The organism is Frankia sp. QA3, from assembly GCF_000262465.1.
Classification (GTDB): Bacteria; Actinomycetota; Actinomycetes; order Frankiales; family Frankiaceae; genus Frankia.
Genome location: NZ_CM001489.1, coordinates 3,763,718 through 3,853,909, shown reverse-complemented (window position 1 = coordinate 3,853,909; position 90,192 = coordinate 3,763,718). Strand labels below are relative to the sequence as shown.

At 73.6% G+C, this 90,192-nt stretch carries 57 protein-coding genes and 2 tRNA genes; 29 read left to right on the top strand and 30 right to left on the bottom strand.

Features of this window, described 5'->3' with window-relative positions; translation table 11 throughout:
* Positions 1-322 precede the first annotated feature (322 nt).
* Genes FRAQA3DRAFT_RS15770 through FRAQA3DRAFT_RS36085 form a run of 4 tightly spaced genes read left to right on the top strand, consistent with a single transcriptional unit; the run spans position 323 to position 10,303 of the window.
* Positions 323-1,600, top strand: a complete 1,278-nt coding sequence (locus FRAQA3DRAFT_RS15770) for an SDR family oxidoreductase (RefSeq protein WP_009740028.1) — start codon at positions 323-325, stop codon at positions 1,598-1,600.
* Positions 1,597-3,372, top strand: a complete 1,776-nt coding sequence (locus tag FRAQA3DRAFT_RS15765) for a PfaD family polyunsaturated fatty acid/polyketide biosynthesis protein (protein ID WP_009740027.1) — start codon at positions 1,597-1,599, stop codon at positions 3,370-3,372. Before FRAQA3DRAFT_RS15770 ends, FRAQA3DRAFT_RS15765 begins: the two co-directional genes overlap by 4 nt.
* Before the next feature lie 38 nt (positions 3,373-3,410).
* Positions 3,411-7,139, top strand: coding sequence for a type I polyketide synthase (locus FRAQA3DRAFT_RS36090; protein WP_009740026.1), 3,729 nt, complete (start codon positions 3,411-3,413; stop codon positions 7,137-7,139).
* On the top strand, positions 7,136-10,303 hold the full coding sequence (locus tag FRAQA3DRAFT_RS36085) for an SDR family NAD(P)-dependent oxidoreductase (protein ID WP_009740025.1): 3,168 nt from the start codon (positions 7,136-7,138) through the stop codon (positions 10,301-10,303). The genes FRAQA3DRAFT_RS36090 and FRAQA3DRAFT_RS36085 overlap by 4 nt, the downstream gene beginning before the upstream one ends.
* Positions 10,304-10,604: 301 nt before the next feature.
* On the opposite strand, the gene FRAQA3DRAFT_RS15750 is transcribed toward FRAQA3DRAFT_RS36085, so the two are convergent.
* The 5 genes from FRAQA3DRAFT_RS15750 to FRAQA3DRAFT_RS15730 all read right to left on the bottom strand — a co-directional run bounded on the left by FRAQA3DRAFT_RS15750 (position 10,605) and on the right by FRAQA3DRAFT_RS15730 (position 18,083).
* Entirely contained in the window at positions 10,605-11,480 is an 876-nt protein-coding gene (locus FRAQA3DRAFT_RS15750) for a YhjD/YihY/BrkB family envelope integrity protein (protein WP_232291629.1), read from the bottom strand.
* Positions 11,481-11,539: 59 nt separating this feature from the next.
* A complete protein-coding gene (locus FRAQA3DRAFT_RS15745) occupies positions 11,540-14,014 on the bottom strand; it encodes an ABC transporter permease (protein ID WP_009740023.1) in 2,475 nt (824 codons plus the stop codon).
* A 24-nt stretch (positions 14,015-14,038) separates the two neighbouring features.
* Entirely contained in the window at positions 14,039-14,815 is a 777-nt protein-coding gene (locus tag FRAQA3DRAFT_RS15740; RefSeq protein ID WP_009740022.1) for an ABC transporter ATP-binding protein, read from the bottom strand.
* A gap of 639 nt (positions 14,816-15,454) precedes the next feature.
* Positions 15,455-16,021 (bottom strand): hypothetical protein, encoded by a 567-nt coding sequence (locus FRAQA3DRAFT_RS15735; protein WP_035921046.1) that lies wholly within the window; start codon positions 16,019-16,021, stop codon positions 15,455-15,457.
* A 1,123-nt stretch (positions 16,022-17,144) separates the two neighbouring features.
* Complete coding sequence (locus FRAQA3DRAFT_RS15730) at positions 17,145-18,083, bottom strand: NADP-dependent oxidoreductase (protein ID WP_035921045.1); 939 nt, start codon at positions 18,081-18,083, stop codon at positions 17,145-17,147.
* Positions 18,084-18,244: 161 nt separating this feature from the next.
* On the opposite strand from FRAQA3DRAFT_RS15730, the gene FRAQA3DRAFT_RS15725 reads away from it, so the two are divergent.
* From FRAQA3DRAFT_RS15725 to FRAQA3DRAFT_RS36080, 3 genes are all read left to right on the top strand, one after another.
* A complete protein-coding gene (locus FRAQA3DRAFT_RS15725; RefSeq protein WP_009740019.1) occupies positions 18,245-19,831 on the top strand; it encodes a hypothetical protein in 1,587 nt (528 codons plus the stop codon).
* A gap of 93 nt (positions 19,832-19,924) precedes the next feature.
* A complete protein-coding gene (locus FRAQA3DRAFT_RS15720) occupies positions 19,925-22,570 on the top strand; it encodes a CHAT domain-containing protein (protein ID WP_009740018.1) in 2,646 nt (881 codons plus the stop codon).
* Positions 22,567-28,569 carry a hypothetical protein gene (locus FRAQA3DRAFT_RS36080; protein WP_009740017.1) on the top strand — a complete coding sequence of 2,001 codons (6,003 nt, stop codon included), beginning with the start codon at positions 22,567-22,569 and terminating at the stop codon, positions 28,567-28,569. Before FRAQA3DRAFT_RS15720 ends, FRAQA3DRAFT_RS36080 begins: the two co-directional genes overlap by 4 nt.
* Before the next feature lie 51 nt (positions 28,570-28,620).
* Here the strand turns inward: FRAQA3DRAFT_RS36080 and FRAQA3DRAFT_RS15710 are convergent, their stop codons facing one another.
* From FRAQA3DRAFT_RS15710 to FRAQA3DRAFT_RS15695, 4 genes are all read right to left on the bottom strand, one after another.
* Positions 28,621-29,652 (bottom strand): hypothetical protein, encoded by a 1,032-nt coding sequence (locus tag FRAQA3DRAFT_RS15710; RefSeq protein ID WP_232291628.1) that lies wholly within the window; start codon positions 29,650-29,652, stop codon positions 28,621-28,623.
* 131 nt (positions 29,653-29,783) lie between these two features.
* The gene (locus tag FRAQA3DRAFT_RS15705) at positions 29,784-30,245 is read right to left on the bottom strand and encodes a Zn-ribbon domain-containing OB-fold protein (protein ID WP_009740015.1); all 462 of its coding nucleotides are present in this window, start codon (positions 30,243-30,245) and stop codon (positions 29,784-29,786) included.
* Positions 30,242-31,306 carry a Nonspecific lipid-transfer protein gene (locus FRAQA3DRAFT_RS15700; RefSeq protein ID WP_035922981.1) on the bottom strand — a complete coding sequence of 355 codons (1,065 nt, stop codon included), beginning with the start codon at positions 31,304-31,306 and terminating at the stop codon, positions 30,242-30,244. Before FRAQA3DRAFT_RS15700 ends, FRAQA3DRAFT_RS15705 begins: the two co-directional genes overlap by 4 nt.
* A 221-nt stretch (positions 31,307-31,527) precedes the next feature.
* Complete coding sequence (locus tag FRAQA3DRAFT_RS15695) at positions 31,528-32,679, bottom strand: phosphotransferase family protein (RefSeq protein WP_009740013.1); 1,152 nt, start codon at positions 32,677-32,679, stop codon at positions 31,528-31,530.
* Between the two features lie 480 nt (positions 32,680-33,159).
* On the opposite strand from FRAQA3DRAFT_RS15695, the gene FRAQA3DRAFT_RS15690 reads away from it, so the two are divergent.
* Positions 33,160-34,356: an epoxide hydrolase family protein gene (locus FRAQA3DRAFT_RS15690; RefSeq protein ID WP_009740012.1), complete on the top strand. Its 1,197-nt coding sequence runs from the start codon at positions 33,160-33,162 to the stop codon at positions 34,354-34,356.
* Here the strand turns inward: FRAQA3DRAFT_RS15690 and FRAQA3DRAFT_RS15685 are convergent.
* Positions 34,309-34,962, bottom strand: a complete 654-nt coding sequence (locus FRAQA3DRAFT_RS15685) for a TetR/AcrR family transcriptional regulator (RefSeq protein WP_009740011.1) — start codon at positions 34,960-34,962, stop codon at positions 34,309-34,311. The genes FRAQA3DRAFT_RS15690 and FRAQA3DRAFT_RS15685 overlap by 48 nt on opposite strands.
* A 110-nt stretch (positions 34,963-35,072) precedes the next feature.
* A complete protein-coding gene (locus tag FRAQA3DRAFT_RS15680) occupies positions 35,073-36,113 on the bottom strand; it encodes a hypothetical protein (protein ID WP_009740010.1) in 1,041 nt (346 codons plus the stop codon).
* Positions 36,114-36,544: 431 nt separating this feature from the next.
* Here FRAQA3DRAFT_RS15680 and FRAQA3DRAFT_RS15675 point away from each other — a divergent pair, with 431 nt between their 5' ends.
* From FRAQA3DRAFT_RS15675 to FRAQA3DRAFT_RS15665, 3 genes are all read left to right on the top strand, one after another.
* The gene (locus FRAQA3DRAFT_RS15675; protein WP_035921043.1) at positions 36,545-36,946 is read left to right on the top strand and encodes a nitroreductase family deazaflavin-dependent oxidoreductase; all 402 of its coding nucleotides are present in this window, start codon (positions 36,545-36,547) and stop codon (positions 36,944-36,946) included.
* A 106-nt stretch (positions 36,947-37,052) separates the two neighbouring features.
* A complete protein-coding gene (locus FRAQA3DRAFT_RS15670; RefSeq protein ID WP_009740008.1) occupies positions 37,053-37,922 on the top strand; it encodes an SAM-dependent methyltransferase in 870 nt (289 codons plus the stop codon).
* Positions 37,923-38,007: 85 nt separating this feature from the next.
* Complete coding sequence (locus FRAQA3DRAFT_RS15665) at positions 38,008-38,475, top strand: universal stress protein (protein ID WP_009740007.1); 468 nt, start codon at positions 38,008-38,010, stop codon at positions 38,473-38,475.
* Between the two features lie 75 nt (positions 38,476-38,550).
* On the opposite strand, the gene FRAQA3DRAFT_RS15660 is transcribed toward FRAQA3DRAFT_RS15665, so the two are convergent.
* Together FRAQA3DRAFT_RS15660 and FRAQA3DRAFT_RS15655 are read right to left on the bottom strand one after the other, a co-directional pair.
* Positions 38,551-40,356, bottom strand: a complete 1,806-nt coding sequence (locus FRAQA3DRAFT_RS15660) for a hypothetical protein (RefSeq protein WP_035921042.1) — start codon at positions 40,354-40,356, stop codon at positions 38,551-38,553.
* Between the two features lie 16 nt (positions 40,357-40,372).
* A complete protein-coding gene (locus FRAQA3DRAFT_RS15655; protein ID WP_009740005.1) occupies positions 40,373-41,347 on the bottom strand; it encodes a hypothetical protein in 975 nt (324 codons plus the stop codon).
* Positions 41,348-41,671: 324 nt separating this feature from the next.
* On the opposite strand from FRAQA3DRAFT_RS15655, the gene FRAQA3DRAFT_RS31590 reads away from it, so the two are divergent.
* Positions 41,672-45,766, top strand: a complete 4,095-nt coding sequence (locus FRAQA3DRAFT_RS31590) for a CHAT domain-containing protein (RefSeq protein WP_009740004.1) — start codon at positions 41,672-41,674, stop codon at positions 45,764-45,766.
* Here the strand turns inward: FRAQA3DRAFT_RS31590 and FRAQA3DRAFT_RS15645 are convergent, their stop codons facing one another.
* A complete protein-coding gene (locus tag FRAQA3DRAFT_RS15645) occupies positions 45,767-46,492 on the bottom strand; it encodes a hypothetical protein (RefSeq protein ID WP_009740003.1) in 726 nt (241 codons plus the stop codon).
* A gap of 242 nt (positions 46,493-46,734) precedes the next feature.
* Between FRAQA3DRAFT_RS15645 and FRAQA3DRAFT_RS15640 the strand changes: the two genes are divergently transcribed.
* On the top strand, positions 46,735-46,986 hold the full coding sequence (locus tag FRAQA3DRAFT_RS15640) for a hypothetical protein (RefSeq protein WP_157467393.1): 252 nt from the start codon (positions 46,735-46,737) through the stop codon (positions 46,984-46,986).
* A gap of 107 nt (positions 46,987-47,093) precedes the next feature.
* Here FRAQA3DRAFT_RS15640 and FRAQA3DRAFT_RS15635 read toward each other — a convergent pair whose 3' ends face one another.
* Entirely contained in the window at positions 47,094-49,220 is a 2,127-nt protein-coding gene (locus FRAQA3DRAFT_RS15635; RefSeq protein WP_009740001.1) for a hypothetical protein, read from the bottom strand.
* A gap of 109 nt (positions 49,221-49,329) precedes the next feature.
* Between FRAQA3DRAFT_RS15635 and FRAQA3DRAFT_RS15630 the strand changes: the two genes are divergently transcribed.
* The 3 genes from FRAQA3DRAFT_RS15630 to FRAQA3DRAFT_RS15620 all read left to right on the top strand — a co-directional run bounded on the left by FRAQA3DRAFT_RS15630 (position 49,330) and on the right by FRAQA3DRAFT_RS15620 (position 52,589).
* Complete coding sequence (locus FRAQA3DRAFT_RS15630; RefSeq protein ID WP_157467391.1) at positions 49,330-50,568, top strand: hypothetical protein; 1,239 nt, start codon at positions 49,330-49,332, stop codon at positions 50,566-50,568.
* A gap of 387 nt (positions 50,569-50,955) precedes the next feature.
* A complete protein-coding gene (locus FRAQA3DRAFT_RS15625) occupies positions 50,956-51,555 on the top strand; it encodes a hypothetical protein (RefSeq protein ID WP_157467389.1) in 600 nt (199 codons plus the stop codon).
* Between the two features lie 530 nt (positions 51,556-52,085).
* A complete protein-coding gene (locus tag FRAQA3DRAFT_RS15620; RefSeq protein ID WP_009739998.1) occupies positions 52,086-52,589 on the top strand; it encodes a nuclear transport factor 2 family protein in 504 nt (167 codons plus the stop codon).
* Positions 52,590-52,649: 60 nt separating this feature from the next.
* Here the strand turns inward: FRAQA3DRAFT_RS15620 and FRAQA3DRAFT_RS15615 are convergent, their stop codons facing one another.
* Complete coding sequence (locus FRAQA3DRAFT_RS15615; protein WP_009739997.1) at positions 52,650-54,287, bottom strand: FAD-dependent oxidoreductase; 1,638 nt, start codon at positions 54,285-54,287, stop codon at positions 52,650-52,652.
* 445 nt (positions 54,288-54,732) lie between these two features.
* Here FRAQA3DRAFT_RS15615 and FRAQA3DRAFT_RS15610 point away from each other — a divergent pair, with 445 nt between their 5' ends.
* The 3 genes from FRAQA3DRAFT_RS15610 to FRAQA3DRAFT_RS15600 all read left to right on the top strand — a co-directional run bounded on the left by FRAQA3DRAFT_RS15610 (position 54,733) and on the right by FRAQA3DRAFT_RS15600 (position 56,585).
* Positions 54,733-55,299, top strand: a complete 567-nt coding sequence (locus FRAQA3DRAFT_RS15610) for a hypothetical protein (RefSeq protein WP_009739996.1) — start codon at positions 54,733-54,735, stop codon at positions 55,297-55,299.
* 4 nt (positions 55,300-55,303) lie between these two features.
* Entirely contained in the window at positions 55,304-55,888 is a 585-nt protein-coding gene (locus tag FRAQA3DRAFT_RS15605; RefSeq protein WP_009739995.1) for a GNAT family N-acetyltransferase, read from the top strand.
* 232 nt (positions 55,889-56,120) lie between these two features.
* Positions 56,121-56,585 (top strand): phosphotransferase, encoded by a 465-nt coding sequence (locus FRAQA3DRAFT_RS15600; protein WP_232291627.1) that lies wholly within the window; start codon positions 56,121-56,123, stop codon positions 56,583-56,585.
* Between the two features lie 13 nt (positions 56,586-56,598).
* On the opposite strand, the gene FRAQA3DRAFT_RS15595 is transcribed toward FRAQA3DRAFT_RS15600, so the two are convergent.
* Together FRAQA3DRAFT_RS15595 and FRAQA3DRAFT_RS15590 are read right to left on the bottom strand one after the other, a co-directional pair.
* Positions 56,599-57,984, bottom strand: a complete 1,386-nt coding sequence (locus tag FRAQA3DRAFT_RS15595; RefSeq protein ID WP_083873616.1) for a helix-turn-helix transcriptional regulator — start codon at positions 57,982-57,984, stop codon at positions 56,599-56,601.
* Between the two features lie 348 nt (positions 57,985-58,332).
* Positions 58,333-58,405 (bottom strand) — tRNA-Lys (locus tag FRAQA3DRAFT_RS15590).
* 694 nt (positions 58,406-59,099) lie between these two features.
* On the opposite strand from FRAQA3DRAFT_RS15590, the gene FRAQA3DRAFT_RS15585 reads away from it, so the two are divergent.
* Both FRAQA3DRAFT_RS15585 and FRAQA3DRAFT_RS15580 read left to right on the top strand, forming a co-directional pair.
* Positions 59,100-63,062 carry an ABC transporter ATP-binding protein gene (locus FRAQA3DRAFT_RS15585; protein ID WP_009739992.1) on the top strand — a complete coding sequence of 1,321 codons (3,963 nt, stop codon included), beginning with the start codon at positions 59,100-59,102 and terminating at the stop codon, positions 63,060-63,062.
* A gap of 116 nt (positions 63,063-63,178) precedes the next feature.
* On the top strand, positions 63,179-63,514 hold the full coding sequence (locus tag FRAQA3DRAFT_RS15580; protein WP_009739991.1) for a hypothetical protein: 336 nt from the start codon (positions 63,179-63,181) through the stop codon (positions 63,512-63,514).
* A 29-nt stretch (positions 63,515-63,543) separates the two neighbouring features.
* On the opposite strand, the gene FRAQA3DRAFT_RS15575 is transcribed toward FRAQA3DRAFT_RS15580, so the two are convergent.
* From FRAQA3DRAFT_RS15575 to FRAQA3DRAFT_RS15565, 3 genes are all read right to left on the bottom strand, one after another.
* A complete protein-coding gene (locus FRAQA3DRAFT_RS15575) occupies positions 63,544-64,431 on the bottom strand; it encodes a hypothetical protein (protein WP_009739990.1) in 888 nt (295 codons plus the stop codon).
* Positions 64,432-64,691: 260 nt separating this feature from the next.
* The gene (locus FRAQA3DRAFT_RS15570) at positions 64,692-66,419 is read right to left on the bottom strand and encodes a phospholipase D-like domain-containing protein (RefSeq protein ID WP_198287097.1); all 1,728 of its coding nucleotides are present in this window, start codon (positions 66,417-66,419) and stop codon (positions 64,692-64,694) included.
* Between the two features lie 275 nt (positions 66,420-66,694).
* Positions 66,695-68,518: a TerD family protein gene (locus FRAQA3DRAFT_RS15565; RefSeq protein ID WP_009739988.1), complete on the bottom strand. Its 1,824-nt coding sequence runs from the start codon at positions 68,516-68,518 to the stop codon at positions 66,695-66,697.
* Positions 68,519-68,693: 175 nt separating this feature from the next.
* On the opposite strand from FRAQA3DRAFT_RS15565, the gene FRAQA3DRAFT_RS15560 reads away from it, so the two are divergent.
* Positions 68,694-69,461 carry a polysaccharide deacetylase family protein gene (locus FRAQA3DRAFT_RS15560; protein WP_009739987.1) on the top strand — a complete coding sequence of 256 codons (768 nt, stop codon included), beginning with the start codon at positions 68,694-68,696 and terminating at the stop codon, positions 69,459-69,461.
* Positions 69,462-69,465: 4 nt separating this feature from the next.
* On the opposite strand, the gene FRAQA3DRAFT_RS15555 is transcribed toward FRAQA3DRAFT_RS15560, so the two are convergent.
* Positions 69,466-70,263, bottom strand: a complete 798-nt coding sequence (locus FRAQA3DRAFT_RS15555) for an isocitrate lyase/phosphoenolpyruvate mutase family protein (protein WP_009739986.1) — start codon at positions 70,261-70,263, stop codon at positions 69,466-69,468.
* A gap of 227 nt (positions 70,264-70,490) precedes the next feature.
* Complete coding sequence (locus tag FRAQA3DRAFT_RS15550; protein ID WP_035921040.1) at positions 70,491-72,062, bottom strand: aldehyde dehydrogenase family protein; 1,572 nt, start codon at positions 72,060-72,062, stop codon at positions 70,491-70,493.
* A gap of 464 nt (positions 72,063-72,526) precedes the next feature.
* Here FRAQA3DRAFT_RS15550 and FRAQA3DRAFT_RS15545 point away from each other — a divergent pair, with 464 nt between their 5' ends.
* Both FRAQA3DRAFT_RS15545 and FRAQA3DRAFT_RS15540 read left to right on the top strand, forming a co-directional pair.
* Complete coding sequence (locus tag FRAQA3DRAFT_RS15545) at positions 72,527-73,243, top strand: response regulator transcription factor (protein ID WP_009739984.1); 717 nt, start codon at positions 72,527-72,529, stop codon at positions 73,241-73,243.
* A 78-nt stretch (positions 73,244-73,321) separates the two neighbouring features.
* Positions 73,322-73,777, top strand: coding sequence for a GNAT family N-acetyltransferase (locus tag FRAQA3DRAFT_RS15540; protein ID WP_009739983.1), 456 nt, complete (start codon positions 73,322-73,324; stop codon positions 73,775-73,777).
* Between the two features lie 249 nt (positions 73,778-74,026).
* Here the strand turns inward: FRAQA3DRAFT_RS15540 and FRAQA3DRAFT_RS15535 are convergent.
* The 4 genes from FRAQA3DRAFT_RS15535 to lon all read right to left on the bottom strand — a co-directional run bounded on the left by FRAQA3DRAFT_RS15535 (position 74,027) and on the right by lon (position 78,712).
* Positions 74,027-74,102, bottom strand: a tRNA-His gene (locus FRAQA3DRAFT_RS15535).
* A gap of 159 nt (positions 74,103-74,261) precedes the next feature.
* Positions 74,262-74,981 (bottom strand): oligoribonuclease, encoded by a 720-nt coding sequence (orn, locus tag FRAQA3DRAFT_RS15530; protein ID WP_051054366.1) that lies wholly within the window; start codon positions 74,979-74,981, stop codon positions 74,262-74,264.
* Between the two features lie 85 nt (positions 74,982-75,066).
* Positions 75,067-75,540 carry a hypothetical protein gene (locus tag FRAQA3DRAFT_RS15525; RefSeq protein WP_009739981.1) on the bottom strand — a complete coding sequence of 158 codons (474 nt, stop codon included), beginning with the start codon at positions 75,538-75,540 and terminating at the stop codon, positions 75,067-75,069.
* Between the two features lie 583 nt (positions 75,541-76,123).
* A complete protein-coding gene (gene lon / locus FRAQA3DRAFT_RS15520; protein ID WP_009739980.1) occupies positions 76,124-78,712 on the bottom strand; it encodes an endopeptidase La in 2,589 nt (862 codons plus the stop codon).
* Positions 78,713-79,091: 379 nt separating this feature from the next.
* Between lon and FRAQA3DRAFT_RS15515 the strand changes: the two genes are divergently transcribed.
* The 5 genes from FRAQA3DRAFT_RS15515 to FRAQA3DRAFT_RS15495 all read left to right on the top strand — a co-directional run bounded on the left by FRAQA3DRAFT_RS15515 (position 79,092) and on the right by FRAQA3DRAFT_RS15495 (position 83,381).
* A complete protein-coding gene (locus tag FRAQA3DRAFT_RS15515; RefSeq protein WP_035921039.1) occupies positions 79,092-80,060 on the top strand; it encodes a pirin family protein in 969 nt (322 codons plus the stop codon).
* A gap of 342 nt (positions 80,061-80,402) precedes the next feature.
* A complete protein-coding gene (locus FRAQA3DRAFT_RS15510) occupies positions 80,403-81,077 on the top strand; it encodes a Crp/Fnr family transcriptional regulator (RefSeq protein WP_085950084.1) in 675 nt (224 codons plus the stop codon).
* A 72-nt stretch (positions 81,078-81,149) separates the two neighbouring features.
* Positions 81,150-81,887, top strand: coding sequence for a hypothetical protein (locus FRAQA3DRAFT_RS15505; protein WP_009739977.1), 738 nt, complete (start codon positions 81,150-81,152; stop codon positions 81,885-81,887).
* A gap of 131 nt (positions 81,888-82,018) precedes the next feature.
* Positions 82,019-82,963, top strand: coding sequence for a HipA family kinase (locus FRAQA3DRAFT_RS15500; RefSeq protein WP_009739976.1), 945 nt, complete (start codon positions 82,019-82,021; stop codon positions 82,961-82,963).
* Complete coding sequence (locus FRAQA3DRAFT_RS15495) at positions 82,956-83,381, top strand: DUF3037 domain-containing protein (protein WP_009739975.1); 426 nt, start codon at positions 82,956-82,958, stop codon at positions 83,379-83,381. Before FRAQA3DRAFT_RS15500 ends, FRAQA3DRAFT_RS15495 begins: the two co-directional genes overlap by 8 nt.
* Positions 83,382-83,554: 173 nt before the next feature.
* Here the strand turns inward: FRAQA3DRAFT_RS15495 and FRAQA3DRAFT_RS15490 are convergent, their stop codons facing one another.
* The 3 genes from FRAQA3DRAFT_RS15490 to FRAQA3DRAFT_RS38270 form a co-directional block, all read right to left on the bottom strand.
* A complete protein-coding gene (locus tag FRAQA3DRAFT_RS15490) occupies positions 83,555-84,931 on the bottom strand; it encodes a glycoside hydrolase family 26 protein (protein ID WP_232292069.1) in 1,377 nt (458 codons plus the stop codon).
* A 440-nt stretch (positions 84,932-85,371) separates the two neighbouring features.
* Positions 85,372-86,517 (bottom strand): HoxN/HupN/NixA family nickel/cobalt transporter, encoded by a 1,146-nt coding sequence (locus FRAQA3DRAFT_RS15485; RefSeq protein WP_009739973.1) that lies wholly within the window; start codon positions 86,515-86,517, stop codon positions 85,372-85,374.
* Between the two features lie 167 nt (positions 86,518-86,684).
* A partial coding sequence (locus tag FRAQA3DRAFT_RS38270) for an alpha-(1->3)-arabinofuranosyltransferase family protein (RefSeq protein WP_009739972.1) occupies positions 86,685-90,192 on the bottom strand: 3,508 nt, incomplete at its 5' end.

The window sequence follows — 90,192 nt, the reverse complement described above, 5'->3', positions numbered from 1 at the left end:
CGTTCGCCGCCGCCCGCCGGAGAAGTCACCCGATCCGGGTGTCCGGGTGCGGTTCCGAAAAGGACGCACTGTTATCGCGACCCAGGGTGGGTACCCCGTTACGCAGGGCCTGGCCATCCACTGCGGGGCGGGTCGCACCGGCATGCCCCCCCGGCGGTCCACGACGTCGACGCACTGTCACCGAGGACGGGTGGCCCCTTCCATATCGATCTTTTCTCGCCGGTTGTCCGACGTGTCCGGATGATTCGCGGCGTCCCGGCCCGGCCGCGTGCTTCCGCGCGAAAGCCGGACGGACGCCATCGACCAGGAAGCGTGGATTCTCGTGGAGATCGCAATCACCGGGGCAACCGGATTCCTGGGTGTGCATCTGGTGCGGGAACTTCTCGAGCGGAATGTTTCGCTGACGGTTCTGGCCCATGCGGGTTCCGGGGACGCCGCGGGCCGGCTGGCCAGGTTCCTGCAGGTCACCGGGGCCAGCCCACGGCTGGTCGATGACCTTCCGCGCCGGGTCTCGGTAGTCGACGTGGACGTGGCCGAGCCATTCCTCGGGCTTTCCCAAGCCGAATTCCGGCGGGTGGCGGACGGTGTCGACGCCATCTGGCACAGCGCCGCCCAGACGAAGCTCGCCGGCGACCTCGCGGAGCTGCATCACGTCAACGTCGACGGCACCCGAAACATGCTGGCGTTGGCGGCGGCGGGCGGGCGCAGGCCGCGCTTCTACCACGTGAGCACGGCGTTCGTGGCTGGCCTGAGTCCCGAACCGGTCGTCTACGAGGACCAGCTCGACGCCTCACGGGGATTTGCCAGCCCGTACGAACGATCGAAGTACGCCGCGGAGGTAGCGGTCCGGGACTGGGCGGCCGGCAGCGGCCGGCCGGTCGTCGTGTTCCGGCCGAGCGTCCTGCTCAGCCACCGGCCGCCGCACCCCGACCTGCCGTCGGACACCCTGGAGGCGGTCGCCCGCTTCATGCTCACGATCGCCTCGATGGCCGTCGAAGGCGGTCTGGTCGACGCCGAGGAGCCGACCGTGCAGACCGTGCGGGTCGTCGGCGACCCGCGGGCACGCTGGAACGTGATGGCCGTCGAGGACGCCGTCCGCGACATGGTGCGCCTCGCCGAGCGCCCACCGGCCGGCACGACGACCACATACCACATCGTCAGCAGCCGTGACCTACCCGTGTCGCTGCCCATCGACCTGCTGGAGAGCTTCCTGCCGGTCCGCGTGGAGCTGGTCGAGCACGCCCCGGCCGATCCGACGCCGCTGGAACGGATCATCGGCATGGTGCCCGGGTTCCTCATGTACCTGCGCCACCGCCACATCTTCGACGACACCCGCACCCGCACGGCGCTGGGCGAGCGGGTCGCCGAGACGCTGGTGGACCGGGACTACCTGCTCTCCGGCCTGGGCATCGCGGAGTTGGACCTGGCCTCGGACGGCCTGCTCAACTCCGAGCTGCTGACCCGGGCCCTGTCCGCCTACGACCCGACGGTGCAGGCCGACCCCGCCGCGCGGGCCGACGCCGACGCGCGGACCTACCCGGCCGCGCGGACAGACCCCGCGCCGCGGGTCGAATCCACCCAGGGTTGGAGCAACCGATGACCGTCACCCCCCGACCGTCCCGGATCGCGAGCCCGCCGGAGCGCCGGCCACCGGCGCCGGCGCTTCGCCGACCGGTCGCGCGCCGGCCCTACCCGTCGGACCGCCTCGCCGGCACCTTCGTGGGTGGCGGCTTCGTGGGTGGCGGTCCGCCGGCCGGCCGGCCGGGGGCGGGGACCACACCGACCTGGCGGCCGGACGGGCACCCGGCGGCCTTCACCGGGCCGGAGCTGGCCGCCTGCGTGCGCGCGGTGCGGGAACCGGTGCACCTGCTGGCGGTGCCCGGCCGGGGTGTCGGCCTCGGTCTCGGCGGCGATGTCGGCGCCGGGGACGCCGCCGGCCCGCTGGTGGTGGGCACCCTGCCGGCCCTGTACCCGGAGTGGCTCGGCGACCGTTCGTTCGCCGCGGCGCACGGGGTGCGTTTCCCCTACATCGCCGGGGAGATGGCGACCGGCATCGCGACCACCGCGATGGTGACCGCCATGGCCCGCGCCCGGATGCTCGGTTTCTTCGGCTCGGGCGGCCTGGGGCTCGACCGGATCGAGAAGGCCGTCGTCACCCTGGCCGAGACGCTCGCCGGCCAGCCGAACTGGGGCGTCAACCTGCTGCACTCGCCGGGCGATCCGGCGCTGGAGAACACCACCGCCGCGCTGCTGCTGCGCCACGGGGTGCCGTGCGTGTCGGCGTCGGCGTTCATGTCGATCACCCCGGCGGTGGTCCGCTGCGCGGCGGCGGGGCTGCGCCGGACACCCGACGGCAGGGTGGAGCGCCGCACCCGGGTGTTCGCGAAGATCTCCCGGCCCGAGGTCGCCGAGCAGTTCATGTCGCCGCCGCCGGGGGAGATCCTGCGTGCCCTGGTCGACGGCGGGGAGATCACCGCGGCGGAGGCGGAGCTCGCCGCGGGCCTGCCGATCGCCGAGGACATCACGGTCGAGGCCGACAGCGCCGGGCATACCGACGGCCGGCCGATGGCCGTCGTGGTCCCGGCCGTGCAGGCCGTGCGGGACCGGGTCGTCGCCCGTTTCGGTTATCCCCGGCCGGTGCGGGTGGGCGCGGCCGGCGGGCTGGGCACGCCGCAGGCGGTCGCGGCGGCGTTCGCGCTCGGCGCCGCCTACGTGCTCACCGGCTCGGTGAACCAGGTCAGCGTCGAGTCCGGCCAGTCCGACGACGCCAAGGCGATGCTCGCCGGCGCCGATCTGGCCGACGTGGCGCTGGCGCCGGCTGCGGACATGTTCGAGCTCGGCGCCAAGGTGCAGGTGCTGCGCCGGGGATCGATGTTCGCCCCCCGGGCGGGCCTGCTGTTCGAGGCGTACCGCCGGCACGACAGCCTGGAACAGCTCGCACCCGAGCTGCGCGCGAAGCTGGAGCGCGACCTGTTCGGCATGTCCCTGGACGACGTGTGGGCCCGCACCGCCGCGTACTGGGGCGAACGCGATCCCGGCCAGGTGGAGCGGGCGCTGACCGATCCCAAGCACCGGATGGCGCTGGTGTTCCGGTGGTACCTGGGGAACTCCGGTCGGTGGGCGCTCGCCGGCGAGCAGAGCCGGCGTACCGACTACCAGATCTGGTGCGGCCCGGCGATGGGCGCGTTCAACCGGTGGATCAGCGGCAGCTTCCTCGCGCAGCCGGCGGAGCGCGGCGTCGTCCAGATCGCACTGAACCTCCTCGAAGGAGCGGCGGTGGTCACCCGCGCCCATCAGGTGCGCAGCTTCGGGGTGCCGGTGGGTGTCGCTCAGTTCCCGCCGCGCCGGCTGTCCCTCGGCGCCCACGGCTGACCTCGCGGCCGGCCGGTCAGGAAGGAGACACGGACAAGATGCGACGAACGGACTCCCCGCCCCAACCGCCGATCGCGGTCGTCGGAGTGGGCGCCATCATGCCGGGCTCGACGGACGCCGCCGGGTTCTGGAACTCCATCGTCCGCGGCGAGGATCTGATCACCGAGGTACCGCGCTCCCACTGGTTGGTCGAGGACTACTACGACCCGGACCCGGCCGCGATCGACAAGACGTACGTGCGCCGCGGCTCGTTCCTGCCGACGATCGACTTCGACCCGGCCGAGTTCGGCATCCCGCCGAGCGTCGTCCCGGCCACCGACACGGCGCAGCTGTTCGCCCTGCAGGTCGCCGACCAGACGCTGCGCGACGCCCTGGGCGACGAGTACGACACCGCCGACCGCGGTGGCATCGGCTGCATCCTCGGCAGCGGCAATCTGGAGCTGCTCAGCGAGATCGACCTGCGCCTGGGCCGCCCGATGTGGTTCAAGGCGCTGCGCGAGCTCGGCTACTCCACCGAGGACGCCCACGGCATCTGCGACCACGTGCTCAAGGGCTATCCGCAGTGGCAGGAGGCCACGCTACCCGGCGGCCTGGGCAACATCGTCGCCGGTCGGGTGGCGAACCGCCTCAACCTGCACGCGGTGAACTACACCGTCGACGCCGCCTGCGCGAGCTCCCTGGCCGCGGTGTCGGCCGGCGTGAACGAGCTCGTCCTCGGCCGCGCCGACATGATCATCAGTGGGGGTGTCGACGCCCTGAACAACCCGTGCACGTTCGTCAGCTTCTGCAAGACGCCGGCGCTGTCGCCGACGGAGGACTGCCGGCCGTTCTCCGCGCAGGCCGACGGCACGATGCTCGGTGAGGGCGTCGCGATGGTCGCGCTCAAACGCCTCGCCGACGCCCGCCGGGACGGCAACAAGATCTACGCCGTCATCCGGGGGATCGGTTCCTCGTCGGACGGGCGGGGCGCGGCGATCTACGCCCCGGCACCCGGCGGGCAGGTCAGGGCGCTGCACGCCGCCTACGCCGACGCCGGCTACGGGCCGGAGACTGTCGGGCTCGTCGAGGCGCACGGGACCGGCACCGTCGTCGGGGACCGCACCGAGGTCACCGCGCTGACCGAGGTGTTCGGCGGCTGCGGGCGAGACGAGGACCGCTGGTGCGCGCTGGGGTCGGTCAAATCGCAGATCGGGCACACGAAGTCGGCGGCCGGCGCGGCCGGGCTGATCAAGGCCGTGCTCGCCCTGCACCACCACACCCTGCCGCCGACGATCAAGGTGGCGGAGCCGAACGCCGACCTCGGCCTCGACTCCAGCCCCTTCTACCTCAACACCGTGTCCCGCCCCTGGGTGCGCCCGGCCGACCATCCGCGGCGGGCGTCGGTGTCGAGCTTCGGCTTCGGCGGCATCAACTTCCACATCGCGCTCGAGGAGGCGCCCGCCCACGCCGGCGGCGGGTCCGGCGGGACCGGCGGGTCCGGCGGCGGCCGTGGCCGGCAACCTCGCCTGCCGCGGGCCGCCGGCAGCGAGCTGGTCCTGTTCGGTGCCGATACACCCGAGGAGATCGTCGCGGCGCTGCGGGCGATCGACACCTCCCGGCCCACTGCGGGGATCGCGCGGGCGAGCCGGCGCGAGTTCGACTCCCGCCGCCCGGTCCGCCTCGCCCTGGTCGCCGGCTCCGCCGAGCAGCTGGGCACCCGGATCGATCAGGCGGCCAACCTGATCGGCCAGCGGCCGCGGGAGCCGTTCACCAACCCGCGTGGGCTGCACTACGCGGTCCCGAACCACGCGGCCCAGACCGACGAGTCCGGCACCGGCATCCCGCCCGTGCCGCCGCCGCCGGCGGCCCCGCCGGCGTTCCTCTTCCCCGGCCAGGGCAGCCAGTACGTCGGGATGGGCACGGACGTGGCGCTGCGGTACCCCGCCGCGCAGGAGGTCTGGGACCGCTTCGGCGGCCTGTGTTTCGGCGGCACGCCGCTGCACCAGGTGGTGTTCCCGCCGCCGACCTTCGACGAGGCCGAGCGCGCCGCCCGGCAGAGCACACTGACCGCCGCCGAATGGGCGCAGCCGGCGATCGCGCTGCACTCGCTGGCCCTGCTCGCGGTCCTCGACGGCTACGGGGTGCGCCCACCCTGCGTGGCCGGGCACAGCTTCGGCGAGCTGACGGCCCTGTGCGCCGCCGGCGTCCTCGACGCCGAGTCGCTGATCATCCTTGCCCGCCGCCGTGGCGAGCTGCTGCGCAACACCACCGAGCGGGCGGGCGGGCGGATGCTCGCCGCCGTCGCCGCGCACGACGACGTCGCGGCGGCCCTCGACGGGCTGCCCGATCCGGACGTCTGGGTGGCCAACCACAACGCGCCGAAGCAGCTCGTGCTGTCCGGCACCGCGGCGGCGCTGGAGACCGTGCAGGGCAAGCTCGCCGCCGAGGGCATCGCCACGCGGTGGCTGGAGACGGCCACCGCCTTCCACTGCCCCCTGGTCGCGGCGGCCCGCGACCCGCTGCGCGAGGTCCTCGAGGGCATCGAGATCCACCCGGCGCGCTGCGAGGTCATCGCGGGCTCCGACGGCCAGCCCTACCCGACCGACCCGGCGCTGATCCGGGAGCGGATCGTCGACCAGCTCACCGCCCAGGTGCTGTTCGTCGACCAGATCGAGACCATGTACGCCGACGGCGTGCGGACCTTCGTCGAGGTGGGCCCCGGCGGGACCCTCACCGGCCTGGTCAACCAGATCCTCGACGGCCGGGAACACCTTGCGATCAGCCTGGACCGCCGGGGCCAGGACGGCGATGCCATGCTGCAGTCCGCGCTCGGGCAGCTCGCCGTCCAGGGCACCCGGCTCACCTTCGACGACCCGCCGCCCGCCCCTGCCGGGGGACGGCGCCGGAAGCCGGTGATGACGATGCAGATCGACGGATCCAACTACGGCCGCAACTACCCACCGCCGCTGGATGAGCCATCGCCCAACGGTGATCACGCACCTCGATCCGTTGCGACCGCCTCCCCCACGACCGCCGCCGCGGTGGCCGCACCCACGGTGCCGGCCCCGGCTCCGGCCGACGACGTGGCCGCCCCGGCCCGCCCCGCCGCGCCCGCCGCACAACCGGGCCCGGTTCCGGTCGACGGCGCCATCCCGACCGCGCCGACCGCGCCGACCGCGCCGACGGCTGCGGGACCGCAGACGCCGCCCGGGGCCCCCTCGCGGGCCGCGGAGACCATGGCGACACCACCGCTGGCCGCGCCACCGGCCGCGGAGCCGATGCCGGCTGCGCCGGGGATGGGGGAGCCAGGAGTCGCCGTGGCCGGGACGCCGGCGCCCGCAACCACCGCGGCCGAGCCGATGGCCACGGCGCCGCCCGCCGGCGCGATGGCCACGGCGCCGTCCGCCGGCGTGCCGGTGACCGCCGCGGAGGTGCCGGCGACCGGAGCGGCCCTGATGGGCGATGTCGTCACCGCGCCCGGCTGGTGGCCCGCGGTCGTCGAGGCCCACCGGCAGACCGCCCAGGTCCAGGCCGCCTACCAGCACCTGATGACCGAGGCGCAGGTGGAGTTCCTGCGCACGTCGGAGGCCATCTGCGCCCGGCTGGCCGGCGCGCCCGCCATGGACGCGCCCCCGGTGGCCGGCTACCTGCCGGCTATGCCCGCGGTGAACCCCGCGGCGCTGCTGCCACCGGCGGTCACGCCGGCGACGGCCCTGCCGGCGGTGCCGGGCGTGCCGACGAGCACCGGCCCCGGCCGGCCGAACCGGCACCGGCCGGTCAGGCCATGACCGCACCGGCCACCGCACCGGCCACCGCACCGGCCACCGCACCGGCCACCGCACCGGTGGCCGACCCGACGGTCGCGCGGCCCTCCTCCGCCGCGGTCGCCGCGCCGCCGGCACCCGCCCCGGCCGCTCCCGCGCCCACCGCGCCGCCGTCCGCCGCCGTGCCGTCCGCCGCCGTGCTCCCTGCGGCTGCGGTGGCACCGGATGGTGCGATCTCGGCGCCGGCCACTGCCACCGGTCAGGCGGTCGCCGGCTCGCCCGCCGTCGTCCCGGCACCGGCCGGCGGCGAGGCCGTGGGGGTGCCGGCGCTGCCGAGCGTCGAGGAACTGGAGGCGTTGCTGCTCGACGTCGTCGCGGAGCGCACCGGCTACCCCGTCTCCGCGCTGGCGATGGACATGGAGCTGGAGGGCGACCTCGGCATCGATTCGCTGAAGAAGGTCGAGATCCTCTCCGCGCTGCGCCAGCACGTCGGCGAGATCGCGGTCGACGTCAGCGAGAGCGACGCTCTGGCCCGACTCACCGCGCTGCGTACCCTCGGTGAGGTCGTCGACCTCATGCGCAACCGGGCCGACGCCCCGGAGCCGGCGGTGACCGGACCGTCCGGGCCGGATCCGACCGGGCCCGGCACGGCGGCGGCCGAGGTCATCCCGGACCTCGCCGACAGCCCCACCGCGGACCCGTCGGGGGCTGCGGCGGCCGCTCCCGCGCAGGGCCCGGCGGGGGCGGCGGCTGATGCCCCCTTTCTGGCCGGTTCGCAGGTAGGGGCCGCTGACTGGCCGCCGCTGGCTCGGCTCGTGCCGAGGGTCAGGCCGGTTGCGGCCCCGGGGCTCACGCCCCTCGGGCTCGGCGCGCGGCCGCTGACGATCGTCGACGGCGGCAGCGGCCTCGGGTCCGCGCTCGCCCACGAGCTTGACCGGCACGGCATCCGTGCGGCCGTCACCGACGGCCCGCCGGGGGCGGGGACGGACGGGACGCCGGGCGGGCTGCCCGCGGACGCCGGCGGGCTGATCCTGCTCGGCGGGTTGGCGAGCGTCGACTCCGTCGAGCAGGCTCTCGACCGGCAGAAGGACGCCTTCCGCTGGGCACGGGCCATGGCGGCCTCGCCGGCCGTGCACGGCGGGCTGTTCGTCACCGTGCAGGACACCGGCGCAGATCTCGGCCTCGACGGCCGGCAGGGGGAGCGGGCCTGGCTCGGCGGGCTGGCCGCGCTTGCCAGCACCGCGGGGGCGGAGTGGCCGGACGCGGCGGTCCGGGCGATCGACTGCGAGCGGGCCGGGCGGGACCCGGTGCGGCTCGCCGCCGCCATCGCCCACGAGCTGCGGCAGGGCGGGATGACTCCGGTCGTCGGCCTGCGCGCCGACGGCACCCGTCTCGTCCCGGGTGTGGCACCGGCCCTGCCGGAGCCGGCCGGCGCGCACCCGCTGCGGCTCGCACCGGGCGCGGTGGTCGTCGCGACGGGCGGCGCCCGCGGTGTGACGGCCGCGTCCGTGATCGAACTGGCCCGGTCCTGCCAGCCGCGGCTGGTGTTGCTGGGGCGCACGCCCCTGCTCGACGAGCCGGACGGGCTCGCGGCCGCGACCGACGAGCCGGCGCTGGTCCGGCTGCTGGCCGAGCGTGACGGTCCGGCGGCCGGCCCGGCCCGGCTGCGGGCGCAGGCGCGGGAAATCCTGGCCGCCCGGGAGGTACACGTGACCCTCGCCGCCCTCCGCCGCGCCGGTTCGCAGGCCCGTTACCTGCCGGTGGACGTGCGCGATCCCGACGCGGTCGCCCGTGCCCTGGACGAGGTCCGCGCGGACTGGGGACCGGTCAGCGGCCTCATCCACGGCGCCGGCACGCTCGCCGACAAGCTGCTCGTGGACAAGACCGATGACGCCTTCGACCGGGTCTTCGACACGAAGGTGCGGGGCCTGCGGACGATGCTGGACGTGCTCGCCGACGACCCGGTGGAGCTGCTGTGCCTGTTCTCCTCGGTGGCCGGCTGGTTCGGCAACGCCGGTCAGGCCGACTACGCCATGGCGAATGCGACCCTGGACCAGGTCGCCGCCGCCTGGCAGGCCGCGCACCCGGACTGCCTGGTGCGCTCGATCGCCTGGGGCCCGTGGGCCGGCGGGATGGTCGGGCCGCTGCTCGCCGACGTCTTCGCCAGCCGTGGGGTGCAGGCTCTCCCGGTCGCGCAGGGCGCGGCGGCGTTCGTCGACGAGATCACGGGCCCGCGCAGCGCCGGAACGCGACCGAGAATCCTGCTCGGCGCCGGCGACCCCGAGGCGCTCGGCGCCGGTGGCCCGGACGCACCGCCCGCCCGGCGGGTCCTCGGCCAGCTTTCGGTGCATGAGCGCACCCATCCGTGGCTGATCGACCACAGCCCGGCCGACATCGCGGTGCTTCCGCTCGCGATGGCGCTCGACTGGCTCGCCCGCGGCGCCCGCGCGCTGCGCGGCGACGGCGACGGCGACGACGAGGGCGGGATGGTGCTGCGCGACCTGCGGGTCCTCCGCAAGATCGCCTTCCCGCGCCTGGCCGACACCGGGCACGAGCTTTTCGTCAGCGTCGCGGAGTCCGACCCGCGGCGCTGCGGCGACCCGGCCGGCGTCGACGGCGGTGCGGCCCCGTGGCCGTTGCTGCGCATCGACGACGCCGAGGGCATGCCGCACTACCAGGCCAGGCTCGACTCCGCCCGCCCGCAGCCAGTGCCGGCGTCGGCGTGGCCGACGCCGGACGGCCTCGCCGAGAAGGCGGCCGAGGTGTCGAAGTGCCGGGATCTGATCTACCGCAGCGACGCGCTGTTCCACGGCCCGCGTTTCCAGGCGATCCAGTGGCTCAAGGGGATGTCGGAGCACGGCGCCGAGGGGTCCGTCGTCGGCGTGACGGACCTGGCCTGGGGCCTGGACGACTGGTACTTCGACGTCGCCGGCCTCGACGGCGGGATGCAGCTCGCCGGGCTGTGGGCCTGGCGGGTGCTCGGCGGCGCGCTGCCCGTCGCCGTCCGCGAGTGCCGCATCCACCGGCCGGGCCTGATGACCGGCGAGGCCCGCAGCGTCGTCACCGCTCGGGAGATCGACAACATCCACGCCCTGTGCGACGTGGTGGTCCTGGACGACGACGCCGCCCGGATCGAACTGATCGGGGTGGAGCTGGTCCGCCGCCCGGACTGGATGCCCTCGTCCTGACCCCCGAAATGGGGATCGAGCGGATGGTCGCGTGTGAACGACGCGGAAGGCCCCGGACCGGTAGCGAGGGGGCGACTACCGGCCCGGGGCCGTCTCTCGTGACCGGCGCGCGTGCCGGTCACGAAGCGGGCAGCACCAGCCCCAGACGCGCCACCATCGAGCGTCACCGGCTCATCGTCCCACGGACCAAGCCCCATGAAGCCCGGCACAATCGTCGGGTCGGGTCGGGGGGCTGTCGGTGGCAGGTCCACCGATCCGCAGCGAAGAGCTTCAGGCCTGACCGGCCGCCGTCGGTGGAGATTCAGCCAGGATCGGCGTGGCCGCCGGCGCCTCGCGGATGCCGCCGCGCCGGGTGCACGTCCGCCCACGGCACGCCGCCGCGTTCGTCGAGGCGCAGCGCGAGGCCGTAGCCGACGAGGACGATCAGGTGCAGCAGGAACAGCCAGAAGCCGACCGCGACGGCCCCGCCGATGGCGCGGAAACCACCGAAGGGCAAACCGAGGTCCAGGTGGAACGACAGGAACAGCACGAACCCCTGCACGAAGCCGGCGACGAACGACCCGGTCGCCGCCGCCGCCCACAGCGTCGCCGCCCAGCCCGGCCGGCCCGGCCCCACCACCCGGTAGACGATCATCAGTGTCGCGGTCAGCACCAGCCAGTCGACCGTGAACGCGACGACCACACCCAGCCCCGCCGACACGCCGCGCTCGGCGAACAGCCGCGCGAGACTCGGCGTCACGAGCAGCACCGGTAACAGCAGCACCGGGGCCGCGGCGAGCAACGGCAGGATGCCCAGGCGGCCCCGCCACCCGACGAGGCCCTCGGTCGTTCCGGCGAGCCGGACGAAGGCCCGCCGCAGGCCCTCGCCGTAGAACGAGGCGGGCACCGCGGCGGCCACGACGACCAGCGGCGACATCGTCAGCGCCGCGTCGAACGCGGCGAGCACGACCGCCGGGGCGCCGAGGCCGCCCGGCAGCGCGTCGGCCAGGGAACGGCCGAGCTCCGCCGTGCGGGGCCGGCCCAGCAGCAGACCGAGCAGGTTGACGGCCACCAGCACCCCGGGAACGATCGCGATCGCCGCGTAGTAGGTGACGCCCGCCGCGAGCAGCGCGAGGTCGTGGCCGCGCAGCGCGCCGACCACGTCCCGCCCCAACACCATCAACCAACGCAGCCTCATCGCACATCCCCGCCGTCACCCGCCGGTCCTCATCCTGACGGTCCCGGCCTGCGGGGCGGTTACTCGATGACCCGAAGGGTTGAGGGGACGTCCATCCGGCGGACCCGGCGGGCCGCCGCCAGCGGCGCGACCGCCACCGCGCCGACGCCGAGCAGCAGGACGACGGCCAGGGTGCGTCCCGACAGGATCGCCTGCACGCCGAGGTCGGGCACCGTCTCGGCGAGCAGCACCTCGACGGTGTAGCGCAGTGCCCAGTACCCGGCCGCGATCCCCAGCAGTGTGCCGACCAGACCCATGACCGCGCTCTCGGCGACGGTCAGGCCGAGCACGGTGCGGGTGGACAGGCCGTAGGCGAGCATCGTCGCGTGCTCGCGGCGCCGCTCGTCGACGGCGATGCTCATCGCGTTGTAGGCGATGAGCACGGCCAGCAGGAGCACCACCACCTCGCCGATCCGCAGGATCCCGACGAAGCTGCGCAGCAGGGCCCGGATCTCCTCGATGCTCGCCGTCGCCGACACCACCGAGGCCACCCCCGGGACGGCGGCCAGCGTCCGGGTGGCCGCGTCGCGCCCGTACCCGGGCACCGGCTGCACGACCAGCACGTTCGTCGTGCCGCCGAGCCGGAACGCGCCGGCGTCGGCGTTGTCGAGGAACACCACCGAGCGCACCGGGAAGCCGTGGATGCCGGCGACCCGCAGCGGCGTGTCGACGGTCCGGTAGCCGGTGCCGACCCGCTGCGGATGGCGCAGCGTGATCGTGTCGCCGGGGTGGACGCCCAGGTCGTGGGCGGCCTTCTCGGCGATCAGCAGGCCGCCGGTGGGGGAGCCGGCGACGACGGAGGGCGACCACAGCCCGTGCCCGATGTCGAGGATGTAGGTGAGCACGTCGATGGGCGCGGCCGTCCCAGACCCGCCGGCTCCGGACCCGGCGCCGGGACGGGCGGCGGCGGAGATGCGGCCCGGCAGCGCCAGCGTCGGGTCGGTCGCGGCGACGGCGGGGGAGCGGCGCACGGCGGTCACCGTCGGTGAGTTCACCGGTTCGACCCGGGGCAGCATCACCCGCAGCCGGTCGGGGGCGCTGGTCGTCAGGTCCGCCTCGGCCCGGTCGGTGGTGCGGGTGAACGTGTCCAGCTCGCCGGTGAACACCACCAGGGCGGTGATCACCGCGGCGATCGCGACGGCGGTGAGCAGCAGCCGGCGCGGCGCCCGCGCCAGGTTGCGCAGCGGCATCTGGGCGAGGCTGCCCCCCGGCAGCCGGATCCGGCCGAACAGCCGGACTCCCGGCCCCGACCCGGCGGCCACGGCGGTCGCCCGGATCGCCCGCACCGGCTCCACCCGCACCGCCCGCCAGACCGGCGGCAGCGCGGCGAGCACCGGCAGGACCAGACCCACCGCCGCCGCCCGGGCGAACACCCCGACCTGGAAGTTCGTGTGCCACACCGGCAGCGGCCACACCCCGCGCAGCAGTGCGCCCATCGCGGCGCCGACGACGAGGCCCACCACGACGCCGGCGACCACGCCGAGGACCCCGACCTGGGCGCCCAGCAGCAGCGGGCGCAGCGCGAGCCGGCGCGGCGCCACCCCGAGCGCCATCCCGATGCCGATCTCCCGGCGCTGCGCGTCGACGACCCGTCCGACCAGGTTGAACGCGGCGAACACCGCCCCGACCAGGACGAGGACGGCCAGCACGTCCCACAGCCGCTGATCGCTGTCCACCGCGTCGTAGAGGATCTGGCGGGTCTGGATGTCGTCCCGGTCGGTCACCGTCACGCTGGTGCCCGGCAGCGCCGCGGTCAGGGCCCGGGACAGCTCGGCGGCGAACGCGCCGGTGTCGGTGCCCGGCCGCAGGGTGAGCACCAGGTCGTTGACGGCGCCGGGCTGCCCGGTGAGCCGCTGCGCGGTCGGCAGCGACGTGTAGAGCACCCCGAAGCCGGACTGGGTGACCAGGCCCGGCTGCTCCCCGGGCAGGAGGAAGTACTCCGGCGACTGCCCCTGCCCGACGTAGCGCACCTCGCCGCCGCCGCTGGTCCGCACGGTGCCGGTCGGCGGGAGATGGTTCGCGCGGGCGAAGGTGCGGTCCAGGACGCCGACGTCGCGCCCGGCGTCGGCGGGGACGAGCCCGCGCCCCCGGGCCACCGACACCGCGTCGACCGGCGGCCGGGCGGTCAGGTCGATGCCGACCAGCTCGCCGCGGGAGAGCACGGTGTGCCCGGGGCGGGAGGCGTCGATCTCGGTCGGCAGCACCAGCCGTTCGGCGTCGGCGGTGACGGCCGCCGCGGCCGGCAGCGACCGGACGACCGCCGCCAGCCGCCCCTGCGCCACCGTGGCCCCGGCGCCGACGGCGACGCGCAGGTCGTGGACGTTCAACCGGGCGAAGCTGGCGTCGTAGGACTGCCGCCGCCAGTGCGAGGAGCTGGTCAGGCCGGCGTAGAGCCCGGTGCCCAGGCCGATCATCACCGCGATCGCGAGCACGAGCAGCAGCCGGTGGCGCAGCTCGCGCAGCGACCAGCGCCACCACAGTCCAGGCGATGCCATCCGTCCGCGCGCCCGACTACCCGGTCACCAGCGCAGCTCGGCCACGGGCACCCGGCCGCCGGGCGGCGGCCCGTCGTGGACGATCCGCCCGCCGGACAGCTCGACCACCCGGTCCGCGATCCGGGCGATCTCCCGGTTGTGGGTGACGACGAGGACGGTCCCTCCTTGTGCGGACTGGCCACGCAGCAGCTCCAGGATGCGCACGCCGGTGGTGAGGTCCAGCTCGCCGGTCGGCTCGTCGGCCAGCAGGACCGGGTTGCCGGTGGCGATGGCGCGGGCGATCGCCACCCGCTGCTGCTCCCCGCCGGAGAGCTGGTGCGGAAAGTGCGAGGCGCGCTCGGCGAGCCCGACCCCGACGAGCACCTCGTCGGTGACCTCGCCGGCCCGGTCCCGCCCGGCGACGTCCGCGCCGAAGCGGATGTTCTCCCGGGCGGTGAGCGCCGGGAAGAGGTTGAACGACTGGAACACGAAGCTGACCGCCCGGCGGCGGACCTCCCGCCGGGTGCGTCGGGATGCGCGGGTGACGTCGACGCCCTCCAGCCGCACCGTGCCGGTGGTGGGGGTGTCCAGCGTGCCGATCAGGTTGAGCAGCGTCGTCTTGCCGCAGCCCGACGGCCCCAGGATCACCAGCAGGCAGCGCGCACCGACCCGCAGGGTGACGTCCGCGAGCGCCGTGACGCCGGTCGCCTCGCCGTCGTAACGCTTTCCGACGCCGACCAGGTCGATGCGGACCGCCTCGGCCGCCCTGGTTTCCCCGGCCGTCGCGGTCCCGTGACCCGCCGGGCCACCGGTCAACGCCACGTTCGGCCCCCTGTCGTTCCGCCCGCCGGGCTCCGGCCGCGCCGGGCTCGGACCAGTATCGGCGCGGCCCACGGGTAACCGGCCGGTGGCCGGATTGCGCGCGCCGCCGGGCAACGCCCCACGAATCCGGCGGCATCCACCGGGGTCCGCCGTCGGGCACGGCGGACCCCGGTGGATGGTGGTCCGGCGGCGGCGCCGCGCATCCGCCGGCGCCCCTGGCGGATGGGGGTGACGCGACGGCCGCCGCCGGTGGGGGAGTGGTCAGGGGACGGGGTCCGTCGGGGGACGGGGGTGTTCGGGGGACGGGGGTGTTCGGGGGACGGGGGTGTTCGGGGGACGGGGGGTGTCAGGGACAGGGTCGTCGGGGCGGTGGGGAAGGGTGGCTGCCCGCCGGTGGGCGCCATGGCGGACCGCTCGCCGGTGGGGGAACCGGGGGGTCTGACGCTGGCGCTGGGATGTCGGCGGGCAGCCGGTCTGAGGGGATGTTGCATCCGGTGCGGGGATCTGGCGGGCTGCCCGCCGTGAGGGGTGCGGCGGGCAGCCCGCAGGTCCGACGCGGTGGGACCGGTGCCGGTCCGGCCCGCGCGGCCGTCTCCCGGGCCCGCCGCGGTCCGCCCTCCGCGGACCGCGGCGGGCCGGCTAGCGGGCGGGTTGGCTGTGGTGGGGGCGCGGTGGCGTGCCGCGGACCCGCTCGGCGCCGCCCTCCCGCTGGCGGGCCAGCGGGAGGGCGCTGCCGTGCATGGTCCGGAAGCCGGTCGGGCGTCGGGCGGTGGCCGCCTCGTCCACGCCGGCGTCAAGGTCGTCGATGGCGTGGGCGCGGACGGCCACCAGGATCTGGTCCCAGATCGTCTGCGGCAGCCGGTTCTCCCGCGTGGTCCCGATGTGGAGGAACCGGAGGATCACCTCGTCCGGCAGGCCCCGGGCGACCTGGCCGCTGCCGGCTCCCCAGGACGTCCAGCCGAGGGGTCCGTCGTGCGGGGTCAGCCGGTCGAACACGCCGGCGCGGACGTCGTGGACGAACGGGGCCCACAGCGTGACGGGGATCCGGACCTCGCGGATCCGTCCGGCGTAGCGGTACCGGATGACCACGTCGCCATGCTGGCTGGCGAACTTCAGCCCGGGGGCGCAGGCCGGCCGCCGCCAGCGCAGCGGCGGTTCCACCGCGGTCCTGCCCGTACAGTCGCCCTGGCCCACCCGCCCGTCCATGGGTTCGTCTCCCGTCCTGGCCAGTCCGCCCGCGGCAACGGCCCACCGGGGACCGCACGCGGCCCATCGGGTGCCCGATGCGGGGGTGGGAGATGTGGTGGTCGGGCCCGTGCCGGCGGAGGACCGGCGTACGCAGACCCGGTGTGCGCGCTCGGTGGTGGTGCCCGGTGTGCGGGCAGGGTCCGGGAGAGGACCCATGTGTGCGGTGCCCGTGGCCCTCTCCCGGTGTGCCTCACCGCCCATGAAGACCCGCGCGGCGATCCGCCCATCGCAGTGGGTGATCGAGTGCGGGCGGGGCAGCCACCCTCGGCGGAATCCGACATCCCAGGAGGAGGATCCCGTCGACATCATCAGGTGTCCTCCTCGCCTCGGTAGCTGGGAAGCGGGCTGCGCGTCCGCCGGTGGACACATCACACCGTGCTGGGCGTATTTGCGACAGAGTGCAACGAGTCGTTGCGGCCGCCCGCGAATTCGTTGCGCCTGATCGGCGGCTTCCGCGCCGCCGGAAACGGGAACGCCGTGTCCGGTCGGTGATTACGCACCGTTATGCCGGGCCGGCCGTCGGCGGGCTTCTTTCGCCGTGGGCGGAGAGGCTCAGGCCCAGGTCCGCTCACCTGCGGCGACACTGCTGACGCCTCGTCTGTGCGCACCCAGCCTACGAGAGTTCCGCGCAATTGGCATCGATCAAAGATGGTCTGTTTTGTTGACGGGCGAGAATTGGCTAACAGTGCCGCCGCCGTTGCGTGTGGGAAGGGGATGTCGAGGCGACGTGGCCGCCGGCAGGCTTGGGCGTGGGTGGCGATTGGGTCGTAGTCCACCCGGTGTGATACGGGGGAAATCGCCCTGTCGGTGTCCCGGCGGCCGGCGAGCGGAACGCGGCCGGGCTCGCCGCCTGCCTCGCTGGTTCTCCAGCAGGCGCCACACCGACGGCGCCCGGCCGCCGGTGTGCGGTTCGACCCGACCCTACCTCGAAATGGCCGCCACCTCCGGTGTGCCGAACCGCCGTCGCGGCAGCTCGGCGTCGTCCGGGAAAGGTTCGGCGTCATCCGAGAGTGGCACCGAAGAAGGCGGGCCGGACGGGGTCCGGCGGTTTCGCGCCGGACCCGCGGTTCACCAGGTCAGCTCACCAGGTCAGCACGAGTCGGCCGCGGGTGCCGCCCTTCTCCAGGATGCGGTGGGCCTCGGCGGCCTGCTCGACCGGGATCGCCTTCGCCACCCGCAGGGTGACGGCGCCCTCCTCGACGAGCTGGCGCAACCGGTCGAGCTTGGCCTGCTCGCGCGCGTAGGAGCGCACCCACACCTGATGGATCGTGATGCCGCGCTCGGTCTCGCCGACGAACGGGCGGACGGCGGCGAACCCGCCGCCGTCGCGGATCGCGCCGAGCAGGGCGTCGTTCTGGATCGAGCCGTCCGCCAGCCCGTCCACCCCACCGGGCACCGCCGCCCGGATCCGCTGCGCAACGTCGTCGCCACGGCGCACCACGATGTCGGCGCCGAGCCCGCGGACGAGCTCGGTGTCCGCCTCGGCGGCGTCGGCGACGACGCGCAGCCCGTCGGCCTTGGCGAGCTGGACGGTGTAGCCGCCGAAGCAGCCGGCCGCCCCCGTCACCGCCAGCGTCTGGCCGGGGGTGAGGCCCAGCAGGTCGAGCGCCAGCCGCGCGGTGAGCCCGTTCATCGGCAGTGTCGACGCGGCCACGTCTCCGACGCCCGCGGGAACCCGGGCGACGGACTCGGCCGGCACCACCACCTGTTCGGCGTAGCCGCCGTTCGACCCGGCGGGGACGACGATCGCCATCACGTGGTCACCGATCGCGAGATCGGTCGACACCCCCTCGCCGATCTCGTCGAGGACGCCGGCGACGTCCATCCCCGGCACGTACGGCGGCGCCCATTTGGACAGCCATTTCGCCCGCTCGCCACTGCGGGTGAAGGTGTCCGTCGGACTCACGGTGGCGGCGGCGGACCGGATCCGGACCTCGCCCGGCCCGGCATGCCGCTCGGGTACGTCCACGATGCGCAGGGCCTCCGGCCCGCCGAACTCGACCACTCCCACGGCTCTCATAACAGATGACACTAACGCCGCCTACCCGCCGCCGCGCCATCGAACGTGCGCGGCCGGCCCGTTTGCGACAGCGCAGTCGGGTCGACGCTTTCCGCCGCTGAATGGGGCTGACGAACAACCCAGGCAAGACGCATTGTGGTCGACTCGGTACTCTTGCCGACATGGGGGTGGATCTCGGCTCCGATCGGTCCCGCCAGCGGATCGACCGGGCCGCGGGGGCGGTGCTGCAGGCGCACCGGGATATCTCCGGATGGCTGGACGCCCGCCGCGGAGACGACCGTTTCATCCGGTTTGGAAATCATTTCCGGATACTCGACGGGGTGCTGGGCCGGATGCTCGCCGCCCTGGCCGGCAGGGTCGATTCCCTGCGGGAGCTGGGCGACAGCGGCCCGAGCTACGACGGATGCCGGTCCGTGGAAACGATGCTGACCGTCGTGCGGCGCACGTTCGACTGGTACCGCGAACGCTATGACCAGCGGTGCGACGAGCGGCTGGGCCCGATTCTGCTGGCCGCCGACGAACTCGTCCGTTCGTGCTGGTCGCAGCCGTTCGCCGCGTTGCGGCTGGCGGCGCCGACCGGTCCGCTTGCCTACGTCGACCCGCGTTTCAACGCCTTTGCCGTCACCCGGTCGAGCGTGCCGACGCCGCTGCGGCCGCCGGCCCGCACCGACGCGGTGGACGAGGCCGTCCGCGCCCTGCTGCGCGAGCTGCCGATCCCGGTGATCGCCCTGCCGGAGTGGGCGACGCGCCAGGCGTGGTGGCTGGCGCCGGCGGCCCACGAGACCGGCCATCACGTCCAGCGGGACCTGCTGCCGGGCCTGCCCGACCGGACCCGCGCCGAGCTGGACCGCGCGGTGCGCGCCGCTCCGGGCGGGGACGCGGAGCTCGCCGCGCAGTGGTCGGGCTGGCAGGCGGAGGTCTTCGCCGACGCCTTCTCCGCCGTCATGATCGCCGATGCGGCGGCGTGGGCCGTCGACGAGCTCGAACACGCCGCGCCCACCCGTCTCGCCGCGCTGTCCCCACCCGGCCACCCGTACCCGCCGCCGCTGGTCCGCCGCGCGCTGCTCGGCGAGCTCGTCCGCCGCGTCCGCGGCGAGGGCCCCGCCGCGCGGCATCCAGCCCCCGTGGTCGCCACGACGGCCGTCCCTGCTCCCGCCGCCCCTGCATCGCCGGCTGCTACTCCGGCGGGCGTGCTGACCTCGGTCGCGCAGGCCGAGGCATGGCTGGCGGAGACGGGCGCCGCCGGGCCGGCCGCGGCCGAGCTTCGCCGGCACCTGGCCGTCGTGCCCGCCGTCGCCGAGGCCCTGCTCACCCTGCCGGTAGGCGCCACCACGCTGCTCGCCGCCGCCGGCGTCGACCCGGCCTGGTTCGCCCCCGGCGGTCGGATCGCGAGCTGGGCGAGGGCCCTGCGCAGCGACCCGGTGCCGATCAGCCCACACGCCCGCAGGTCCCGCCCAGCCGCGCGCCTGGCCGTGCAGGCCGGCGTCGCCGCGCACCTCGTCGCCGCCGACGGGCAGCTCGACGGCCTGCACCGCCGGCTCGCCGCACTGCTGCGCACCTGCGGCGAGCCGGGAGTGCTCGCCCCCGCGCCCCCGCCCGGTGACGTCGACGCCCTCGCCACCGGCCTGACCACGTGGCTGCTCGCCCACGGCGAGGCCGTGTCCGCCGATGCCGAGCTGTCCGCCGATGCCGGGATGCCAGCCGGCGTGACAGGGGCGGGCGGCGCGGCGTCGATGAAGGTTCGTTGACGATGACGGGATTCCGGCGAGGTGAACTGACGCCCGGGGATCCGCCGCGTCGCCCGGGAGCCCGGCGGGCGGCGGATTCCCGGTCGGAGGTGCGTGCGTGACGGCCATGGACGCGTCGACCCGGGCCGGGGGCTGGTGAGGATCCCCCGGGTCCTCGTCGACGTCGAGGACCGTGGGGACGGATGGACCGTGCGGGTGCGGGGCGCGGGGATCACCGCGGGGTACGGGATGGCGGCGGTGCTGGTCACCGACGTCGACGGGCTGCCGCGGCGGGTGCCGGCCGGGCGCACGGACCCGCCGGGGCCGCCTGCTGAGCCCGCCGCGGCCGCCGCGCCGGACCCGCTGCCCGGCCCCGGCCTCGTGCCGGGGGCGCAGCTCGCTGCGGAGCCGTGGTCTGGTCCGAGGTCGCCCCATCCAGGTTTTTGGCATGGTCGGGGGGCGGGGTTGCGGCCGGGCGCGCATCAGGATCGTCCTCCCGGTCAGTTCCACCATCCGAGCCAGATCTACCGTTCGGGCGACCGGATGCCCCCGCCGCGGCCCGAACCCGGTGTGAGCCCGTCGTTCGGGCCGGGCGGAACGGACCCGGAGCTGGCGGCGGTGTGCGCCGGTGACCCGGACGCGATCTGCGGCCTGCTGGCCCGGATCGCCGGCCGGGACCTGCGCGACGGCGACGCCGAGCTGTACGGCCGGTGGCTGTTCGAATGCCTGCTCGCACCGGTGTGGCAGCGCCTGCTCGCCGCGCCCGCGGTGCGCGCCGCGCAGGGGGTGGAGCTCGCGTTGCGCTGGCCGGCGGACGACGTGGCGCTGGCGGGCCTGGTGTGGGAGGCGATGCACGACGGGGAGGCGCCGCTCGCCGGGCATCGCCGAGTGCTCGTCGCCGTCACCCGGGTGGTGCCCGCCGCGACTCCGGCCCCGGCGACGATCCGGCGGGTGCCGAGGGTGCTGTTCGTCTCCGGCGCCGCCCTCGACGACGCGGTGATCCGCCCGGGGGCGATGTTCATGGGTCTGGTGCGGACCTTCGAGGCGGAGGGCCTGTGTGTCTCGCGGGCGATGACGAACGCGACGCTGGCCGACCTCGGCGAGGCGTGCGCGCTGTTCGCCCCGGACATCGTCCACCTGGTCGCGCACGGCGACGTCGAGGAGAACCGCGCGGTCCTGCGCGTCGCCGACCCCGGCGAACCGGACGGGTTCCGCCACGTCGACGGCGAGACCCTGGCGCTCGCGCTGCGCGGCCCCGCAGGGATGCCGGCGGCGGTCATCCTGAGCGCCTGCGGCAGCGCCCGCCCCGGCGGCGCAGATGCGGGCGGCCCCGGCGCGGCCTGGGGTGAGTGGGCAGGCGCGGGTGGGGGAACGGGCGTGGGCACCGGCGGCAGGCCGGCCGGGAACGCCGACGCGCCTGCGGACGCGTCGCGGGCCGCCGGCCGGTCGCTCGCGGCCGAGCTCGCCCTGCGCGGCGTGCCGATCGTCGTCGCGATGTCCGGCGAGGTCAGCGAGCAGGCGAGCCGGATGTTCACCCGCCGGTTCGTGCGGGCGGTGCAGCAGGGCGCGTCGGTGGTCGACGCCGCCGCGGCCGGCCGGCGGGCGGCGCTGCTGCGCGGTGACCCGCCGAGCCGGTATCTCGACTGGGCGATGCCGACGCTCGTCCTCGCCGAGAACGTGCCCCCGGACCTGCGGGTGGTCGACCCGGCGCCGGTGCTCGGACTGCGCCGGGCCGCCGAAATCCTGGGGCTGCGCCGAGCGCCGGTGTTCATCGGCCACGACACGGTGCTCGCCGCGACCGACGCGCTGGCCGCCCCGGCGGCCGAGACCTGCCCCGGGTTCGTCGCCGCGGTCGCCGAGGGGCCGATCAGCGGCCTGGGCGGCAGCCGCCTGCTGCGCGAGGTCGGGCTGCGTCTGCTGCGGACGGGGCATCTGCCGCTGCTCGTCGGCCCCTTCGGCGACGGTGCCGCGCCGCCGGACCTGCGCGCGGTCGTCAGCCAGATCCTCGAGAAGGCAATTGAGATCGCCGAGGTGCTGAGGATCGACCCGCCGCCGCTGACGGTCCTCGACGCCGATCCCGGCTTGCGGCTCGCGGCCACCGTCAGCCCGCAGGCGTTGCGCGGCGTCGGCGCCGAGGATCGGTTCGACCTGCTGGGCGACGCGGTCGCGGAGTTCGCCGCCGGGACGGCCCCGCTGCGCGGACCGGGGCTGCGCCACCGCCTCGCCCGCGACCTGACCGCACTCGCCGACGCGGCCGTCGCCGCCGGTGAGCCGTTCGGCGCGGCTACGCGGGTGGTCGTGCTCGGCGACGAGGTGCACCGGTGGGTCGGCGGGCTGCGGCCGCTGCTGGCGATGATCCGCCGCGACGGGCTGGGCAGCCCGGACCGGCCGATCCCCGTGGTCGTCACCGCCTCCCTGCTGGAGGATGAGGGGGTGTTTCTGAAGCAGTTCCGGGACAGGCAGGCCGGGCAGCCCGGCTTCGTTTTCCCGGAGCTGGCCCGGATGTCCCGGGCGAGCGCCATACTGGGCTATCAGTGGGTGCTCCTCCACCCGTGGCAAGCGGAGTATCCGTTCGTCTACACGGCCGCGCGGAACGCGTCACGGGTGAAAATCGAAGAAAGCCTCGCGCACTTGAACGGCATACCCACCGCTGTCCGCAAGGACCTGTACCTGCTCGCCGAGATTCTCACGACGCTCGAAACCTTCGTCGCCGCCGACGACGAGGGCGCCATGCGGGCGTACGAGGAGCAGTTCCGGTGAGGTCGCCGCCGCCCGGACGCCCCGCCGGGTCGACCGGCCGTGGCGCCGACCCCGCCGAGGGCCCGCCGCCGGATGTCGGCGCGTTGCTGGCGCGGGCGCGCTTGGCCACCCTGGCGGCGTTCGAGCCGACCCGGCTGTGCCGGCTGGCGCTCGTGCCCGAGTGGACGGACACCACCGCCGTCCTGTTCGGCCTCGTCCCCGCCGACGAGTTGGCGGCGCTGCTCGCGCAGCTCGACGAGGCCGGTCTGATCGAGCGGCGGCGTGCCCTGGGCCCGCGTCGGACGATCCGGCAGGTGTTCTGGCTGCGGGCGTCCCGGCGCGACGAGGTCGGCCGCCACCTGCGCGGCCTCGGTCTCGACGTCGACGCCGAAGTAGACGCTCTCAGCGAGGTGATCACGGAGGCGATCGAGGCGTCCGCGGGGGAGCTCGCCCGCGAGTTCGCGCCCTGGCTGGAGGTCGCCGTCCAGCACCGCCGCGACCACTCCGGGTCCAGCCTGTTCCAACGGGTCGACAGCCTCGTCACCGCCGCCGGACCCGGCCCCGGCGGCCGCCCGGCTCCCTACGACCTGCCCCGGCGCGACGACCCGCTTCGGCGCGACGACCAGTCCCGGCGTGATCCTCCGCCCCGGCCCGGCGTCCGGTTCGAGCCGGCTGCCGGGCTGGCCGCCGCGGCCCGTCTCGTCGCCGCGGCGCGGACGATCGGCGCGATCTGCGGGGGCACGCTCGCCGAGGCGGCCCGCCGGGCCGGCTGGCGGCTCGACCGCGCCCACCGCGACGCCCAGGACGCCGAATACCTGCGCGACTACCAGAACCGGGCCGAGGCCGAGGACGCGCTCGGCGAGCTCCTCGCCGACGACGGGCCGGACACCCCGTGGGCGGTGCACCTGCTCGGCGCGGGCGGCATCGGCAAGACGATGGTCCTGCGCTACCTCGCCTCGGGCGGGTACGCGGCCGCGCGGGGCATCGCGCCGTTCCCGGTCGCGCGCGTCGACTTCGACCATCTCGATCCCCGCTATCCCGAGCATCGGCCCGCGGAGGTGCTGCTCGCGCTCGCCGACGAGCTCGCCGGCTACGGGGCCAGCCGCGGCTGGTACCGCTCGTACCGGCGCTTCCGCGACGCGGCGAACGCCCTGCACGAGCAGCTCGGCCGCGCCGGCCCCGAGCCCCCGCCCGCGGAGCAGGTCTACGGCTCGGCGATCTACCCGGACCACGGCCCGGTCCGGTCGACCGCGGGCGCGCTGCGGGCCGCCGCCGCGCAGACGATCCGGGCCCTGTTCGACGAGGTCGTCCGCACGTTCGCCCGGGTGCTGCGGGAACTGGGCCGACCGCGCGTCGTCCTCGTGCTCGACACCTGCGAGGAACTCGCCAAGCTGTACGCCCCGGGCACCGCGGCCCCGGCCATCGACCGCACCTTCGACCTGCTGGAACGGCTGCACGCCGAGCTCCCGGGCGTCCGGGTCGTCCTCGCCGGTCGCCGCCCGCTCGTCCCCCCGCCGGACGACGGGCAACGCGCCGCCGGGCCGGTCCTGCTGGTCCGCGACTACGTCCGGGTGGTCCCGGTCGCCGGTTTCACCGCCGCCGAGGCCCACCGCTACCTCGACGCACCGCGAACCGACGTGGACGCCGGGCTCGACGACATGGATCTGGACTCCGCCCAGGCGACCGTCCTGCCCGGTCGCCTGGGCGGACTGCAGCCCACGCCGCCCGGCGGCGCGCTGCGCGCCGCGCTGCTGGAACGGGCCCGCATGCCGCCCACGCCGGCGGGCGAGGTCCGCTACAACCCGTTCGAGCTCGCCGCCTACCGGGAGTGGATCGCCCGCGAGCCCGAGCTCGACCCGGCCGTGCTGCGCGCCGCCGGCGACCCGCTGGTGGAACGGCGCATCATCGCCCGCCTCGCCGACGACGACGCCCGCGGCGCTCTCGCCATCGCCGCCGAGCTCGGCCGCTTCGACCTCGGCATGATCAGCCCCGCGCTGCGCCGCGCCGGTCTCGACCCGCGGGCCGCCTTCGACGGTCTCGCCGCCCAGGAGTGGACCCATGTCCGTGCGCTGGGCCCGCGGGGCGAGCCGCTGGTGATCGAGGTCGACGAGCACCTGCGCGAGCGTATCCGGGTCGCCGTGGCCGCCGAGCCCGACCGCTACCCGCTCGACCGGGCCCGGCTCGGCCGGGACGCGGCCGCGCTGGTCACCGCCGGCCCGCTGGCGGCCGTCACCGCCGAGGCCGTGGAGACCGCGGTGCGGCTCCTTCCGGTCGCCGACGCCGCCTACTTCTGGGCCGATCTGGAGGAGCGGATCGTCGTGTCCGGCGAATGGGGCTGGGCAGCCCAGGTCTGCGTGCGCGCCGCCGGCGTCGAACGCCTGCGCGCCGAAGGAACGGAGGCATCCCCGACACCACGCCCACCCGAGCCGCCCCCGCTTCCGTCCAACCCGACGATCCTGGCGGCGATCCTCGCTACCCAGGCCGCCGCCCGCATCCACGCCGGGGATCACGTCGCGGCCCAGGCCCTGTGGGCCGGGGTGCTCGACCACGCGCCCCGCCATCCCCTCGCCGAGCACGGTGGCGTGCTGCGCGCCAGGGCTGTGCTCGGGCTGCTCGCCTCGGGCGGGAGCACGTTCGCGCCGTTCGGCGCGGGCGTATCGACGACGGCCTCATCGATCTCGGTCGCGACTTGGGCGTACGGGCGCGTGGCGAAGCCGCCCCGGCCGTCGGATTCCCGGTCATTCCGTCCCTGGCCGGGCACTCCCCGGCCGGCCGATCTCTGGCCGACCCGACCCGCGGACTCCCGCGAGTCTCTCGGCGGGCTCGCTCTCGACGATGTTCCGGCCGGGTCGCTGCTCGCCGCCGCAGAGGCCCTCGCGGAGGGTGCCCTGCCCTACGTCGGCCCAGGCGGCGGGGACCGGTCCGGTGTCAGCCTCGCCGGGACCGGCGGTCTGTCTGCCGCGGGCGGGGTGGTGGCGGGCTCCGTTCGCGTCACCGTGGAGTTCGGGACGGACATCTTCAGGGGCCGGTCGGGCCGTCTCGCTGCGGCGGGGCAGTTCATCCGGCGGGAGGCCGACGATCTACTCGGCGCCGCACGTGGCGCGCCGGGAGCAGACGATCCGGCGGTTGCGCTCGTCACCGAGCTCGTCGAGACCATCCTGGCGTTACGCCTGCCCGCCGCGGCGGGCCCGTCGCCGGCCCGACTGCTCGGGGCGATCGAGCGGTTCGAGCCGGCGGCCGCCCGGCCGTGGGCCGACTGGGTGGCGCCCCCCGGGCTGGTCGACCGCGCCCATCTCGCCGTGCTGCTGCTGCGCGCCCGCGGGGTTCCACCGGCCCGGCCGCCCGACCTGTCCGCAGGCTGGCTCGACGAGATCCTTCGGCGCACCGGGGACGTCGACGCCGAGCGGCGCGTCGCCGCAGCCGTCCACCTCACCCTCGACCACCACGTGATCCGCCGCGGCAAGCTCGAACGTTTCACCGATCATCTCGGGTATGTGGCCGGGAGGCATCCGACGAGCTGGTTGCACCGTCAGGTCCGCCCGCTCGCTGTCGAGGTCGCCGACGCGTGGGCGCTGCTCGACGAGCCGCACCGGGCCGCCGAGATCATCGCCGGGTACCGCGAGGCGGCCCGGACGGACGGCGACGACCTCGCCGCCGTCGAGCAGTGCGAGCTGGCGCTGCTGGCGCTGTGTCGCCGCTACCGGACCACCGAGTTCAGCCCGTCGATCCGCCAACTCGCGCGGGCGGGCTCCCCACCGGTGCGGGCCGAGGCGTGGCTGGTTCTGGCCCTGGTCAACGGGCAACGGCCGGACAGTCCCGCGGAGGCGGGTAGCTGGCACGCCTGGTGGCGCTGCCAGGATCACGAGTCGCTGACCCGCGGAGCGCAGCCGGGTTCGCCGGTCGTCCTCCCGGCTCCGCCGTCGGCCGACGAACCGGGCCCACCACCGGGGACGAGCGTGGTGGACCGCCTCGAGTGGCGGACGCTGACCCTGGGCCCGGCCAGGTCGACCGCCGCCGACCCCCGGGAGCTTGACCGCCTCACCGACCCGCAGGCGCGGCTGCGCGGTGCCGCGCTGCTTCGTGACCCGCGACGCCCGAGCGCCTCGTCCCGGCGCGCCCGCCAGCCGTCTTCGGGCGGCGACCCGGTGGACCGGGAGATGTCCGCGCTGGCGCCGCTGGCCGGCGCCCGCGCGGCGATGGCGGTCGCCGAGGTCCTCGCTCCGCGGCTGCCCGCACACGCCGCCGCACTGCTGGAACATCCGTCCGATCTCGTGCCGCGTTCCGTGGCGGACCGGCTGCGGGACGCCGGCGACGAGTTCGGCGCTCAGGCCGCGGCCATGCTCGGCGCCCGTCTGCGCCAACGCGCCGGGCAGCCCCCCAACCCGGAAACGGCCCCGCCGTTCTCGTCGCGGCTCGTCGCCTGGCCCGGCTGGCTCGAACGCCTGGAGCTGGTGCAGGACGCGCCGAAACCGGGGTCGGCTCCGTGGGGGCGCCGACCCGCGAGCCTCCCGGCGGACACGACGCGACCGCTCCCGCCGCCCGAACTGTCCGTCGCCGTGGTGCCGCCGCCCCCCTGGCTTCGGCCGCCGGTCGCCCAGTTCCCCGCTGCCGTCCCGGACGACCGGGCCGACGATCCCGAGCCCGTCGTGGCGGCCGTCCCTCGGCGTCCAGCCGAACCGGCGCCGCGCCGACGTCCCCGGCGACGAACGCAGGTGGCGGTGGGGGTGGTCGCGGCGGTGCTCCTGGTCGTGGCCGTGGCTGCACTGATCCTCGTGTTCTCGCGGTCCGGGCGCACGGTCGGGACGGGGGAGGGCACCTCCTGGTGGGACGGGAACGTGGCGCTGCCCGCCGTCCTGCTCCCCGGCATCATCCTCGTACTGGCGTCGGTGGCGACCCTGTCCGCCTGGGCCGCCGGCAGCCTCCCGGAGGTGCTTGCGTCGCTGTTCCCGGGGCGCAGCGGCTCGCGTGGACGCCGGCATCGCAACGCCGGCGGCGTCCCGCCGGACCGTCTCCGCCTGCGGGTCGGCCCGCCGATCCGGGTCCGGGACGGCCGATGCGAGAACATCTCCGCGCCCCCGGGCCGGTGGGAGCCGGTGTTCAGCATCGGCATGCTGATCTGGCACCGGTCGGTCCTCAGTCCGCGGCGCCTGATCGACCGCGTCCTGCGCGTCCGGCCGCTGTGGCGCTTCGACGAGCAGCGGGTGACGTTCGTGCGCCGGCGCCGCCGGCCGGCGCGGGAGCGTCGAAGCCTGTGGGTGATTCCGCTCGAGGTCGAGGACGAGGCGCGGGGCGAGGACTGGGAACGGCGGCTCGCCGCTGCCGCACCGCCGGCGTCCGCCCGAACGATCGTCTTTGCGCGCTTCGGGTCCGGGAGGTACCCGCCGGTCGCCGACTGGCCCGCCGACCCGGGGCCGGCGCAGACATACCGCGGCCCGCGTCACCTGCGGCCCGACGACGCCCGACCTGCCTCGACCGTCATCGTGCAGGCGATCGGTACCCCCGTGCACACCATGTCCGGCATGCGGCTGCGGGTCAGCGACGACGGGCCCAACCCGTCCGCCGCGGGAGAGGAGACCCTGCTGGGGATCGAGGATCTCGATGTCAGCGGCATCCCCCTCGCCGTGCTGCAGGCGGATCCGGTGGACGGCGCGGCGGCGCCGCTGGGCGAGGACCGGGCCGGCTTCGTCGACCTGGCCATCGCCGCGCTCGACGCGGGGGCCGGGGCGGTGCTCGTGATTCCGCCCCTGCCCGACGAGCTCGCGGCCGCGGTCGGCGCGGCTGTGCAGGAGACGGTAGTCCTCGGGATGCGGGACGGGCTCGGCCGCGACGGCCGGCTCCTGGCACCGGTCTACGCCGCCCGCCGGGTCAAGGACCTGATCTACGACGAGGTCTCCCGCGACGGCGAGACATCCGGTGTCACAGGAGAACCGGCAGCGTCCGAGAGCGGGCCGGGCGCCATGGGCACCATTGCCGTCGACGATGCGCGCCCCGGTGACGACGTCCTGCTGTTCCTGCGCTGAGGGCGCCTCGGCGCGCGGGGTACGACGCGCCTGGGACCGCTGCGGTCGCCGTCAGCGGGCGAGCAGGTCGGCGAGGGTGAGGCCGGCGAGGGCGGGGTCGTCGCGGGCGGGCAGCAGGGCGATCACCTCGTCGGTGACGGTGGCCTCCGGATCTCCGAAGGCGGCCTGTTCGGGGCCGGCGTCCAGGGCGGCGGCGATCGCGGCGGCGATCCGGGGGCGGTCGGACTCGACGTAGTCGGCGGACGTCCAGGCCAGGGTGACGGCCTCGGCACGGTAGTCGGCGAAGGCACCCGGCCGCCCGTGCGCCCGTGCCAGCCGGGCCTGACCGATCAGCGTCATCATCGCCGGCGACAGCCAGACGTCGTGCTCGGTGCGGGTCTCGACCCGCACGACGAGGTAGTCGACCCCGGTAAGCCGGCGCTCCCCGCCGCCGGGACCGCCCGTGCCGCCGGAACCGCCTGGCCCGCCGGCACCGGCGGCCGGGCCGCCGCGGACGGCGAGTCGGCCGTCGGCGCCGATCGTCAGCTCGCCGGGCAGCGAACCCGGCGGGGCGTTCACGACGGCGAGATGGCCCGCCTGCACCGGCTGGCCGCCGCCACCGGGGCTGATCATCGAATAGTGGACGCTGAGGACCGGTTCGTCACCGGACGCGCCGATCAGCGAGTCGAGGCCGGTGGAGATGGCGTTCGCCACCGACGCCGCGGTCGCCAGCGGCGGCCCGAGCAGCTCGGCGAACCCGGCGACGAACGAGGCGGCCGTGCCCAGCGGACCCGTCTGGACCGCCTGGTAGACCGCCGCCTCGATCTCCACGGTGCCGCCGTTGAACGGCAGCAGCGGGGTGATGGGGAAGTCGAACTGGTCGCCGGGCACCGCCCAGGCGGCGGCCGGCCGCGAGAACGTCGTGAACGCGACCGGCGCACCGGCGCCGAACGCCAGCGAAGCGCCGGCATGCAGCACCGGGAAACGGTCGTTCCCCCAGCTGCGCGCCTTCGCGAGGAAACCCTCGGCGAGCCACAGCCGCAGATATCCCTGCGCCGGCCAGATCGGCGCCGATCCCGGCGCCGGCAGAAAACACGTCGTCACATGCTCGGCGTCCGCATCGAAACCGCTTTTTAGCCGAGCCCACAATCCCCCCGCCACACCACGCAGCCTACCGCGAGCGGAAATTCATGTGGCCCGGCACCGGAATCGGACGAGGAAAAGGCTGCCCGCGGTCAGGGGCCGTCCACCGGGCGGAAGACCGCGACGGTGAAGTCGCCGCCGGGCAGGTCGGCGAACTCGGCCCGCACCCGCAGGCCGCAGCGCACCTGCGCCGGGTCGACGCCGACGATCCGGGCGGGCAGGCGCAGGCCGGCCTGCTCGTCGAGCTCGACGAGCGCCACCACGTAGGGCAGGTCGTCGAGGTAGCCGGGCACGGTCGCCCGGTGCTGGACGATGAAGGAGTAGACGGTGCCGGTGCCGGCGACGTCGGTGAACCGGGTCGGCCCCGCGCACCGCCGGCACCGTTCGAGCGGTGGTTGCAGCCACAGGCCGCAGTGCCCGCAGCGGCACATGGCCAGCCGGCCGTCGGCCAGGGCCGCCCAGAAGGGCGCGGTCACCGCGTCCGGCACCGGCTGCGGCGGGAGGCTGAGCGGATCGGCCCCCACGGCCGGGGGCTCCCCGTGCGTCGTGGTCACGGCGCCGCCGTCCCGTAGACGAGGGCGCCGCCGAAGGGGCCGGCCCCGGAGGTGACCAGCGCCGTCTCGGCGCCGCGCACCTGGCGGTCCCCGGCGTCCCCACGCAGTTGCAGGACGGCCTCGTAATGGTGGTTCAGGCCGTGGATGTAACCCTCGGACAGCAGGCCGCCGTGCGGGTTGACGACGACGTCGCCGCCGTAGGTGGCCCGGCCGGCGCGGAAGTAGTCGCCCACCTCGCCCTTGGCGCAGAACCCGAAGTCCTCGAAGGTCGCCATCACCGTGAACGTGAAGCAGTCGTACATGCAGGCGACGTCAATGTCGGCGGGGCGCAGGCCGGTGCGCGACCACAGCCGCGGCGCGGTGTCCCGGGAGTACATGCAGCTCAGGTCGTCCCACTGGTCGACCGAGCCGCCGAAGCGGTTGCTGTCGGCGGCGCCGAGCAGGTGGACCGGGCGGTGCGGCAGGTCCGCGGCCCGCTCGGCGCTGGTCACGACGATGGCCACCGCGCCGTCGATCTCGTAGCAGCAGTCGAACAGCCGGAACGGCTCGCTGATCCACCGGCTGTTCAGGTAGTCGTCGAGGGTGATGGGGCTGCGGGCCACCGCGTGCGGGTTGCGCACGGCGTGGTCGCGTTCCTGCACCGCGATCGCGCCGAGATCCGCCGCGGTCGACCCGTACTCGTACTGGTGGCGGCGGCAGAACATCGCGAACCACTGGGGCGGCACCAGGTAGCCGTGCGGACCCGCGAACTGCCCCTCGCCGTCGACCTCGACCCGTTCCAGCGCCCGGCCGTACCGGGTCTGCGAGCCTAGTACCCGGTAGACGACGACCACCTCCGCCTGGCCGGACAGCACCGCCGTGGCGGCCCCCGCGACGGTCGAGGTGACGATGTTGCCGCCGCCCAGGACGCTCAGGCTCCACCCGAGATCGTCGACCCCGATGGCGTGGGCGACCTGGCTCGGACCGGCGCTGTCACCGGTCGAGTAGCAGGTGAAGCCGTCGACGTCCGCGGCGGTGAGCCCGCAGTCGGCGAGCGCCTCCCGCGCGGCCTGCGCGGCCATCGACAGCGTGGTGCGCCCCGAGGAGCGCACGAACGGCGACCGCCCGATCCCGACGACGGCCGCGCCCCCTAACGAACGACTCACTGCCCCTCCCGCCGCGTTCCCACGCGTCCCGACCCGACGCCGACGCCACTTCCTCGCCGCGGGTTTCTGGCATTGGACTGCCAGAATCGTAGCCGCGTGCGCCGGTGGGGTCCAGCCTCGGTGCTGACGCGCCGGGCTCAGATCTGCAGGCCCGGCCAGGTCAGGGTGACCGGGTGCGGATGGGGGAGGTCGAGGATCTGGACGAGGTACTGCTGCCCGAAGTTGTTGGTGCGCAGCTCCTCGATCGTCTCCGGCGCCATCGCCCCCGCCGCGCCGTACAGGTCGCCCAGCCGCAGCAGGATCACCGCCAGCCGGTAGGCCGCGTAGACGAGGTGGAAGTCCAGGTTCTCGGCCTCACGGCCGACGAGCTCCTGCCATCGGCGCACCGTCTGCGCCGGGCTGCCGATGCCCGGTAATCGCTCGACGCCGACCGACTCCGTGCCGCTGTAGTCCATGATCGTCCACCAGGCGAGGTCCGATTCGGCGCCGGCCAGGCACACCATGTCCCAGTCGAAGACCGCCGCCACGTCGAGCCCGCGGAACATCAGGTTCGGCAGCCGGGAGTCACCCCAGGCCAGGGCGGTGACGCCGGTGGGCGGGACGTGCGCGCGCAGCCACCGCTCGGCCGCGGTGATCACCGGATCGGTGCGCCCCCGCGCCACCCAGGCCGCGACGTCGAACCAGTGGGCGAGATCCTGGCGCAGGCCGTCGGGGCCGAGGCGCGGGCGGTCGAGGAACGCCACCTTCGCCGGATCGACCTGGTGCAGCCGGGCCATGACCTCAACCGCGTTGTGCCACAGCACGGCGCGTTCGGCCGGGGCGAGGTCGTACACCCAGCCGGTGGTGTGGAACGGTGGGGTGTCCCCGGGCACGCGACCCTCGACGCGTTCCATGACGAAGAACGCCTCGCCGAGCACGCTGGTATCCGTCTCCAGGCCGACGACCGCGGGGACCGGGATGCCCGGCTCGCGGCCCAGCACCCGGTACATCTCGGCGTGGACGGTGAGGTCGGCGTCCTTGTACAGGAAGTCGGGGGAGTCGACCCGCACGACGTAGCCCGCCGAGCGGGCGACCCCCGACTCGGTCCAGCTCGTCTCGCACAGCAACGTCTCGTTGGCCACCCCGGCGGTCCTGGGCAGCGTCACCTCGGTGACGCGCAGATCGGACCGGTGCGGCAGGGCCGTCGAAAACCAGGACTCGAGCGCCTGCCGCGTCTTTTCCGGATCGCGCTGACGGTCCCGGGTCGGCAGCCCGGATTCGATGTAGCTGGCGTTGGTTACCTCCGGCAACGTGTCCTCCTCGCGGCGGGGGCGAAAACGTGCTCGGCGAGATTTCTCGCCGAGCACCACAAAGGAGCCACCGGCGCCCGCGGATGTCGCGTCGGACCAGAAAGTCCGCCGTTCGGCCGGTCGCGGGAACGGTCATCACCTGCGCCGACCGGCGGGCGGCGGGATCGCGGCGAAACCCGGCGGACGGCTATGATGCCGACGCACTGTATGGCAGCGGACTGTCAGAGTCAATGCCTGATCGTCGATGCGGGAGGGCTCGGCCTACCCGGCCCTGACCTCGACAGACAGCTTTCGGTCCGATCCCTTGCGCGGCCGGGTGTCGTCATCCATAGTCTGGAGATCTCGAGTCTGGTCTTCTCGCCAGCTCTGGCAGTCAGCTGCCAGGAAGCGGACGACGCCGAGTGGCGATCCGGCGCGCCTCGACGGCTGGCCGGTGGTCCCCGCCGGGCCGCCTTCGGGGAAAACAGGAGGTGCGCCGCGATGCCCCAGACCGATTCCTCGCCGCAGCCGTTCACGGTCCGCACGGATCAGGCTGTTCTCGACGATCTGGGTGACCGGTTGCGGCGCACCCGCTGGACCGATCGGATTCCCGGGACGGGCTGGGAATACGGCACCGATCTCGCCTACCTGCGGGACCTGTGCGAATACTGGGCGGACGGTTTCGACTGGCGGGCCGCCGAGGCCCGGATCAATCGGTGGCCGCACGTTCTCACCACCATCGACGGGACGCCCATCCACGCCATTCACGCCCGGTCGCCGCATCCCGGCGCCGTCCCGCTGCTGCTCATCCACGGCTGGCCCGGATCGGTCATCGAGTTCCTCGACGTCATCGACCGGTTGGTCGACCCGCCCGCTCACGGCGGCGAGCCCGCCGAGGCGTTCCACGTGGTCTGCCCGTCCCTGCCGGGCTACGGCTGGTCCGGGCCGACCCGCGAGGGTGGCTGGCACATCCGTCGGGTGGCCGACGCCCTCGTCGAGCTGATGGCCCGACTGGGCTACCAGCGCTTCGCCGCCCAGGGCGGCGACTGGGGTGGGATCGCCACCAGCCTCCTCGGCGCGCACCATCCGGACCGGCTGCTGGCCATCCATCTCAACCTGGTCCTGGCGCCGCCGCCCGACGAGGCCACCCTGGCGGCGCTGACCGCCACCGAGCGCGCCGCGATGGAGAGCGTCGCCCGGTTCACCCAGACCGAGACCGGCTATCAGGCCGTCCAGGGCACCAAGCCGCAGACGCTTGCCCACGGCCTGGCCGACTCGCCCGCGGGCCTGGCCGGCTGGATCGTCGAGAAGTTCCGGGCCTGGAGCGACTGCGACGGCGACGTGGAGAAGGCGATCAGCCGCGACGATCTGCTCACCAACATCACCACCTACTGGGTGACCGGCACGATCGGCTCGTCGGTGCGTCTCTACCGCGAGTCGATGCGGGCCGGCCTGTTCGGCGCCCCGGACCGGCCGGTCACCGTGCCGACCGGGGTCGCGGTCTACCCGCGGGAGATCGTGACACCGCCCCGGCGCTGCGTCGAGGCGCACTACGACCTGCGGTACTGGAACGAACTGCCGCGCGGCGGCCACTTCGCCGCGCTGGAGCAGCCGGAGCTGTTCGCCGAGGATGTCCGAGCGTTCTTCCGCTCACTGCGTGGCGGGAGCCCTGAGGGAGGACGTCAAGAGGTCGGCTAGCGTGGCGAACTCGGCGGTGACGTAGGACCCGAGGCTGCGGGACGGCGCACCTTGCAGCCAGCGCTGCATCGCGCGCTGTTCGGCCAGGATGCCGATCGCGGCCAGCAGCTCGCAGCTCTCGTCGGGCTGCGCGAGGCCGCGGCGAGTGGCGACCGCCCGCGCGACGAGCGCCAGATTGCCCTGCTGGTTGTCGTGCTCCTTGCCGCGCAGCAGGAACGACGAGGCGACGGCGACGTGATAGAGCCTGATCCGCTCCCGCAGGCGGGCCACGCCGGGCGCGAGCGTGACGAAGGCGGCCCGCATCGCCTGGAACTCGCTCAGCGACTCCGGCTGGGCCAGGTACACGCCGACGAAGGAACGGATGTAGTCGTCCTCGCCGAAGAAGAGCACGGACTCCTTCGTCGCGAAGTAGCGGAAGAAGGTGCGGGGCGAGACGCCGGCGCGCGCGGCGACCTGCTCGGTGGAGGTGGACTCGTAGCCCTGCTCGGCGAACAGTTCCAGCGCGGCGTCGACGAGCGCCTGCCGGACCCGGGCCTTGTGCTCGGACCACGCGGCGGGGCGAGCCCGCACCGGCTGCGCGCCGCCGCGCACCGGCGTGCCGTCCACCGGGTCCCCCTTCGTCTCCGACAACCTGCTGCCGGGGAAGGCGGTGGGTTGGCTGCCCCGCGGCAGCCAACCCGGCGGCCGCGCCCCGGCGGCGGACCCCGGCGGGCGGGCTAGCCGGCCCGCAGGTCCGAGCGCTCGACGTAGACGTGGCCCACGTCGCCGTCCCAGTCACAGGACGCCCAGTTGATAGCGTACGCCCGGCCGGGGGAGGCGACGCCGTAGGGCAGCCCGCCCGCGAACGTGGTCCACAACCCGGTCCGGGTGGTCGCGGTCAGCTCCAGCAGCCGATCCTGCCAGGCGAGGCCGAACGGCAGCACCTCCCCGGCGGCGACCAGCTCGTCCAGCCGGGGAACGCCGACCACCCGGACATGCGTCAGCACGCCGGCCTCGACCACGTAGCCGCCCTCCAGCGTCACCGTCCCGTCGGTCGACCAGTAGCGGGACAGGCCGAAGGCGCGGCCGCTGCCCGGGAACAGGCAGCCGGCGATGACGTGCCCGCCCCAGCCGCTGACCGAGTCGTCCCCACGCGGGCCACGGGAGTGGTCGCGCCAGCCGGTGCCGTCGAAGGTGACCTCGCGCCGGCCCCAGCGCACCGTGCCACGGGCCCGGTAGAGCTGCTCGTAGTGCTCCTTCGCCCACTGCTGCTGGTCCATGCCGCCGCGACCGGTCGCCGCCTCGGCCGCGGTGTGCGCGTCCCACACGGGCGTCGCGCACTCGATGTCCAGGTCGAGCTGCAGGCGGACCTTCTCGCCGTCGCGGACGAGGCCGGTGCGCATGTTCTCCTGCGGCGTGCGCAGGCAGAAGCCGTCGAAGGTGACCCGCCAGCGCCGGAACGGCTCCAGGCATTCGAAGCGCAGGTTGGCGCCGGCCGGGCGGCGCGCCGGATCGGTGCGGTGGTAGGCCCACATCGACAGCACGCCCTCGTCGTCCGGCAACGTGACGAGCGCGCGGTCCTCCCACAGCTCCCAGGCGTCGGCCACGGTGCCCAGGTGCAGCCACATGCCGATGTTGTGCGTCGGGTCGTAGGGGGTGAACAGGAGGTTCTCGGTCCAGGCCGGCACGGGCGGGCAGGACGCGGCGACCCGCTCGCGCTCGGGCGGCAGGCCGGCGGACAGATCCTCGACGCGCGGCTCGCCGCGCAGGGTGCTCATCGGGAGCCTCGGGTGGAACTGCGGGGCGTCGGCGGAGATGTGGGGGCCACGTCCGATCCTCTCTGTGGCGCGGTGACGGGCCTGCGGCGCGGGCGACGACGCGTGAGCGCTGGCGCGGCTGGCGTGCCCTCGCCGGACGGATGGTCCGACGCGTCCGCACGCTATCCGTTCGCCGCGGCGCAGTCCCGCGAATTCTGACATGAGACTGCCAGATTCGGATCGGCTTCCCTGAGCCCGGCGGTCGCGGGAACCTCGCATGCGGGTGAGGCCGGCCGGCGCCCCGGCCGGCCTTGCTCACCCACTGTCGCCGTCGGATGGCACTTCCGTGCCGGTGTCGGGGATGGCGACCACGCATCGGGGTGGCACCATGACAGGTGCCCGTCGCCGGTCGTCGGTCGTGGGCCGGCGCAGAGGCGGGAGTGCGAACGATCATGCCGATTCCGAGGATCGTGGCCCGGCTGAACCGCGCGGGTCCGAACCGGGTGGTCCGCCGGGTCGCTCCCCGGCTACCGGGCATGGGGGTCGTGGTGCACCGGGGTCGCCGCTCCGGGCGGACCTACCAGACGCCGGTCAACGTCTTCCCGACGGCCGGCGGTGTGCGCATCGCGCTGACGTACGGCGCGGACAGCGAATGGGTGCGCAACGTCGTGGCCGCGGGTGGGTGCCGGCTGCGGACCCGCGGCGGGGAGCTCACCCTGGAGGCCCCGCGGATTGTGCACGACCCGAACCGCCGGGACATCCGACCGGTCGCCGCTCGCGTCCTTCGCCTGCTCGGGTTCGCGGACTTTCTCGACCTCACCCGAACGCCGCCGACCGCCGCTGATGCGCCTTGAGACCGCTGGGGCCGGTGACCGCGGCCCCGCCCGCCCAACCCGGATGCGGGTGAAATCCGCTGCGACTAGGGTGATTTGTGGGGATCATCCCGATTTGGGAGGGCTGGTGGCGGTGGGACCGGACGCGGGCGGTGAGGGGGCCGAGGTCGGGCCGTGGTGGAGGTCCCTGGCCGAGGAGCAGGCGTCGATCGATCTGAAGACGGACAGGCCGCACACGGCCCGCATGTACGACTACTTCCTCGGCGGGAAGGACAACTTCCCCGCCGACCGGGTGGCCGCGGAGCAGGCGAGCGCCGCCTTCCCGAACGCCTCCCTCGCGGCCCGGCAGAACCGTGCGTTCATGGCGCGGGCAATCCGCCACCTCGCCGGCGAGGCCGGGATCCGGCAGTTCCTCGACATCGGCACCGGCATCCCCACCAGCCCGAACGTGCACGAGATCGCCCAGGCCATCGCCCCGCAGGCGCGGGTCGTCTACACGGACAACGATCCGATCGTCCTCGCCCACGCCCGCGCGCTGCTGACCAGCACCCCCCAGGGCCGGACCGCCTACCTCGACGCCGATCTCCATGATCCGCAGGGCATCCTGGACGCCCCCGAGCTGCACGAGACCCTCGACCTGACCCGGCCCGTCGCCCTGTCGATGATCGCGCTGTTCCACTTCGTCCCGGACTCGGACGATCCGCACGGCATCATCGGCCGCCTCGTCGACGCCCTGCCGTCGGGCAGCTACCTGATCCTCACCAACGGCACCGCCGACTACGATCCGGCCACGCAGGACCTCGCCGTCGCCTACGAGAAACAGGGGATCACCGTACGGCTGCGCAGCCGCGCCGAGGTCGAGGGGCTGTTCGGTGGGCTGGAGCTGATCGATCCGGGCGTCGAGCTGGTCCACCGCTGGCGCCCGGCCGGCCCCGACCCGGCCGGCCTCACCGACGCCCAGGTCAGCGTGTACGGCGGAATCGCCAGAAAACCGTGACCTCCTTGCGGGTCCGAGCGGCGCTCGGGGCGATTGGTGGGCCCGCGGGGGCCTAGCCGGCCTGCTCGGCGGAAACCCTTGAGGCATGCAGCACGTCGTGGTCGGCGTCGACACTCGGGAAGCGGCTCCCGCCGCGCTGGTCTGGGCGGCTGACCTCGCGCAGCGGCTGGACGCGGAACTCGATGTCGTACATGTCCAACACCTCAGCCTCGGCCAGATCCGCGCGATGGTGTCCACGGTGCCCGGTCGAGGCGTATCCGAGCGGTTCCTCAAGGCCGAGGAGGACGCCCAGAGCAGGGCGGTCTGCACGCTGGCGGAAAGGACCCTCGCGGGCAGCCCAGTGCACTGGCGGTTCCACATCCGGGCCGGGGACCCCGCGACACACCTGCTCGCCGTGGCCGACAGCGTCGACGCCTACGCGATCGTCATCGGCACCCGGCACGGCGGCGCCGGCGTCGCCCTGGATCGGCTGCTCGCCGGCTCGGTCTCCCATCGGATGATCCACTGGACGCGCCGACCCATCCTGGTGGTCCCGACAGACGTCGACGAGTAACCCGGCCGGGGCACCCGACCGACACGGGGATCGGCGCGACCGGAGAGCGTCAGGCGTCCTGCGGGCGAGGACTTGTCAGAGCTCGGCGAGCCCGGTGAGGCCCAGCCAGGCGCCGCCGCTTCCCTCATAGCGGCTTATGCGCTTGCGCACGGCGTCAGGCGTGCTGTCGACCAGCTCGGCAAGGGTGCGGTGGCTGTCCACGCAGCCGATCTCACTCCACGGCCGGGCCGGGCAGACCTCGGTGAAGCCGGGCATCCCCTCGCCCGAGCGCTCCACGCACCGCACCGCCCCCGGCTTCTCGGTCGGCGCCGTCCGGCATCCCGCGAAGGTGTGCCGCCCGACGTCGCCCCGCACGGCGAACTGAGCCGGTCCGCATGCGGCGCACGCGGCCAGGATCTTGGCGGTGACCTTCCTGGTCCCGGTCAGGCCTTCGTCCAGTCGTATCCGCTGCGTGAGAGCCAAGATCATAGGCAGGCGGGCCGTCCACAGCGGGGGCAGCGCGGCGGCGGCCAGCTCCAGCGGACCCGAGGGTTCCAGCGCGAGCCTGGCGGCGATCCGTGACCGCAGCACCGACGTCATTTCGGCGATCTCGGGATGCGGAGGGACACCGGTGGGCGGCGGCGGGCAGGTGCTCGATGCCTGTCGCGCGAGCCCGGTCATCATCGGACGGACGCGGGTGAGCAGCAGGTGAAGATCGTCGGTCGTGTCGGGCGCTCGCCGGCCGCACACCCAGTCGGCGATGAGGCGGCGCTGGGGCCCGGCGACATGTCGGCTGAGAAGGTCGACGATGCGGGTGGCGAGCTCATCGGCGTCCACGAGGGTGCCGGGTGCCGACGTGGCGTCGGGCAGGGCCGGCCGTGGGCTGACGGGTTCCCCGGGCGCGGCCGTCTCGGCGCGGGCGGACCCGCTGATCTTCAGGTTGCGCAGCCCACGGCTCAACCGGTTGAAGACCGATCCGGTCGTCACCGCCGTCTTGCCGGCTCCGTCCTCGCCGCCGACCGCCGCCGCGGCCACGCGGAAGAATCCGACGATGTCCGGCTCGGTGCCGCCGATCGGGAACCGGGGCGGTCGGGTCGCCGCGCGGTGCAGCAGGGTCTCCAGATCGGGCAGATGTTGTTCGATGTCGGCGAGCGGGTCATCGTGACCGGTGGCGTGACGCAGCTCCCGGACCGCTCGTGCGTAGCCGGCGATCGCGATGACGAAATCCGCGTTTCCGAGTACGGGTAGTGATGCTCCTGGCCGTGGTCGGTCGCAGGCGCGGTAGGCGGCGGCGAGCTCGCCCCCGCGGTCGAGGATGGCGGCCGCCACCTCCACGTCGTCGGCGTCAAGCACGGTGTCGGCGTCAAGCACGGTGTCGGTGCCCAGGCAGGCGGTGGCCGCGGCCACCATCGTCCGCAGCACCGGGGGCTCGGCCCGGGTCCGGGCGAGGGCTTCGTCGACGCGGTGGGCGGCGTGGAGGGCCAGGACGAACTCGTCGGTGTCGTCGCCGCGGACGAGGATCGCGACCGCGGCGGTGAGGCCGGGGAAGCTCCGGTGCCGCTCGAAGTATTCCGCGGCCCTGTGGTGCTGGCGCACGCCGTCGCTGCGCGGGTCCAGGGAGACGGTGGCGGCCGCGAGCAGCTCGACCTCGCCGGGTTGGACGGGCCGGCCTCGCCCGGCACAGATCTCGCGCACGTTCGCGGCGCACTCGACCATGCCGTCCAGCAGTTGCCCCGGCCCCTCGACACCAGCCGTGATGCGATCGAGATCAGCCTGATCGAGCCGGTCGGCCACGCTGCGAGCGGCCTGTTCGAGCCGCGCACGGTCGGGCTCCGCCGCCGCGAGCCGGCCGCCCTCGTCGTCTCCGGGGCTGGGGCGGATCGCACGCCCTTGCCTGGTCAAGACGAATTCTTACGGTTCACGGCAGAACGGTATCCGAGGTCATGACCCGGATCCGGATCGCGGGCAGCCGGTCAGGCTCGGCCGAGCTCCCGATCTCCGCGTGCAACCGTCCGTCGTTTCGGGGAACGAACGACTGCCACCGGCCCGTGCCGTCGTCGAACGAGACCTGGGGTGGACGCGGGGAGCGGGAGCCGACTGCCGCCGGATCGGTCGACGTGGCGAGACCGGTCGACGTGGCGAGACCGGTCGACGTGGCGAGGATGTGCACGACTCCGCCGCGGAGCTCCCAGGTGAGCTCGGGTTCGATGCTCGCCTGGTCGGCGAGCTCGGGCGGGAGCGGCCACCGTCCGCTCGCGGCGACAGGCGCCACGCGTTCCTCCTCGTCCTCGTCGTCGTCGTCCGCTTCCTCGTCCCCGACGGAAGGATCTTGGTATCCGGGTGCGTCCACGGTGGCGTCCGACGACAGGAGGGTGAGCTCCGGCGCCGGCAGCTCGGCCAGCGCTTGGCGCAGATCCTCGACGGCGAGCAGGGCCCACAGACCCTCCTCCCATCGTCCGGCGGGGGGTGACGATGTCCCGCCGTCGCCGTCGCCGTCGCCGTCGCCGTCGCCGTCGTCGCCGTCGCCGGAACCGGCGGCGCCGGACAGTACCCGGTCCCGATAGGGCGCCCACGCCGCCGCGAGGGCATGGACCGACCGCACGTCGATGCGGGTCCAGCGGGTACGACGAGGTCCGTCGATCACCTGCTCGGCGACGGGCACGAGCCGCGCCCCGACCAGGTCGCGCAGTTCCCCGGGTACGCGGCCCGCGACCAGGGTCAGACCGACGAATGCCGGCGGCCCGTCGGGGTCGTCGACCGCGAACCCGGCCCGCAGCCCGGGGCGGATGTCCGCCTCGACCGTCGGCACCGTCGTGATCAGGGTGAGCTGCAGCTGGGCCCGGTCCGGCACATAGTCCACTCGGACGTGGCCGTCCCAGGTCGTCAGGTCCACAGCTCCTCCGCGGCAGGCGCCAGCGTTTTGTCACAACATCACGGACATCTGACCGTACTACCCGTTCGAGCGCCCTTCCAGGCGTCGGGCCGGTCGGCGGACATCGCCTGCACCGCGTGGTCCCGACCCGATGTGAAGGAGCTGGGCATGCGTGGCGACGACGACGACAACAACTAGGCCGACGTCCGGGCGCGGTACCTGAGGGACTGAGGGATCCGCCTACGGATTGGCGTGGGGCCCAGGCTGCCGGCTGCCTGGGCCCCACGCCGACCGGTGGCTCGATTCCGGATAATCTTCCGGTCGGTCCGACGGCGGGGGATACGCGTGGACGGTGCGGGTAGCGGGGCGGGCGCGCTGGTCGCCCAGGCGTTGCAGCTGTTGGTGCGTTCCGACGAGACAGGGGATCCAGCCCCGCTCCCCGCGGCCATCGACCTGCTCACCGACGCCCTGCGGGGCGCCCCCGACGATCCCGACGCGTCGTTGTGGGCAAGCTGGATCGGGCTCGCCTTCGGCGAGCTCGCCGAGCACGGCCTCGCACGCTGGGATGACGCCGTGACCTGGACCCGCCGGGCACTCGCCGGCGCGACGGCGGTGCCCCATCCCGAGCTCGACCCCGCGGCGCTCACCGGCGAGCTGGTCCGGCTGGTCGTCCGGCGTTTCCTGGCGCGCGACGAGGCCGCCTGCGTCCTCACCGAGCTCAACCGGCTCGTCGACGAGCTCGACGAGCTCGACCGCCCGTCGGACGGGTCCGCCGTCGCGAGTGCGATCGACTTCTACGGCGGCGTCGCGCGGATCGCCCTGCAGGGGGACCCGGGGCGTCGGGACCTGGCGGCTTTCGGGCAAGCCCTCGACCTCGTCGCCGCGGCTCTGCCCGGGATGCCCGACGACGCCCCCATGCTGTGGCAGGGCCTGCTCGACTACATCGACGGATGCCTGATCGCCGGTCGGGCCGACGCCGGCCTGGCCGCCGTCGCCTGGGCACGCGGGCTGCCCGACGCGCGGGAGGATGCGGTCGAGCTCGACCTGGCGGAGGCCCGGCTGCGCGAGTACCGGTACGTCACCCGGAACGATCCGGGGGAACGTGACGCGTTCATCGCGCTCATCGGACCGCTCGCGGAGCGGACGCCCATCCCGCCGGCGATGCTGCACACGTACGGGGAGCTGCTGGCCGAGCGGGGCCATGACACGGGTTCAACGGACGATCTTGCGCTCGCGGTGCGGTGGCTGCGCGAGGTGCTGCGCCGCGGCGCGGATCAGCCGGCGCTGACCTGGTACTTTCTGGGACTGGCCTGTCTGGCGTCGGCCGAGCACGGCGCGGATCCGGAGCTGGTCGACGCCGCCGGGTGCCTGCGAACAGCGGTGGAACACGGGCTGGAATCCGTCGACGCCGAGTGCGCGGCCGATGCGCATCGGCAGCTCGTGGACCTGATGGTCCGTCGTCTCAACAGCGGTGGCAGGGTCGCCCGGGCCACCGTCGCCGACGCGCGATCCGTGCTGGCGGGTGCCCGGGCCGCGGTGACCCGCGTGTCCGTCGACGAGGCAGACCGCGCCGAGCTCGCGATGTCGGTGCTCACACTCGAGCTGCTGCTCGCGGGGCGCGTCATCGGAAGCTTCGATCCCAGGCTGTTCGATCGCCTGCTGGGCTACGCCGCGGCGCACCCGGACCCGCCGGCGGAGTGGGGCAGCCGACTTGCCACGGCCCGAGCCATGGCCGAAATCCATCGCACGATGACCTCCGCCGGCCCACGTCCCGACGCCGGCTTCGGGCGGCCCCAGGCCGAGGAGGCGCTCCGTGTCACCGGCCACCCGGACGTCGTCGCCCCGCTGCTCTACATCTCCGCCTTCTTTGCCGGCCTGTACTCCGGCGACATCGCGAAACTGACCGCCGCGGAGGCGGAGTTCGCGCGCTCCGACGATGCCGGGTCACGGGTGCTGGCCTTGTTCGCCCGGTTCGCGGCGCTCTACTACGGCCATGCCCAGACCGACGAGCTGCGCTCCGGCCTCGACCGTCTCGTCGACGAGGTCGCCTCCGCCGCAAAGGCGGACCCCGCGGACGAATGGCTCCCCCAGCTCCTTCTGCCCCTGCTGCGTCTGCGCGACTTCTCTACGCCGAACCGGTCGCGTGGATGGAGACGGACGATGGTCGGCCTCGTCCGCCTCGTCCGCCTCGTCCGCCTCGTCCGACCGCGCCGCCGAGTGGTCGAGGACCCGCTCGTGTCGGTGGGGAACGACTTCGTCATCGTGCTCAACGCGGTGGCGACCGCCGAGGCCGCGGGCGCCGACACCACTCTGCGACGTGCCGCGCTGACCAGGGCGGAGCGTGCGGTCGCAGACCTGCCGCGAGGCAGTGTCCCCCGGGCGGCCAACGCGGGCGTGATCGCGGCAGGGTGGCTACAGCTCGCGCGGCTCGCCGGTGACCGGGACGCGGCGGACCACGCGTTCGCCTGGTCGCAGGAGGCGATGGCCTGGTTCGACGGCCCCGACCATCCGCTGTGGGCGCAGGTCGCCCTGCATGCCGCCGAGGCCCGACGGCTGCGGGACGCTCCTGGCGACCGGACCGCCGGCCGCGAGCTGGCGTTGCGCGCGCTGCGTGGGCACGCCTGGCACGTGCTGCTGCAGTCGGGGACCGGGGAGGCGCTGGCCGCCGCGCGCGGGGCAGCCGCCGCCGCGCTGCGCGTCGCCGACTGGTGCGCCGACGACCGCGCCCTCGACGACCTGGTGACCGCGCTCGAGCACGGGCGGGGACTTGTGCTGCACGCGTCCGTCGCCGCCAGATCCGCGGCCGAGGACCTGGTCGCGCTGGGGCACTCGGACCTCGCGCGGGAGTGGGCCGCGGCCGGGCAGGACGCGCGCACCCAGGGCGGGGCGGGTAACCCCGGCCTCGACGTCTCCGGCGACCTGCGGCGTCGTGTTCTGGCCGCGCTCACCGGCCCGAGCCTGAGCGGGGCACCGCTCGGCGTGCCGGCCCCCAGCGGCGGCCCGGTCGCGGACCTGCTCGATCCACCGAGCGTCGAGGAGATCAGGGCGGCGTTGCGGGCGCATGGCCGCGATGCATTGGTGTACCTCGTCCCCGGCGGTGCGTCGGCTTCCGGCAGTGCGTCGGCTTCCGGCGGTGCGTCGGCTTCCGGCGGTGCGTCGGCCTCTGAAGGTGCGTCGGCTTCCGAAGACGTGTCGGCTTCCGAAGACGTGTCGATGCCGGGTGTTGCGTCGGCCGGCGCGCCTCGACCGAGAGCCGGCGCGCGCCCCCGGCCGGGGCGCGTGGTTGTCGTACCCGCCGCCGACGGCTCGCCCGTCCAGGTGCTCGAGTGGCCGGACCTGGTCGTCGCAGGCTCCCCGGTGGAGCGGTATGCGGTGGCACACGCGGCCTTGCACGGCGGTCCGGGAAAGGGCGACCCGGCTCGGGAGGCGGGTGGGCACGACCCGACGGCTTTCGACACCTGGCGCGCTGCGCTCGACGACCTGACCGCCTGGGCCGGCCCGGTCGCCGACGCGCTGCTCGCCCGGTGCGCCGGCTGGGCGGCCGACCGGGCGGCGCCTCGGCTCACGCTCACGCCGGTCGGTGCTCTGGCGCTGGTGCCCTGGCATGCGGCCCGTCTTGGCGACCGTGCCGGTGACGCCCCGGGTGGGAGCCGGGAACCGCATTCGGCCCAGATCCTGGCCGACCGCGCGGTCATCTCCTACATCCCCTCCGGCCGGATGCTGTGCCGTGCGGCGGCCGGCCCGCCCGCCGTTTCCGACGGGGATGCGCTGATCATCGGGAACCCGGCGGGCAAACGTGACCTCAAGGAGGTTGCCAGGGAAGCTCGGGCAGTGCGGGAGGCGTTCTACCCGGGCGCCACCTATCTCGGCCGGGCCCCGCGTTCGGCACGCACCCAGCCGGCGGGTCGCGGCACGGCCGAGGAACTGCTGGCCTGGCTGCGCCGGGACGGCGTTCGGCGCTCGGTGCTGCACCTGGTATGCCACGGCTGGGCGAGGCCGGACCACCCGGCCACCTCCCACCTCGAGCTCGCCGACGGCCCGGTCACCGCCGCCCGGCTGCTGGCGGACCGGCCGGCCGGGTCGACACCGGTCGACTGCGTCTTCCTGGTCGCGTGCTCGACCAACGTGACCGGGATCGACTACGACGAGGCGTTCAGCGTCGCCACCGCCTTCCTCGCCGCCGGGGCGCGTACCGTCTACGGATCTCTGTGGAAGGTGCCCGACCGCGCCACCTCGAAGATGATGTTCGTCATCCATGACCTCCTGCGGACCGAGGGACGTGCCCCCGCCGACGCCCTCGGCCTCGCCCATCGCTGGATGCGCGACCCCGCGCGCGTCGCCCCGGCCGCCATGCCGACCTGGATGATCCCCGCCGCGGCCGGAGGCCTGCCGCTCGGCGACCCCGTGGCCTGGGCGGGCATGGTGCACATGGGTGCCTGACTACCAGCGGGGGCGAGGGAGCGGGAAGTACGGGCCGAGCTCCGGGTCATGCCACGCGGGCGGCGTCTGGAGCGACTGCGCCACCCCGAGGTAGAGGTCGTACAGCGAGGGGGCGGTCTGCAGGACGCTCTGGCACCGGCGCGGGTCGTCGTCGCTCCACGGGCTGTCGACGATTGCCTCGTAGGCGTCCCCGCCGCCGCGGACGAGGATGACGTTGGCGTCGGCCTCCGGCGTGAGCTGGGCGATCCGCCGGACCTCGCCTGGACGCAGCGGCGTGAGGCGGCCCTGGTCGCGCGGCGGCGGAGCAAGGAGCGGCAGCCAGGTCCGAGCCGTCCCGCCCTGCCCGGCCCAGTGCTCCCAGTGGTGGGCGATCACGCGCATTGGGGGGATGCCGGACCGCCGCAGGAACTCGACCGTCGCGTCCAGGAGAGCGTCATAGGCGGATCCGCGTCGGTCCTCACCCGTCAGCAGGTTCCACACGGTCCGCTCGGCGCCGACGGCCGCCCAGCCGCCCACGGGCAGGACGGCCGCCGCCAGAGCGTCGATGAATCCGGCCGGGTCGGCGCTCGCGAACGGCGTCAGCGGCGCCTGGAGCTCACCCCACGGGTCGAGCTCGGTGTACGCCGGGTCAAGTTCGCACCGGCCGAAGCGTTCCATCAGCTCGACGACGTCGGCAGGCAGTGCGTTACGGCCCTGACGCGCCCGTCCCTGGCTGAACCATCCCATGTAGGCCCCCTCGCCTGTTCCCCTGCAGAAAGGACGGTCTGCGCCAGCCGTCCGTCTTGCGCCAGCCGTCCGTCTTGCGCCAGCCGTCCGTCATGGACCTCATGACGGACGGCGGGGCCGGGCCGAGGCGGGGGGCCGCCCGGCCCCTTCGCCCGGCAGGTACCGGACACAGGTACCGGACACAGGTACCGGACACAGGTACCGGACACAGGTACCGGACAAGGGAAGGAGCCGTGGATTCGGTGGGATTCCTGTTAAGCCTGCTGTGGCCGGGCGGGATCGTGGTCTCGATCGCGAGCATGCGCGTTCGGGCGGGATTGGGCTTCTGGCACGGCCTGCGGCCCTCGGATGTCGCAAGCGTCGTCTGGTTGGTGAAGGCCGCCATCTGCTCGGTGTTCTGGCCGGTCACCCTGGTCGTGTGGCTCGCGCGAGGCCGCCCGCAGCCTTCGGTCGTGTACGAGCGGACGCCCGCGGGGTTCCGCCGTCGGGCCTAGCCAGACCGCCGGGTAGGCCGTAGATCGCTGCGCTGGCCGTGCGTCCTGCTGGGCGCATGGCCAGCGCGCCCGCAGGTGAAGGGGTTGCCCGAGCGGCGCGGCCGGCGTCAGCGGGCTCGAAGCCGCTCCACCCGCCGTGACCAGGTCTCGATCTCCTGATGGCGGATGTGCTGCTCGGCCGAGGTGACCACCGAGGCTTCCCACCGCCGGGCGACCGTCACCAGCTCCGCCGCCAGGTCGAGCGAGTTCGCCGCGCTGTCGGGGGGCGGGGCGGTCCCCCTTGCCTCCGCATCGCCGGCGGCCGCGTCGCCCGGAGCCGGCCCGGCGACGTTCGCCTCGGCGACACCCAGCTCGACCGCCAGCGTCAGGGCCGGAGCCGCGCGCAGTGCGAACCGGCATGACCGCTCCGTGGATTCCCGGCACATCGCGCGAGTGCTCTCGTCGGCGAGCGCGCGCGCGATCCACCGATGGCCGAGCCCGGCCCATTCCCGCGCGTGACCCGTGTCGCCCCGGGCCGCGGCCGACTCGGCGAGCGCGGTGGTCGCCACCGTCCCCATCTGCAGGCTGGTGCGCAGCGGGTCGAAGATCCCGGTCCGCGTGAGAAACCGTTCCCGGGCTGGCAGGACCACGTCCTGGAACAGGGTGATCGCCGCGAGAAGGTCGTCCTCGGAGCCGGCGTGACTGGCCAGGAATGCCGCGTAGTTGTGCAGGTGGTAACCGAGCAGGTCGACCACCGGCCGCGCCCCGGTCAGCATCTCGGGCTCGACCTCGACCATGCGCAGCCAGTGCTGCCACCGCGCCCGCAGTTGCTCGTCGAGCAGGTCCGCATCGGGCAGAGCGCCACCCGGGCCGCCGTCGAGGCGTGCCGCCGCGGCCGCGTTGGTCGTCCGGACGGCGTTCACCTCGACGTTGGAGGCCGACACGATCTCCGCCGCCGCACCGCGATCCAGCACGCCGGTGTCGAACAGGTCCTGGCACCGCCGGGTGGACCGGGTGAGCCGGTCAAGGGCATCGCGCAGGTCCGTCGTGGCGTTGTGGCGCAGCATCTGGAGCCGGGTGAGATCGATCCGGCAGACTGCCACCGCCCGGACCGGATCGTCGTCGGGCAGCGTCTGCCCGACCAGGCAGCGAAGCCGTTCCAGGCGGTCCAGCACGGCCGCGCGGGCACGCTCGCGTGCCGGCGGCGAGGCCAGCACCTGGCGAAGCACGCCCAGCAGCGCGATCGTGGCCGTTCGTCGCGACAGGATGGGCAGCTCGGCGAACCGGGTGGGATCGGGAACCGCGGGCAGCGTGCCACCGTCATCGAGCCCTCGTGCGGTGACGTCCGCCGTGCGCAGGGCGACCCGGACGAAACGGTCCACGATGCTCGTCGGGGTGAGCAGCGCCTCGACGGCGAGCTGGCCGGGGCCGCGCGCGGAGATCCACAGGTGACTGGCGTCGCGCAGGCTCCCCACGTCCAGAATGCGCCGCAGCAGCAGCCCGATGACGGCCTCGTGCAGCTCGTCGCGGGCGACCGGGTTGGTGGCCAGGGGGCCGAGCACGTCCAGGCGGGGCAGGGTCGCGTCGGCGATGTCGAGGTCGCGTGGCACGACCGGGGTGCCCGCGGTCAACGGGGCGCCGATCTCGCACCGGGTCAGCGGCTCGTCCGCGGCGCTGGGTGCCAGCGGCACGTCCCAGGACGGGGCCATGGACCGCTGCGTCGCCCGGGCGCGCACGCCGGCCGCCACCAGCGCTGGCTGCGAGCGGAAGACCTCCACCAGCACGCCGGCCCAGCCCGCGAGCCGCAGCCCCGGGGGCAACGGCTCGCCGGCCTCGTCGACAAGCAGCGGGATCGTCTCGTCGAGCGCGACCCGTAGCGGGTCGAGAAGGCGGTTCACCGCGGCGAGGATGACCGCGGCCCGGGTGTCGGGGCCGTACCGGTTGAGCGTGGCGTTGGCGATCTCGTTCGGCAGGGCCGCCGAGCGGGCCGTGACGGCCACCCGGTCCACCAGGGCCCATCCGTCCCGCGATCGATCGGCGAACGCCGACGCCTGGGAGCGAGTGGGCAACGGAGCCCCCCGGGCGATCTCGGACAGGGTGACCCGGGTGAAGTCGATCACCCATGTGGCCGGGCCGAGCGGGCTCTCCGGCCACTGCACCCCGAACAGCGGCGCTACCTTGCGAGCCAGCCGGGCAGGGACCACCTCGGCACGCGACTCGGGGATCTCCGGCACGACCGCCGGCAGTAGGGCCACCTCTGATACCTCCTCGGCTCCCCCCGACCAGATCCTAGCTGTTGCGTGAATCGGGGGTTGGCGAAAATTTTCGTTGACACGGATTTTCTTCTTCCGTAGAAATCATGTCATGACTTCCAGGCCTGGCGCTTCGGCAGCCGCCTCGGCGCAACCGCAACCTCCGCCGCCAGCACGCACCGGCGCCTGCGGCACCGTCCTGGCCGGTGCCTGCTCACCCGAGGTGGTCAAGGCGGTCCTGGTCGAGTCCTACGAGTTCCGGAGGAAGCTGCACCGCCTCACCCGGACGGCGCGCTGCGACCTGCGGCCGGTGCAGGTCGGGGATCACCTTGTGCTTCGCGGCACCTGCCCGTGCACGGACTTCCTGGTCGACGTGCTCCTCGATGTCGCCGCCTACCTGGACGGCCAGCCGTGGCTCGACGAGCCCGCGGCCGCGGCCCGGGTCCACCTGAAGATCAGAGCCAGCGGAGAGTGGATCCGTCGCGGCCGGATCGCCCGCGGCGCCCAGGCCCGGACCGACCGGATCCGACAGGGTGAGTACGGGCGGCGGCTGCCCGACGAGCTGCATCGGGCCGTGCTGGAGTACCTGGTCGACGAAGCCGGCCTGCCCACCGGGCTCGACGACGACGACGCGCTCGTGCGCCGGTTGGCCGAACGTGCCTGGGACGAGTTCGGCGGCTGCCTCGACGACCATCGCGTCGCCGTGCTGGCCGCCTTGCCGGTGATCGAAGGGGTGTGCTCGTCCGGTCGCCGCACGCGGGTCGACGGTGTGCTGATCTCGTGGTGGGAGCGTTACGTCGTCCGGCCGCTCGGCCGGCGGCCACACGGCGTGCACCAGCCGCTCCCCGCGGACGGTGCCGCGGCCGTCGAGGTCGAAGGCGCTACGGCGGTCCCATCGGTCGATGACCTCCTGGACGGCGCGGTGGGCGTACTGGACCATCTCGACACCACGGCCGGCCTCGACGGCCTCGGCGGTGTCGCGTGGGCGGAGGCGGTGCTTGACGCCGCGGTCCTCAGGGCTGTCACGGACCTGCCGGCCGGCGCGGACCCGCGAGACTGGCTCGTCACCGCCGTGACCCGCCTGGCCGAGGAGGGCATCCTGCCGGAGCAGGTGGCCTGCGCCTTCGTCGCCGACCCCAGCCGGGTGCTGGCCGCGGCCCGCGCGCTCGACCAGCTCCTCCCGAAGCCCGGTCGCCAGCCGCTCGGCCGGGCCGGCGGCGCGTTGACGGGTCGCCTGACCTGGAGCGACAAGAGCTTCCTGGGCCCGCCCGGCACCCGGCGGGCCGGGTGTCGGCCGCGTGACGCCGCGTGCCCCTCGGCCGCTCGGCGTGCGGACCACGTTTCCCCATGAATTGATCTTGAATTTGGCGTTCCCGGCGGTGCCGCGGCCCATGAGCGGGTGCGCGTCCGGCGGGCTGTCCTCGTCCGGACTGGAGGTTGTCGATGGTCTACCGAGGTGACCGGCAGGGTCACTGCAACGATCGGCGGTGCCGTAAGAAGGTGCGCCTGGTGCGCTGTCCGGGCTGTAACGGCAAGGGGCCTTCGCAATGGTCGGTGTGCTCGTGGCGCTGCGCGGACGGGTACGCGTGCGAGAACGCACGGGACAGGTTCCACCGACACCAGTGACGAGGCCCGTCGCATGGCGCGGCCGGCGCTGTTCGATTTTTGACCCATTATCAGGATAGGAGTTCCGGTGAAACGTGTGGCTGTTCTCCGGCGTGGCCTGCCGGCCCCGCTGGTGGCGCTGGTTGTCGTTCTGGTCGGCTTGCTCATTCCGGGAACGGCCGCCGCGGCCGTTCCCGACCCCGAGGTCTGGGCCGGTTCGCCGGTGGCCGGCAGCTGGAACACCGATGCCGCCACCCACCACTGGCTTGCCAACGCCGCCGATCAGGGTGACTGGGCCACCGACATCGCCGTCGGCGCAGGCACCCCCGTCGCGGTCTACGTGGCGCCGCAGAATGGCGGATACGACGTCGCCACCCGAGTCGACCAGATCGGCGCGGCTTGCCGGGCCGGCGACGGCGCCAGTTTCGTGACCGTGGGCATCTACACCAACGGCGTGCGGGTCGGATCCATCACCTACGGACACGTCCGGCCGGGCGTCCAGGCGGGCCAGTGGGTGGGCCGGTGGGGCGCCGTCATCGGCACGGTCGCCGACGGGCTGCCGTACGACGCCAACTGCTGGACGGGCCCACACGTCCACCTTCAGATGTTCAACGTCCACAACTACTCGTGCTTCAACCGCGGTTACGGCACCAATTACCATGTCGACGCAACCAATTTCGTCGGGTTCAGTGGCGGACGCAGAGTGGGTGGCGCCGGGCAGGCGTGTCCGTAGCAACGCACGCCAGCCCCCGGGCGCCGCGCTGTTTCCAGCCGGGACGATGGGGAGATGACGCCGGACGCCCTGACCCCGTTGCACCGATCGCCGCGCGCTGGCGGCCGCAGGACACCGCCCGGGAGGTTCTCGCGGTGCTCGGCGGGGAGCTCGATCCGGCGGGCCGTGCGCTGCTCGCCGCGGCATCCGCCGCGCGGCCGCCATGGTGGGTGTCCTCGATGTCCCGCTGATCGGTTCGCCGCCGACCCGGCCGGCGCCTGCCTGGTCGCCTACTACACGGCCCGGCGCAACCTGCGCCAGCGAGTATTCCCTTGCGTCTCGCGATCCCGGTGACGACCGGGCCGGAGCCCGGCATGCCCGCGCCCTCAGGAGGCAACAGCCCCGGCTGGCTGCGGTTGAGGCGCCGGTGGTGCAAGGTGGGGGATGCTGCGCGAGCGAGGATGTGCAGGGTGAACACGTCGAAAGGATGAGAAGGTGCTGAAGGCGTGGATCGACGACGACACGAGCGCGGGACCGTCGGCGGTGGCCGCATGACCGCCCAGGGATCCACGGGTCGGCTGCTGGCCAAGCTCGTCTCCTCCGTACCGGCCACCATCAGTCCGGAGGACGTCCGCGAACGCATCGCCGCGTACTACGCCAGCTATGCGGCGGGCGACGTCGCGGGCCGCGAGGCGCTGTTCAGCGACGACTGCCACGTGGAGGATCCGGCCGGTTACGTCGTCGCGCGCGGCGCCGAAGCCCTGCACCGGTTCTTCACCGCGGGGATTCCCACGGACTGGTCGGTCACGTTCCGGCTCGACCGCGTCGCGGTGGTGGGCAACGAGGCGGTGGCCACCACGCTGTCGGTCATCGACGCGGGTGCCCGGGGCGGGGTCGAGAACATCGTCACCACGCACTTCGTGTTCGACGACGCGGGTCTCATCCGCAGTCTGCGCACCTTCTTCGATGCCGAGTCGATGAACGACCCTTCGACGAGCTCCGACCCTTCGACGAGCTCCGACCCTTCGACGAGCTCCGACCCTTCGACGAGCTGACGACGCGGAGCGAGGCCGGGCCCGCGGTGCGGACCCGGCCTCGCCGTCTACCGCGGTCGATCAGGCCGTGACGGCGCCGACCTCTTCGGCTGCCCGGCTGCGGGCAACCTGCTCGCCGGCCACGTAGCCCATGGTCATGCCGGTCCACAGCGTGGTGCCGCCCCCGGGGTAGCCCCAGCCGAGCGGGCTGGCCGCGGCGTTGCCCGCCGCGTACAGGCCCTCGATGACCCCGCCGCGCGCACGCCGGACCTGACCGTTGACGTCCGTGCGCAGGCCGCCGTTGGTGCCGAGGGTCCCGGGGTAGATGCGCACGGCGTAGTACGGGCCGCGGTCGACGGGACGGATCTTGGCTCCGGTCATGCCGCGCGGTCGGTCGAAGTGCGGGTCGACGCCGTCGGCCGCGTGCTTGTTGAACTCGGCGACGGTTTCCTCGAGGTGCGCCGGGTCGATGCCCAGTTTCTCGGCGAGTTCGGCGATGGTCTCGCCGGTCGCGACCCAGTCGGGGACGGGGTCGCCGGGCTTGAACGACAGGATCTGCTTGCGCGAGCGCAGGCCGTCGTCGAAGACCATCCACGCGATCTCGTTCGGGAAGTCGATGGTCGTCGCGTCGAACTCGCCGAAGGCGTGGGCGAAGTCGTGGTACGGCTGGGCCTCGTTGACGAACCGGTCGCCGTGGGAGTTCACGATGATGGTGCCGCCTGCCGCGCGGGCGTCGTCGAAGGTCGGGAGCGGGACGCCGAGGGTGAGGTCGGTCGGGTCCAGCATCGCGCCGGAACCCCAGAAGGAGTGCATGTTGCCGAGCAGCGCCCCGGCCTCCATGCCCATGATCTGCCCGTCGCCAGTGGCGTGCTGGGGGCTGATCGGATACAGCTCGTAGCCGATGAACGCGGACACGAGCTCGCGGTTCCACTCGAACCCGCCGCTGGCGAGCACGACGCCGCGCCTGGTCTCGATGGTGGAGGTCGTGCCGTCCGCGGCGGTGACCCGGATCCCGCGCACGACGCCGTCCGCACCGAGGAGCTGCTCGGCCCGGGTCTGGATGCGCACCTCGATGCCACGGTCGAGGACTCCGCGAAGCAGGCCCGCGACGATGGCGCTGCCCTTCGTGCGGATGTCCTCGCGGTTGCGCCGCTCCAGCTCCTCCGGGGTGCGCTCGAGCTGCCCGATGTCCTCGGCGAGCATGTTCCGGGCCACCTGACCGCGCACGGCCACCTTGGTCTGGATGCGGTCGGCCCAGTCCGGGAGCAGCTCGCCCACCGGGAAGGGGAGCGGCTCGCACGAGCGCCCGCCGTACTTCTTCCCCGGGATGTCGTAGGCGGCGTAGTAGTCTGGGTACTTCGCCATGGTCGTCATCTTCAGCGGGGTGTGCGTCTCGATGTACTCGAGCATCTCGGCGCCACGGTCCACGCACAGCTCGAGCAGCTCGGGGTCGGCCACCCGGCCGGACAGCCGGCGGATGTAGGCGAGCGCATCCTCGCGGGTGTCGGAGATGCCGAACTCGGCCTGGTGGGAGTTCAGGGGCACCCACACGATCCCCGCCGAGACCGAAGTGCTGCCGCCGACGACGGCGGTCTTCTCTAACACCAGCACGCGCGCGCCGGCGTCGGCGGCGCGGACCGCCGCGGTGAGCCCGGCAGCGCCGGTGCCCACCACCACGACATCGGTGGTCTCGTCCCATGAGGTGGGGGTCGCGTCCATCTGGCTCCTCGTCATCGCGGCTGCGCGTCAGGGTCCTCGTACGGCGGCATCGTCGCCGCCCCGGGGCACGGGGGGCCTCGCGGTCCGCAACCCGGGCCCGACGGCGGCGTACACCCGGCGTCGGGGGAGAGGAATAGAGCATCCTGAACATAGCCGCGGTGTCAGAAACGGGCAACGGCAGCCAGTACGCTACGGTATCGTCACCAGCACGGATGGTAGTCCGCACATAGCTGCGGTGTCAGAAGCTGGCTTACCCCGGCGTCCGGGCCGCCGTACGAGGGCGCCTTGTGCAGGTCGGGGTCGGCGATGCGGATGGACGAGCCGGGGAAGTGATCGAGGAACCTCCGCGCCGGGATCGCCCATCAATCCGCAGTCCCACCCGGCTCGCGGTACGCCCGCGCGGCGGATCCGCGCTGGGCGCGATGCGGCGGTCACCTCCGGCGCGATGATCATGATTGTGATGGCCGGCCTTCCGCTGGGCACGTGGCGCAGCGGCGAGGCCTGGTCGATCGAATCCCACGTCTGCTCGCTGACTGACCGGACTTGCGTGCAGGTCCTGCACGGTGACTACAGCCTGGTGAGCGTTCGCTACGAGCATGAGCGGTTGACCGCAGTCATCGACTTCCGTCCCCCCGATCCGTTCCTGATCGCCGACGAGCTCGGCCGCGTGGCGTTCTACCCCCACACGGGGACAGGCGAAAACGATTGGATGGAAGTAGCGCGTATACTGATCGCTTTCTACCTCGAGGGCGACCTCGCTAGATCCCCTGTCGATAGCCGACCCGGCTTTTTCCGGGACGATCTCGACCAGTTCTGGCTGGCGCGTCACCGCGCCGCGGCCATCCTTTTCGAACACCTCGCCCGAAACGGACGCCATCTTGCAGGGCCTGGCCGGCGGGCTGGCATCACGTTAACTGCTCGACCTCGAATTCGAGGAGGCAACCTGTGGTCGCTGAACAATGTCCAGGCCGTCGATCTGTCGGTGACCAGCGTGCGTCGTGTCGTATGGTGAAAATATGATCACGACTGCGGGCGGCGAGGAGGTGCTCGGCGGGGCCGAGCCCCTCCGCTACCGCCTGGCACGCCCCGAGGACGATGAGATCATCGCGACCATCGACGGATCTTTCACCTCGAACTCCGTCTTCGAGGTGACGGCGACCGGCGAGGGATTTTCGATCTGCGAGAAACCGGTGGCCCCCCCAATCCACAAGGTATTTCCGGTGGAGGACGCTGACGAAGAACAGGAGGGCGACGATCCCGCGCTGATCCGGACGATCGTCGCCTGCGCCGGAGAAGAACTGTGCGGGTTCGTCGAGGCCTCCTTCGATCCCTGGAATTCGCGCCTCACCATCTGCGACATCGAGGTATCCCCTGACCATCGCCGGCGAGGGGTCGGCCGCACCCTGATGAACCATGCATTCGACTTCGCGCGGGAGTGCGGGGCGGGCCATGTCTGGCTCGAAGTCACCAACATCAACGCCCCTGCGATCCGGGCCTATCTCCGCATGGGATTCACTTTCTGTGGCCTCGACATCCTGCTCTATGAAGGCACCGAATCGGCTGGTGAACGGGCCCTGTTCATGAGCAGACAGCTCCCCTGACGACCGAGAATCCCCGTCCTCCGCCCTCCGTCCTCCGGGTCGAGCAGCACGTGAGCGATCAGGCCCAGGGGCGCCCAGGCTGGGTTGCCCTCGCCTCCATGGCGCAGGAGGTGCCCCCATGGTGAACCATCCTTGTCGGGGTTACCGGCAGTCCGGTCCACTCGCCGCCCTGAATCCTCCGGCCGGGCTGGGGCTGCCAGCGTTCTCTCCGTTCGACCGATCGCGGCGGCGCTTGCTTGACTCCGGTCATCTCGATGACGCGGACAGGGTTTTCCTTCTCGACCGGATCGACCGCCTCGACGCTACTTATGGGCGGCTGCGGTTCGTACTGCCCGCCGGTCCGATTCATGGGGATGCCAATGTCGGGAACCTGCTCCACGACGATGCCGGCCGGCCGGTGCTGATCGACCTGGACGGGTTTGCGACCGGGCCGCGGGAATGGGATCTGATTCTGACCGCCATCTACTTCGACCTGTACGGCTGGCACACCGCGGAGGAGTACACGGCGTTCGTCGACGGCTGCGGCTTCGACGTGATGGCCTGGGAGGGTTATCCGGTGTTGCGTGACGTCCGTGAGACAGCAATGGTCGCGTGGATGGCGCAGAACGTCGGCCAGGACGATGCCACGGCGGCCGAGTTCACCAAACGGATGCAGGCGCGGACCGGGAGCAGCCGGCGGGACTGGGCGCCGTTCTGATCGAAACCAGGGGCTATGCGGCGGCGGGGGTCCACAACCGGTGGGCGGCGGCCTGCTGGTTGAACTCCCGGGCGATCGTGCTGTTCCCAAGCTTGGTCAACCGGGTGCGGAACTCCTGCACGTAGGCGGCGCAGCGGGCGGATTTCAACTGGTCGCCGATCGCGAGGGCCTGCAACGCGACCCGGCAGGCGGGTTCGGGGTCGTCGTGGTCCAGGTGGGCGTCGGCGAGGACCATGGCGGCGAAGAAGTCACTGCGGGGGAATGCGCCGTCCGCGTTGGCTCCGACGGACCGGCCGGCCCAGGTGCGGGCTCCGGCGGCGCGGCCCAGATCGCGCAAGCAGTGGCCGAACTCGGCGGACAGTTCGGCCTCGTCGAAGTAGCCGATCCGCGCCGGGTCGTCGACGGGGTTGCGGCGGCCGAACTCGCGCTCCGCGGCGCTCAGAGCGGAGTCGCAGGCGGCGGCGTCGCCGAGCCGGGCGTGTGCGCGGGCTTCCATCGCGTGGAACTGCGCGGTCAGCGTCGGCGTGGCCACTCCGGCGGTGCCGGTCGCGGAGGCACGCGCGAGGTTCGCCGCGTGCCGGTACTCGCCGAGGAACGACGCCTGGTGGCTCATGGCGGACAGCACGCTTCCGGCCAGCATCCGATCCCCGCCGGTCTGCGCGACGTGCAGCGCGGGGACGAAGTACCGCTGGGCCAGGCCGTGCAAGCCGGCGTCGTAGGCCATCCACGCGGCGAGCAACAGTGCCTCGGCGACTGCGGAGAACAGCCGGGGGCCGACCTCGGCGCTGTACCGGCCGCGCATCATCGCCTCGACGTCGGTGGACAGGAACGCCACGAACGCCCCGCGGGCGTGCCCACCGCCGTACCGGTTGTCCAGGTCGGCGAACATGGCGGTGGTGGTCTGCAACGCCTCCACGTCGGCCAGGCCGACCCGGCGGCCCGTCGACGGTTCCCGGGTGGTCCGGTCCGTGGAGTGCAGGAGCCAGTCAAGCGCCGTTTCGGTCCACAGGGTCGGGTCGACGGACGCGGCCCCTGCCTGCTCCGGCTGGTCCTGGTCGGCGCGCCACAACCGGACGAGCACATCCACGCCGGTACCGACGGTCCGGGGCCGGGCGGCGGGAACGTCGGGAAGCAGGCGGAGTTGCTCACCGCAGGCGGGCAGCGGACCGGCGGGATCGGCGCTGGCCAACCCGAGACGTTCGCGGGGGATGTCGAGTCCCTCGGCGAACTTCTCGAAGGTCTCCAAGCTGGTGATCTGCCGCTTGCCGTTGAGAATGAGGCTGATCGTCGGCTGCGGGACGCCGGTCATGGTGGCGATCTGAGGTTGGGATGCGCCGGTCCACCGCTTGTAGATCGTCAGGATTGCCTGCATGTCGCGCTCGGCGAGAGCGGCGGCCATGTCGGGCCGGTCCCAGAGGCCCGCAGGGGCGGTGGGGAGCGGGCGTCGTCGGGTCATGGCGGGCCCGGCGGTGCGCGCTGGCCTGGTGGAGCTGTGGGTGTGCGACCCGAAGGGCGGGATGGAACTCGCCTTCGGCAAGACGATGTTCTCCCGCGGACCGCAAGGACGACAGAGAGGAACTCGCGGGCTGACCGTGTACCCAAACGAACCGCTGGCGCCCCGGACTGCTGTGTACCTTGCGGTGGCCGGGGCGTCTGCCGTCAAGGCAAACTGGACCAGGGTGCAGCAGTGGGTACAGAGATCACTTCTTAGGGGCCACCGAGAGTCATATGACCTGGTAGAAACGGGTGCGCCGTCAGGGACTTGAACCCCGAACCCGCGGATTAAGAGTCCGCTGCTCTGCCAATTGAGCTAACGGCGCGTTGCCTTCGCGTTCCCGTGATGTTCCCGCGTCGACATGGAGAACTCTACCAGGCGCTGCGGGGAAGTGGTCGGAGGGGTGGGTCGGACCGGGCGGGCGGCGGCAGCCCGGGCGGCGGCGGGGCCGTCCGGAGGGTGGTGGCGGGACCGCCCGGAGAGTGATGGCGAGGCCGTCCGGAGAGTGATGGCGCGGGGCAGGCCCGAGGCGGTGCGTGACCCGGGTCCGGGGCGGGGTGTGGTCCGGGACCGGACCGGTCCGGGCATCAACCGGGTTCCGGGGATGTTTCGCTGATAGACATAGCTGGCCGCGATCGGGTGCCGCGCGACGTACGGTCGGGGCGGGTGGTGGCGGTCGGCGCAGATGCGCCCCGCGCCGCCCGCGGCCCGCAGGCCCGGTACCGCCGCCTGCGCCCGTGCCCGGCCGGATCCGTCGGAACCTGCTGACCTGGAGGTCCACCGCGAGCCCCGAAGCATCTTCAGCCGAGACGCCCCGCCTCGCCGGCGAGGCGTCTCGCTCCGCGCACCCCGCTGCCGATCCGCCGCAACCGCAGGGATCGAAGCTTCCGCGCCAGAGCCGTCGCCGCGCCCCGGCAGCGAAGAACCCGCCCCCGGCGACGAGCGGGAGCCCGGTCACCGCGGACACCCCGCAGCGCGACCAGCCGGACCGCTGGCTGCGCCGGCTCGGCCGGCAGGTGATGGTCTACCGCCGCGACGTGATCCTCGCGTTCGGCGCGGCGCTGCTCGGCACGCTCGTCACCGCCGCCGTCCCGCTGGTCGAGCGGCAGGTCATCGACAACGTCGTCGTCACCCACCGGCACTCGCTGACCCCGTACCTGATCGTGCTGCTCGCCGCGGGCGTGGTCATCTTCGCCGCCGCGTTCGTGCGGCGCTATGTGGGCGGCCGGCTGTCGCTGAACGTCCAGTACGACCTGCGCGACGAGGTCTTCAGCACCATCGAGCGGCTCGACGGCGTCCGGCAGGACCAGGTCTCCACGGGCCAGGTGGTCAGCCGGGCGATCTCGGACGTCGGCGCCATCCAGGGGCTGCTGTCCTACCTGCCGATGATCGTCGGCAACCTGGTGCTGTTCGTGGCGTCGCTGATCGCGATGGCGTGGCTGTCGCCGCTGCTGACCCTCATCGCCCTCGCGATGGGGCCGGCGCTGTTCCTGCTCGGCTTCCGGGCGCGGCGCACCGTGTTCCCCGCCACCTGGGCGGCCCAGCAGCAGGCCGGCGAGGTCGCGGGGGCCGTCGAGGAGGCGGTCGCCGGCGTCCGGGTGGTCAAGGGCTTCGGGCAGGAGTCGCGGGAGCTCGACCGGCTCGCCGGGCACGCCCGGACGCTGTTCGCGCTGCGGATGCGAGCCGTGCGGATCACCAGCCGGTTCGGCGCGGCGATGCAGGCCGTGCCCGCGCTCGGGCAGGTCGCCGTGCTGGCGCTCGGCGGCTGGCTGGCGCTCACCGACCGGATCACCCTCGGCACCTTCCTCGCCTTCAGCACCTACCTCGGCGCGCTCATCGGCCCGACGCGCACGCTCGCCGGGCTGCTCACCGTCGGCCAGCAGGCCAAGGCCAGCATGGTGCGCATCTTCGAGATCATCGACTCCCACCCGGCGATCACAGACCCGCCGGACGCCACCGTCCTCGGCACCGCCCGCGGGCTGATCGAGCTCGACGGGGTGACCTTCGGCTACCAGCCGTCGCGGCCGGTGCTGTGCGACATCAGCCTGCGCATCTCCCCGGGCGAGACGGTGGCCCTCGTCGGCACCTCCGGCTCCGGCAAGTCGACGATCTCCCAGCTCCTGCCCCGCTTCTACGACCCGCAGGCCGGCACGGTCCGCCTCGACGGCCACGACGTCCGCACGCTGACGCTGGCCTCGCTGCGGGCCCAGATCGGGGTGGTGTTCGAGGACAGTTTCCTGTTCTCCGACACGGTCCGGTCGAACATCTCCTACGGCCGGCCGGACGCCACCGAGGACCAGATCGTCGAGGCGGCCCGGGCGGCGCAGGCGGACGGCTTCATCCGCGACCTGCCGAGCGGCTACGACACCGTCGTCGGCGAGCAGGGCCTGACGCTGTCCGGCGGCCAGCGCCAACGGGTCGCGCTCGCCCGTGCCCTGCTTTCCGACCCGCGGGTGCTGCTCCTCGACGACGCCACCTCCGCGATCGACGCCCGCATCGAGGCCGAGATCCACGCCACGCTGCGCGAGGTCATGCGGGGACGCACGACGCTGCTCATCGCGCACCGCCGCTCCACCCTGCGCCTGGCCGACCGGATCGCGGTGCTCGACGCCGGCCGGATCGTCGACGTCGGCACCGAGGACGAGCTGGCCGCCCGCAGCCCGCTGTTCCGCCGGCTGCTCGCCGGTCCCGGGGACACCCTCGCCGAGGAGCCCGAGCAGGCCGAGCAGGCACAGGCCGACGGCCCGCAGCCCGGCACGCCCCCCAGCCCGGTCGCGGCCGGCGACGGCCGAACCCAGGACGGCGTCCCGGGGATGGTCAGCGCCGCCGGCGGGGGCCGCACCTTCACCGGCGTCGGCGGCGGGCGGGCCCTCGGCGGGTCGCCGTCGGGCCGGGCGTTCGGTGGGGGACCGTCGGGGCGGGCGTTCGGCGGGGGTGGCGCGTTCGGTGACATGCCGGCGACGCCCGAACTGCTCGCCAGGGTCGACGCCCTGCCGCCGGCCCAGGACGATCCGCGGGTCGACCAGGCCGCCGCCGCGGCGCCCGACCCGGACTTCACGCTGCGCCGGCTGCTGTCCTGGGTGCGCGTCCCGCTCGTGGTGGGGCTGCTGCTGGTCGCGCTCGACGCCGTCGCCGGCCTCACCGTGCCGGCGCTGGTGCGCCACGCGGTCGACGCCGGCGTGAGCGCGCAGGCGCGCGATGTGCTGTTCGCCACCGCGGGCGTCGCGTTCGCCGTCACCCTCGCCGACTGGCTGATCCAGGTGTGGCAAACCCGGGTCACCGGGCGGATGGGCGAGCGGCTGCTCTACGTGCTGCGGGTCAAGACGTTCGCGCAGTTGCAGCGGCTCGGGCTCGACTACTACGAGCGCGAGCTCGCCGGGCGAATCATGACCCGGATGACGACCGACGTCGACGCCCTGTCGACGTTCCTCCAGACCGGCCTGGTCACCGCGATCGTCAGCCTGCTGTCCTTCTTCGGCGTGCTGATCGCGCTGCTGCTCCTCGACGCCCAGCTCGCCCTCGTGGTCATCGCCGTGCTGCCGGTGCTCATCGGGGTGACGGTGGTGTTCCGGCGCCGCTCGTCGGCCGCCTACACCGAATCCCGGGAGCGGGTCAGCGCCGTCAACGCGTCCCTGCAGGAGAACCTGACGGGGCTGCGCGTCGCGCAGGCGTTCGGTCGGGAGCAGGTCAACCAGGAGCGGTTTCGCGGGCTCGCCGACTCCTACCGGCGCTCGCGGATGCGGGCACAGCGGATGATCGCCCTGTACTTCCCCTTCGTCGAATTCCTCTCCCGGATCGCGGGCGCCCTCGTGCTGGGAATCGGCGCGCATCTCGCCGTGCACGGATCGCTGTCGGCGGGTGCGCTGCTCGCCTTTCTGCTGTACGTCAACCTGTTCTTCTCGCCGGTGCAGCAGCTCTCCCAGGTGTTCGACGGCTACCAGCAGGCGATGGTCGGCCTGCGCCGGTTGTCCGACCTGCTGCGCACCCCGACGTCGACGCCGCCGGCCGCGCACCCCCGCCCGGTCGGCCGCCTGTCCGGCGAGGTGGTACTGGACGACGTGCACTTCGCCTACAACGTCGCCGGCGCCGCGGCGGGCACCGGCGGGGCGGCCGGGGAGGGCGGGGCGGCCGGGGAGGGCGGCACGCAGCGCGCGGCGGGGAACGCCGTCGACGGGGTGAGCCTGCGCATCGCCCCCGGCGAGACCGTCGCGTTCGTGGGCGAGACGGGCGCCGGCAAGTCCACCGTGGTCAAGCTCATCGCCCGGTACTACGACGTCACCGGCGGGGCGATCCGGATCGACGGCGTCGACCTGCGCGAGTTCGACCTGTCGGCCTACCGGCGCCGGCTCGGCGTCGTGCCGCAGGAGCCGTTCGTGTTCTCCGGTTCGATCCGTGACGCCATCGCCTACGCCCGGCCCGACGCCGCCGACGACGAGGTGCGGGCCGCAGCCCGCGCGGTCGGCGCCGACACGTTCATCGACGCCCTGCCCGACGGCTACGACCACCCTGTCGGCGAGCGGGGTCGCGGACTGTCCGCCGGGCAGCGCCAGCTGCTGGCGCTCGCCCGCGCCGAGCTCGCCGACCCCGACATCCTGCTGTTCGACGAGGCGACCGCCGCCCTGGACCTCGCCACCGAGGCGGCGGTCACCGCCGCCGCCGAGGCGGTCACCACCCGGCGGACCACGATCGTCATTGCCCACCGGCTCACCACCGCCGCCCGCGCCGACCGGGTGGTGGTGATGGCCGACGGCCGCGTCGCCGAGCAGGGGACGCACGCCGAGCTCGTCCACGCCGGCGGCCCCTACGCCCGCCTGTGGGCGGCCTTCACCGCCGACACCGAGCCGACCGACACCGAGCCGACCGGCGCCGAGCCGACCGACACCGAGCCGACCGGCGCCGAACCCGGGCCGCCCGTCACTGAACTCCCCGTCGCCGAGGCGCCCGAGGTGTCCGGGATCGCGGACCATTCCGTGATGTCATGATTCGACTCCCCGCCGGTGGGGATGCCCTTCGGAGGGCGGACGGAGCGTCCGCCGGTCACCCTGCCGGTCGGCGCCGAGGCGGCCGGGACGGCGACGTCCATCGGAGGAGGGGACTCATGACCACGAACGGTCTGGTGACCACGAACGGTCTGGTGGTTGACGTCGCATGGCCGGAGTTGCCTCGCGGTATCGCGGGCCCCGACGAGCTCGCCGATCAGCTCGACGCCAGCCTGCGTGACCGGGCTGGCATCACCTCCGTCAACCAGCACGGCCTCGCCGTGCACGTCTACCGGCCGCAGGAGGTCGAGGCGCTCGCCGCCGACCTCGCCGACAAGCTGTCCATCATCGGCATGTCCGACCGCACGTACCTGTCGTGGCGCGACGAGCTGGGCGTGCACCGGCGATCGGTGACCGGGCGGCGGATGGCCACGACCGGCCGCCGGGTCACCTGAGCCGGCGCCGATCGTCGCGGCCGTACCAGCTAGGCCCGCGGTGGGCGCCCGCCCTGCGCGCCGGCCATCCGCTGCCCGTCCCCGCTGCCGGTGCCGCTCCCATCGGTGCCGTCCCCGTCGGTGCCGTCCCCGTCGGTGCCGTCCCCATCGGTGCCGGAGTCCCGGTCACCACCGGTGCCGTCGGCGTCGGGCCGCTTGAGGGTCTCGTGGGCGATCGCCGTGCCGTAGCGGACGGCGCCGGGGGAGGGCACCGGGCAGGCAGTCATCGGCGGCTGGACCAGCGGGCAGAAGTGGGTGCCGTCCGGGCTGCGCACCGTGACCAGCCCACCGGGGCCGCAGGTCTCCCCGGTGACGCAGGGCAGCGTCGTGGTGAACCGCCCGTCGGCGGTGATCGTCCGGCTGGCGGGGGCGACGCGGGTGCGCTCGTGGGTCGCGGCGATCTGCCGCCACACCCGGTCCAGCGGGGTCAGCCCGGCGGCGTCGACCACCTGGTCGCGCCGGGGCGGGGCCTCGACGAGGACGACCTCGGCGCCCCGGCCGGTCAGCAGCTCGACCGCCCGGGTGACATCCTCCCGGTAGGCTGTCAGCAGGTCCCGTCCCTGCATGCACGGCGTCCACTGGTTACCCGAGAAGGCCAGCGCGGCCACGGTCGGCCGCCAGCGCCGGGCCTGGTCGCGGATGTCGGACAGCCAGTCGCAGGCGGCGGTGCCGCCCCAGGTGCGCACCAGCACCTCGCTGTGGCCGTCGGCGCGGACCGTCCGGCTGAACGCCGTACCCGCCTCCCAGGCCAGCGAGTCGCCCCACATCGCCACCCGCGGGCGGTCGTCTGAGGTGCGGTCCACCGCCACCGCTCCCGCCACGAGCACGATCGCGACGACGAACAACCAGCCGATCGGGCCCAGCCGTCCGATCCGCACCCTCCGCCCTTCCTCGATGCGCCCCGCCCGCGGCGCCCTCCTGGCACCGCCCGCCCGCCGCGCCGCGGATCCCGCGCCGGGCGGGCATACCGCGGGCGGGCATGCCGCGATTCCGATGCCGGGCGGGCATCGACCGACATCCCTCCATGGTGCCTACCGGCCGGCGCGATCGCAGCACTAGTCGCGTATCTACCGCTCCGTTGGGTGTGCTCTGGGTGGCACGTGGGTGGCACGGGTGGCGTGGATGGCGTGGGTGGCCGTCACCACTCGCCCGCGGCGCGCATCCGGTGCGGCCGGCCGTCGGGGTCGTAGACCGAGTGGTACAGCGGGCCGGACCAGGCCCGGCTCAGGCGGCTCAGCCGGGCCGGGCTGTGCGGACGGACCCGACCCGGCGGCCGGTCCCCGACCCGCCCGCCGGCATGCCAGGCGGCCAGGTCCTCGGCGCGGGCGCGAAACGCCGCGAAGCCGGTCTCCGGGTCGAGCAGCTCGTCGTCCGGGCCCTCCCAGTCCAGGTGCTCGCGCCACAGCCGCAGCCGCAGGTCGCGGGCGAAGACCCGGGCGCCGTCCCCCAACCCGGCCGGATCGCGCGGCTCGCGCGGATCCAGCGTGTCGTCGATCGTCGCGACGGCCAGCTCGCTGTCGTGCGTCCACGACCGGCGGTTGAGGTTGTCCGAGCCCACCGACGCCCACACGTCGTCGACCGTCACCGCCTTGGAGTGCACGTAGACGGGGGTGCCGGCATGGTTCTCGACGTCGTACACCCCGACCCGGTCGCCGCCGGCCGCCCGGCACAGCTCCAGCGCCTGCTCCCGGCCGACCAGGTTCGGTGGCAGCGAGAACCGCCCGCCCTGGGTGGGATGGCGCGGCACCACGATGATCAGATACAGCTCCGGGGAGCGGCGCAGCGCGTCGGCGAACAGCCGGGCGACCTCGGTGGACCACATGTACTGGTCCTCCAGGTAGATCAGCCGACGGGCGCGGCGGAGCACCTTCTGGTAAGCGCGGGCGATCGAGCGTTCGCCGGCGCGGGCGAACGGGTAGGGCGGGCGTAGCTTGCGGGGGTAGGTCCGCAGGATCTGGACGTTGTGCGGGCCGGCCGCCGGCGGATCGGGCTGCTGGGGCGGCAGCTCGTCGGTCCGGGTCGCCACCGGGCGGATCCGGTAGAACAGCCGCCGCAGTGGGTTCGGGTTGTCCAGGCTCGACGGGTCGTCCCACCGTTCGCGGAAGGTGTGCTCCAGGTCGCCGACGGCCGGCCCGCGCACCTCGACCTGGATGTCATGCCAGGGCGGGGCGTCGCCGTAGGGGGCGGCCATCGGCTGGCTCTGCGGGTCGCCCGCGTGGGCCGCGTCGTCGCGCCGGTTGTAGCACAGGTCGATCCCGCCGGCGAAGGCCACACCGGCCGCCGGCTCGCCGCCGGGGCGCGCAATCACCAGTTTCTGGTGGTGCGAGCCGCCACGGCGCACCCGGTGATCAAGCACGACCTGCGCGCCGGAGCTGGTGAGCTGCTCCGCGAGCAGCCGGTTCGGTTTCGAGCTGAACGACAGCAGCTCCAGATGGGAACGCCACATCAGACCGCGGACGGTCACCCCGCGCCGGGCCGCCCGGCCCAGCACCTCGCCAACCTCGGAGCCGGCGCCGTCCAGGCGCTGGTCGAGGTCGCCGCGCCAGTCGGTGAACAGCAGCAGGTCGCCGTCGCCGAGTCCCTCGACGGTCTCCAACAGGCGGGTGAAGTAGTCCCGGCCGTGCACGAGCGGCACGACGAGGTTGCCGGTGGTCCACGGCCGGCCGTCGGGATGGCGCCGGTCCAGGTCCGTGCTCGGATTGCCGCGCTCCTCGGACGTCAGGAACCAGACCGCGAGCACCGCCGTGCTGTCCGCCGCGGACCCGGCTGGCCCGCCCGGCTCGCCGTCCCCGGCGGGCGGGACGGTCGGCGTCGGCTGCGCCGGCAGGGTCTCCGGCGCCGGCGGGGCGACCGGAACCGGTAACACGCCCGGCGCCGCAGTCGTGCCGCCACTCCCCACCACTGCGGCACCCCCTGCCACTGCGGCACCCCCTGCCACTGCGGCACTCATTGTCACCGCGTCACTCGCCCCCACCGCGTCACTCGCCCCCACCGCCGACGCATCTCCCGCCTGTGCCATGGATCCGCTCACCGAGCCCTTCCCCCGGGATGCAACCGCCATTCCCGGCGAGTCAACCGATTTCCCGCCAGCCGCCAGCCGACGGTGACCGTCCGTCGTGTCCTGCTCGCCCGCGGGCGCCGTCAGATCCGCGCGCCCTTGGCGCGGTTGCACCGCCGGCACAGCAACTGCAGGTTGTTGACGCTGGACGCGCCGCCGCGGCTGAACGGGATCACGTGGTCGAACTCCAGGTGCTCGCCGCCGCCGCACTCGACGCACACCCCGCCGTCGCGCCGCCACACCTCCGCCTTCACCGCCTGCGGGATCGCCCGGCTCGCCCGACTGCCCGGCGCGATGACCTGGCGCCGGGCGACCCGCAGGATCCCGGCCAGCACCGCCGCGACGTACTGCGGGTCGTCCACAAGGTAGCTGCCCGAGCCGCGGGTGGTGGTGGCGGCGAGGTCGACGCACCCGCCCCGCGCCTCGACCTCGACGATCTTCGACAGGCCGAGCTCGGCGCCCCGCCCGGTCTCGCCGAGGAAACGCAGCTTGCGGTTGGTGGCCAGCAGCCGACCAGGGGCGTGCCGGGGGCCGGCCGCCGCCTGCTGGACCAGGGTGGCAGCCACGTCGAGGTGCACGATCTCGTCGAGTTCGAGGTGCAGGGAACCCGCGGGCAGCCGGGGCAGCTCGCCGGCGCCGATCCGGGTCAGCTCCAGGCCGCGGGCCAGGCGGTGGCGCAGCGCGTCCAGACCCGGGCCGGCCAGGCGCAGCCGCCGCGCCGCCGCCTCGATCCGGTCGACCTCGTCCTGCTCGATCACCCCGTCGGCGAACGCGAACGCCGTCAGCCGCTCCAGGTGCGCCTGCCCGACGGCCTGGACGATCTCCCAGCCCGCCGACTCCGGAATCCGCTGGTAGCGCAGGTCGTCCCACAGCGGTTCGAGGTCGGCGCCGGTCGGGTCGTCCCGCGTCAGCGACGACACCACCCGGGCGCGCCAGTCCCACAGGTACGCCCGGATCGCCTGCGCGCACTCCTCGCAGGCCGGTGGCCCGCCGAGCAGCCGCCACCGCTTGCGCGCGCCGCACCGTCCGCACCTCGCGTCCGACTCCGTGAGGATCGGCGTGGGCGGACCCTGCCAACGCTCCCCGTCCCACCAGCGCATGTGGTCCGGGCGCACCGGATCGGGGTACCAGTCGGCCCGGATCCGTCTCGCCGGACGCGGCGAGCTCGATGGCGCCTCGACCTCGATCTCGGCCTCGATCTCCGCCTCGATCTCGGCCTCGGCGTCGGGAGTGGTGTCCGTGTCGACTTCGGGCAGCACCTGCGTGGGCTCCTCACCGGTCGGGTCGTAACCGGTCGGGTCGTAACCGGTCGGGTCGTTGCCGGTGACGTCGGAGCTGGCCGGGTCGGAGCTGGCCGGGTAGGAACTGGTGGGGTCGTCGCCGGTGGGGTCGTCGTCGCGGACGTTGATGCCGAAGCTGCGGGCGAGGCCGGCGAGGCCGCTGTCCCAGCCCTGGGCGACGGCGCGGAACCGCCAGCCGCCCGCCCGGCGGTAGAGCTCCCCGAACACCAGCGCCGTGACCGGCTCGTCGGGTTCCGCGACGAACCGGGCCACCGGCCCCCCGGCCTGGTCGGTCAGCTCGACGGCGAGGCCGGCCAGCTCGGCGAAGGTCCCCGCGTCCAGCGACCCGGCGATCACGATCCGGCTCACCGCCGGCTCCACCCGGGGTAGCGTCACCACCAGGCCGGCTGTCCCGGGGCCCGCGGCCGTCAGGGCGACCGCGCCCGAGGGGTGGCTCGGCGCGTTGAAGAACACGAAGTCGCCATCGGAGCGGGCCCGCTCCTCGTCGGTGACGAGGACGGCGCAGACGTCCACCGCCCGACCCGGCGCCCAGGAGACCGCGACGCGCAGCACCCCGGCGGGGACGGGGGTGTTCGCGCCCTTCTGCAGGGTCGGGGCCAGGGTCATGGGCCTTCCGCGGGTCGGGGCGGCGACGGCCGACCGCCACCGGCGGCTGCCGTCGACACGTCTGCGTGGAAGGAATGTATGCCGATCGGGGCCGCACGCGGCCGGTCCTGACATATCGGGCCGGCAGTTGGGTCGCGCTGGGGGCACGGCGGCACGTGTGGCAGAGTTTGGCGTCATGACGCGGTCCGTCACGACGCGCGGGTCCACAGTGGGACGCCGCGCCGCCCGCACTGCGGTGGCGCTGAGTGCCACGGCAGGGCTCACCTACGGCCTGCCGTCGCTGGCGACCCTGCGCCGGCTGCGGCTGCGGGTCACCCCGACCCTCGCCGGGGTCGGCGCCGCCGACCACGTCGCGCTCACCTTCGACGACGGGCCCGACCCCGTCTCGACCCCCCAGTTCCTCGACGTGCTCGCCGAGCTCGACGTCCAGGCGACGTTCTTCGTCCTCGGCAGCCTGCTGGCGGGCTCACCGGCCCTGGCCCGGGAGATGGTCGCCGCCGGGCACGAGCTCGCCGTGCACGGCTGGGACCACCGCCCGATGCTGCTGCGCGGCCCGCGCTCGACCCGCGACCAGCTCGTGCGCACCCGCGACCTGGTCGCCGAGGTCACCGGCCGCGCTCCGCGTTTCGTCCGGCCGCCGCACGGCATCCTGTCCGCCGGACTGCTCGTCGCCGCCCGCGAGCTGGAGCTGACGCCGGTGCTGTGGTCGGCGTGGGGTCGGGACTGGACGGCCGAGGCGACCCCGCGCAGCGTCCTGGACACCCTCGCCCCCGACCTGCGCGGCGGCGCCACCGTGCTGCTGCACGACTGCGACTGCACCTCGGCGCCCGGCGCCTGGCGCAGCGCGCTCGGCGCCCTGCCGGAGATCGCCGCCCGCTGCGACGACGCCGGCCTGCGCCTCGGCCCCCTCGCCGAACACGGACTGCCCACCTCCGAGCGCTGACCGCCTACCAGGAGCGGACGATCCCACGCCCCGCCTCGGCGTCCGGCCAGAACGACGGGGCCGCCCCGTCGAGCAGCTCCTGGACCGACCGGCCGAGCGCGCCCAAGGCGGCGACGGCGAGCGCGCCACCGGTCGAGATCCGGGCGGCGCCGAGCTCGGCCAGCTCCGCCACGCCCGGCCCGCCCGGCATCAGCAGGACGTTGACCGGACGGTCCAGCTCCGCCAGCAGGCCGCGGATGTCCGCCGCGCGGCGCAGCCCCGGGGCGTAGAGGACGTCCGCGCCGGCCTGCTGGTAGCGCTGCAACCGGTCGATCGTGTCGGCGAGGTCGTCCCGGCCGTGCAGGTGGTTCTCGGCGCGGGCGGTGAGCACGAGCCGCCCGGCCGCCGCCTCGACCGCGGCGGCGATCCGCTCGGTGGCCAGGCCGACGTCGTGGATCGAGCCCTGCCGGCCACCGGTGAAGTCCTCGATCGAGCACCCGGCGAGCCCCGCGACCACCGCCGCCCGCACCGTCGCCGCGACGGCGGCCGGCTCGGCGCCGAAACCGTTCTCCAGATCGGCGGAGACGGGCACGTCCACCGCCGCGACAAGCGCGGCGGCGTGCCCGAGCGCCTCGTCGCGGGTCACCGAGCGGTCGAGTCGGCCGAGGGTGCCGGCGAACCCGCTGCTCGTCGTGCCCACCGCCTGAGCGCCGACCGCGGCGAGCACCCGAGCCGTCCCCGCGTCCCAGGCATTCGGCATGATCAGCGGCGCCCCGGGCCGGTGCAGATCGCGGAACCGTTCGGCCCTCGCAGCGGCAGCCATCACGGCGCCGCAACCCCTCGGACTCCGGTCCGGCCGCGACCGGGCCGGATGTCGACGCACAGCCGCCGGATACAGATCATCACCCGCCCAGCGTAGAGGAACGGGTCCGGTCGGCTCGGTGGTCGTCCGCTTCCAGTAGTCGGACGATGGCTCAACCGCCGGGAACCGGCCTGGAGGGGCGCCCCCCGGCCGGCTCCCCGGTAGTCGCCGGACCTCGAGGCTGCCGCTCAGACCTCGGGGTAGAGGGAGTAGCTGGGGAAGTTGCCGACGAGGCGCTCGTCGGGGTCGGGTCCGACGGTGACGGCCCGGACGAGGTGGGCGCCGCCGACGAACGCGCCCTTCCAGGACGCGCCGCGCCCGCCGAACGGCTCGTCGCGGTCGCCGCGCGAACGCGGCTTGTTGACGCCGACCTTGAACGCCTGCAGCTCCCCGGCGAGCCGGCGGGCGTACGACTCGTCGTCGCAGGCCAGGGACGCGACCAGCGCGCCGTTGGAGGCGTTCATGGCCGCCAGCAGCTCGGCCTCGGAGTCGACGACGACGATCGTGTCGACCGGCCCGAACGGCTCGGCGTGGTGCAGCGCGCTGGAGGCGGGCGGGTGCAGGATCGCCACCGGCGGGACGTAGGCGGAAGTGTCCTGCCCGGGGATGAACCGGCCGTCGGCGATGTCACCGCGGTAGAGCGGCACGCCGCCCTTCGTGATCGCCTCGTCGACCTTGGCGGCGAGCTCCGTGGCCTTGTCGGTGGTGATGACGGGGCCGTAGTCCAACTCGGGCAGCGGGTCGGCGTCGTCGGCGACGGCCAGCGGGTGGCCGAACCGGACCCCCGAGACCACCGGCAGGTACATCTCGAGGAAACGGTCGAACAGCTGGCGCTGGACGACGTAGCGCGGGTAGGCGGTGCAGCGCTGCTTGCCGTACTCGAAGCCCTTGCGCAGATGGGCGGCGAGGGTGTCCCACTGGGAGAAGTCCCAGATGCCCCAGGCGTTGAGCCCCTCCTGCTCGAGGAAGTGGCGCTTTCCGGTGTCGACCAGCGCGGCGGCGACCTGCCCGCCGGCCGAGCGGCCGCCGACGAAGGCCAGGCAGCCGATCTCCGGGGCGCGCACCAGCGCCGAGGACAGCCGCGAACCCGATCCCGAGACCAGCGAGACCGGCAGGCCCTCCCGGCGGGCCAGGGCGCTGGCCAGGGTCAGGCAGGCGGCGCCGCCGTCGGTCGGGGTCTTCGCGATCGTGCCGTTGCCGGCGAGGATCTGGACCAGCATGGCGTGCATGAGCACGCTCATCGGGTAGTTCCAGCTCGCGATGTTGCTGACCGGGCCGGGCAGCGGGCCGCGGCCGGCGATCATGCCGTCGATCTCGTCGAGGTACCAGCGGACCCCGTCCAGGGCGCGGTCGACGTCGGTGAGGGCGAGGCGCCAGGGCTTGCCGATCTCCCAGACGAGCAGCAGTGCCAGCAGCTCGCGGTGGGCGTCCATGGCGTCGACCGCGGCGCGGACCCGGGCCTTGCGCTCGGCCAGCGCTACGTCGCGCCACTCCTTGTGGTCGTCGAGGGCGGCCCTGATCGCCTCGTGTGCCTCGTCCTGGTCAAGCATGGGCGGCCCGGCGATCGGCGAGCCGTCGACGGGGGAGTGGCTGTGCAGGGGAGTGCCGGTGCGGCGCCACTCGCCGCCCCACAGGTTGAGCAGGCGGTCGGAGTCGAACGCCTCCGGGGCGATCTCGTGGCATCGGGCGAACGCTTCGGACCAGGTCGTACCCGGCTTGATGTGGAGTCGCGGCTGAGGGGTGCTGATGGTCGCGGCCATACACATGAGATTGACGCTCATCCGCCGCGCGCGCCAGCAGACTAGTGACGTATACCGTACATCCGATAATTCGATTGCCCGCGGATAACCATGTTGCCCGATTGACGGCCGATAAATTGGCTTGGTGAGCGCTCATTCCGCTACCCGGACGGGGATCGTCCGATTTGGCGTGATCTTGCTCGCGCCCGGCCGTGGCGCTCCCGGTCGGGCGACATCCCCCTGACCGGCCGAAACCGCTGCCGTTCCGGTGCCGAAGCCGGCGATATGGGGTGGCAGGCAGGGTTCACCGCGTATTATTTCCGGCATGTCGGATGCGTTAATGGGGGGAGACGCAGGCGTCACTCGGACGCTGTCACGACCTCGGGTGTGCACTTCATCACGTAGAGTGGAAGGGTGTCCGAACCATCTTTCGTACGCGTCCGCGTCGTCGCCCGGACGATTCGATCCTGATTCCCGGATGTGTGATGACGGCCAGTGTCGTGCCGCCGTCGGCCGCTGAAGCCGACTCCGTCGAGGGCTCCGTACCGATCCGGGTCCTCGTAGTAGACGATCATGAGCTTTTTCTTCAGGGCCTGCAGACGGTCCTGGAGATCGAGGAGGACATCAGCGTCGTCGGCCGCGCCGGCGACGGTCAGGAGGCGCTGACCCTGGCCTCCGGCACCTCGCCGGACATCGTGCTGATGGACGTCCGCATGCCCGGCCGGGACGGGATCGCCGCTGCCGGGGCGATCAAGCGAGCGGTGCCGCGCACCCGGATCGTCATGCTCACCGTGTCGGACGAGGAGTCCGACCTGTTCGAGGCGATCAAGGCGGGTGCCGTCGGGTACCTGCTCAAGTCGATTCCGCCGCACGAGGTGGCCGACGCCGTCCGCGCCGTGCACAACGGGCAGAGTCTGATCAGCCCGTCGATGGCGTCGAAGCTGATGGTCGAGTTCGCCACGATGGCCCGCGGCACCGAGGACCGCCCCCGCGCGCACGCCCCGCACCTGACCGCCCGCGAACTCGAGGTGCTCAAGCTCGTCGCGGAGGGCCGCGCCAACCGCGAGATCGCCCGCAAGCTGTTCATCAGCGAGAACACGGTCAAGAACCACGTGCGCAACATCCTGGACAAGCTCCAGCTGCACTCGCGGATGGAGGCCGTCATGTACGCGGTGCGCCAGGGCCTGTTCGACATCGAGTGACGTCCTTGGTAGCACGACGCGTGGCCTCCGAAGGGGGCACCTTGATCCCGGGCTGTGGGGGCGGCCAGGATCGATGCCGTGGACAAGCTACGCATCCGCCTCGCAACAACCGATGACCTGCCGGCGCTGCTCGAGCTCTACCGGCAGCTTGCCCGGTTCCCGCCCGGGTCGCTACCCACCGACATGACCACCGCCGGGCCGGTCCTTGCGCGGATCCTCGGCGATCCGGCGCGACGGTTGACCGTCGCGGAGACGGGTGGCCAGGTGGTCGGTACGGCCGACCTGATGATCGTCCCCAACCTGACCCATGACGGACGGCCCTGGGCGATCGTCGAGAACGTCGTCGTCGACCACGGCAGCCGGCGCCTGGGCGTCGGCCAAGAACTGATGACCGATGTCGTACGTGCCGCGCGATCCGCCGGTTGCTACAAGATCCAGCTCCTGTCCCGCAACGACCGCAGCGAGGCGCATCTTTTCTACAAGACGGTCGGCTTTGACCCCTCGGCGGCCGGCTTCCGGATGTACCTGGACTGACCCGGGCTCAGGCGTCCACCACGGGCGCGGTCCGAGGCTTCGACGACGCAGACCGGGCGCTGATCGAAGCGGTCATCTCTCGCACGTTGGACCTGGTTGCCTGCGCGGCGGCGCCCACCCGTCCGACGGCGGACCTGGTGTCCGACCCGACGGGTGATGCGTCCCGCGCACTTGTTCTGCGCCGCGCGTCGCTGCCGATGCCCGCACCGTGCTACCGGACCATCGGCCCTGATAGGACGGCTGCTGCGCTGGGGTGGGTGACGGGACTTGAACCCGCGACCACCGGGACCACAACCCGGTGCTCTACCAGCTGAGCTACACCCACCATGACCGATGACCACACCTGGCACGACTGGCCGGGCCGCGCCGGTGAACCCCTACCGGTGCAGATCCCGAGTGCGCCGCCTGGAGCGTCTCACCGAGCGAAGCCATCGTACCGGTCGATGTCGCGTCGTGGGCAGGGGGGTTGCCGGTGATGTCGGCGTCACGTTGCGTTCGCGCGGCCCGGGGTGGTCGACGAGGGGTCGCCGCCCGCCGCGGCGGCGCCGGGGGGAGTGGTTGCGAGGGGGGCGGGGCGGCCGGCGGAGAGCGCGGCGAGGATGGCGTCGGTCTGGCCGCGGACCTCGGCCGCGATCGCCCGCGCCTGCTCGGTGCCGGGGCCGGGCTGCGGCACGAACAGCGCCTGTCGGTAGTAGCGCAGCTCCTCGATGCTCTCCTGGATGTCGGCCAGCGCCCGGTGGCCGCCGCGCTTGACCGGCGCCGCGTAGTACGTCCGCACGTACCAGCGCCGGGCCAGTTCCTTGATCGACGAGACGTCGATCATGCGGTAGTGGAGGTGGGCGTCCAACGACGGCATGTGGCGGGCGAGGAAGGTGCGGTCGGTGGCGATCGAGTTGCCGCACAGCGGCGCCTTGCGCACCTCCGGCACGCGGGCGCGGACGTAGTCGAGGACCTGTGCCTCCGCGTCCGCCAGGGGCAGCGTGGAGGCGCGGACAGCGGCGGTCAGGCCGGAGGTCTGGTGCATCTCGCGGACGACGGGCACCATCGCCTCCAGCGCCTCGTCTGGCGCCGAGATGACCAGGTCGATGCCCTCGTCGAGGATGTTTAGCTCGCTGTCCGTAACCAGGCAGGCCACTTCCAGTAGCAGATCCGACGCGGCATCCAGGCCCGTCATCTCGCAGTCGATCCACACCAGACGATCCATCCCGCTGACATTAGGGTCTGCGGCTCGCAGCGTCACGCGCACCCCCGGGAGCTGGACGGTGTAGTCGGGTAAATGGTGGCGGATGTTAGCCGGCCACACCCGCTTCGTTACTTACAGTAAACGTGATGGAGATCTGATCGTTGGCCACCTCGGTCGGGATGGCGGTCAGGGTGTACTCCCCGTTCGGTACCTCGGTGGTCTGCCAGCCGCCGGCATGGGGGTTGAACACGTAGGGCGGCTGGCTCAAATCCCGCCGGAACGGGGCGATCGGCCCGTTGAGCACGTATTCCAGCGGGCCGTCGTAGCTGGCCGATTCCACCTGGATGGTCCGGAAGCCGGAGATCCGCTCACCCGGGCGGATGCCGGTGAAGACGAGCGGCGTGCCGGTCGGTCGCGGTGGGGAGGGGCTGTCGAGAGGATCTGTGGTGGTGAGGGAGGTTGTGGCCACCGGGTGCGGCTCGGACCGGTCCTTGTCGTACCCGAAGACCAGGACCGGCATGAGCAGCAGCGCCGCGAAGAACAGCGCCAGGCCGATCCAGCCTCGTCTGAGGGTGTCCACGTCGTCCGGGTCCCTCCGCCACGCCGGCCCATGGGGATCGGATCACTCTAATGGGCCGGTTCGCGGCGCTGACCGGCGCCCTTGCCTCGGACGGGCATCCGTTGGGCGGCGGGCTACGGGCGGTGCCCGGGAGCGGGCGTTGAACGGGCCGCCGGTCGGGAAGGCCCGTGGCGTGGGGCGGTGCGAGCGACGGCCGGCGGGCGGGCGTCGGGACGGGAGGCGTCAGCGGGTGCGCCGCCGCCGGCCGGGTGGCCTGCTCGGCGGGCGTGCCGGGCCGCGGTTATCCCGCGGTCGTTGACGCACCCCTTGTCGGCTGAGCCCCAGGATGCGCTGCTGTGCGATGCGCTCCTGCCGAAGACAGCGGCCACTATCCACGTCCCGACCGTAGCCGTGATCGGGGGTTCGCGCGTCCCCGTCACATGGTGTTTACCTTGCCCGCGGCGTGTCGCTTGCAAGCCGTATGCAATCCTGTCCGGTCACGCCGGTCCGTGTCAGCGCGATCTGCCTGCTCACGGTGGGGCCGCCCGTGGGCCGGGCCGGCGCCTGGGGGCACCGGCCGGCCCACGGGAGTGCCGGGCCGGGATCAGGCGGCCAGGGCCGTGGGGGACTGCCCGGCGCGCCCCGGCGACCGGCCGTCGTGGCCGGCGTCGAACGCGGGCTCCAGCGCCAGGTCGAGCACCTCCCGGACGTCGGTCACCAGGTGGACGGTGAGCGCGTCGCGCACCGGCGCGGGCACGTCGTCGAGGTCCGGCCCGTTGCGCTGGGGCAGCAGCACGGTGGTGAGCCCGGCCCGGTGCGCGGCGAGCAGCTTCTGCTTCACCCCGCCGATCGGCAGCACCCGCCCGGTCAGCGACACCTCGCCGGTCATCGCCACGTCCGCCCGGACCGGCCGGCCGGACAGCAGTGACGCGAGCGCCGTTGTCATCGTCACCCCGGCGCTGGGCCCGTCCTTCGGCACGGCGCCCGCGGGGACGTGCACGTGCACGCCGCGGTCGGCGAGGTCGCCGACGGGCAGCTCCAGCTCCACACCGTGCGAGCGCAGGTAGGACAGGGCGATCTGCGCCGATTCCTTCATCACGTCGCCGAGCTGGCCGGTCAGCGTGATGCCCGCGCCGCCCGTCTCCGGGTCGGCCAGGGACGCCTCGACGAACAGCACGTCGCCGCCGGCGCCCGTGACCGCCAGGCCCGTGGCGACCCCGGGCAGGGCCGTGCGCTCCGCCGACTCCGGCGTGTGCCGGGGCCGGCCGAGGTAGCCGGGCAGGTCCCCGACGTCGATCGAGACCGGCAGCGTGGCCCCGCCGAGGGCCACCCGGGCGACGACCTTGCGCAGCAGGCGGGCGAGCGAGCGCTCCAGGTCGCGAACGCCGGCCTCGCGGGTGTACTCCCCGGCCAGCGCGTGCAGGGCGTCGTCGCCGACGGTCACGTCGCCCTCGGCCAGCCCCGCCCGGTCGAGCTGGCGGCGCAGCAGGTGGTCGCGGGCGATGACGACCTTCTCGTCCTCGGTGTAGCCGTCGAGCCGGATGAGCTCCATCCGGTCCAGCAACGGCGCCGGGATGGCCTCCAGCACGTTCGCCGTGGCCAGGAACAGCACGTCGGACAGGTCCAGCTCCACCTCCAGGTAATGGTCGCGGAAGGTGTGGTTCTGCTCGGGGTCGAGCACCTCCAGCAGTGCCGCCGTCGGATCGCCCCGGTAGTCCGCGCCGAGCTTGTCGACCTCGTCCAGCAGCACCACCGGGTTCATCGACCCGGCCTCGCGGATCGCCCGCACGATGCGGCCGGGCAGCGCCCCGACGTAGGTGCGCCGGTGGCCGCGGATCTCGGCCTCGTCGCGCACGCCGCCGAGCGCCACGCGGACGAACGAGCGGCCCATGGCCCGCGCGATCGACTCGCCGAGCGACGTCTTGCCGACGCCGGGCGGGCCGGCCAGCGCCAGCACCGCGCCGCCGCGCCGGCCGCCGACGACCCCGAGACCGGCGTCCGCGCGCCGCCGGCGCACCGCCAGATGCTCGATGATGCGGTCCTTGACGTCGTCGAGACCGGCATGGTCGGCGTCGAGCACGGCGCGGGCCGCGGTGATGTCGTAGGAATCCTCGGCGCGGACGTTCCACGGCAGGTCGAGGACGGTGTCGAGCCAGGTGCGGATCCAGCCGCCCTCGGGCGAGGACTCGGCCGTGCGCTCCAGCTTGTCGACCTCCTTCAGGGCCGCCGCCCGTACCTTCTCGGGCAGGTCCGCGGCCTCGACCCGGGCCCGGTAGGCGGCCGGCTCCGAGCTGTTCGCGCCATCGGCGCCGCCGTCCGAGCCATCCAGCTCGGCCAGCTCCTTGCGGACGGCCTCGAGCTGGCGGCGCAGCAGGAACTCGCGCTGCTGGCGATCCATGCCCTCCTGGACGTCGCGGCGGATCGTCTCGGCGACGTCCAGCTCGGCCAGGTGCTCCTTCGTCCAGGTCAGCAGCCGCTCCAGGCGGGTGCCGACCGCCGGCGTGCCGAGCAGCTCGATCTTCTGCGCGGTGGTCAGGAAGGAGGCGTAGCCGGCCGTGTCGGCGAGCGTGGCGGGATCGGTGATCGCGGACACCGAGTCGACGACCTGCCAGGCGCCGCGCTGGCGCAGCAGGTCCGTGACCAGCGCCCGGTACTCCTTGGCGAGCTTCTCCACCCGGGCGGCCTCGTCGGCCGGGGAACCGGCGCCGGTGCCGGCCGGGTCGTCGAGCGCGCCGAACGGAGCGGCCGCGTCGTCGTCGACGACGACCGCGTCCACCCACCGCACGCCGACACCGACACCGGCCCCGGCGTCGTCGCCGGAAGCGGCATTGCCGGCATCGCGGCTGGCCGGGGCGGGCCGCACGCCACCGACGTGGGCTCGCGCCGTGCCGCGCACGACCGCCGCCGAGCCGCCCCGCGGCAGCCGGCCGACCTGCTCGATCACCCCGACCGCGGCGACCTCGGCGAGCTCGCCGCCGACGCGGGGGACGAGCAGCACCTCGGCCGGCCGGCCGGCGGCCCGGCTGGAGATCCCCGGCGCGCGGGCGTCGGAGGAGCCGGTTGATCCGCCGGCGCGGGCGGCGTCCACGGCGGCTCGGGTCTGCTCGTCGGACATGTCGAGGGACACGACCATGCCGGGGAGAACAACGGCGTCGTCGAGCGGCAGGACGGGCAACACCCGGATCTGTGGCATGTGGTCCACCCTCACGTGAGGAAGTTGAGTCACTTGGACTGAAGTCCTCTCAGCCTACCGTTGTTCCCGAGGTTGCTCGCCCAGAGCGAACACCTCTGGCGCCCGTGACCCTGCTCGACTGCTGGCCGCGAGCGCCGCCGTGCTTATCCAGAGGGTTTCGGGACCGATTTATCCCTCTGGATAAGCAGGAGAGCGCGTCGCGGCGGGGTGGGTCGGGTGAGGTTGCGCGGGTCGGGCGAGGATGCCGGGGGCGGGAAGGATTGGCGCGGGGGCGTGGTTGTGCGGGGCAGGTAGTTGCATGTACAACTGTCTAGGACGCCGGGACGGGCCCGCCAGGGCCGGCCCGCCGGGCGGCCGCAAGCACAGCCAGGAGGACGACATGCCCGCCGTCACCGCCGACACCGTCCGGCTGCCCCGGCTGGCCGAGCCCGCGCTCGGTGCCGTCGACCGCCCGGTGCGCACGATCACGACCGCGCCGACCGGCTTCGAAGGCGAGGGGTTCCCGGTCCGTCGGGCCTTCGCCGGCGTCCGGCTCACCGACCTCGACCCGTTCATCCACATGGACGAGATGGGCGCGGTCGACTACGGCCCCGGCGAGCCCAAGGGCACCCCGTGGCACCCGCACCGCGGCTTCGAGACCGTCACCTACATGATCGACGGCACGTTCCAGCACCAGGACTCGCACGGCGGCGGCGGCCTCATCACGGACGGCGCGACGCAGTGGATGACCGCCGGCGCGGGCATCCTGCACATCGAGACCCCGCCGGAGGAGCTGGTCGTGCGCGGGGGCCTGTTCCACGGCATCCAGCTGTGGGTGAACCTCCCCGGCCGGGACAAGTTCACCCCGCCGCGCTACCAGAACCTGGAGGCCGGGCAGGTGGAGCTGGTCTCCTCGCCGGACGGCGGCGCGCTGCTGCGCGTGATCGCGGGCGAGGTGGGCGAGCACCGTGGCCCGGGTTCGACGCACACGCCGATCTCCGTCGTCCACGCGACGGTGAGCCCCGGGGCTCGGATGCACGTCCCCTGGAACCCGGAGTTCAACGCGCTCGCCTACGTCCTGGGCGGCCGCGGCACGGTCGGCCCGGCGGGCCGACCGATCGAGGCCGGGCAGCTCGCCGTCCTCGGCGCCGGGGATCTGGTGACCGTGACGGCCGACGCGCGCCAGGACGCGGTGACGCCGGCGCTGGAGGTGCTGCTCCTGGGCGGGCGCCCGATCCGCGAGCACGTCGAGGCGTACGGGCCGTTCGTCATGAACACCCGCGCGGAACTCATCCAGGCCGTCGAGGACTACCAGGCGGGCAAGCTCGGCGTCATCCCGGCCGGCGCACTCATGCCGCACCGTGGCTGAGACCGCTCGCGGTCCGGGCCGGTTACGTGAACCGGCCCGGACCGTCTTTGCGCAATTCGGGCGATCTGCACCCTCGCGACCCTCGCGTTCCTGGAATGACTCGTTCGGATAATTGTCTCGGTATGCTGGATCAGCATCTGGATGACGGGTCCGGACGTCCGGTGACGACTCTCCCGCGGCCGGTCGCCGGGCACGATGACGGCGGCGCAAGCGCATACGCGGATGCGCTCGGGGTGATGCCGGCCGGCCGGCCGGCCGTGCTGGCGTGGGCGAGGGGGCGTCGTGTGGCAGGAGCCTGGACCGGTGGGAAGCGGGCCCGACCGGGGTCTGCGACCGCGCCGGATGCAATGGCCGGCGGCGAGCGTCCTCGGCCGGATGTCGGCGGAAAGTCGCGCGGAGATTCTACGGCTCGGTTCGTATCGTGAATACACGAGCGAAGAGGTCGTCATGCGCGAGGGCGACCGCACGAACTTCGTCGTCCTGCTGCTCAACGGCTGGGTGAAGGTTACCGCCACCACCGAGAACGGCGGGTTCGCCCTGCTCGCGATCCGGCATGGGGGCGACCTCGTCGGTGAGCTCGCCGGGCTCGATTCCGAACCGCGGGTGGCGACCGTGACCGCGGCCGGCGCCGTGCTCGCGAAGGTCGTCCGGGCGGACGCCTTCGTCGAGTTCCTGCGCCGCCAGCCGGACGTGCACCAGGTGCTGAGCAGCACGATCGGGGCGAAACTGCGCTCGGCGACCCGGCGGCGGGTCGAGTTCGGCGGCTGCTCGGTCGCGGTGCGGGTGGCGCGGGTGATCCTGGAGCTGGAGCGGGCCTACGGCGGCTCGTCGTCGGGTGGCCACCGTTCCGTCGGGGTCTCGCTCACCCAGCCGGAGCTCGCCGCCCTCGTGGGCGCCGCCGAGCCGACGGTCCACAAGGTGCTTCGTGACCTGCGCCAGCGGGGCGTGCTCGCCACCGGCTACCGGGCCGTGGTGATCCAGGATCTCGACGCGCTGCGGCTCGCCGCAAACCCGTGAGAATACGGGGCGGCCGTCCTCGCCCCCCGGTGACACTGAAACCCCCTCGGCTCCGACCCGCGGAGGTTCAGCGTGAGTGAAAGACCACCGGGTATCCGGCGGTTGTGCGTCGCGATGGAGATCGACGGGGACGCCGGCGAGATACCCGGTGTACTACGGCCGCGGCGATGGCGGCGGGATCTGAGCGCCGTCATCGAGGAGCTTGGTCGCGTCGCCGCCCTGGACCGGGCGCACTGGAACCCGCCCGCCGTGGGCGGTGGGGAAATCGCTTTCCTGCCGCCCGGAATCGACGAGGGGCGGTTCGTCGCGGCATTTGTCGACACCCTGCGTTCCATCATCGCCCGGCTGAACGACGGGGTGCCGCAGACGGAACGGGTGCGCCTGCGGGTGGCGCTGCACCAGGGAATCACCTACCTCGACGAATCGGGTTTCTCCGGGCGGGCGGTGGTGAAGGTCGCCGCACTGCGCGACTGTGCCGCGTTACGATCCGAGCTGCGGCGTCATCCGAGTGTCGATCTCGCCCTCGCCGTGTCCGGCGAGCTCTTCGACGACGTGGTCGAGCACGACTACCCGGGGTTGCGCGGCCGCGACTTCCGGCCGGAGCAGGTGGGGCTGGCGTCCGGGCCCGGCGCCGACGTCTGGTTCCTCATGCCCGGCCTCAGCGGGGCGACGACCCCGCCCGCCGCCTCGGGGGCCGCCTGGGACGCGCCCGCCGGCAGCCGCCCGGAACCAGGCCGGCGGGCGGCGGCACCCCCGCTGTCCGCCGTCACCGCAACGCCCGCCGCGGCCTGGGCGGTCCACCCCCGCTGACCCCGTTGCCCGCCGTCGCCGCGGCGTGGCTGGTTCGGGCCGGTGGCTGGTCCGGGCCGGTGGCTGGACGGCGGTGGTCGACAGGCAGGTGGGCGGCTCGGGCGGAGCGGCGACTCGGGCAGACTGGCGGGATGTTGCGACACGTCACGGCGGTGCGGTACGCGACGCCGCTGCGGGAGGGCGGGAGCCTGCCCGGCCTGATGGAGGGCGATGACCTCGGCACCTGGGTCGTGAAGTTCAGCGGCGCCGGGCAGGGGCCGAAGGCGCTGGTCGCCGAGGTGATCGTCGGCGAGCTCGCCCGCGAGCTCGGGCTCCCGATGCCCGAGCTCGTCCTCATCGACGTCGACCCCGAGCTCGGCCGCACCGAGCCGGACCAGGAGGTCCAGGACCTGCTGCGGGCCAGCGCCGGGCTCAACCTCGGCATGGACTACCTGCCTGGGTCCATCACCTACGATCCGCTGGCTTTCGACGTCACGCCCGAGACCGCCGCTCGGGTGCTCTGGCTCGACGCCCTGACGCTGAACGTCGACCGGTCCTGGCGCAACCCGAATCTGCTGGTCTGGGGCGGGCGGCTGTGGTTGATCGACCACGGCGCCGCCCTGTACCCCCATCACGACTGGGCGAGCGCGGCCGCGACGGTCGGCCGGGTGCTGCCCGGCGTCGCCGACCATGTGGTCCTGCCGGTCGTGGCCGCCGAACCCGCGACGTTCGCCGCCGCCGACGCCGCGCTGGCCCCGCGGATCGACGCGGAGCTGCTGACCGCGGTTCTCGCCCGGGTGCCCGACGCCTGGCTGGACGTCCCGCGCGCCGACTACGTCGGCTGGCTGCTGGAACGGGTCGCGGCCCGCCCGTCCTGGCGCGACGCGGTCACCGCGGCGTTGGCCGAGGCGCGCCCGGTCGCCGAGATGGCTCCGGGCGCCCGGGCGGCGGCCGCGATAGCCCGCCGCCGGGTCGGTGCTGGCTCGGGCGGGGCGGGTGGCTCGGGGGCGGGAAGGTCGGGGCGGCCGGACTGGCTGCGCGCCGGGGACTGGTTGCGTACCGGTGGGACGGCCGCTCCGGACAACCGCGATGCGTGAGCTGTTCGAATACGCGGTGATCCGGATCGTCCCGCGGGTGGAGCGGGGCGAGTTCGTCAACGTCGGCGTGATGCTGTACTGCCAGCGCTCCCGTTACCTGGACCTGCGCTGCCGGCTCGACGAGGGGCGCCTGGGCGTCCTCGACCCCTACCTCGACCCGGCCGTCGTCGTCGCCCATCTGGCGGCGTTTCGTGCGGTCTGCTGCGGCGGCGAGCAGGCCGGCCCGGCCGGGCGGCTTACCGCCGGCGAGCGGTTCCGCTGGCTGACCGCGCCGCGCAGCACCGTCGTGCAGACCTCGCCCGTCCATACCGGCCTGACCGGCGACCCGGAGGCCGAGCTGGACCGCCTCGCCGCCCTGCTCGGTCGACCCGCCGGGACCGCCGGCCCCCCGCCCGCCCCCGACTCCGCGACCCCCTGACCCGCCGCAGCCGTCCGCACCAAGGGAAACGAGCCCGGGGGACGGGGAGGGCGGTGCGGCGGGAAGGGATCCCGCCGCACCGGCCCCGTTTCCGACACCCGGTCGTCGTCAGCGACAGTCGCCGGAGGGACCGTCGCCGGGGGGCGGCGGGACGGCCCGAGCAGCCTCACGCGTCACCACAGGGCGCTGTAACGGGCCGCGGACTGGTTGTTCTTGAACAGGCAGTGCTCGGTGTCCAACGGTCGATAGAGGTTCGATCCGACGTTGGGGGGCTCGCAGGTGTTGTAGTAGTTCTCGTAGTAGAACCCCTTGCCGGCCCGTTCCCGCATCCAGTCCCACATGAACTGGATGTAGCTCGGGTTGTCGCCGGCGCCGTCGTCGTCGCGACCGCTGACCACGCCCCATTCCCCGACGCCGAAAAGTTTCCCGTGCTGGCGGGCGAAGTTGTACAGCCAGGTGATGCCGCCGGTCTCGTTCGCCTGCTTGTTGAACTCCCCAAGTGTCCGCGACGGCGGGTAGTGGTCGTAGGCATCGATACCGATCAGATCGACCCACTGGTCACCCGGATAGAGGTCCAGCGGGTTGTGGCTCGGCGGGTTCTGGGAGTAGTGGGCGTTGATGGACCAGTCGAGCAGCGGATCGGGATTCGCCGTCGACCGGATGGCGTCGGCGACCTTACGCCAGCAGTTGACGTACGCGGTCGGGTTCCGCCCGGACCACTGGTACCAGTCGCCGTTGCCCTCCCACGCGATCCGGATGATGGAGTTCTGCCGGCGGGTCGAGTTCAGGGTGTTGCCGAACTGCCGCCAGTAGGTGTCGTATGCCCCCGTCGCGCACGTCTCCAGGGAGGCCCCGATGTTCTCCGGGAACGGCGGCACGGAGATGACCAGCCGACCCGGCCACCCGGCGAAGTTCTGTTGTGTCCAGGACGGGGCAACCATGTTCTGCCAGCTGTTGCGGCTGACGAAGACGTGGGAGAGGTCGCAGGGGCTGCCGCGGTCGGCGCAGAAACCGTCGACGTTGGCCGGCACCATGATCGGATCCCCGTTGACTCCCGACAGCCACGGCAGTCCGGAGCGGTTCGGCCCCGTCGGCGGTGTCGTGGGCGGAGCCGTCGGGGTGACCTCGCGGAACGTGTCGGCCTTGTCGAAACCGACCCAGGTGCCCGTCGACCCGCCCGCGGACCGGCCGACGTTGACGACGAAGGCGGTGTGCGGCCCGTCGCTGAGCACCGACGAGCGGTAGAGCAGCGCCTTGTTGGGCAGCGGGGCGAAGGTGTTGACGGCGTAGGGGGCCTGCCCGTCGATGCTCACCGTGATGATCCCGCCCTGCGGGGACCGGATGCCGTAGATGTCGATCTGGGCACCGATGAACCGGATCCCGACCGTCGACCCCGCGGCGACCGAGTAGCGGTAGCTGCTGTTGTCCGTGGGCGGCGCACATCCACCGCAGGTGGTCCACACGTTCACATAGCTGATCTGACGGCTGTCGTCCTCAATTGATCCCGTCTGCTCGAAGACCGCGAGCGCCGGGTTTATCCGTCCTCCCAACAGAAATAGCGGGGCGATGCAGAGAATGACGAGAAGAAGCCATCGGCGGATTCCCCGTCGACGCGTCCTCCGAAATTTCCCCGCCGTTTTCCCTGTCGCCCGGGCCCTGCTCGGACCCCATGTCCGGGTTTCCCGCCGGTGGCGTCCCATGGGCGGCCTTGCCTGCACTGTTCGAGTCATTCCCCCGCCTGATGCAATCGGTCCTCGGAATCGACGTACGTCGGTCGTGGCCAGTCGCTAACAGGGGGGATACTAGGCAGAGAGTAAGATCATAATTACTCTCCGTGGTGAAACGGATGGGCTCCGCGTGTCGAGCGGGTCCGCGATGTCCGGGTAAAAGGCGACCGAAGGGGCGGACTCACCCGCGAGGGTGGGCCACGCTGGTGACGATGCGTATGCGGGGTCGGGCTGACCCGGGCGGGTTCGCCGTGGTGACCCGCTCAGGCCATCGGCTCGGGCTGGCCGCGCTCGGGCCCCGCCGCCGTCCACCTCTCCTCGATGCGGCCGACCTTCCACACCAGCAGGCTCACCGCCCAGGTGGCGACGAACAGGCCGACGATGAAGTAGCCGACGACGTTCAGGTCGAGCCCCGAGACCCAGTCCCAGAAACCACCCGACAGATGCGCCTTCTCGGCGAGGATGCCGAGCAGCTCGACGGTGCCGATGAGGAACGCGACCGCGACCGACAGGCCCGTGATGGTGATGTTGTAGTACGCCTTGCGGACCGGCTTGGAGAAGGCCCAGCCGTAGGCGAAGTTCATGAACGAACCGTCGATCGTGTCCAGCAGGCTCATCCCGGCGGCGAAGAGGACCGGCAGCACGAGGATGGCGTACCAGGGCAGCCCGCTGCCGGCGGCACCCGCGGCGAGGAACAGCAGCGCGACCTCCGTCGCGGTGTCGAAACCCAGACCGAACAGCAGCCCGAGCGGATACATCTGCCACGGCCGGGTGATCGCCCGCGTGAAGCGGCCGAGCAGGCGGTTCGCGAACCCGCGGGAGTTCAGCCGCTCCTCCAGCGCCGCCTCGTCCACGAGTCCGCGGCGCATGTCGCGGAACACCGCCACGATGCCGACGAGTACGACGAGGTTGATTCCGGCGATGAGGTAAAGGAATCCGCCGGAGACGGTGGTCCCGATCCAGCCGGTGACGTCATGCAGGGTCGACCCGTCGTCGGAGACCTGGCCGGCCAGCGAGCGCACCCCGATGCCGAACAGGATGGCCAGCGCGAACACGATCGTCGAGTGGCCGAGGGAGAAGAAGAACCCGACGGACAGCGGCCGCCGACCGTCCGTCATGAGCTTGCGGGTGGTGTTGTCGATCGCGGCGATGTGGTCGGCGTCGAACGCGTGGCGAAGGCCGAGGGTGTAGGCGGTGACCCCGAGGCCGACGCCGAACACCTGGCCGTCGGCGCCGAACCGGTAGTGGTGCGGCGCGATGACCGCGGTCAGCAGGATCCAGCCGACGACGTGCAGGCCGACGATGACGGCGGCCATGGCAGCGACCGTCGTCCACTCCCGCCGGTCGAGCGCACCGCCCACCCGGGCCCGCAGGTTCCGTTCTGTTCCAGCGGCGACCTGCGTGGCCATGGCATGCCCCCTTGTGACGCCCCGTTACCGACCTCGGGTGGTGTCCTGCCGGCCGGGCAGGCACGACCATAACCGGGACGAATGTGCTCCTGCAACACTGTTGCAGGAGCACCGGGATGCCAGGTGGTGGGCATGCCGCTACGTCGGGACCTGCCGCATCGCGGTCATCAGTGGGTGTCGGCGGTGGCCTCCGTCCCGCTCGGCCCGGCGAGTGGTTGCGTCGGCGACCCGGCCGCGGCCCGGCGCCGGCCCTGGAGCACCGCGACGAGCTGATCCGTGGCCAGCAGCAGCACCGCGAGCCACGACACCGTCGCGACCCGTCCGAACGCCTCCACCCAGTCACCGTTCGTCGGCAGCGAATGGCGGGTCTGGACCTCCAGCACGTACAGGGCACTGACCGCCAGGCAGACCGCCGGCCCGACCCGGGTCAGCCACCTGCCCCGCGGCGCGAGCAGCGCGATCACGGTGGCCAGGGCGACGACGATCCCGGCACTCACCGAGACGAGGACCGTGGCGAGCAGCCCGGCACCCACCGCCGCGTACGCCGCCGTCCGCCGGTCGACCCGCGCCGGGCGGATCGACCAGGCCTCGACCGTCGGCAGGTCCGGTCCGGGCACGGCCGCCCCCGCCGCGTGCGCCGCCGCCACCCGCCGTCGCGAGCGGCGGGTGGTGAGCAGCAGCAGGGCCAGGAAGAACACGACCGTCACCGCCGAGAGCACCAACGAGTACCGGACGATCTGCTGCGGCGCCCAGGTCAGGGTCACGGTGAACGCCGCGGCCGTCGGGGTGATCCGCCAGCCGTTGGCGTAGCCGTCGACCAGCCGCGGTTCGCCCGCGTCGGCGCCGTTCACCGTCGCCTTCCAACCGCGGGACAGGCTCTCCCCGAGCACCAGCCAGAACGGTGTCCCCGGCTGGGCCCCCGTGACCTGCGCGGTGAACGACGTCGCGGCCGAGGACTGGACGGTGATCCGCGGCGCCGTCCCGGCCGCCGCCGAGCCGGCCGGGGTGCCTCCCGCAGCGGTGCCGGTGGTCGCGGTGCCGGTCGCCGTCGGCGCACCGGTGGCCGCGCCGGCGTCGCCGGCGCCCAGCCAGGGGCCGCCGCCGGCATCCGAGGCGAGCAGGAGGCGGTCGATGTCCATGCCCAGCTCGGCGCCGTCCCCGGTCCTGATCACATGCTCGCCGGGGCCGAGCGTGAGCGCCCCGCCGCAGGTGGAGACCCGCAGGCCGAGGCGGTTCACCGCGTCGGAGGTGGAACCGTCGATCCGCAGGTCGACCGGGTGGCCGTCGATGCTCAGCAGGTCGTCCCGGCAGGTCCCCGGCAGCTGCGCCGGCAGCAGGGCCGAGGCCGCCCCGGCGCTCCCGCCCCCGACGCCGGCCGTGCCCTGAGTACCGGCCGCCGTGCCCTGGGTACCGGTGGCGCTCTGGCCCGCGCCCGCGCCCGTGCCCGTGCCCGCGGCCTCGGTGACGCCGCTGGCCAGGCCCGGCAGCCCGATCTCGGCGATCCCCACCGGCATCGACAGCGGCGACCGGCTGATCGGGTCGATGCTCTTGACGGTGCGCGCGTCGTCGACGACGAACCGCCAGGTGCTGCCGGTGACGGCCGGGAAGGTCAGGGTCACCTGTCGGGTACCGCCCCGCTGGGAGGTGTCGGTGACCGGCGGCACGCCGACCGAGCCGACGACCTGGCCGTCGACCACCAGTCCGATCCGGGTCGGCACCGAGTGCCGGCCGTCGGCGACGAGGGACATCGTCACCGAGGAGGTGGTGATCGGCGTCGGCGAGACGACCTGGAGCCAGCCGCCCTCGGGATCGCCGATGCCGGGGCTCCACGCCGTGGTGATGTCGCCGTCGAAGGCGCTCGACGACCGCGCCGCGATCGAACCGGGCAGCCGGCCGGAGGAGGCCACGACCGGAAGGTTCGACGGCCGCCCGAGCAGGCGGTCGATGTGGTCGTCGGCGGAGTACGCGGAGATCCGCGCCGTACCGGTCAGCGCGAACGTCCGCGCCGTCGGAAGCGCGAACGACCGGCTGATGATCTCCTCGGTGTCCTGCTTGAACGGTTCGGCCGGGTTGGCCCGGTCCCGCGACATCTGCAGGGCCAGGCGGTGGCCGAGGGAGGAGGCGCCGGCGGCGTCGAGGCTGTCGCTCGGCATCCGCAGTACCTCGTCGGCGGTCAGCGCCTTGCCGTCCGCGCCGGGGATCTCGACCTCCGCGAAACCGACGGCGGAGACGTTGTCGTAGCTGCGCTGGCGGCCGTAGTTCGTCGCGTCGACCTGGATGTGCAGGGTGCGGAACGTGCGGGCCGGGAAGCTGACGACCTGGCCCAGCTCGGTACGCGACGACGGGCTGAGGTCGACGGTGACGGGGGAGCCGCCGTCGAAGGTCAGCGTCACCCGGGTGATCCACCGGTTGCGGGGCCCGGACAGCGGCTGGGTGAGCCGGACGTGGTCGGTCGTGGTCGGCGCGGCCAGCGTCGTCTGCCAGGCCTCGCCGGTCGGGTCGGTGAAGGCGCCGACCCGCCAGGCGGTGTTGATGTCGCCGTCGATGCCGCGCACCGGCCGGTCCCAGGGGCCGTAGGCGAAGGAGTTGCCGTAGGCCGACGCCGTCACCGCGGCGATCTTCGCCGGGGTGCCGGGGGCGTGCAGGGTCAGCGTCGTCTCGTTGGCGGTCGTCTCGTCGGGGAACAGCGGCAGCCGGTTGTCGTTCGGGTCCCTCGTCAGCGGGGCGACGCCGGGCTGCTCGACGTAGCCGAAGTTCTCCCGGACCCCCGTCCAGCGCTCGGCCCGCAGCCGGTTGGTGTCACTGACGAGCAGGTCGGCGCCGTCGTCGAGGGCCTGCTTCAGCTCGCCAGGCTTGCTGGCCAGCTCGGGGGCGTAGAGGATCGCCCGCCCGGACGCGACGGGCTCGGCGAGCAGCCCGGAGGCGGCCGCGTCGACCAGCGCCTCCCCGTTGCCGCTGACCAGCAACGGCCGGGCGGTGGTGGCGGTGCGCACGATCGGCTGGGTACCCGAGACGGGGAAGACGGCCAGCGCCGGGGGATCGGGCACCGTGGTCTTCGTGCCGAGTGTGATCTCGTCGGTGAAGGGGATCCCCGGGTCCTCGGCCACCGGCGGTCCGAAGGTCCGCGGCGCGCCAAGCCCCGCCGGCCGGGTCGAGGTGAGCAGGTCCCACGTCGAGCGGGGCCGCGGGGTGCGGTAACGCTCGTAGGCGAGGTTGCTGCGCAGCATCACGTCGCCGACGCCCATCAGCCGCGCCAGGTCCGGCACGGCGGAGGTCTCCAGCACGCCCTCCTGGATCCGGCGGTCCAGCGAGCGGACCAGGTCGACGGTGCCGGCCTCGCCGTACGGGATGAGCTCACGCAGGACCAGCGGCCGGTCCATCAGCCCCTCGCTGACCGGGTCGAGGGTGCTGCCCCAGCGGTAGTGCGAGAAGTCGGCTCCGGGCAGCTCCAGCACCCGCGAGCCGTCGTCGCCGGCGTCGAGTGCCCGGGCGACCTGAGTCTCGTACGCGGGGACCTTCTCGGGACGTTTGAGCAGCGGCTCGACGAACTCGCCGCGGAACAGCGGCGACATGTCCGCGGCGATGAGTACCAGCACCAGCCCCATGGCGAGCTGCGGGACACCCGGCCGCCACCCCCGCGTGGCACCGCCGGCCCCACCGCCGGCGGTGGGCGCT

What these genes read in the sequence shown, in the direction of transcription:
- FRAQA3DRAFT_RS15485 (WP_009739973.1), bottom strand. Translation starts at nt 86,517, where the DNA reads ATGGCCACGCAGGTCGCCGCTGGAACAGAACGGAACCTGCGGGCCCGG.
- FRAQA3DRAFT_RS15560 (WP_009739987.1), top strand. Translation starts at nt 68,694, where the DNA reads ATGACGCGGTCCGTCACGACGCGCGGGTCCACAGTGGGACGCCGCGCC.
- FRAQA3DRAFT_RS15620 (WP_009739998.1), top strand. Translation starts at nt 52,086, where the DNA reads ATGACCGCCCAGGGATCCACGGGTCGGCTGCTGGCCAAGCTCGTCTCC.
- FRAQA3DRAFT_RS15550 (WP_035921040.1), bottom strand. Translation starts at nt 72,062, where the DNA reads ATGGCCGCGACCATCAGCACCCCTCAGCCGCGACTCCACATCAAGCCG.
- FRAQA3DRAFT_RS15585 (WP_009739992.1), top strand. Translation starts at nt 59,100, where the DNA reads ATGGTCTACCGCCGCGACGTGATCCTCGCGTTCGGCGCGGCGCTGCTC.
- FRAQA3DRAFT_RS15700 (WP_035922981.1), bottom strand. Translation starts at nt 31,306, where the DNA reads ATGGCCGCGCAGGCCGCGCGGGAGGCGCTCGCCGACTGCGGGCTCACC.
- FRAQA3DRAFT_RS15545 (WP_009739984.1), top strand. Translation starts at nt 72,527, where the DNA reads ATGACGGCCAGTGTCGTGCCGCCGTCGGCCGCTGAAGCCGACTCCGTC.
- FRAQA3DRAFT_RS15610 (WP_009739996.1), top strand. Translation starts at nt 54,733, where the DNA reads ATGATCATGATTGTGATGGCCGGCCTTCCGCTGGGCACGTGGCGCAGC.
- FRAQA3DRAFT_RS15665 (WP_009740007.1), top strand. Translation starts at nt 38,008, where the DNA reads ATGCAGCACGTCGTGGTCGGCGTCGACACTCGGGAAGCGGCTCCCGCC.
- FRAQA3DRAFT_RS15745 (WP_009740023.1), bottom strand. Translation starts at nt 14,014, where the DNA reads ATGGCATCGCCTGGACTGTGGTGGCGCTGGTCGCTGCGCGAGCTGCGC.
- FRAQA3DRAFT_RS15675 (WP_035921043.1), top strand. Translation starts at nt 36,545, where the DNA reads ATGCCGATTCCGAGGATCGTGGCCCGGCTGAACCGCGCGGGTCCGAAC.
- FRAQA3DRAFT_RS15730 (WP_035921045.1), bottom strand. Translation starts at nt 18,083, where the DNA reads ATGAGAGCCGTGGGAGTGGTCGAGTTCGGCGGGCCGGAGGCCCTGCGC.
- FRAQA3DRAFT_RS15510 (WP_085950084.1), top strand. Translation starts at nt 80,403, where the DNA reads ATGCAATGGCCGGCGGCGAGCGTCCTCGGCCGGATGTCGGCGGAAAGT.
- FRAQA3DRAFT_RS15555 (WP_009739986.1), bottom strand. Translation starts at nt 70,263, where the DNA reads ATGGCTGCCGCTGCGAGGGCCGAACGGTTCCGCGATCTGCACCGGCCC.
- FRAQA3DRAFT_RS15605 (WP_009739995.1), top strand. Translation starts at nt 55,304, where the DNA reads ATGATCACGACTGCGGGCGGCGAGGAGGTGCTCGGCGGGGCCGAGCCC.
- FRAQA3DRAFT_RS15725 (WP_009740019.1), top strand. Translation starts at nt 18,245, where the DNA reads ATGGGGGTGGATCTCGGCTCCGATCGGTCCCGCCAGCGGATCGACCGG.
- FRAQA3DRAFT_RS15690 (WP_009740012.1), top strand. Translation starts at nt 33,160, where the DNA reads ATGCCCCAGACCGATTCCTCGCCGCAGCCGTTCACGGTCCGCACGGAT.
- FRAQA3DRAFT_RS15565 (WP_009739988.1), bottom strand. Translation starts at nt 68,518, where the DNA reads ATGACCCTGGCCCCGACCCTGCAGAAGGGCGCGAACACCCCCGTCCCC.
- FRAQA3DRAFT_RS15630 (WP_157467391.1), top strand. Translation starts at nt 49,330, where the DNA reads ATGACTTCCAGGCCTGGCGCTTCGGCAGCCGCCTCGGCGCAACCGCAA.
- FRAQA3DRAFT_RS15750 (WP_232291629.1), bottom strand. Translation starts at nt 11,480, where the DNA reads ATGAGGCTGCGTTGGTTGATGGTGTTGGGGCGGGACGTGGTCGGCGCG.
- FRAQA3DRAFT_RS36090 (WP_009740026.1), top strand. Translation starts at nt 3,411, where the DNA reads ATGCGACGAACGGACTCCCCGCCCCAACCGCCGATCGCGGTCGTCGGA.
- FRAQA3DRAFT_RS15645 (WP_009740003.1), bottom strand. Translation starts at nt 46,492, where the DNA reads ATGGGATGGTTCAGCCAGGGACGGGCGCGTCAGGGCCGTAACGCACTG.
- FRAQA3DRAFT_RS15680 (WP_009740010.1), bottom strand. Translation starts at nt 36,113, where the DNA reads ATGAGCACCCTGCGCGGCGAGCCGCGCGTCGAGGATCTGTCCGCCGGC.
- FRAQA3DRAFT_RS15495 (WP_009739975.1), top strand. Translation starts at nt 82,956, where the DNA reads ATGCGTGAGCTGTTCGAATACGCGGTGATCCGGATCGTCCCGCGGGTG.
- orn (WP_051054366.1), bottom strand. Translation starts at nt 74,981, where the DNA reads ATGGATCGTCTGGTGTGGATCGACTGCGAGATGACGGGCCTGGATGCC.
- FRAQA3DRAFT_RS15500 (WP_009739976.1), top strand. Translation starts at nt 82,019, where the DNA reads ATGTTGCGACACGTCACGGCGGTGCGGTACGCGACGCCGCTGCGGGAG.
- FRAQA3DRAFT_RS15515 (WP_035921039.1), top strand. Translation starts at nt 79,092, where the DNA reads ATGCCCGCCGTCACCGCCGACACCGTCCGGCTGCCCCGGCTGGCCGAG.
- FRAQA3DRAFT_RS36085 (WP_009740025.1), top strand. Translation starts at nt 7,136, where the DNA reads ATGACCGCACCGGCCACCGCACCGGCCACCGCACCGGCCACCGCACCG.
- lon (WP_009739980.1), bottom strand. Translation starts at nt 78,712, where the DNA reads ATGCCACAGATCCGGGTGTTGCCCGTCCTGCCGCTCGACGACGCCGTT.
- FRAQA3DRAFT_RS15580 (WP_009739991.1), top strand. Translation starts at nt 63,179, where the DNA reads ATGACCACGAACGGTCTGGTGACCACGAACGGTCTGGTGGTTGACGTC.
- FRAQA3DRAFT_RS15595 (WP_083873616.1), bottom strand. Translation starts at nt 57,984, where the DNA reads ATGGCCGCCGCTCTCGCCGAGCGCGACATGCAGGCAATCCTGACGATC.
- FRAQA3DRAFT_RS15615 (WP_009739997.1), bottom strand. Translation starts at nt 54,287, where the DNA reads ATGGACGCGACCCCCACCTCATGGGACGAGACCACCGATGTCGTGGTG.
- FRAQA3DRAFT_RS15735 (WP_035921046.1), bottom strand. Translation starts at nt 16,021, where the DNA reads ATGGACGGGCGGGTGGGCCAGGGCGACTGTACGGGCAGGACCGCGGTG.
- FRAQA3DRAFT_RS15765 (WP_009740027.1), top strand. Translation starts at nt 1,597, where the DNA reads ATGACCGTCACCCCCCGACCGTCCCGGATCGCGAGCCCGCCGGAGCGC.